This window comes from Legionella tucsonensis (assembly GCF_001468035.1).
GTDB lineage: Bacteria > Pseudomonadota > Gammaproteobacteria > Legionellales > Legionellaceae > Legionella > Legionella tucsonensis.
This window is the reverse complement of sequence record NZ_LNZA01000001.1, coordinates 1,900,231-2,015,573: the sequence shown is the minus strand read 5'-3', so window position 1 is coordinate 2,015,573 and position 115,343 is coordinate 1,900,231. Positions and strand designations below refer to the sequence as shown.

Genomic DNA, 115,343 nt, shown 5'->3' with positions numbered 1-115,343 from the left:
GGCAAAACTCCAACGCGCAGAAGAGCGAGCTAGTGAACAAGCAGAAGCTGCAAGGCTGGCAAAACATATTTTTTATGGTTGTCTGCCTGCTGATCCTGTCCACCCTTATTTGGTTCGGAAACGTATCAAACCATTTTATGCTCACCAAAAAGGAAGTTACCTTGTTCTTCCCGTCATAAATTTTGATGGTAATTTTCATAGTCTCCAGATGATTGCATCAAATGGTGATAAGTGGTTTTTATCTAATGGTGTTATCGCAGGGCATTTTATACCCATCCAACACCAACCAGTCGATAGAAAAAAAATACTGATTTGCGAAGGGTTCTCAACAGGTGGCGCACTAGCACAATTATATCCAGAGGCGTGCGTTATCGCTGCCTGCAATGCAGGTAATTTAAAACCAGTAGCTGTTAACATTCGCCAACATTTACCAGTCTCAGAGATTGTAATAGGCGCGGATATTGATCAAGTTGGTCTCCTGAGTGCGCGAGAAGCGGCAAGAGCGGCTAACGCAACAATCATAAAACCAAAATTTCCACCCAGTGCTAGCAAAAAATTCAACGACTTCAATGACCTTTGGTTATGTTTAGGTTCAGTGGAGCGACAAATATGAGCACTCCCAATTTGGATATATTACAGAACTCTATTGAAACAGAGGAGCTACAAGTAAAGGCTGTTAGCCTGAGTGACCTTTTAAGCATGGACTTACCCCCACGTGAGAATCTGTTAGACCCTTGGTTGCCGAGAGGGGGGTTATGCATGGTCTACGCCAAACGCGGTGTCGGTAAAACATTTTTTGCCCTTGAGATAGCAATGGCTGTTGCATACAGAGTAAAATTCCTGTCATTCACTGCTACTAAGCCAGTAAGAGTGCTCTATATTGACGGAGAAATGCCAGCAAATACGATGCAGGAACGTTTGGCTAAAATTGAACAGAGAATGCCCGCTAATGAACAAATGATTCAACCATTTTTTATTACACCTGATTTACAGGGTGATTTTATGCCGGATTTAAGTACCACGGATGGTCAGGAGTCTATCCTCCAATATACTGATGAGGCTGATTTAATTATCGTTGATAATATTTCAACCTTAGGCGGCTCTGCTAAAGAGAATGAAGCCGAAAGCTGGATTCCCTTGCAACAATGGGCGTTATCGCTGAGGAAACAAGGAAAAAGTGTATTGTTTATCCACCATGCAGGAAAAAATGGCAACCAAAGAGGAACCAGCAAGCGAGAGGATGTTTTAGATACGGTTATAGCCCTGAGGCACCCATCGGATTACGAACCATCTGAGGGGGCATGTTTTGAACTTCATTTTGAAAAAGCGCGTGGGATGGTGGGTGATGATGTAAACCCCATAAGGTGCTGGATAACGAAAGATGGTTGGAAATACGAATCACTTGAACAAAACAATTATCAAAAAATTATTGAACGCGCTAATGAGGATATGAAGCAAATAGAAATCGCTGGTGAACTAGGTTTATCGAAGGGCTATGTCAGCAAAGTACTTAAAAAAGCCAAAGGACTTGGAGATATAAAAAAAGATGGGTAACTTCCAACATTTAGCGCAAAAAGTGTTATCTAAGAATTGCCCTAATGCTAAAGTTTCCTGTTTCCTACCTCTAGCAGAGGAAACTGGAAACTTTCAGGGTAAATCAGGAAACAACGCTGGAAACTTTAATCGCTCATATAATAGGGAAAGCCAGTCTATATCTGCTTTTAAAGAGGAAACCCACAAGGAAACCAGCAGGAAACCAGAGGCAAGCAATCAGGAAACTTTTGCAGTAAAAAACCATGATAAAAGTTTCCTAATAAGTAATAGTACAGCAGGCATACTCGATGGTTTTTTTTCTAATGCGGCTGGGTTGGATATCAACTTATTACCAGATGATAAACGTTGGATTAAAACAGTTTGTTTCGGAATCAGCCGCCCAACGCTTGCTGGTTTCTTAAGCGAATATATTGATCGCTGGCATAACGCAATGGAGCGAGAAACGGTAACATATAAAAAGCAAAACGCAGGTAGAAGATCTGCAAATATTTGGCTACGCGAAACACTGACAAATCAGTGTACATCATGATGTGGGTTATGGCAGTTAAAAAAACCGCAGTAAATGAATGAGTTGAGTATCTTGTTAATAACAAGAAAAAACAAGCTAGGAGTGATTTAAAATGACATTTAAGTCAGGTATCAGCGGTAATCCAAATGGACGCCCTAAAGGCACTGGTTCACGTCAACAATTATTTAGCAGTTTCGTTGAGCCTCACCAAGCTGCCTTATTTGAAACAGCAATTAATTTAGCACTTGATGGTAATGAAGCAATGTTGCGATTATTTCTTGACCGCATGCTTCCTGCTAAACCAACAGATGATGCTGTTACCGTGCAATTGCCCTCAACAAATGATAACAGCGCATTAACATTATCTATGCGAGGGGAGGCTATTCTACAGGCTGTTTCACTGGGTGAAATAACACCGGAGCAAGGGAAAGCAATCATGGGGGTAATTGATACGCAACGGAAAAACATTGAAACATCTGATCTTTCAATACGGCTTCAAGAGATAGAACGCACCTTAAAACAGAGGAAAAAGGAGAAATAAACCATGCGCCAGATTAATGACAACCAATATACCCAATTTACCCCTAAGGAACGAGTAAATTTAACTTTCGCAGCTCTTTCACGTGGTGACGAAACAGAGGCGGATCGTTTATGGCAAACGTGTCCGCGATATAGATATGTGGCGCATGATTTTGAGTACACTTTGGGTGTTAGTGCGCTTACTGTATTGGGTTCATTATTTTTTGAGAAATGTGTCACGCATTATAACCTTATCAAGAGGGCGGAATTGCTTATCATGGGCTCAGAGCAAGATTTGGAATATGAGGAAAAAGAGGGCTTTGATGATTTTGCGATTCAAGCTCGGAAATTTATTGAACTACTCAATAAAACACAACAGACACATATTTCCAAACTTAAGGGATTATTTGAAGGATTTAGACAATTTTGCTCTGAGGAAGGCTTTGATAGTGAAAATATTTTGAGAACAATACCTGTACATGGTTGCTGCCATGATTTGGATGCATTGCTTGCCAGTGATATTCAAATAGACCCACAGCATGTAAGCCAAGTTAAAGATATCTTTTTGGAGCAATGGCGTCATTAATAGCGAATTAAATTAACTTCTGTCTTAGAAAAAATGGTCTCTGATGTACTAGGATTATATCCACAACCTCCATTTTCGTTGCATTTAATAGGCTTTATAAGAGAAAAAGCATTTTTTGAGTCACAATTAGAATAATAATGTCAGATGTTGATAATGCTACTTATCCGTTGTGGGATTGTAATGGACTTGAACCATTTTATATTTAACAAGGGCATCGAAATTCTTACAGTTCAGAACAATAATAAAAATTAAGGTATTCGGCATAGTTATACTGTTCTCGGGGTATTTGGTGGTTTGGGTATCGGTAGTTTATTGACTAATTTAGTTACTCACTATAGGGGTTTGAGGTTCAATGGTACGAAAACGCACGCTAAGGAATCCCAGATAATTTTTATGTATCTTGTGAGCGCTTGTTCCGTCCAGACTTGGGTTTAATTATCGAGAAGAAAGGTCTATGTCCGAAAACCGAAGCTACGTACACACCAGGCCAACTTCCATTTTAAAACTCCAAAAAGGCGCCTAAGCGCCAATTAATTATTGGCACGATGGCATGCAATAATCAGCACCTTGATACCAGTAATGATTGCCATATTGGCCTGATACATTCCAGCAACAAAAAGCACCTGCGGTTTTCAAGCTTAAGCCATTACCTTTGCTTTTTGTTTTCATGCTATTTATTGCTGTTTTCATATCCATTCCGCGCTCATTAGCAAATTTGGATATTTGATTTAATTGCTTAGTTGTTAATCCGCTGCCAAACTTATTTTGAAAATCACGCACATCTTTATCTGTAATTGTTGCGTTCGCCCCAACAGCTCCTAACATCAATCCAGCTACTACTAAACTTTTTACTACTTTCATATTAAAACTCCAAAGATTTATATATTAAATTAAGGCTCAGCATCGACAGCTTGGGGAATAGGTTGCATCATTACAAACAATGCGGTGATTGCTTGCGCAATAACTTACACCACCGTGCTATGAACAACACCCACGTCCAACTTTTTCTGCCTTAAACGTAATAGGATTCTTAAGTGTTAGTCGTTAAACATAGATTGTGATTTATGGCTTTAGTCTGTTCAGCGCCTGCTAACGCACTAAAAGACAATACAATCGTCACAAAAATAAATTTTAAAAACTTCATAAGTTACCCGTCTATTTCAAATTACATTATTAACAACCAGAGAAAAGCACAGCATTACGCACCTATACTGGTGGTCAGGGTAAGTGAATAGCATTGATTCACAACATGTTTTCTAAGCTTATTAATAACAGCTATTATCAATTTCTGAGCATTTACCCAAAAATGTTAATTATTAATAGCTCTAAAAGTTACAACAGATTTTTATGATTTTATTGAAGTACAACTATTAGAGTTTATTGTTGGTCTTAGCCAACAGGGGCGAACTATACTGGCTAATATTTGCTCTGTCAATATTTAACCACACATTGAAAATTCACAAATCTTTGCACCTTTTCGTAATCATTCAAATCAGTTGAAGGTAAGATATCAGATCAAAGTATGGCTTTTAATTAAATACACAGGTTCTTAAAGGCTTAATTCACTATGCGAACCTAACCTGACTAACTGTAATGTGCCTTTATCTGGCTTGCGATAAATCAAAACCAAATCAGGCTTAACATGACAATCACGGTGGTCATGCCAATTATTAGATAAAGCATGGTCACGATGTTTGGCAGCAAGCGATTCATCCAGTGCCAAGGCATCTATTATTTCGACAAAAATACCGTCTAAAACAGCTTTATGTTTACCTTTCTTTTCGCGTTTAAAATCACGTTTAAACTGAGCGGTGTACTCAATCTTCCTCATCGTTTAAATCATCCATGAGAGATTGAACTGTTTTGAACGATTTTAATTTACCGCGCCGCGCTTCTTTCATCGCATCAATGGTTTTTTGATTTGGAATAAGCGGCTCAAATGGCAGCGCATGCTCTTTGGCAACTCGTGTCAGCAACATACGAAATGCATCAGATACAGTAAGCCCCATGGATGCGAGGACTACTGTGGCCTCTTCTTTGATCTGCTCATCGATTCTTGCTCTTACTACTGTATTGGTTGTCATAATTTTCTCCTGCTCTTGTAGCTACATTGTAGCACATAATTCGCAAGTTTGCTTATCTGTTCGTATTCGTTCGTATGTGGTAAGATATCATAAGTTGGGTAAGAACTTGGGTAAAGTCCAAGTCCTTATTATTTTTATTAATTGAAATCAAATGGTTAAGTTTAGGTTCGATTCCGGCCCTGGGCACCAATCTCCATTATTCTGAAGCAAATAAGATTAAAGCAAGAATTGCAAGGATCATCCCCAATCCATGTTTGAATGTTAGCCCCTGTTTAAGAAACACAACGCATAACAATAGAGTAATCATAGGATACATCGATGTGACGAGCACTACGGGCATTGTAGGTCCGTTACGAAGCGCAGCAATGAAAAAAATGCAGGCGATACCATTTGCTAAACCATTCAATAGTCCGTATGTACTCCCTTTTGGGCAAAGATCCAGCTTGAAATCAAGTAATACCAAAGCGATGATGCCAGAAATTAATACACCTATACTTGAATAAAAAGTGATGGATAGGGGATTAATAAAACTTGATGCTCTTGTGCCCCAATAGCCCCAGGCACCATAAAGACACAAAGCAATGAGTGAAGGATAATACCAAGAGCTAGGATTCATACAAATTACCTTACCTGATAGCATGTTTTACATATTAGTCATATAGGATAACCGGTAGTTTATTAAAAAAATACTGTACCGAGTATCCTTTCTTGATTCCTGGCTACAATTTTTATTGCATCAGCCAGGGGCCACCCTTTGTTCGGATTCTAGGGAGCTGGATTGATAATCCAGTTCTCTTTGTTTGCCTAACCATTCAACTAATCGGGTACGAAAAGTTTTAAAAAATAAGAAGAAACGATTGGATGAGCGAATCTGAGCGGTTTCATCATTTTGATACAAATCCAGCACTTCTTTTGATGTGGTTAATTTTAAATTTAAGGCAATTTTATCTGCATGAAAGGCAATGTCAGTCAAGGCGCAATTTTTTAATTTGAAGAAATCCTCGGCAATTTCACGACCCTCTATTTTAAAATCAGCAAGCGTAAATTGATGTTTTGCGAAGTAGGTACAGTTTTTACCATTTGTTGTTTTTAATTCTTCATTGGCACCTGCTGCAATAAGTTCCATACTTAAATCATCAAAATGATAAAATCTCGCCCAATGAAGTGCGGTCATCCCGTGATGGTCAGCGTGATTTACATCACACTTTAACTCACGCATTTTTTTCAAAATATGCTTTGCAGCTTCTCTATCAGCTAGTTTGCAAGCTAGGATCAGGGCTGTATTATCATAAGAGGTAGCTAAGAGAAGCTTCGAGTTTGCCAATCTCAATGAATGTTCCAGATTAAAAGGGTTACGTTCAATAACGGCTTGATGTAACGGGGTGTTGGTTGGCACTACATCATCATGGCTTCCTTTCTCAGGCAGAGAAAGCTGACAAAATAGATTTAGTTTTTCTAATGTTTCTTGACATGCTCTAGCAGATTGCAATTCTTGCAGGTAGACATTGAAAAAAATTTTAAGTGCGTCTAAATGATGTAATAAGAGTAGGGTGTGTTTTAAAATGTTGGGGTACAGCAAATCATTACTCTGTAAATAGCCCAGGAAAGATTGAAGTTTTTCTATACTGTTTTTATATCTTAATTGAGGAAGCATTGTTTCTATTATATCTTTTCGTAAAAGATCGAGCTTGTCTATGAATTTAAGAAATTGCTCAAGCGCTCGAAGATCTTCCATTGAGGGATTAGCTGTGGTTAATAATTCTGCCATTAAAGGAATTAATTCAGAAGGAAGGCTTTTACAGAGTCCGAACAGGTCAAAAATTAAATACCAATCACTGCATTCTTCCGTATATGCCAGCCCACCTTCGTCGATGGTAAAACGAAGCGGTGTAACATGGGTTATTTGCGTATATCGGGTAAGTTTATCTTTTTGGGCTAAAAAACAGATGAGTTCATAAATTTTATCCTCGCGAGCAGGTGCCATTCCAATGGCTTTAATCAGAGCCTTGCGTGTTTCCTGGTTTGTATTTTCACTGATAAATACTTGTAAGGCTAAGACAGGATTAGAATAGCACTTTGCTTTAATGTAAGAAACTAGATGAATGAAATCAGTTAGCTGGTCAAGTGCTTTGCCACCGGGGACTACCGTAAGTTCTTCACTCAGCAGCCCATCTATTTCATCAAAATGAACACCGGGTTTATTGACCAAGGCAATAATCTTATCATTGAGGATGATTTTTTTTACTTCTACTTGCGATGAGGCCATAAGTGTCCTTCTGTCAAATGCGGTTTTGATTGATAAAACATCTTACTTTAAATAAATTAAATTCACAATTTGTAAAATTAATGATTTTTGATAGAAATATAATGTATGAGAAAAGACAATCAACCTGCGATAAAGTAAATATCCACAAATTCTGTGGATAAGTATGTGGGTTAGCTGATGAAGAAAATAATAAATAAGCCGAACCAGGTATAAGGTATATCTCTTGGATGATTTTTTCTCTACAATAAGACTTTAACCAAAAATCAAAGCAAATATGTATAAACCATTAGCCCTTTTTATAGGGTTACGCTATACGCGTTCTAGAAAGAAGAATCATTTTGTTTCTTTTATTTCGTTAAGCTCGATGCTAGGTATAGGCTTGGGTGTGATGGTTCTGATTACGGTATTATCGGTAATGAATGGATTTGACCAGCAAATCCATAATCGGTTTTTCGGAATGGCTCCTGAAATTACGGTTTCCGGACCCAATGAGCGACTTAGTGATTGGCCTGAAGTGGCTAAAAAAATCCAAACGATTCCTGAAATTAAAGCACTTGCGCCCTATGTTGGCGGTCAGGGATTAATGGTTAATGACGGACAGGTTTTACCTATTGTCTTGACGGGAATTTTACCTGAAAAAGAACAGCAAATGAGCCACTTACAAGATAAATTACTTGCGGGGAGTCTAAATAATTTAAAAGATTTCGGCATTATCTTAGGTAGAGGGCTTGCAGACAGTATGGGAATGATGATTGGGGATAAGGTCACCGTCATGATTCCCCAGGCAACAGTTACCCCTGCCGGTATGATTCCTCGTTTTAAGCGATTTACTGTAGTTGGGGTTTTTTCTGCTGGAAGCGGGTTTAATTTTGATACTAAATTAGCATTTATCAACATGGGAGATGCTCAAAAATTATTGCAAATGGGTGATGAGGTAACTGGAATCAAGATGAAAATAGGTAATGTTTACCAAGCACCGGAATTATCTGCTCGATTATCTCATTTATTAGGTGACGAATATCAGGTAGGCAATTGGACGCAGCAATATGGCGCATTTTTCCAAGCTGTTAAAATGGAAAAAACAATGATGTTTCTGATCTTACTATTGATTATCGCTGTGGCTGCATTTAATCTGGTATCTTCCTTGGTGATGGTTGTTAATGACAAGCAAGCAGAGATCGCAATTTTAAGAACTATTGGTGCGACACCTTCTACCATATTATGGACATTTATTGTGCAAGGAATGATGGTGGGAATTGTAGGTACCTTGTTTGGTTTACTTGGTGGATTAGTATTGGCAAAAAATGCAACCACAATTGTGAATCATCTGCAAACCTGGTTTCATGTTAAAGTTTTATCGTCCAGCATTTATTTTGTTGATTATTTACCTTCCGAAATTCTGGTTAGCGATCTATGGAAAGTGTGTGTTATGGCATTATTAATGAGTTTTCTTGCAACCATTTATCCTGCCTGGCGGGCCTCAAAAACAGTGATTGCGGAGGCTTTGCATTATGAGTGATATTATTTTAAATGCGGAAAAATTATGTAAGTCATACAATGACGGTACTTCTAAAGTAGATGTATTGCGGGGGGTGGATTTGTCCATAGCTCAAGGCGAACGCTTAGCAATTATTGGACCTTCAGGATCCGGGAAAAGCACTTTATTGCATTTGTTGGGTGGATTGGATAAACCAACAAGCGGAGATGTACAGATTAAGGATATAAATTGGCAAAAGATAAATGAAAAAAAACGGTGTAAACTACGTAATCAAGGTTTGGGATTTATCTATCAGTTTCATCACTTGTTACCCGAGTTTACCGCACTTGAAAATGTTTGCATGCCCTTATTATTAGCAAATATCTCGGTGAAAGATGCAGCGGTTGAAGCAAGTAAAATGCTGGATGATGTTGGCCTTAAAGAAAGAAAAACGCATAAACCTGCCCAGCTTTCAGGTGGGGAGCGACAAAGAGTTGCTATAGCCAGAGCTCTAGTGCATCAACCTTACTGTGTATTAGCTGATGAACCCACAGGAAATCTTGACCAGACTACTGCAACAAAAGTATTTGATCTCATGCTGGAGCTTAATAGAAAATTGCATACTGCTTTAGTTATTGTCACCCATGATCATCAGTTAGCAAAACAGATGGATAGAGTTTTGGTATTAGGAGAAGGTGTTTTATCTGACTTTAAGTAGATTCGGGTTATTAGCTAAGTTCGTAAAAGCCTATTTCAATCCACATAAGGATTCATGTAGGGTATTGTAATTAAATTTGAACCCATTTTCGAGTAACCTTTTTGGTTGTACTCGTTCAGAATCCGTTAATATAACAGATGACTCGCCGATGAGTAATTTTAAAACTGACGCGGGTAGTGGTATTCCAGGACCCCATTTGACCCATCTCAATTCTTTCAACATTTCAGAGTTGCTACAAGGCTGCGGGGCGGTTATGTTTATTGCGCCGTTAATAATCGTGTCGTTGTCAGCAATAAACTCAATAGCTTTCGTAACATCCTTGATATGTACAAAAGGAACGAATTGATTACCAGAACCAAATCTACCTGCACAGAAAAAACCAGAGAATCTATAATAGGGCAAAAGACCGCCTGTATTCGATAAAACATGTCCAATTCTTAAATTAATTACGTTGCAATTCGCTCTATTTGCTCTTTCTTCAATTTCCTTACAGACGTCAACTCTGAATTTTGTTCCAGGTTCATTACCGACTACTGATTCACTTTCTTCAGTTAAAATTGAATCGCCAGCATTACCATAAAATCCAGCCGCTGAAGCTTGTAGATACTTGAATGGTTTTTCCTGAGCTCTTTCTATGTTATGAATTATTGTGTCAATTACTTGAAGGCGAGATTCTGCTATATCTGATTTTACAGAAGAGGTCCATCTTTTAGCTCCCGGATTTGCTCCACTTAAGTTTAATATAATTGTGTTTCTATCAATTAGGTCTGACCAATCTTTATCAATGCATCTGACCTTGACACCTTCAAGATTTATTTCCATATTCGAAGAACGACTTAAACAATATACATCATACCCTTTTTTAATAAACTCCAAACAAACCTCTTTTCCGATCATTCCAGAGCCACCTGCTATAACCGCTCTTTTATTCTTTACAACGTCTTTTTTGTCAACTTGAAAATGACCATAATAATGCAACAAGGTGCCAATCATAGGAAAAGAGATTTTGCCATCGAACTTCCATCCTTTATCTGTTGGTTTTTCGATCCACTCTGATTTTGGTAATAAAAACGTGGGTAATGGTATTTTGAATGAATCAAAAAGTGTTATACCTTGGGATTCATATTTTAATGACTTATCTGGTTGAAGGTTTATTTTGTAAATAAATCGAATGGCTTTGTCCATAAAACCACCAATACCTTCACTTAAATACATTTGCCGGTTAAACCCGGAATATAGCGAATGTGTGGTTGAATATGTTTTCTGATGCAGCGTGTTATAACCAAATACTCTATTCCAACGTTGTACATCTTTAGATAAATTGATTACTTCTGCGTAAAACGGTTGCTGATTCATATCACTGGGGAAACCTGCAAGAGCTCCGAATATTTTTGCAAAAAATGTAGGCTTTTCTACTGTAACAACACCTAAACCACTGCCTCCAGTGCTGGAAGTTTTAAAATCTTTTACATGATTTTCTGGTAAATGGGGGTTAGGAAAAACTCTACCGAATAAAGAAGATGGTGCATCATCAGTAATCGATAATCGAGGCGCCTGCCAGTATGTTGATCTCGTTGAGCCGCCTAAGCTGAAAGATACTGAATATTCAAATATACGTCGCTGCAACGAGGGAGTAAAGTGAGTCGCTGCACGCATGATACCGTTTCTTAATATTTTAAGTATTGGATTTCTCACTTGTCCCACTGACGCAACGAGATCCGCGACATTTTGAACTGTTTTAGCACGTGGCTTTCGTTCTCGCACATATTGAGATATGCCTTGTAAATAGTCAACTCTATTCAACCTAGATGCCAGGCAAGCTGCATCCTCGATACACAAGCCGGCTCCCTGAGCAATATTGGGTGCAGTAGCATGCGCTGAATCCCCCAGCAACACAACCCGGTTGTCTCGTGATGTCCAAGGAAATTTTTCAACTCCTTCAATTTTAGCAATATCTGTTCTGAGTATTTTATGTGTCAAATTAATTAATTCTTCATAATTAACGGCGACGTCTCCAGAATCTGTATGAATAGGTTTCCATTCTCTAACCAAATCTTTCAGAAACTCCTTAGTGTCCTCGTCAACTAATTTTACGCCGTTAATCGGAGAGAGATACTTGTGATTTTTCTGAGTCTTAATGGCGATAAACCAAAAAACATTTGGTGGCTTTAGCGGAACATAACCAAAGCGAATTTCATGACTTCCATATTTTTTAGATTGGCAAGTTCCCCATGTTTCAAATGATACTGACCACCATTTATGGTTGGTCTCAAGAGGAATCTGAGCATTTGCGCGAAAATAAGTATAACCAAGATCGGTTTCGAGGACTGGTGGACGTTTTAACTCAGACATGAGGCAATTTCTGATTTGTGAATGAATGCCATCACAAGCGATGAGTAAATCACCTTTATATAATTTATTACCATCAATATTAATTACTATTTGATCATTATCTCTTTCGTATCCGCAGATTTTTTGTGATGTAATAATTTCAACATCATCTCTATCTTTTAAACCTGCTAACAACATATTTATTAAATCGTCCCGGTTTAAACATTCAACAGGAAATCGGCTACCAAAATCTTCATTCGCTCTTGCCAATATCCTTCCATCAGAATCTCGGTAACTGGGGGATGGCATATTATAACCAAATTGTTCAATAAAATTTTGGTAGTTTGGTATATTTCGTAATACGAACTGGCTTGGCGGCCAAAGGCCTATTCCACCACCTATACTTTCCTGATTATTACCATCAGGTCGAGACTCGAATATTGTTACGCGAAATTTAACTTTTTTATTGCCATGAACTAATAAGTTAGCCAAAGCCAATCCTGAGATCCCAGCACCTACTATTAGAACATGAACTGATTTAACCACGGTCATTCTCTTAATAATCGGCATGTCCTGGTGTACGTGGGAAAGGAATGACATCGCGTACGTTGGCTAGACCGGTAACATAGCTTACCAATCGTTCGAAACCCAAACCAAATCCTGCATGAGGTACGGTACCGTAACGGCGTAGATCCCTATACCATTGGTAGCTTTCTTTATTTAGATTGCATTCTTCGATGCGTTTATCCAGAATATCCAGGCGTTCTTCGCGCTGACTTCCTCCAATGATTTCGCCAATTCCAGGTGCTAAAACATCCATAGCTGCAACTGTTTTCCCATCATCATTGAGGCGCATGTAAAAACCTTTAATTTCTTGAGGATAATTTGTCAGTATCACGGGCTTTTTGCAATAAATTTCTGCTAAATAGCGTTCATGCTCGGATTGTAAGTCTAACCCCCAACTTACAGGGAATTCAAATGATTGATCTGATTTTTCCAAAATTTTAATAGCATCAGTGTAAGTCATGATTTCAAAATCTGACTCAACAATATGTTCTAGACGTTCGATACATCCGGGAGCAACGAATTGATTGAAAAAGTCCATATCATCTGCACGCTCATCCAAAACAGCTTTGCATAAATAGCGCAGCATACTTTGACTTAAATCACAAATATCTTGCAAAGTAGCAAAAGCAACTTCAGGTTCGATCATCCAGAATTCAGCCAGATGACGGCTTGTATTTGAGTTTTCTGCACGAAAAGTTGGCCCAAAAGTATATACTTTGGACATAGCCATACAATAGGCCTCTAGGTTTAACTGACCTGAAACAGTAAGAAAAGTCTCTTTACCAAAAAAGTCTTTGCTAAAGTCAATTTGGCCGTATTCATTTTTAGGTACATTTAAAAGATCTAAAGTGGATACGCGAAACATTTCACCCGCACCTTCACAATCGCTTGAAGTGATAATGGGGGTATGTACCCAGAAAAAACCTTGTTCATGGAAAAAACGATGGATGGCTTGTGATAGACAATGACGGATTCGCGTAACCGCACTAATTGTATTTGTACGAGGTCGCAGATGAGCTACCTCACGTAGAAATTCCAGTGTATGGCGTTTCGCCTGAATAGGATAGGTATCTGGATTTTCTACCCAACCTATAACTTTAATCGAGTCAGCCTGAATTTCAAAAGCTTGGCCTTTTCCTTGTGAAGCGACTAATTTTCCTGATGCAATCAGAGAGCATCCAGCAGTAAGTTTGCTGACTTCTTCATGATAATTAGATAAACCATCTGTTGCTACGATTTGAATAGGAGCAAAACAAGAGCCATCATGCAGGCTAATAAAAGATAAGCCCATTTTGGAATCACGTCGGGTCTTTACCCAACCTCTGACAATAACGTGTTCATCAATGCTGATTTCACCATCTAAACACTGTTTTATGGTAAAAACTTTGGTCATTTTTTACTCCTCACTCTGTATATATTTCTATCAATCTGATATACATTTTCGATTGAAGAATTCATTAGGTTAGCGAGACTGGATATGCCAAAAATCGCAATTTGTGACCTCATGAAGTATAGATACCTTTAACTAAAAATGAGATGATACACTGGGGTTATCCGCATTTCTACTGTCTTGGTACTAAAAGGCATGGATTTTTCTGCTCCAGTGCGATACTCCTAAAATATAATTTTTAAATTTTATATCAGCAAATGAACGTGCTTAAGTGAAATCTGTATACAATTCGCAGATTAAATCGCAAGGCTTTACTTTTTGGCATCGGAGTAGAAACTCAAAGCCTTCAGACAAAATAGCAGAGTTATAAGCTGGAACTAGAGTCATTGAGGAAACATTATGTTGCGAATAGTACCCTGTATTTCATTGTTCTTTTGTTCTTTTATGGTTGCAGCAAATGATACGATATTAAAATTATACAGACCTTATGGTGATACGATAGAACAGGTAACTCCACAAGTGAAAAAGATACTTACGGGTGAGTGCTATTCTCAATCGCAACTCATTGTCCGCGAAGATGCCTGGCATTGTAGTGCAAATGGCAAAACTTATGATCCGTGCTTTGTGAAATCAGGCCCTAACAGAACAGAGGCTTTATGTCCTCAATCTCCTTGGATCGGAGACAGTGTGCTGATTAAGGTGAAGGAGCCGTTGAATAATGAGCTCAATGAAACTTTGGATATGTCTCGCGCTTACCCTTGGGGAGTTGAGTTAACCAATGGAGAGCGTTGTAAGGCAATTAATTCAGGAAAAATTTACGAACAAATGCCAGTGCGTTACAAATGCAGTAATAAAAATTACCTGGTGGGTCATTTACAACGATGTAAAACTGTATGGAGTATGCTTGAAAAAACTCCCCAAGGTGTTGTGACTGTAGAACTAAGTAAAGCGTGGTTCTGAATACAGAATATTGAAGAAATTATGAAGTTCGTAGTGGATAACCCTCTTGAGATGATCACTAGTACATTTCCTTATTATGCTTCCGGAACTGCTTTTTTAAATGGTTCCAGAGTCAAACAATGAGTATTGATTTCATTGATAAGAGGGTAGCTGTCCATTGCAAAATGAAAACGATTTGCATTGTAGACCTGAGGAATCAGGCAGAGATCAGCCAAAGTAATGGCGTTACCGAAGCAAAAAGATTGACTGCGCTCAATATGTTGCAGGTTTGCTTCAAAAGCGTCAAATCCTGCTTTAAGCCAATGGTGATACCATTCTGTAACGTGTTTTTCATTCGCCTGAAGTTGCTCTTTTAATCGATTTAATACTCTTAAGTTATTCAGGGGATGCATATCACAAGCAACGATTAAGGCAAGTGATCTTACTGCAGCTCTATCCAGAGGATTTTGAGGTAATAGAGCAGGGGTTGGGTAAGTTTCATCCAGATAGTCGATAATGGCAAGTGATTGACTGATAACTTTCCCATTGACTTCCAAGCTGGGAACCAATTCTTGAGGATTTATCTTTTGATATTCAGGGCTATGTTGCTCTCCACCATGATTCACTAAATGAATATCAATTTTTTCATAAGCGATATTTTTTAGGTTCAGAGCAATACGAACACGATAACATGCCGTTGAGCGAAAATAGTCATAAAGTTTCATTGCTTATATCCGTTCAACGACTTGATCGATTGAGCCAAACAGGTTTTTTCCTTGTTTATCAAGCATTTCAATACGAATGCGATCCCCAAAATGCATAAAAGACATTTTTGCCTGTCCCTGTTCTATGATTTCCAGCATTCTTTTTTCGGCAATACATGAGGATCCTTTGCTGCGATCAAGATTCGAAACAGTACCTGAACCAATAATTGTTCCAGCACTGAGGACTCTGGTTTTTGCAGCGTGTTGAATTAGCTCTGGAAAAGAAAAGGTCATGTCAATTCCGGCGTTGGGTTGGCCAAATAATTGTCCATTTAGATGACTCAATAAAGGAAGGTGCACTCGTTCACCGTCCCAATCAGTGCCTAATTCATCGGGAGTAATGGCTACTGGAGAAAAACTGCTTGAAGGTTTGGAATGGAAAAACCCAAAGCCTTTTGCCAACTCATCCGGAATTAAGTTACGCAATGAGACATCATTAACCAGCATCAACAATTTAATATATTGTCCTGCATCTTTAGAGCTTATACCCATAGGAACATCACCAGTTACCACGGCAACCTCTGCTTCAAAATCAATGCCATACGCCTCATCGGCAACTAAAATGGGATCTCTGGGGCCAAGGAAGGAATCAGAACCTCCTTGGTACATCAAAGGATCAGTCCAAAAATTTGCTGGCAGCTCAGCCCCACGAGCTTTGCGCACAAGCTCAACATGGTTGACATAAGCGCTGCCATCAGCCCATTGATAGGCACGGGGTAAGGGTGATGCGCAGTGTTGCGGATCAAAACTAAAGGTATTTTCCAAATGTCCTTCATTAAGTTGTTGATAGACCTCTTGTAATTTTTCTTTTACTGTATCCCAATGTTCTAGAGCATATTGCAAATTGGCTGCAATCTGGGGTACACGTATTGCAAGAGTCAACGTTTGATTGACTACACATAATTCTCCATCTCGTGATGTTGATTTTAAACTGGCAAGTTTCATAAGCCCTCATTAATAGGTGTTGCCTGGGTGCAGCGCAGTGGAACCCGGGATTGAGAAGTAACTCATGCTTGTAAAAACCCGGGTTCCACTGCGCTGCACCCAGGCTACAAAGTCATCGGCTATATTCTTTACACAGATTCTTCTTTCAAAGTACCACGTTTTATTTGATCTCGTTCAATGGCTTCGAATAAAGCCTGAAAGTTACCTTCACCAAATCCCTGATTTCCCTTGCGTTGAATAATTTCAAAAAATACAGGGCCGAAGATATTTTCAGTAAAGATTTGCAGTAATAAACCATGTTTCGGATCACTTTCGCCATCAATCAAAATTTTCTCTTCCTGAAGTTTATCGACTTGCTCTTGATGCCAGGGAAGGCGATCATGTAACATTTCGTAGTAGGTATCCGGGACATCAAGGAATTTAACGCCTTGTTCTCTTAATGTATGCACGGTACGATAAATATTATTCGTGGTTAATGCGATATGTTGGATGCCTTCACCTTTGTATTCGTGAAGAAACTCTTCAATTTGTGACAAATCATCTTTGGATTCATTCAAAGGGATTTTGATTTTTCCACAAGGGCTACCCAGAGCGCGACTTAATAAGCCAGTCATTTTTCCTTTAATATTAAAATAACGAATTTCCTGGAAGTTAAAAATGGATTCGTAAAACTGAGCCCATTTATCCATGTTGCCGCGAAATACGTTATGGGTTAAATGATCAATCATGATTAAACCATTTCCTTCTACTTTTTTATTGGGTTGATGTTCCCAATGAGCAGAGAAGGGTTGATGTTGATCATCAACAAAATAAATAACACTTCCACCTATAGCCTGGATACCAAGTAAACCATGATGAGCATGTGTACAATCTTCAAAAGCAATCGCTCCATGCTTGATTGCATGTTCAAATGCTGCTTTGGCATTTTTGACTTTAAATCCCATGGCGCATGCCCCTGCTCCATGAGTCTTGGCATGATCCTCAGCTTGGCAATTGGTTGCCGCATTTACTATAAATTGAATTTCACCTTGTTGAAATAAGGTGATGTCTTGGTTTTTATGATGTGCAGTAGCTTGGAAACCCATGTCAGTGAATTGTTGATGCAGGCGTTTTTTATCTGGACCTGAAAATTCTAGGAAAGCAAAACCATCTAATCCACAAGGGTTGTTGTTTGTTTGCATTGTCTATTTACTCCTTTAAAATGATTTACCTAATAACAATCACTTCCTCTACAGAAAATGTGGAAAGTAAGTTTCTGTAGCTTGGGTGAAGTACCGTGAAACCTGAGTTTTCAAAATTCCTGGGTGCTACTGTGCCTTACCCAGGCTACGTTGTGTCCTTAAGTTGGTTGTACTAAAAATAATCCATCTGCTATTGGCAATAAACTAATAAACACACGTTGATCATTTTTAATCAATTCGTTAAGTTTCCTAATTTCTCTGGTTTGTCCACCTGTTTCATTCCCATCGATTACTTTACCATCCCAGAATATATTATCTATGGCGATTAACCCTTGAGGTTGAATTAGTTTTAATGCCAATTCATAGTAATTCACATAGTTGGTTTTGTCGGCATCAATAAAAATGAAATCAAATTTTTGCTCCCAACCCTCAGCGATTAACGCGTGTAAGGTATCTAATGCACGACCAAGTCGTAATTCAATTTTATGGTCTTGTTTTGCCTCTTTCCAGAAAAGATGTGCTTTACTTGTCCATTCTGCATTGATGTCACAGGTAATGAGCTTACCGTCATCAGGAAGCATTAAAGACATTGCTAAAGCACTATAACCAGTAAATGTACCTAACTCTAAAACATTTTTTGCATGAATCAAACGCAAGAGCAATTGCATAAACTGTGCTTGCTCCGGCGCGACTTGCATGTTTGCCAACTCCATAGTAGAGGTTTCTTTGCGTAAACCAGTCAGAGAAGGGTGTTCACGCAAAGATTTATTCAGCATGTATTCATAAAGGTCAGGAGTCAGACTTAAATGTTTCATAATATTTCTTTAAGATAGTTTCTCTTTTGCCAAATTATCTGCAATGTCACTGGTAGGTAAATTTTCTTTAACAGACAGAGCAAAAATTTCAGTTAGATGGCCATAAATTGCATCAATCTGTTCATTAATTTTTTCTTCAGGAGTATGAAGATATTTAGATGCTGCAAAAATTAATCCACCTGCATTAATGACGTAGTCCACAGCAAATAAAATACCTTTATCATGTAGTTTTTTACCATGATACGTATGAGCCAGCTGGTTATTTGCTGCTCCGGCGATAATTGCAGTTTGCAGTTGAGAAATAGAGATGTCATTGATAATTGCACCTAAGGCACAAGGTGCAAAAACGTCACAGGGAACCTTGTGAATTTTATCAGTACTTATTGCTTTAGCACCAAATTCAGTAACAGCACGATCAACTGCAGTTGGAGAAACATCAGCTACAGTTAGTGTAGCTCCTAGTTCATGTAACTGTCTGGCGAGCAAAAATCCAACATGACCTAAACCCTGAATGGCTACATGAATGTCTTTTAGGCTTTCTTTTCCTAATTTAAAGGCAACAGCTGCTTGAATGCCTCGTAGAATCCCTCTGGCTGTAGAAGGAGATGGATCACCATGGTATTTGGATAAGCTGGCTACATAGGGAGTATGTTCCCCAATAATATCCATATCTGGCAATTCAGTTCCGCTGTCAAGCGCAGTGATATAACGTCCGTTTAATTCATTAACAAATCGACCAAATTGATGCATGTATTGGGTGCGATCAAACGGACCATTGGGTTTGATAATAACGGATTTACCACCTCCCAAAGGCAGGTTGACCGATGCCGCCTTGAAACTCATTCCTCGCGCAAGACGCATGGCATCTTGGATCGCGGCATAAGTATTCGGATATTCAATAAAACGACAACCACCTAAAGCAGGACCTAATTTGGTATTGTGAATGGCGATTATTGCTTTCATTCCAGTTGCAGGATCTACTTTAAAATGTAAGTCACCAAAACCATGAGAGAGGGCGTAATCGAGGAAATCATCTTCGGCTATTATTGAGTTATTATTTGATATGTCCACTGACATCATTGTTTATGCTCCTCTTGCAAATATTTTTCAGAAGTTATATTCCTATTTTTTGATTAAATCAATGGTAAGGTTAATAATTTGGTGTCTTAAGGTATGCTGGTATACACTTAATTTCATTATTCATCAAGTTGGAGAGAGTCATGCGCCAAGTAGCTGTCAGAATGTTAGCGTTAATGTTAGTTACGCCGTTTGCTTTTGCTGAAAATGTTTTACCGCCTCCCCTTTCTTCTCAGTTAGTTCTTGATAAAATTGATTTTCAAGTTTCAGCAAAACAATGGGTTACAACTCAAACTGCTTTATTGGGAGTCAGTATTAATGTGACTTTAACCAGTGCTGATTTAGTGAAGGCGCGTGCTGATATTATGGAGCGATTAAACAAAATCGCAAAAGGAGAATGGCATTTGATCGAATTCGATCGTTCACAGGATAGTTCTGGCCTTGAAAAGTTATTTGTGCAAGCACAAGCACGAGTGAGCCAGGAAGTGTTGACTGATATTTATAAAAATGCCAAAGATGTGAGTTTACCTGGTGCTAAATATGAGATATCCAGTGTTGATTTCAAACCAAGTTTTGATGAAACTCAGGTTGTTTTAGGGCAAATTCGCCAACGCTTGTATCAACAAGTGAATGATGAGCTTGCCCGCATTAATAAAGCATACCCGGCACAAAATTACAGTGTCAGTAATTTGGTCTTTGTTGAAGGAACTAATCCTCCTCAGCCAAGACCTTATCAAGCTAAGACGATGAATACCATGATGGTAGGAGAAGCAGCTTCTGCGGCTCCGGCTTTGACAGTCAGTAATGAATTAATATTAACTGCAATCGTTGAGGTTGCTTCGAATCGTAAGCAATAAAAATAGTATTAAAGAAAAGTGAAGGGGAATCAATTTGTTGGTTGTTGAAAAAATTATTGGGCATCGAGGAGCATCTGCTTATGCTCCTGAGAATACATTGGCCTCTTTTGACAAGGCTTTGGCTTTAGGATGTCGTTTTATTGAGTTTGATGTTATGTGTAGTGCCGATGGAGAACCTTTTGTAATTCATGACGACAATTTAAAAAGGACAACAAATGGACGCGGTGATGTAGGCATTGTTGAGTCGGGTTATTTGCGCTCGTTGGATGCAGGCTCTTGGTTTTCGCGACAATTTAAAGGTGAGCATATTCCACATTTTAAGGAAGTTCTGAAATGGTTGTCTTTTTCAGGTGTTCAGGCAAATGTAGAAATTAAACCTTACCCTGGTACAGAAGAGCAAACTGCAGTAGCAGTAATGAGCCACATTCAACGTTATTGGCCACAGGATAAAGATCTGCCTTTAGTTTCCAGTTTTTCTTGGGATGCTTTAGTTTTATGTCGCAGTATTGCTCCAGAAATGCCATTAGGTTTACTACTGCATGCCTGGGATGAGCAATGGTTGCAAAAAGCAAAACAGTTAGCGTGTTTTTCCATTCATTTTAATCGCAGGGTTTTAACAGAGGAGCGAGTTAAGGCAATTAAAGCCGCGGGCTATATACTTTGTACTTATACGGTGAATCGCAGACGTTTGGCTAACAAGTTATTTGGCTGGGGGGTGGATGCGGTTTTTAGTGATTATCCTGATTTACTGGCATGAAAAAATTATTACTTTTTTTATTCATTTTCTTTTCTACTCTTTCTGTTCAGGCAAAACGAATTGAACTGGTATTTTGGCATGCAATGGCCGGACATCTGGGTGATGAAGTCAAATTACTTGCTGATGACTTTAATCAAAGTCAAAGAGAATACTTTATTAAGCCTGTTTATAAGGGAAATTATGTAGAGACATTAACAAGTTTTGCTGCTGCATTCAAAGCACATCATCCTCCTGCAATCGTGCAAGTTTTTGAGGTAGGGGCCGCCATTATGCAGTCACCAAAAGGGGTAATCAAATCAGTAGATGAACTAATGCAAGAACAAGGGATGAGCTTACCCCAAGAGGATTTTATTCAATCGGTTCGTGAGTTTTATAGCGATAAGGGCCAATTAATGGCTTTGCCTTTTAATCTCTCAGTTACAACTTTGTATTACAACCTTGATATACTTGCCAAAGTAGGCTATTCCCAAGCTAATTTTCCGCGTACTTGGTCCGAGATGGAGGTGTTGGCAGAGACGTTAAAAAAAGCGGGTTATGATTGTACTTATACAACAGCCTATCCTGGGTGGGTACTTTTTGAATCATTTCTGGCGATTCATGGATTACCGTTAACCCAGAGTAATCCTGCGCGTGCTGTTTATGCAACACCGCAATTACTTCGTCATTTTGAACGTTTGCAACGTTGGCATTCACTGCATTATTTTCGTTATGCAGGCAGGGGTGATGATGCCACTATTTTATTTACCAGCAGCATTTGTCCTTTATTTAGCCAATCTTCTGGGGCTTATAACAGCTTATCAGCCTTGGTTCCCTTTCATTTAGGTATTGCCAGCATGCCTTTGGATACAGAAGTAAGTAAACTAAGGCATGCAAATGTTGCCGGGGGTGCTGCATTATGGGCTGTTGCCGGGCAAACGAAGGAACAATATAAAGGGATAGCCCAATTCTTTGCTTTTATTGCCAAACCCGAAACACAAAAACGTTGGCATGAACATACAGGCTATCTTCCCATAGGGCTACAAGGTATTTATGAAGATATTTTGCGCAGCAGCCGTCATCCTACCTTATTGATGGCGCGTACTGATTTAGCTGGTGAATTACAAGAAAAACCACTACAACATTTTGGTCCACAAAATCAGATTCGAAGTATCAATGATGAGGTTTTGGAGGCGATGTTTGCTGGTTTTCTAAATCCCAATAAGGCCATCCAGGAGTCTGCAGCGCGAACCGATCATATATTATTGCGTTTTGTAAGAAATACTACGGGACAATAATGATAAGAAATCAAAAATACTCTGTATTCGATTATAAAAAAAACCCTCCATAGGGTGGAGGGTTTTAGAGAGCATTTGATCTATAATTACACAGTTAATTTACTGTTGATTTCTTCCATTTGTTTTAATAACTGTTCTTCTTGCTCTTTCATTTTGTCCAGTTTTAATGTTCCTTCTTCGATTGCCTTCTGAAGTTCTATTATTTTTTCTCCTAGTAGTATTATTTCCTCTTCGACTTCATGAATCGTTTGTCTTACTTCTTTTGTTTCCATTCCGAGTTCCATTCTCTTAAGTGTTGTTCTTACCCACAGCAAATAAAGAGATGGATTGTTAGTGTAACGAGTAATTGGTTGTCCCTCTTTTCTTCCCGGTACGAGTGAATTTATTTCATTTTCAAGATCACCTACCTCTTTGAGTTTAACCAGCTCGTGTTCTTTTGTTTCTTTCGTGTGCTGCCTGTCCTTTAATAACTCTTTTAATATATCCAATTTTTCAGTGAGTTCCATAATTTTTTCATGTAAAGGTACACATTGTTTAAACAATCCAAAAGTGATGAAACCTCTTACAGCACTTTGTAGGAGAACAATGGCTTCCTCTTCTTTTTTAGCTTGCTTTTCCCTGTTTTCCATAACTTCTCTTGTTTTTGCAGCAGAATCTTTAGGATCAATGATCGCATCTACAGTAAGAATTAAACCTTTGCCTTCATATCGTTTATCAATGTATTGTTGAGCACGAGCTTCGACATCTTTATTTCTTACGCAACGACCAGCTGCCTGAGGTCCTGACAGGATTCCATTAATCACATTGATATCTGATTCAATAACAGGCGAATTAGTATTTATAATTTGCACGTTCAAGATATCTCTGATACTCACCCCTGTTGCAATCACCTGATCCGCTACAATATGGGTCCTCAATCCTACTTCGATTTGAGCAAGTTGCTCATCAATTGTAGATTGTGGCGTACTCATATCAATTGCACTGGAATAATTCTCAGTTGCTTTCAATGTGTCTAAATCAACCGGAGTGGCCCCAGTTATAACTTCAGATATGGGTTGTGATGCTTTGACCTTATTTAGCATTACTTCTGCTCTATCCAATATCAATTTGGTAATGGCTTCCTTTTGTGCAGTAGGCAATTTGGAAATAGGAGCGCCAAACTTTTCTAAAGCTTCTTTTAGTGTTTCCCTGCTTTTTGTTTCACATAATTCAAGCTTGAGAAAAAATGGTTTGGGTATCTCATCATTTTTCGTTTTATATTTCGCAATATACTCATCACATTCTTTTAAATAGTCGCCAAGTTTGTGAGTTCTGTCCTTTTCAGCAATATCTGTATGCTTATCATTGAAGACAAGAGCAAGAGCATAGCTATTGATCGCTCTTTGAATATCTTTCTGTTGTTCGCTATCAATATCCCCCTTCAAATTCACTGCAGGTTTGGCAACAGTTTTTCTGAACTCTATTTCATCTACGGCGCCAAATTTCTCAGTCAATTTCAATCGTGCTTCGCATTCAGATTTTTGTCTGAGTTTTGCAACTCCATCTTGGTATTTTTCAATGGTCACCCTATCTCCATTTGCGATCTTTTGATAGATCTCAGCTAGTTTTTCACGAGTGACTTTATCGTCAGAGAAGCCCATGTTGCGTTGACAACGGATACGGTTCAATTCTAAAGCTTGATTAATGGCTTTTGCTTGTGCTAAAGAGTCTTCGAGTCCTTCTGATGATATAATCTGTTTCTTTAATTCAACAGGATCAACATAACCATTCATTCCTTCTTCGAGATAATAATCATCAAAGTAGTGAGCTACGGCTTGGTCAATCAAATCTCCTTCTTCCAAATAAGCCATTTCAGGTTTAATCGGGCGAATAGTTCCTAGTTGAATTGCAGCACCAAGACTTAAATCATCTAAAGGGGTACCCTTAAAGAGACCGTATAGTTCAGAAGTTGGAGTGGCTGTTAAAGCCAGAACTGAATTGCGTTCTTTTATTCCTTTCAAAATTTCTGCATCTTCGGGTTTAAATGTATGGCGATGACTTTCATCAATCAATACCATAGAATCTTTTATTTCATCGGCAATGATCTTGAATAAAGGATGCTCAGCTTGTAAAACAATTTGATCAAAAGGTTCAGTACCTGCAATCACCTTGCGAAAATATGTTTTGATTTCTAGTACATTTGCTTCCTCGATATTACTTAAATCATCCTCCAAAGCGTCCCAAAGAACATCAACCTTACCTTTGAGAGTATCTAAAGTGAAAATTCGTGCAGGAGCTACTTTAACACCGTTAACAATTCCTGCACCAAGCAGATCACTTGTTTCCTTTGATTGTTGATTGACCAATGTTTGATCAGGAACAATCATGACTGTACGACCAACGGCTTGAGCAATACCAGCCATAACAATACTTTTCCCTGAGCCAGTACCCATAATTGCGAGTCGTTGTTCTTTTCCATCTTTTAAGCTGTCATGAAATTTAGCTAAAATTTCATTTTGATATGCGTATGGAACGAAAGATTTGGTACCAACGGATAATCCTTTTTTAGTTACCGCACGAAGATCACCATCTTTATCATAGGTTAATTTAACAGAAGCTGTGTGATCATTATCGAAGAATAATTTTCCTCTACTCACTTCGGAAGTTAGCTTACTTGTAATGTTAACAGTATAATTTTGTGTAGTATCTACTCCTTCAAAAACCAAATCAATTGTATAAACTGCACCACCAATAGTAATAGCAGCTTCAAGATGTTGTTTTCCGTCTATTTTTTCTTCCCATTTACCGCCTTCTCCAGGCTTACCGGCTTTTGCTAAAATCGCTTTTACCACATTGCCGATCTTAGGATCCTTTTTTGAGTTTTCTATTTCAATACTTTCTTTTGCTGAACCTATTGTCACTACCGCCCCATTTGTTACAACTTCGCTTAACAAATGAACCGCTGCAACGGTATCCGTGTAATCTTTTAGATCTTTAATTTGTTGCTCAACAACATCTCGACTTGCGCCCATCTTAAATTTCCCCTTAAATATTTTATACTTAAATTTTTAAGTTAGGTCATTGTGGGTTTTATTTGAGTTTGTAGGCCACAATTTACCTAATGGTTGCCATTATACAAAAAGAATCTTAAGTGACTATTAAGTGATTTTATTGAAGATAAATTGATCATTAATGGAGGGGTAAAATAAAATAATAAGAGAATTAAAGAGCTTGTATTTCTATTATTTACTATATTTAAAATATATTTTCTTTGTTACCATCTTGATCTCAATGAATATTTGCTGTACTCAAAAATAATAAATAAAATTTCATTGATTTTTTATTTGAGACGTAAAGAAGAAATGGCACAGGATGGTGAGGCGGTAAATGACATATTTTAAGATCAATCAAATAATTGCACCAAAAGGTAAGATTATGACTCTCTTAAATAAATTAGGTTTGGAGCCTGATGAACGAATGCTGAAAACGCTTGAAGAGAATCCTGAATACGTTAATCGGCTTGCTTTCTTATTCAAGCTGTTAAAAAAATGTAACATTAAGCTGAATGATAAACTTCATGATGTCATTGCAGCTAACGTTTCGTATGCAGGTAACGTGACTAATTTATTAGATTTTATGCATGCTGAGGGAATTGATGTGACTCTTTTTCCTCTGGAGCGTTTATTTACTAGTGCACAATCAGATACAGCCCTGGTACAGGGGATGCGGCGGCTCAAAACGCGAGACTCTCTTGATTTGTCCTCTGTAAATCTTTTGCTTGCCTATCCCGAGCATTCTTTATTGCTTGCTGAGTTAATCATTAATTTCCAGCAGCATGCCTATCTTACAGAAAAAGTAGTCGAAAAACTCAATAAATTTTCTGCAAAAAATATGGATACGGTGATAAGACTGCTTACTCTTCTTTTAAATAAAAATCTCTATTACTTTGAATGTTTCGACATTCTTTTAAGGCAGCAGGAATATATTGATAAAATTTATGAGGGTACTGCAAAACTTACCGTAAAAAATACACTCGCAGCAAGTTACTTTAGTGTCATTGAGAATAATCCAGAGAATGCCAATGTTCTTGCTAATCTTATATTGCTATTACATAACGCTTCAGTCATTGATTATAAAAAAGCAGAAGATTTATTAGTGGTAAGCAAATTGGGAATTGGAGCATTTCATTTCTTATCCCACCTGCAACAAGCCGGTATGCTGGATTCTGAAAATTATAAAAAAGTTTGTCGAGATACTTCAATTCTAACCCAGAAAGAAGTCGTTGGGTTGTTCATGAATATTCCTTTATTTGAAGAGTTCGATAAAGACGAACTCGAACAAATGCTTCGTTTAATTACTGAAGAACCAAGTTCTGAGACCCATTTAGGTAAATTTGTTGAAATGATTGAAAAGCATCAATTAATTAAAAAACCAAATTTTAAATAATGAAATTTGCTTTAATATGTTCATTTGTGTTATATTTTAGTCCTTTGAGAGCAATTTAAGGACATAAATGGGCGGAGTTAATAGCAATAGTATAGAGAGCACAAGCACTCAAACAATTATCCAAAGTTTAAAGCCTAGAGTTGTCCAAGAAATAATACGAGCCTCACCTATTGATAGAAAAGAAAAAGCAGCCGTGAGTAATGATTTTCTTAATCGTTTGAATATACTAGGTTTGGAAAGTGATCCTCGAACGATTAATCTTATTACAAAATATCCTCAATCTGGTAACCGTTTAATTTCCTTGTTTAAGGTGTTGAAAGACTTCCAAATTACCTTGACTGATCAACTCGAGTATATTATTGCCCAAAATATTTCCAATGTTGGTGGTGCTGTTCATTTATTGGGAGTAATGAAAGAACTTGATATCAATCCTCATTTTGTTGTACTGGAGCTTTTGTTTCAATCTGCAAGAGCCGATGAAACTGTGGTACAAAGCGCACGATATTTAAAAGATGGAAGCCTTCTTGATAGATTCAGTTTTAATTTAATCCTTACTTATCCTGAGGAATCACTGAATATTTCCCAGTTTCTTATTGACCTTCAGGGGCGTGCATACGATCCAAAATCTTTAATAGATAAGCTTCGTGCGAGTTCGATTTCAACAACACACATGAATACAATGCTTAAACTGCTTAGTTTCTTGTTAATAAATGATATTTATGATTTGGATATAGTTGATATTCTTTTAAGAAAAGAACAATTCATTGATAAAATTTATGAAGGTGCTAAAAAGCTTTCAGCAGTTCCCGAATTGTTAAGTGACTATTTTGAGTTACTTGAAGGAAATCCCGAAAATGCTAATATTTTTGCGAAAAATCTTTTGTTATTACACAGTGTATCACTTATTAGTTGCCGTTCATCAAAGGAAGATTTTTTAAAGGTAAGCCAATTAGGTGTCGGAACATTTCATTTTATGAATCACTTGCAGCAAGCAGGCATGTTGAATGCTGAAAGTTATCAAAAAATTTATGAAAATAATAGCACCTTAGAAAGACCAGATATCATTTCAAGTTTAATCAACCTGCCTTTAATGACTAAATTTACACCAGAAGAATTAGTGAAAATGATGGCATTAGTGGCCAAGCCAGCAATTTCTGTTACCTTGAGAGATGTTGATGGATTCAATGAAGTTTTAGAGGAACATCAATTTCGTGTGAGTAGGGCTCCCGGTTGTTCGCCTATGGGTTCGGGGCGTTAGTAAGTAAGCAAGTAATTAAACTTGCTTGCTTTTCTTTTTATGAAAGGCATTCCATGCCTTTTATGTCGAACTTAAAAGATGCATCCAATTTTTTTACGGACTTGGTAGTTCCTTAATCTGTTGCATCTTAAGCTGTTGTATCTTAATCTGTTGCATAATTACTTGCCTTTCCACCTCCTCCTCTTGCTGTCGGACGGCAATCGAATCATTTATTGCATTAATCGTATGTTCTTGCTCAATGACAGCTTCACTGTCTAGAGACGTATTTGCATCTGTTGGTACATCGGGATAAGCCACTTGTGGTGGATTATATCCAGGAGCATAAGTGTAATGGATTGGTTGATATGTGGTACCCACTACATAAGCTGATGGTTGTCCACAGCCTGTTAGAATAAGTATCATTCCCAAGCTAATAAAATAGGTAACTTTTATCATAAAAATCGCCTTTAAGGCATACAGGAAATCAAACCTATTACCTTTTTGGTTAATTTGTATAATTATAGAACAAAAAGTTCATTATTTTAACAATTTGGTGGGAGCCTGGATGTATTCAATTATGTTGGAAAAACCTGGGCATCATTGTTCTGTACCCAGACTTACGGTTCATTATAAAGGCTCGAGGAAATTTCCTAGATTGGGTTTTTGACCCAAACGGTATTGATAAACCATATAGAAAGCCATAATGTTTTTTAAGTAGTTACGTGTTTCTTTCCAGGGAAGAGTTTCTATCCATATATCAATTTCTTTAGGAGGATGTGTTTTTAGCCAATAGACTACCTGTTTGGGTCCTGCATTGTATGCTGCCGCAATGAGTATAGGATGATTATCGAATCGTTTTGCAAGTTGCTTTAAATAAGCCACTCCGATATTAATGTTCTTTTGAGACAAGAATAATTGCTTTTGATCATTATATGGAATCTTATCTGCTTTTGAGACTACTCTCGCTGTATAAGGCATGACTTGCATTAACCCTCGAGCTCCTGCAGAAGAGGTCACATCGTCTCTGAATCCGCTTTCTTGGCGAATGATGGCGTAAATAAATTCTGGAGCAACTGCATATTTTTTAGAGTAAAGCGCGACGCTGTCTTTATATGCTAATGGAAACCTTAATGAAAGTTGATTATTCAGTGTTTCATTATTGCTTAAGTAAACCGATTTACCATGCCATTGTAATTTCTTATCTATCCAATAGACCAAAGCGCTTGCCTCGTCTTTAGGTAATTCACTGATGAAATCATTGAGCAGGCGTGATGCCTGCAGAGTTTGCTTGGTCATGTAGAGCGTTTGAATTTGATCAATAAACGCTTGATAGGGTTTCAATACATCCAAATTTGTTGTAGGAATTTCATTAGTAAAACTGGGTGTTTTATTGAGATGAAGGCTTGCAAGAAACCCATAATACTGTCTATTTTTTGCTAGATGTTCGTAAAGAGTTCGTGCTTCTACTTTTTTCCCTTGTGCTTCTAAAGAGCGTGCTAGCCAATATTGCCAACAGGGTTCTTCTTTATGTTTTGAATTATTAATTAATGCGGTGACTTGTGCCCAATTTTTTCGCTTTAAAGCAAAACGAATTTGCCAATCCAATAACACATCATTGTAGTATTGTGGTTTTACTTTGGCGAACCATTCTAATGCATCTTCATGATTACGCATGGCTTTATAAAGAGCTATATGAGCTAAAAAAGCTTGTTGCTGTGCATGACTAAGCATTTTTGGGGTTTTGCTTTGCTGCCATAGCTTAAGTGCTTTATCCATATTAATCGAAACCATACGCTTCAGACCGTAAAGGTAGATGTCATCATTTAATACACCCGGGTTGAGCTTGCTGATGTTCTCAGGATTTTGATAAACAGTATTTAAAGCATTCAGTTCTAGTGGATGAGGTTTTTTGTATTTTGTCAATAAATAGCGGGCTAATTGGATATTACGTCGCTCCAAAGCCAGAGCAATTCGTTGAGTAATTAAGTTTTGATCGAAATTATTATCTTGCAAAAGTAAGTCAAACAAACTATTGCAGGAGGGTGGTCTTGAATCGCCGCTTAACCATAGCGGAATGGATGCTTTTAATGCTTCTTGTTGCTTCCCTGTATTGTAATTTGCAATTTGCTCATAACAAACGAGATTGAGATCATTAGAAGGTTGATAATATTGGCTAAAGTGAGTCCAATCTTTATTTTTCGCTAATTCATACAGCCATTTTTCGCGTAATTTGGTTGATAAAGGAGCGGTTCCGCTAATGAACTCCAAGAAAGGTGCACTGGGTGTTGTAGTAGGTAGATTTTGACTAAAGGACAAATAGTTATTAAAACGCTCCATATATTGTTCTCCCGAAAGGGCGAGGCAATTTTGGAAACTAATAAATACGCATAAAAATAAAATAAATTTTTTCATAACTTTTCTTATTTAATGTCCTTAGATGGTTGCTAATTGCCTCCGCATGGCATCAATTGTTTCTTTATAATTTTTACTATTGAATACTGCAGCACCAGCTACAAATTGGTTTGCACCTGCGCGTGCCAAAGTCGCAATATTATCTATGGTCACGCCACCGTCGACGCAAAGATCGAGTTGAGGATAGAGTTTGCGGACTTGGGGTATTTTATCAATAATTTCCGTGATAATTTTTTGTCCTCCAAAGCCGGGGTTTACGGTCATGATTAGGACAAAGTCGAGTTTATGAGCGCACCAGGTTAATACTTCAATTGGTGTTGCCGGGTTTAATACAAGACCTGCTTCACATCCTAAATCTTTGATGAGCTTTAAGCTGCGGTCCACATGTATGGTTGCATCGGGATGAATACTAATTCGCTTTGCTCCTGCATTTGCGAATGCTTCAATTAGTGTATCAACTGGATTTATCATGAGATGAACATCAATAGAAAGCTTCGGGAAGCGTTTGCGTAAGGCCTCACAGAAAGCAGGGCCAAACGTTAAATTAGGTACATAATGATTATCCATAACATCAAAATGAATAAAATCTGCTCCTGCGTTCATAACAGACTCTACTTCATCACCAAGACAAGTAAGATCTGCAGATAAAATTGAGGGTAAAATATGATAAGTCATACAGTAATTTTTAAATTTAAATAGGTAGGTATATCATATGCTGTCTTGAAAAAACATTCTACGATGTTAAGCAAAGAGTGTGGCATTTATTGTTTTGACACACTCGATTGAATGCTTCGCCGGATTCTTGCATCTTGAGAATTTGGTCAAAATATGAGACAATATGTTTCTATTTCTGCTCTTGTAATTTTGAAACTCAAGGTAATAGGAGTTGCTTCCTTTTCGTTAGCATTGAGCCATAATGCTCTGATTTTCGAGTACTGAAGCGCAGCATACACGGAGTATGTGAGCATAGCAGCACAGAAAATTAGGTTCGGTTTGGCACTAAAACAGTCGAAATGGAAACAGACCCTAGAGAAATTACAGAGACCTAATCATGCTTTTTAGGGAGAATAATATGAGTCAAAACTGGCCTACCAGAGACAAAGATTTACAAGCCGCCCGTGTGATTATGGAAGAATACGCTAGTGATCGTGAAAGTGATACCTTAGGTCTTTTTGAAATTGTTGTAGATCAAGCCGAAAAAAAAATGAGTTTCCGTTTATCTGGATGGGTTGTCATTTTAGCAAAACATTTTAATTCAACGTATGGTGTGAGCCAGGGTGATTTTATAACACGGCAAGTCATTACACGTTGCTTGACTCAAGGACACACATTACATTAAATCTTTATCTTAAATGTAATCACTTGCTTCCTCTATTTTAATGTGTATTTGAACAATTTGATTTGAGCGGCAGGTTGTACAAGAAATTTTCTCACAACCTGCCGCTCAAATACAGCTGCACTGAGCACTTAAACTTCCCTGATTTGGTTATTTCCTTATACGCTTTTAGAATTGATATAGGTATTTATTGTAATTATGTTTGAATTCCTTGGAATTTTGATATTGGACCAAAGCTTGGTTTAGTTTTGTTAATAAGTCAGAGTCAGCAGGATTAACAACTATCCCATAACCATAACCGTACATATAGCGTGGGCCTATTAATCTAAATGTGTTTGCTGAATTGGATGCCCAGTAAACAGCTGTCGAGTTATCCATTAGAATAATATCTACCTTTCCTCCACTTAAAGCCGCGAGTTGCTCTTGAATACCGGTATAATATTTAACATTGGGATTTTGTACCCCCATCTCCTTTAGCTGGTCTAAAAATACGGTGCCTGTTTCCAATCCTATTTTTTTAGTATTTAAGAGGTTCAGACTAAACAGTTCTTTTGTATTAGATGCTCTTTCTAGAAATCGAGAGAAGCTTTGCAGATAGGGTAGGCTGAAATTGACTATTTGTGCGCGTTCAGTAGTAATGGTTATCGAGCTGACCGCGACATCTACTTTTTGGTTAATAACTGCATCGATTAATTGATTGAAACGCATCACATGAAAGACACAGGTTCTATTCATGATTTTGCATAGGCTGTTCATCATATCAACATCAAAACCAAAGACTTGATTATGATTACCTTGCATGACGAACGGAGGATCGAAGCTTTCGACCCCTACATTTAAAGGTTCACCTTGAGCACAAAGTGAAGAAGTAAAACAAATAAATGCAATCAGAACTAATCGAATCATTTTATATTTATACAATTGTTATTGATTTTTATAGATCATATTATAACGAGAGTATCCATTTTGGAATGAAAAAAAGAAAATTTATGCAAATCGAAATCCCTGAGTTATTGCAATCAAAAGCATGGTTCATTGAAAAGCATCTTTCCGATTTGCAGCATCCCTTGCATGAAAGTGCCATCAAACTACTCCTTATTAGTGATTATGCATGCAGACAGATTCAATTATTAAAAGCATTGCTCATAGAGGACAAGTGCTGTTCTTTGATAGCGCGAGAAGATTATTTTCGTATTTTGGAAAATGTGTCATTTAATTTGCCGCAAGCAGCCTATTTGCGTGCATTACGTCATTTTCGCCATACGCATTTTTTACGGTTACTTCTTCTTGAACTATCAGGTATTGCCGATACAGAGCAGATTCTGCGTGCATGGTCTGATTGTGCCGATGCGCTTATTTTGCATGCACTTGATTATTGCAAACAAGGCTTATCCTTACGTTACGGAATTCCGCGTGATGCAAATGGAAATGAAGTAGAGCTCTTTACTCTGGCCATGGGGAAACTAGGAGGCAGAGAGTTAAATTATTCTTCAGATGTTGATCTTATTTTTGCTTATACCCTTGTAGGAGAAACAGATGGCGAAGAGTGTATTGATAATCAGCATTATTTCAGTAGGTTAGTTCAGCAGTTTGTGCAGACCTTACAAAATGTAACCCCAGATGGGTTTGTATTTCGAGTAGATTTAAGATTACGACCTAATGGTGACAGTGGTCCACTGGTTTCAAGTTTGGCTGCTATGGAAACTTATTACCAAGAACAAGGCCGTGATTGGGAACGCTATGCTATGGCTAAGACACGGGTCATTTCTGAAAAAGCGGATGAAATGCAGCCATGGTTTCAGCGATTGATTATCCCTTTTGTGTATCGACGTTACGTAGATTTTAGTGTAATTGAATCGTTGCGTAGCATGAAAGCGATGATAGAGCGAGAGGTGCAAATAAACCCTCGGCTGGATGATATCAAGCGAGGTAAAGGCGGAATCAGGGAGCTGGAGTTTGTTATTCAGAATTTTCAGTTAATTCGCGGAGGGCGTTTGCCGCAATTACAAGAACAAAATGCCTTGTCGGTTCTTGCTGTCTTAAAGCATGAAAAATTGTTACCGCATACTGATGCGTTAAAACAAGCTTACCTTTTTTTACGCAAGCTTGAAAACACGATCCAGAGTTTAAATGATCAGCAGACTCACTCTTTGCCAGAAGATCCAGTGAAACAGGAGCAAATTATTTTAGCTATGGGGTTTCTTTCCTGGGACAATTTAATTAACAAATTGCATAAATATCAACGGATTATCAGTTATGCTTTTCATTCCGTGCTTGGCAAAGTCAAAGATTATGAGGATGAGAAAAGATTACTAACGAATCAGTTAGCTAGCCTTTGGCAAGGACATGTTGAAACCACTATGGCAATTAATTTGTTAGCTAGCTTAGGTTTTGCGAATGCTCCCCATTGTTATCAGATGATTCATTCTTTTCGTCATAGTCCTCGTTGTCGACGTTTACCACAAGGCGCGCGAATGCGTTTGGACCGATTCATGGTGATGTTGCTTGCTGAACTGACTCACGTTGAAAAAACGGATGAAGTTTTATTACAAGTGATGCATTTGCTCGAAAATATTGTTGGGCGTAGCGCTTACCTTGCTTTATTAACCGAGAATCCACAGGTTTTAACTGAATTATTATTTTGGTTCGCTCAAAGTCCGTTTATCACTTCCTTGCTGGTGAATCAACCTTTTCTATTGGAAGTATTATTGGATCAGGGGCAAGAATGGCGACCTCAGTCGCTGCATCAATTACAAAGACTATTAATTGAAAAATTAGCGCATCACCATGATGTTGAAGTGCAAGAGGAAATATTACGTCAATTTAAGCTAACCAATTGGTTAATGGCAGCGCGCGCAGAACTTTATGGATTTTGCAGTGCTGTGCGTATTGGACAATTTTTGTCGGATGTGGCTCAAGTCATTGTAAGCCAGGTTTTGGTCATTGCCAGTGAACAATTACGTTCGCGGTATCCAGAAATGGAGCAAGCAAAATCACACTTTGCAATTATTGCATATGGAAAATTGGGCAGCCGTGAAATGAATTACGCTTCTGATTTGGATTTGGTGTTTTTACATTCGGCAAAACTATCAGAAGAAGCATTAATTACTCGTTTAACTCAAAAAATTTTGCATATGCTGACTACTCGCTCCCAATCTGGAGTGCTTTATACGGTAGATACTCGTCTTAGACCTTCGGGAGCGGCGGGCTTACTGGTTAGCCATGTTGATGCTTTTGTTGAATACCAGAAAAATCAGGCATGGACGTGGGAGCATCAGGCATTATTAAAAGCACGTATTTTGACAGGAAACGCAAGGATTAGGCATGCTTTTTTGCAATTGAAAAAATCGGTATTGTTATTGGGACGAGATAAACCTACCTTGTTGCAGGACGTATTGGCGATGAGATCCAAAATGGAACAACATCAAGATAGAAATCCCATTTCTGGTGGTTTGTTAGATTTGGAGTTTTTAGTACAGTATTTAATACTTCATTTAGGGGCCCCTTCATTAGCCCGTTATACAAATACATTAAGCCAACTCCACCATTTGTTTTTAGCAGGGGTTTTAAATAAAGAGCATTACTCTTTTTTAAAAAAAGCATACAAAAAACACCATCAGCTATTGCATCAAAATTTATTGCGCCCAGGGATTGTAGATAACAAAAGCATGCAGGATGAAATATTGGCTGTGTGTAAAGCGATTTTTAGTAAAGCTTTTACATAACCCGCGAATGGATTACGAGTTCTTCCTGCATCAGGGGTTATTTATTTGAATTCAGCGTAAAGATCGTAATCATCACTATCTGTAATTATGACTTCTGCAAAAGATCCCACTTTAACTCCAGGAGTCGGCGGTAAAATAACGAGACCATCAATTTCCGGAGCATCACTTTGGCTTCGTGCGATGATTCGCTCCTGATTTACTTCATCAATTAATACAGTTTGTATACTATCAATTTTATTTTCTAGCTTATCGTGGCTAATTTCTGCTTGTAATTGCATGAAGCGATGATAACGTTCTTCTTTAATTTCTTCCGGTACTGGGTCGCTTAATTCATTTGCTTTAGCTCCTTCAACTGGAGAGTATTTGAAACAGCCGACTCGATCTAACTGAGCTTCCTCGAGAAAGTCGAGCAATTCTTCGAACTCTTCTTCTGTTTCTCCAGGAAAACCAACAATAAAAGTCGAGCGCAGGGTAATATCCGGGCAAATTTCTCGCCAAGAAGCAATGCGCAATAAGGTATTTTCACTGCTTGCGGGGCGTTTCATTGCTTTGAGTACCCGCGAGTTTGCATGCTGTAATGGAATATCCAAATACGGGAGAATAAGGCCATCTCGCATTAAAGGTATAATTTCGTCTACATGTGGGTAGGGGTAAACATAATGCAGACGTATCCAAATGCCAAGCTCTCCTAGTTGCTCGCATAAATCATAAAAACGTGTGTTAACGGCTTTTCCTTTCCAGTTTATCGGTTGATAGCGTGTATCCACGCCATAGGCACTCGTATCCTGAGAAATCACTAAAATTTCGTTAACACCTGCATCTTTTAATTTTTGGGCTTCAGTCAAGACTTGAGCCATTGGGTAACTTTGTAATTTGCCGCGCATGGTAGGAATAATGCAAAAAGTACATTTTTGATTGCATCCCTCAGATATTTTCAAGTAAGAATAATGACGTGGGGTTAATTTAATTCCTTGAGGAGGAATAAGTTGGGTAAAAGGATCTGACGGTGGAGGTAAATGCTGATGGACTGCGTTTACCACTTCTTCATAGGCATGTGCGCCACTAATGTGCAGAACATCTGGGCATGTTTCTTTAATGATCTCTGCTTTGGCACCTAGGCAACCTGTGACAATAACACGCCCGTTTTCTGCCATTGCTTCTTTAATCGTATCCAGTGATTCTTTAACGGCACTATCAATAAATCCACAGGTATTGATGACTACTACACCTGCATCTTGATAACTGGACACTAATTCATATCCCTGAGCACGCAATTGGGTGATGATGCGTTCTGAATCTACCAGAGCTTTGGGACAACCCAGGCTAACAAAACCTACTTTATGATTCATAAAACTCTAACTGTAAAAAAAGTGAACGAATTATACATCTTAAAGTGCCTTTTTGTCGACAGGGTTATAGTAAATTTAAGTTATTTATCCTTATGCACTGCGCATAAAAGCGTGGTAGGTAGGAGGTTCGTTATGTAAGAGTGAATTGACAAAATAATTTGCATGTTAAACCATCATTATTTTTTTATTATTGCGTCCACTTGGTTCTGTTGATTTAAAAATGCATGTACTTTTGCCATAGTTTCATTCCATGAAGGTAAATTTTGATATGCTGCAAGAGAAGAAATACTCATTTTTTTTAACAAATCTCGATTTTTAATTAATCTTATAATGTACTCTTTAAGCGTTGTACTGTCGCCAGGAGTAATCAAAAATCCATTAATTGTATCATTAACAATTTCCGGCACACCGCCGGTATTGCTTGCAATGACGGGAATACCTGCTCCCATTGCTTCTGTATAAACGATTCCATAGCTTTCAAAATACGAAGGAACAACCAATACATGATGTAAAAGAAGTTCTTTTTTTAAATGTTTAATATCGAGTGCTCCATGAATTTTTATATTTTCTTCAAGTTTTAAATGGGTGATCATCTTGAATATTTTTCGGGTATATTTCGCATCAAAATGAAGGCCGCCTACAATCGATAATCGCCAAGAGCGGGAGTCTATTTGAGACAAAGCCCGCAGTAATATATGCAGCCCTTTGTTATATAATAGATTGCCGATAAAAATAATCATAAGTTTATTGTCTTGATATTTAAATCCAATGTCATCTCTTGTCCTAGCCAGTTGCAGGCGATCTTTACCGGGATAGGCGATCAATGAGTTATGGTTTTTTCCAATAATTTTTGAAATGGATTTTTCTGTGGAAATGCTATTGAAAATAAAACCATTTACAGATTTAAGGTAGATGCTTTCTATTTTTTTAGTGAGCCATTTAACTAAAGTATTTTGTACTGCATTCGCCTGTAAAAGATGAACAATACTTATAATTGGAAAATTCCCCAACTCTTTTAGTTTCTTATTTAGAATAAATAATGAATTAAAATTCATCTCATCTTGTAAAAGAACATCAGGAGAGAACTCAATAATTTCATTGGTTAGTTTTTTTGAAAAATTATTTCTGATTAACCCCCAAAAATTCTTTTTCTCTTGCGAAAAAATCTTAACAACTACGCCTTGTGAACGTAAGTATTCAACCAACTTATAATCATAAATATATCCGCCGGTTGTTGTCGTGATAGAGCCATAAAGAACCAATCCTATGCGCATTTGTTTTCTCGATAACTGGCTTGTGCAATATCATCCTCCCATAATCTAACGGTGATTTGACTGTCAACCGGGAGCTCAATGTGATTATTAAATTTTTGCCAGAGAATTTTAGAAAAAAGTTCGAGACTTGGATTTTGGTTTTTAAATTCAGGAAGCTCATTTAATATCTTATCCTGAAAATAGGATATTAACTGATCGATGTGTGTCCTAACTTCAACAATATCAATCAGAAAATTGAACGGGTCAAGCTTTGTATTTTCAATTTCCAATTCAAAACTATAGTGGTGGGAGTGTCTTAAATTTTCTGCTCCAAAATCTTTCCCAATCAAGAAGTGTTGTGCAATGAAATTTTTTCTTAACATTAAATGATGCATCATTTACTCCCCATAGGTTAAAGTGATAAATAAAGTATCATGTGGATTAGAATCCAATAATTGATAGGCTTTATTCGCATCAGTAATATGAAATTTATGAGAAATGAACCGAGCTGGATTTATTTTCTCTAACATTTTAAAAACTACTTCAAATCGCCTTTCTTTTGTCCATCTACCTTGCAGCTCAGAGGCAATCGTACTGACTTGACTTGCAATGACTTTAATTCGATTTCGATGAAAACGACCTCCTAAATCGATAGCACATGGTTTTCTTCCATACCAAGATCCCAGAATAATGCGCCCTTCATAAGCAGCAAATGAAATGGCGCTATTGAGTGCATCAGGATTACCTGTCAATTCATAGATAAGATCAATAGTGTTCGACTTTACGTTTTTAAGGTAATCGGTCACTTGCAAATGAAGATCAGATTGTGAGGCATCAAAAGTATGCTCAGCTCCTAATTCCATACATAAATTTCTTCTTTTTGTATGTAGATCAATCCCAAGAAGACTGGCTAATGGAAATTGTTGCAATAAAGCCGTAGTAAGAAGGCCTACAATTCCAAGCCCCAGAATAAGTACATTTTCTCCGATTAAAGGGGAGCCATCTAGTATCAAATTTATTGCCGTTTCCATATTAGGTATAAATAATGCATCATAAGGAGATATATGCTCCGGGAACACAATAAGCTGTGTTTCATTTGCGCAAAAATAACTTTCATGTGGATTAAATACAAAGACCCATCGATCTAATAAATGGTTTAGTTTTCTAGTACCTGTTTCAATTACTTTCCCAATAGAACAATAACCGTATTTGAATGGGTAATTTAGTTTATGTTTGAGCGAAGGAATTGTTTCATCCAGACACAGATCGGTTGGCATTAAGCCCCGATAAAAAAGCATTTCTGTACCTGAACTTATTCCTGAAATAATGTTTTGAATCAACACTTCATTTGTTTTCGGTCTCGGAATAGATTCTTCCAAGACAGATACTTGCTTGGGTTGATTAAAATAAAGCACATGATTTTTCAAGTTAGATTCCTTTCTATATCTGCCATGATGATAATATCTTTGCCTAATTTATACTGAAGTACATTTTTTAATTGAGGAAAACCTAAATTTTCTTTAATTTCTTTTGATAAAACAGAAATTCCACCAACAAAAATAGGAGCCATAGTGATGATTACTTTATCCACATGATTTTCATTAATGAAATTAGTAATAATGTCTCTTCCCCCTTCGACCATTACCGTTTTAAAACCAAAAATAAATAACTTCTCTAGCGTTTGACTTAAATCAGCACGACCATCTTGAGTTGAGTCTACTACAACAATTTTAGCGTTCATTTGTGTAAGTAATTTTTGTTTTTCAGGATCTGCTTGATTTGTTGTAAAAATGATAGGGGGATTAGAGTTTTTTAAAACTCGCGCAGTTAAAGGGGTACGGAGCTTACTATCTAAAATGACTACTTGTGGATTTTTTCCTTTATAGTGGCGTACCGTGAGAAGGGGATCATCTGCAATAACAGTACCTACTCCAACCAATATCGCATCATTTTCGGAACGTAATTTATGGGTCATCACCAACGACTCTTGGGAGCTGAGCATCAATCTTTTTTTTCGATGAAATGAAATCGATCCATCCAGGCTTTGTGCATATGCCAAGGTCACTACAGGTTTTCGTTTTTTTAAGAAAGAGGAACATTTTTCATACAATTCTTCAAGATCATTCTCTTCAAAAAAATGATTCATTTTTTGTTTTTTAGTCAACAAATAAAAAGCATTCTGGGGATGGACAGAGCCTTTTATAGGAACTCTTGAGATAACGTGCAAATTATACTGATTTAGCGCTTCTATTTTTTGAGGATTATTAGTAAGCAATCGCAGTGATTTAATTTGTAATTCTTTTAAAATATGAGCGGCCACTTCATAAGAGCGCTCATCTTCTTCATGACCTAACGCGAGATTAGCGTCGACGGTGTCTTTTCCTTGATCCTGCAAATTGTAGGTATGCAATTTGTTAATTAAGCCAATGCCCCTTCCTTCTTGTCGGAGGTAAATAATAATGCCGCGACCTTCAATCGCAATTTGACTCATGCTCATTTGCAGTTGTTCACCGCAATCACAGCGTAAAGAGCCTAGAATATCACCAGTCATGCATTCAGAATGAATTCGCACTAAAATATCATCTGCATTGTGTACTGCTCCAAATGTGAGTAAGAGGTGTTCTTTATCATCTTGATTCGTAGTAAATAATGAAAGTTCAAAAGAACCATATTTTGAAGGAATTGCAGCAGAAACTTCTTTTTTAACAATGAGTTGATTATCCATAATCTAATCCTTAGGCGGTATCTCCGACTCTTATGTTGCTCAGTGCCTTTATAACTATAGTTCATTAAAATAATGGATCAAATTTTATTCATAAAATTTATAAAATAGTCATAAATATGAAAAACTTGAGTCAAGACAAAAAATGGAGGTTTATGGCCAGTTCACTAGATTGAGTCAAAAATGATCTGATTTTAGAGCACCGAAACGCAGCATATATGAAGTATGTGCATAGAGCAGCACATACAATCGCTCTAAACTGTTCAAAAAAGTGATAATACCTCAGGTCTTCGGGCCCTAAATTCATTTCTCTACGTTCCGCGCTTCAAGCAGCAGTAGGCGTTCTAAGGTGAATTGTTTCAACAGACTTTAGGATCTTGCATCCAAAATAAATATTAGTCTATCTGCTTTAAAGTTTTTAAAAATTTATTTGCAGAAACTTCACCAACCAGTTTGAGCTCGTTGAGCTCATTGCCTTGAGCATCCAAAAATATAAAAGTGGGTGGGGCTACAACATGGAAATAATTGAGTAGAGCTTTATTGTCCGCATTATTTTTTGTGACATCAATTTTAATCACGCTAAAACGCGTTAAGGCCTTTTGTACACGAGGATCTTTAAAAGTAGTTGCGTCCATCACCTTGCAGGATGTACACCAGTCAGCATAAAAATCAAGCATTACCGGTGTGCCGCGAGCATCAGCAATGGCTTGCTTTATAGTGCTTAAATTCTGCTCTTGCTGTGTTTTAGCAGGGGCAGCGATTGCTGGTTGGATTGTTAAGGGTTGCAGAGGATTTGTGGCACCCATGCTGGCGCCTACCAAAATCAAGAAACCATAGACGAGCAAAATAATTCCCACTCCTTGGTTGAATTTTTCACGATGTGTTGCAGAATACGTAAGGGCACCACTGTAAATTCCTGAAAAAATGAGTAAACATGCCCATAAGATCATGCTGATTAATGGGGGGACTATTCGAGAAATAAGCTCAATGGCAACCGCAATAAAAAAAATGCCGAACAATGCCTTGATGGTATTCATCCAGCTACCTGTCTCAGGCAGCCATCTCCCTGCGGAAGTACCGATGAGAAGTAATGGTGTGCCCATTCCCAGACCTAAAACGAACAAAGTGAGACATCCTAAAAGAACATTTCCACTTTGGGCAATGTAGGTTAATACTCCAATTAATGGGGCAGTAACACAAGGCGAAAGAATCAACGTAGATAAACAGCCCATGATTGCAGCTCCAAGATAGTGGCCGCCTCGTTGATTGCTGGAACCGTGTATTTTCGCCTGCCAGGAATGCGGTAATTTAAATTCATAAAATCCAAACATGGATAAGGCTAATAGAATAAAAATCAGGCTAAACACACCAATGGACCAAGGAGATTGCATACTAATTTGTAGATTGGCTCCAAGTAAGGCAACTACTGCACCAATGATTGAATAGGTAATTGACATGCTCAGCACATAACTTAATGAGAGAAAAAAGGCTTTGCTCGTTGTAATTTCTTTACCATGGCCGATAATAATCCCAGATAAAACTGGAACCATGGGTAAAATGCATGGGGTGAATGATAAAAGCAAACCAAAACCATAAAAAGTAAACAGAATCAGGAACCAATTGTGGCTTAAAAAGATTTTAGTGACGCTGTCATTTTGTGATTCTTCGGTGTCTGCCGTCTGGGTATTTGGAAGCTGCTCCAGGCTTACTTCTGCTAAAGCCAAACTATCATCTATGGAGAGTTGAATTATTTTTGTTTCTGGGGCATAACAAAAACCATCATCAGAGCATCCCTGATAATGTAAATTAATTAGGGCTTTTCCTGGTTTATTCCCTAAAACTCCAACAGGAAGGGAGACTTGATTGCGATAAACAGTATACTTATGCCCTTGTTTGTCTATTTTTTGTTCTGTAGGTGGGAAGCGCAAAGGACCTAAGTGAATTGTACCGTTATTATTTGTTGTTAATTTAATGCGATCACTATAAAGAAAGTAATTAGGTTTTACCTGAAAATTGATTGCAAAAGTATTAGGATCCACTTTGCTTACATTGACACGGAATACTTCTGCAGCAGGAAGTGGGTTTGCATGCAGAGCAAATGTAGTTATATAACAAAATAATAGTAAAAACCATTTTCTCATTCTGAAAACCTTTATAATACAGAGGAGTAAATACATATATGTAACTATATCAGAACATTATGGAGTATGAATAAAATTAAAACTAAAATTTTTTTTATTTTTACCCTTGAAACTCTTTGTCTTGTCCCCATATGACAGTCAGTAACATTGCAAATTGACTTTAAAGTTTAATTAATCAGGAGATAAAAGTATGAAAATTCGTCCTTTACACGATCGAGTTGTTGTTCGTCGTATGGAAGAAGAACGTACCACAGCAGGTGGTATTGTTATTCCAGATAGCGCTACTGAAAAACCAATGCGCGGTGAAATCATCGCTGTTGGTGCTGGTAAGGTATTAGACAACGGTGACGTTCGCGCTTTAGCAGTAAAAGTGGGTGATATCGTCCTGTTTGGTAAATACTCAGGTACCGAAGTGAAAATCGACGGTAAAGAAGTGGTTGTGATGCGTGAAGACGACATCATGGGTGTAATTGAGAAGTAATCGTTTCATTAGGAGAGAGATAATGGCTAAAGAATTACGTTTTGGTGACGATGCGCGTCTACAAATGTTAGCTGGTGTTAATGCATTAGCGGATGCAGTACAAGTAACTATGGGTCCACGTGGACGAAATGTAGTATTAGAAAAAGCTTATGGTGCACCTACTGTAACTAAAGACGGCGTGTCTGTTGCTAAAGAAATCGAATTTGACCAACGCTTCATGAATATGGGCGCTCAAATGGTTAAAGAAGTTGCTTCCAAGACTTCTGATACTGCTGGAGATGGTACTACTACTGCTACTGTATTGGCTCGTTCGATTGTCGTTGAAGGTTATAAAGCAATTGCTGCCGGCATGAATCCTATGGATCTGAAACGCGGTATTGACAAAGCAGTTACTGCAATCACCAAAAAATTACAATCAATGTCTAAGCCTTGCAAAGACAATAAAGCAATTGCTCAAGTAGGTACTATTTCTGCTAACTCTGATGAAGCAATTGGTGCTATTATTGCCAGCGCTATGGATAAAGTAGGTAAAGAAGGTGTTATTACTGTTGAAGACGGTAATAGTCTTGAAAATGAATTATCTGTTGTTGAAGGGATGCAGTTTGATCGCGGTTATATTTCTCCATATTTCATCAACAATCAACAAAACATGACTTGCGAGCTTGAGCATCCATTCATCATGTTGGTTGACAAGAAAATCTCCAGTATCCGTGATATGTTATCTGTATTGGAAGGTGTTGCAAAATCAGGCCGCCCATTATTGATTATTGCTGAAGATGTTGAGGGTGAAGCTTTAGCAACTCTGGTTGTTAACAACATGCGTGGTATCGTTAAAGTATGTGCTGTTAAAGCTCCTGGTTTTGGTGATCGTCGTAAAGCAATGTTGCAAGACATCGCAATTCTGACTCATGGCGAAGTAATTTCTGAAGAAATTGGTAAGAGCTTAGAGCAAGCTACTTTAGAAGATTTGGGTTCTGCAAAACGTATCGTAGTAACCAAAGAAAACACTACGATTATTGATGGAGAAGGTAAAACTGCTGAAATCAATGGTCGTATTGCTCAGATTCGTGCGCAAATAGAAGAAACTACGTCTGATTACGATCGTGAGAAATTACAAGAGCGTGTTGCTAAACTTTCTGGCGGTGTTGCGGTTATCAAAGTTGGTGCTGCTACTGAGGTAGAAATGAAAGAGAAAAAAGCTCGTGTTGAAGATGCATTACATGCTACTCGCGCTGCTGTAGAAGAAGGCATTGTAGCAGGTGGTGGTGTTGCTTTAATTCGTGCCCAAAAAGCTCTGGATTCTTTGAAAGGCGACAATGACGACCAAAACATGGGTATCAACATTTTACGTCGTGCGATTGAAGCGCCAATGCGTCAGATCGTATCAAACGCTGGTTATGAAGCTTCTGTAATTGTAAACAAGGTATCTGAAAACAAAGATAACTATGGTTTCAATGCTGCGACTGGTGATTTTGGTGACATGGTTGACATGGGTATTTTGGATCCAACTAAAGTAACTCGTATGGCATTACAAAATGCTGCTTCTGTAGCAAGTTTGATGCTGACTACTGAGTGCATGGTTGCTGATTTACCAAAGAAAGACGAAGCTGCTGCTGATATGGGCGGCATGGGTGGAATGGGTGGTATGGGAGGCATGGGCGGCATGATGTAAGCCTCTCTCGTTCCTATTCCTTTAAAAACCCGCCTTTATGGCGGGTTTTTTATTACTGCATTTCTGCTCATCTTGATTACATATACTCAATTGAATATCAAAGCCCATGAATAGTTTATAAGATTTATATGGGATATAAGCAGTAGCTTAGATTACGGTCTAATTACGAGCTATTAGTGGTAATTAGTCTAAACGCGATAATTCAGTCCAAAGCTCAATTGATTACTGTAGACTCTCAAAAATCTGGTGGGGGCGCCACTGGCTGGGACACCGTTCGAGGCTATCGTATCATATTGGCCGCTATTGCTGGTTTGACCTATGGCTAGATAACTGTAGCTGATATCGATGTCGAAATGCTCGGTCACTCGATAAAGACTACCTGCACCGATTTGCCAGGCAAAGCGGGTAGTAGTAAGTCCTGATTCATGTTGGACCGCTAGAGGCCAATAAATGGTATTGGTTTTCGAGCTTGCTGCACCTAAACCGCCACCGAGATAAGGTTCTATGCGTTGATTCATAGGCAGAGGATAAGAAAAATAGCCATTGAGCATATAGGTATAGGTGTCAATACGTCCGTGAGCTGTTTCATTTCCATCATCTGTAACCGAGAAAGGAATATCTGACAGCCCTTGCAATCGAAAATCTGTTCGGAAAAATGGATTGAAACGATAACCAGCTCCTAAGGAGTATCCCCAATGATCTCCTATAGAAGCCGCTGGTGGAGTAATTGCATTTGGAGAAAAAAAAGAAGCAGTCTCTGCTCGGTTAAAATTAAATACATTGTAAGTGGCAAGTCCCACTACATAAAAACCCTGCTCCTTTTTATAGGCTACAGGTCCCATATCACCTGCATAAGCAGGGAATATTGCTACCGAAAACAAAAAGATCGCGGCTTTTTTTAACCTAAGATGCATGCCAGACACTCCGTTGTGAGATAAAATTCATTAGTAAATGTAAATGGGCTTACGCAAGTGATATATTCACGAACCCCAAACGTTATAGTTACAAAAAATAACTTTTAACACAATAAGCTATGTAGTTATGAATTATGAAGACGTTTAGGCAATTGGGATAAATTGTTGAATAGCACAAGTAATTACCGAATAAAAAAAGATAATTATAAACTCTTAATCGGTGATTCAAAATTCAATTGATTCTAGCGGAAATGGAAACAAACCCTGGAATTTTTGTAATGTATCGTCCACAATGATGTGGAATTATAAAGTCAGGAGTCATGATGGAAGCAATAATTAAAAAGTTGGAAGTGGTTTTAGCGGATACCTATGCCTTATATCTTAAAACACAAAATTATCACTGGCATGTTAAGGGAGCTCAGTTTAAAAGTTTGCATGAATTATTTGAAATGCAATACAAAGCATTGGCAGAAGCGGTGGATGAAATTGCAGAGCGTATTTTAATTTTGGGTCATAAGGCACCTGCTACCTTTACAGTATTGAATCAATTAAAAACAATTCAAGATGGTAACTCCAACATTAATGCAAATCAAATGGTGAGTGAGCTAGCTCAGGACCATGGGATTTTGGTGAAAGATTTAAACAAAGCAGTTAAACTCGCTCAGGAACATGATGATGAAGGAACGGTGGCTTTACTCAGTGAGCGTATTGCTGCGCATGAAAAAGCGCGATGGATGCTGAACGCTTCTGCTGCTTAGAGCCTTGTTATTGATACGTACAGCCTGGCTGAAGCGAAGTGGAATTCGGGATCTCATGCTTTGTTAAACTTGGGGTCCACTTCGCTTCACAGACTCTATGGTTCTATTATTTATTTCTTAATCATTTCTTTTTCAGTCCCTTTTTTAATGACGATAATGCTAATTCGTCGATTCTCGGGACTAAAAGGATCTTTGGTATTCATAAGCAAAGTTGATCCGAAACCGGATACACGTATCACTTTATCGGGATCCAGACCTGCTTTAACCAAAGCACGACGGGCAGCATTAGCTCTTTGGGTGGAGAGCTCCCAGTTGGTATATTCTAATTCATCTGGGTTATGGTAAGGGTGGGCATCCGTGTGTCCTTCAATGGTAATTTTATTGGGAACTGTTTTAAGTAGTTTGGTGATCTGCGTAAAAATTGGTTCCATCTCGGGGTTAAGTTCGTCTGAACCTACGTCAAACATAGGCTTTTTCTGATTATCGATTAATTGAATGCGCAATCCATTTTTTACTACTTCCATGATTAATTGATTTTTTAAACCAGCAAGAGAAGGATCTTGTTTAATACTTAAATTAATTTTTGATTTTAATTCTTCGAGTTTTTGCGTCTCATTTTCAGTTGATTGAATTACTTGAATGTCTTGAGCTTTTTTATTTTGGGCAGATGACAGCTCGGTTTTAGAAATTTGACCATTGGTATCATTGAGATTAGGTCCTCCGCCCTTAAGATTAATCTGCTGATTACCCACGTTTTCGCCACCAAAAAAAGTGATTTTCATTGGTTGTTTGAAATACTCGGAAATGCCATCTTTTTGTGCTTTATTGAGTGAAGCAATTAACCACATTAATAAAAAGAAAGCCATCATTGCTGTCACAAAATCAGCAAAAGCAATTTTCCACGATCCCCCATGGAGTTTATGTTTATTCTTTTTTATTTTTCGAATTATAGGAACTGGACCATTTTTTCCTTTGCCGCTGTTTTCATTCATAATGTAACCTCATGAGCTCTGTGTAGCTTCAGCAGCAGAGTTTTCTCCAGAGTCGGATGAGGATGTCGCTGGCTTGGAGTTTTTAATTTCTTCATTGAGCTGAGTAAAGGAAGGGCGTTGTGCAGAAAACAAAACCTTACGTCCAAATTCAACAGCAATAATAGGTGGATTATTATGCAGACTTGCTAATATTGTGGCTTTTATACAGTGCAGCATCAATTGAATCTGATTGGCTTGATGTTCCATTGCTGAAGCTACAGGACCCACAAATCCATAACCAATTAAAATACCTAAAAAGGTTCCTACAAGAGCATGAGCAATGAGTACTCCTAGCTCCGGTGGGGGTAAATTGATCGACTCCATCGTATGGACCACCCCAAGAACTGCAGCAACAATACCGAAAGCAGGCATGGCATCAGCGAGTTTTGCTAAGGCATTTGCCGGAATCATTTCTTCTTCATGATGCGTTTCAATTTCCATATCAATTAACGCTTCGAGCTGAAAAGGTTGTATGTTCGAAGTAATGATCAATCTTAAGTAATCGCAAATGAATTCAATGATATGATGGTTCTTCATGAGTGAAGGATAAGCATTAAAAATAGGACTTTCTTCGGGATTTTCAATATCTGTTTCTAACGACATCAGTCCTTGTTGCCGCGACTTATTCAACAGACTGTATAATAGGCCTAATAGATCACTGGAATTTCCCTTAATTGATTGTTCGCCTCGAAAAACTTTAGGTAATGCCTTTAACAGTGATTTTAATACCGTAGTACTGTTCGCAACAATAAGCGAGCCTATCGCCGCTCCAGCAATGATAAGCAATTCTATGGGTTGAAAAACCGCCGCAAGATGACCACCAGCTAGCGCAAATCCTCCAAAAACACAGAGTAATATAACTATATAGCCTATTAGAATTAACATTTATATTCGATCTCCAAGTCCTTTTTAAATCGCTCAATTCTTTATTTAAGATAGTCGTGCACAACACGACTATAGGCAAGTGAGATTCGTTAAATGCGCTTTACTTCATTCATTTTCAGACTCCTCTTTTAAATGTTTATTAGGGGCCATATCGTATACGGCAATACCTGTTGTTTGTGATACGGGCTGGTCCCAGGGAGATTTTTTTATGGCTTTTATTCCATCAAGATAGCCATGTTTTATGCGTTCTGAAATACTTTTTCTGGAAAACTCATAATCTTTTGAAGAAAACTCAGTTTCATCGTGTTCATATAAAAAGCGAACTAAAGAAATCGTAGATTGATGCCCACGGGCAATACAAAGCTTAAGCTCTGGATTATCTCTTTCCTCTTTAGGAACGTAACGTGAAAGAATATGTATGGTATTTTTTAATGCATGGATCTGTTGATACATTTCAACTGCTTGGGAAAAACGGCTTGAATACTCTATATCTTTTTTGCGTTTCATTACCGCATCCAATGAAGTAGGGTACAATCCATAAGAGTCAAATAAATGAATCGCAAAACACAGTAAATTTCGGGGGCATCGATTTACCGATAATACGTAAGTTGCTGGGGAATTACTGGAAATCCCACCATCCCAATAATACTCTCCATCAATTTCAACAGCTGGAAAACCAGGAGGCAATGCACCACTTGCCATAATATGTTCAGGTCTAATTTTTGTATCTTGTGAATCAAAATACACCATTTCACCCGAACAGATTTCAACAGCACCAACGCTTATGCGGGTTTCTTTAGAATTGAGGCGATCGAAATCGATAAATTTTTCTAAAGTAGATTTTAAATTTCCAGTATCGTAAATACTTAAGTTATCGGGTGCATCATAATACCCCATAAGAAGAGGGGGAAAGCGAGGTGCAAAAAAGCCTGGCTGACCAAAAAGTAATGCAGATTGGGCGGATAAGAAATGTTCAATCTTTCGGCTCTCGTCATTGTTGGGAAGCAGGCTACTCTCTATAAAAGAAGGTGTGGCAATGGTCTTCCAAAATTGATACATTTTTTCAACACGTTCTTGAGGTGGATTACCCGCTGCAATTGCAGCATTGATCGCACCTATTGAGGTACCAGCAAACCAATTTGGATCATAGCCTGCTTCATCAAGAGCATGTAAAACACCTACTTGATAAGCGCCTAAAGCACCTCCGCCTTGAAAACAACAGGCAACATGATGATGCTGCTGTTTTTGAGTTTTACCCTTATTCGTTCGAGTCATTGGACTTACTCCATGAACCATCCATGACTAACGATTAATGATTGACCTGTCAGGGCATTTGATTCGAAAGAAGCAAAAAATAAAGCAGTTTGCGCTACGTCGTCCGTGGTTGTGAACTCTCCGTCAACGGTCTCCTTAAGCATGACATTCTTAATGACTTGTTCTTCAGTGATTCCTAATTCTTTCGCTTGTTCTGGAATTTGTTTATCAACTAAAGGCGTACGTACGAAGCCTGGACAAATGACGTTGGCTCTTACATTATGGGCGGCTCCTTCTTTGGCAACTACTTTACACAGACCGATCAAACCATGCTTTGCAGTGACGTAAGGCGCTTTCAGTTTAGAGGCTTCTTTGGAATGTACTGATCCCATATAAATAATGCTTCCTCCTTTATTAGAGGCATACATGTGTTTTAATGCAGCACGTGTCGTTAAAAAAGCTCCGTCCAATTGAATGGATATTAATTTTTTCCAATCAGAAAAAGCCAATTGTTCTACAGGGCTAATAATTTGTATTCCAGCATTGCTGACCATAACGTCAACACCGCCAAAGTGTTTAACAACATCATCCACACCTTTATCAACTTCTTTTTCATCGATGACATTCATGGCGACTGCCATAGCCTCTCCGCCTTTAGACTTTATTTCTTCAGCAGTATTTTTAGCTTGATCCAGATTGAGATCTGCAATAGCTACTTTGGCTCCTTCTTTTGCATAAACTAAGGCAATTTCTTTACCTATTCCACTGGCAGCTCCAGTGATGATTGCTACTTTATTTTTTAAGCGCATAGTTAACAGTCCTTGTATTATTTTGAGTGAATGATCAATCGCTTATGATTAATCTAAAAATTCTTTTAAAAGTATAGCAATGGAAATTTGATATTGCCTCTATTCACTAAAATTTTTTATTTATTTAAATATTCTACTTTTTTACATGAATATAATTGGCTTAACTGGATAAATTTAGAACTCTTAACCTCTTTTAGAGGTTAAGAGTGTATTTATTTGTATTGATATTAATAGTAATAAGGACGATAGTAACCAGTACGATAGTAACCACTACGGTAGTAGCCACCACGGTAGTAAGATCTTCTATCTTGATCCCGACCGATTGCATGCCCTACCAGTGCCCCAGCTCCTGCGCCAATTATTGTCCCTGCAGCACTACCTCCGGTCGCAGCATAACCTAGACCAGCTCCTGCAGCACCACCAGCAGCAGTACCTATTTGAGTACCAGTACAACCCCCGAGCATAAAAGCTGAGAAACCAACAAAAAATAAGGGAGCGATAATTTTTTTCATAGTGAACTCCTTGTTATAGTTTCAGGATTCCTGCGTTGATAAAGCAGAATATTCATGACAAGAAAATCCTGGTTTGCTTCATCTTCACTATGATTTTAGTACAAAAAAAATATTTTATGTAAAATAAATATGCATAATTTGTTTTGGCGGTCATTTTTCAAATATCAGATTTTACTCTGACCTACATTTTCCAGTAATATTAATATATGAATTATAAAAATAGGGGACCTTATGTTTAAAGGAAGCATTGTAGCTTTATTAACTCCCATGAAAAATGATCAGGTTGATGTGCCGTGTTTAAGGGAGTTGGTTGAGTTCCATATTGAAATGGGCAGCCATGCTCTGGTTGCGGCAGGCTCTACAGGTGAATCAGGTACTTTATCTCATGAAGAAAAGCTGTTGGTTATCAAAACAGTAGTGGATCAAGCTAAAGAACGAATTCCTGTTATTGCGGGTACGGCCATGAATGCTACACGGGATTGTATTCAACTAACCCAGGAAGCAATGGAATATGGGGCTCACGCTGCATTAATTATGACTCCTGCTTATATCAGACCTACTCAAGAAGGCTTGTATCAGCATTACAGTCAAATAGCCAAGGCAGTTGCCATACCGATTATTCTTTATAACGTGCCGACACGAACTGCTTGTGATATGTTACCTGAAACAGTAGCAAGACTTGCCAAGATTTCCAATATTGTTGGAATAAAAGACGCTACGGGGCAGATGACTCGTTTACAACAAATTTTACGACTTTCGGAAGGCAGTATTGATGTATTTAGTGGTGATGATTTTACCGCAGCATCCTGGATGTTGTCTGGAGCTAAGGGAAATATTTCAGCCGCAGCTAATGTAGTTGCCAAGTTAATGGCTAAGTTATGCGACTCAGCTTTAGATGGTGATCATGCTGTATGTTTACGTTTAAACGAACAGTTAATGCCTTTATATGAATTATTGTTTATTGAAACAAATCCAATTGCAATAAAATGGGCAGCAAACAGAATGGGGTTAATGGAGAATGAATTGAGGATGCCGTTAACTCGTTTATCTAAAGAACATCATGAACCATTGGAAAAGGTAATGAAGAGTTTGGAGTTAATTTAAGTGAAAAAGTTGGGTTTTATTGTTTTTTTTGTGCTTTTGCTCTCTGGGTGTAGTCGTTATGCCAGTAATGGTGAGCATCTTTACCTGAGTAGTCGTAATGGTCCGTCATTAGAAGTTCCACCACCGTTAACGCGAGCAAATATTAGTAGTTTTTATGATTTGCCTCAACAGAATCAGGATGCACGGGTAAGTATTGCTCCACCTGTATCATAAGGGATTTATTATGACACCATCAGAATCAGCTGAGTTGCTTATTGTACAGGAACTATCACAGCGTATTGTGGAAGCGCAGCGCAAGATCAGGATTCTTGATAGTATCAAATGGGATGAGACAATAAAAAAGGAATTTTTTAAGAATAAAGGCAAAAAGCTGCCAGCTGTTGATAAAGAATATTATGACAAAAAGCCTTTGCCTTTTGATGTTCATGACAAGCAAGAAGAGTTTCGTATTATTTCGCGTGATACTCAAAATCAACTCGGGCAATATTCTACCTTAACTCGCTTAATACGTCGTCAGTGTGAAGAATACAGTCGAGCTATACAAATGCTCGCCGTAAGAGGTACTCCAGCATTTTCAGAATTAGCAATGGAATTGTATGGCAGCCCAAATGATGTGTTTTATGCAGGTGGACCCCGCATGTCTGAAATGGGAACTTTACTCTTCGATGTGTTAACAGGCCTTAGTGTTCAATTGCAATCTGAAGCCGATGTAAAACGTCATACGCCGCAACAAGCTCAAGAAATTTTGCAAGCACGTTTAGGACAGTTTTTTGATAAACATCCTGGCAAAGTAACTGTTATGATCAGTGATGATATGATTGCAGATGCTTCTGCTGGAGCGGACAGCATTAAATTGAGTCAACAGGCTATGTTCAGTGATCGTGATCTGCGTTATTTGGAAGTACATGAAGGTTGGGTGCATGTCGGAACAACCTTGAATGGTTCCATGCAACCCAATTGTTTTTTTCTTTCCAAGGGTTCACCTTCCTGTAGCGTTATTCAAGAAGGTTTGGCAGTAATTACGGAAGTTGTTACGTTTTCATCATATCCCAGCCGTATGTTAAAGATTACCAATCGCGTGATTGCTCTAGACATGGTCACTCAAGGAGCAAACTTTCTGGATATTTATAATTATTTTATGGATTGTGGTTTAAGCGAAGAAGACAGTTACAATCAAACAGTACGTGTCTTTAGGGGAAGTACGCCAACGGGGGGACCTTTTACCAAAGATTTATCTTATGCTAAAGGTTTTGTATTAATCTATAATTACATCCGTTTTGCGATCAGTCGAAATCATGTTGACTCGATTCCTTTATTATTTACCGGGAAATTGGTTCTTGATGATTTACCTTTACTCACCGAATTAAAGGAGCGTGGGGTCTTAACCAATCCTGTTTATCTTCCGCCTCCATTTCAAGATTTAGCAGCGTTAAGTGCGTGGATGAGTTTTTCTTTGTATTTGAATCAATTTGATTTAAATGAGATTCAGAAGAATTTTCGCTTCTTGATTGTTTAAAAGACTTTTATCGCTTTATATAGCACAAAGCGTGCCTCGAGTTACTGATATAGCCTTCCCGTTTTAACTTTATACGGCATTGCAAGCTCACTCGGCTTGTATATACCGTATTCCCGGGTCGCTTCGTTTCACCCAGGAACGGTTTTTTTTAGATTTTAAATACAATAATTAGGCCTTGCACGCCGCAGTTTGCATAATGAGTGATTCTTCTTTTTCTTGCTGTGGTGTAAAAAATCGATGAGTGAGAGTGTAACTTAAATTTGGCTTCGCTTGTTCTTGTAATGCTCTTGCTAACTGAGGATATTCACTCACAAGCAATTTCGCCTGTTCTTTGATATATGAATCATTAGACTTATTAATCATCGTTACGTAATGTGCTGCTTTTTTCAGATCACCAGGATCTGTTGATTTTCCCAATATTTGGCACATAACCAACATGGCATTAGTACACCCCAAATTAGCAGCTTGGCGCATCGTTTGTTTGTACTGAGAAGATGTTGGTGAATAAATATGGGCTAAATGATATAAAGCCATAGGGTTATCCCGAGCTAAAGCCATCATTTTAGGTAAATCCTGGACTACAGCTTGCTTTAAAACAGGATCATTAGGTGATTTATGTAATTGATTTACCAACACAGCAAATTCATTACTTGAAGACATATCCTACCCCTAACTTTGACTCATTCCCTTGTAGGATAAAAGATCAAGGTTAAGGTAAGATTAAGGAGGATAAGCTTTACCATTTTTTTACATTTTCAAATACTGCCCATCCTAAATGGAACAACATATGCGCTAAGATTGCTACAATTAGCCCATATTGCCAAAATAGATACCCAAAAAGTAATGATTGGTACAGGCTAAGTAAAATTAGAGAATAAATGAAACGTCGATTTGAGGTGCAACCGGCAGCAAGGTAAGCCGGGATTTGGCTTACTGCAAATACTAAACCACTAATAAAAATTGAAATCCAAATGATTAAGACAGGATATTGTTTCGTAAAGAGCAATGCGAAAAAGGCAGCAAGATTCATTAATCCCCATCGTGCAATGATTTCCTCTACTACACCTCCATAAAGAACACAGCCATCGAGACCAAGAGCCAGGCGAATATTAGTCATGATTTCCATGTTTTTTTTCTCTATGATACGTGCAATAACACCATAATAAAGAACCAGAAACACCAACAATCCAAAAAAAGCATACAAAACAGTAGGTATTAAAATGGGAAGTAAAGCATTTATTCCTACTGTACCCTGTAAAAGTGCTTCAAGTATTGTGGCGCGTAAGCCTGTAGTGTTAGATAATACGGAGCCTGCAATGCACAGAACCAAAACCATAAATAAGGTTTGCAAGATAGCGAAACGACTCGCTCGTTTTTGTACCCCTTCGGAATTATCTGGTAATAAAAAATAAATTAAACGTTTTATTGCAATGACAACACCTGGGATGGATAAGCAGAACAAAACGATAATTAAAGGCCAATTGATTGTCATTTTTTATCCTTAAAATATAAATGCTCAACCCATATCAAAGAGAACGGTATTAATATGAGGAATCTGAGTTATTATAGCCTCCCCCACTAAACTTTATACTGCTTTGCAAGCTCACTCAGTTTCAGTTGTTTATTATATAATACACTCCTTCGCCTCATTCACTTGAGCCTTATCTAAGCTTCGTGGGTTAACTCTATACTCTTAAATAGCACAGCGTAAAAAAATCCATCCATACCTTGTTCCCCGGGTAAAATTTGTAGACCATGCTTTGTTGCATGGCCACTGATTCCTGGTTCTTTTATTATCGTACAGTCTGGATGGGTTGCAACAAAATTTGCAATTTGTTGCTCATTTTCAGCAGGCATGACCGAACAGGTGGCGTAAACCAGTAAGCCACCTTTTGCGAGCAAAGGCCATAAGCAATCGAGCATCTTATGCTGGATGCTACTGATAGTAACAATTTCTTCATTGTTACGTAATAATTTTATATCAGAATGGCGTCGAATGACGCCTGTTGCAGAACAAGGAGCATCTAAAAGAATACGATCAAAAAGTTGACCATCCCACCATTTGGTGGGAGTTAAGGCATCGCCTTCCATTAAAGTTGCATGCAAACTAAGGCGGTCTAAGTTTTCTCGAACGCGTTTCAATCGCTTGGGATCAACATCTAAAGCAATACATGCCGAAAGATTAGGTTCTTTTTCTAAAATATGGCAGGTTTTTCCTCCGGGAGCACAACAGGCATCCAAAAGGCGTAACCCCGGTTTTAAAGACAATAAAGAAACCGCCAATTGTGCTGCGCCATCTTGAACGGAAATACATCCTTCTGCAAAACCAGGGAGTTGGCGTACATCGCAAGGCATAATTAAATTAATTCCTTCAGGTGCTACAGGATGGGGCTTAGCACCAATACCTTCTCGCTTTAAAATCTGTAAATATTCGGCAACAGAATTTTTTTGTACGTTAACCCTTAAGGTCATGGGTGGATGCATGTCATTTGCTTGAGCGATGAATTGCCAGTCATCAGGCCAATCTGCTTGCAAACGTTCCAGTAGCCATTGGGGCTGACCATGAATGAAGAGAGGATCGGCGCTAAGACGTGTCACAATTTCTTTTTGCTGACGGCAAAAATTACGTAAAACGGCATTGACCAAGGCCTTTGCCCATGGTTTTTTGATTTTTTCAAGTAAGGCAACTGTTTCTTTGACTACGGCATAATCGGGTAGTTGCATGTAGTATAATTGATAAAGACCGATAAGCAGCGCAACCCAAACTTCCAATTCTTTGGGTTTTTTTTGAAGCAAACACTCCGCTAGGGCTTGTAAACGAAAATAATGACGACAAAACCCAAAGCAAATCTCTTTAGTCATGGGGGTGACTTCAGCTGTTGCAGGCATAAGCTGGGATAAGGATGATTTGTCAGTTAATAAGTGAGTTAAAATTTTTAAGGCATGCAGTCGTTCATTCTTGTTCATGAAAACACAAATCCTGCATGTACCTGTGATTTGGAGGAATTTAACCAATCTGCTATGGAAATCACTTTAGCACCCGGAAGCTGGATTCGTTCTACGAGCAAACCTTGATCTCCGGTTGCAACCAGCATTCCTTTTTTATCGATATTAACTACAGTACCTGGTGTTTGAGAAAAGGGTAGTGTCACAACTTTGGCTTGGTGGATTCGCAAAATTTCTTCAGATAAGTGGGTGTAGGCGATTGGCCAAGGGTTGAATGCGCGAATTTTTCGATCAATTTCTGCTGCAGTTTGTTGCCAGTTAATGTGCGCATCTTCTTTGTTAATTTTGCTGGCGTAGGTGGCTAGTTCGTTATTTTGAATTTCAGGTTTTGCAGTTTGAGCAGCTAGTTCATCCAAGGTTTGTAATAAGGGTTGCGCGGAGATTTTTGCCAGATTGTCATGCACGTTTTGTGCAGTTTCTGACGCACTAATCGGACAGGCAACTTTACGCAGCATAGCGCCCGTGTCCATGCCGGCATCCATTTGCATAATCGTTACCCCAGATTCTATATCGCCATGAAGAATGGCCGATTGAATGGGAGAGGCACCACGCCAACGAGGTAATAAGGAAGCATGCACATTAATACAGCCTAAACGGGGAATTTCCAGAACTGATTTGGGCAAGATTAATCCATATGCGATAACGACCATGACATCAGGTTTTAATGCTGCAAGCTCTGCGATTGCTTCAGGATTTTTGAAATTCAGTGGTTGATGGACTGGAATTTGATGGCTTAAGGCCCATTCTTTCACTGCAGAAGCGTGTAGTTTTCGGCCACGTCCAGCAGGACGGTCTGGTTGAGTATAAATCGCTTGAATATGATGTGTTGAATGCAGTAGTGCATTCAGACAAGGCAAACCAAATTCTGGTGTTCCAGCGAAAACGATGTTCAATCGACTCATGATAACTACTCACCTCGATCAAGGAGCGTTTTTAAGAGACGCGTCTTGAATGAAAAGCCTTTGAAAAAATGCAGTGCATTATTTCTGAGAAATACCCCGCAATTTTCTCACCTACGCACTGCGCTTTATCCCTCGGTCTTATTTAAAAAAAACCGGGAGTGTGCCTCAAAACAGTGTTCTGGATACCAGAGCATAAAGCGCGGTACGTAGGAAGCTTATAAAAATTTATTATTTAACAATAAACTACTTTTTAGTTTTTATTCTATCACTCAGACATTATTTACGTGCGTGTTGACGTTTAAATTTATCCAATTTTTTACGAGCCATGGCTTTTTTCAAAGGAGAAAGCAGATCAATAAACAGTTTACCATTCATGTGATCAATTTCATGTTGCAAACACTCAGCGAGCAAGCCCTCGGCTTTAATTTCATAAGTCTTACCATTTCTATCCAAGGCTTTTACTGTAACTTTTTCTGCACGAATAACCGTATCGTAAGCGCCGGGAACAGAAAGACAGCCTTCTTCAAATTTTTTTTCGCCCTCTGATGCAATGATTTCAGGATTGATAATAACCAGTTGATTCTGTTTATCGCCTGCAATATCAATCACGGACAAACGCAGGCTAATACCAATTTGAGGCGCAGCAAGACCAACGCCACGGGCGTCGTACATTGTCTCAAACATATCGTCAATTAGTATTTGCAATTTGTCATCAAAATGAACAACGGGCTTTGAAACCGCTCTTAATCGAGGGTCAGGCAAATATAGAATCGGATGAATAGCCATTGTTTATCTGGTTCTCTACATAAAAATCATGTTAATATTATCCTTCATATATTGTAAGGCTGCAAGATATTCCAACAAAGGATTGACTCTAATGAGATTTATTCTCTTTATATTCTTCTTTTTTTTCTCCATTTTGAATTATGCTTTTAGCTTAAAATTAGATGCTCCTGAGCGGTATGTGGTTCAACATGGTGATACCTTATGGGATATAGCGGGTCGCTACCTAAATAATCCCTGGGAATGGAAGGAGCTTTGGCAGGCTAATCCAAAGATAAAAAATCCCAATCATTTGTATCCAGGAGCAGTTCTGGTTTTAGCCTATTCTGGGAACAGACCCTATATCAAGGTACTATCGAATGGCACAATAAAATTATCACCTAATATCCGCCCTTTACCTTTAGATGAACCCATCCCTGCGATTCCTTTAAATGAAATTAAACCTTTTTTAAATGAGTCGCTTATCTTGGATCAAGATGTGATTAATCGAGCTCCTTACATTGTATCGCTAATAGGAGAGCACATGTTGGCTGGTCAGGGGGATAAAGCTTATGTTAAAGGATTACATCCTTCACGAGTACTTCCTAAAAGAGGGGTTCCTGCATATTCTGTTTTTAGGGGCGGGAAAGATTATGTGCATCCGCTAACTAAAGAGCTTTTGGGATATCGAGCGAATTTGGTGGGTTATGCGGAGTTGCTTGCAGGGGGTGAACCTGCCACAATTTTATTAACCAATATTAATGAAGGCGTTAAAGTAGAAGATAGTGTTTTGATAAATAACAGCCCTGAATTTAATGTGAGTTTTGCACCCAAAGCACCGCTGTTCCTGGTCAAGGGATTTATTATTGACATGCCCAATGAGAATACCCAGGAGGCTCTTGGCGGCGTTGTCGTGGTTAGTTTAGGTGCCCGAGATGGGCTCGAAGCAGGAGATGTTCTGGCTATCTATAGAAAATCACGTACAGTTAATGATCCCAAAAATAGGCTGTTTCCTGTTCGATTGCCTCCCGAGCGTATTGGCGAGGCTATGGTTTTCCGTGTGTTTACTAAAACCAGTTTTGCTTTAATCGTTCGTTCAACCCAAGCTGTTTATTTATTGAATTTAGTGACCAACCCATGAATAATTTATCCTATTACCTCGCATTAAACCGCATGGAAAGAGTGGGGCCGCGTACCGCAGGAAAACTACAAAAGCGTTGGCCTGATTTACAACAAATGTTCCAGCTTTCAGCAGTTGAACTGGAAAAAGCAGGCCTACCCTGTGCTTTGGCGCAAACGATAGCCGGTTTTGATTTGAGCATAGTCCAAGAAGATCTCAGTTGGTTGGAGGCAGCAGACGATCATCATATACTCACTTGGGAGTCGCCTGAGTATCCCTCTTTATTGAAGGAAATTACGGATCCTCCTATCGTTTTGTATGCAAAAGGACAACTTTCCTGTTTAAATCAACCTACATTAGCTGTAGTAGGTAGCCGCAATCCTACAGTAACTGGAAGTGAAAATGCACGACTCTTTACAAAAGCAATCGCATCACATGGCGTTACTATTGTAAGTGGTATGGCACTAGGAGTTGACGCTCAGGCTCATCTGGGTTGTTTGGAGGCAGGAGGTCAAACAATAGCGGTTTTAGGCACTGGAATCGATCGAATATATCCTCATCGGCATAAGGTGTTGTCGAAGAAAATTGCTCAAAATGGTTTATTGGTGAGCGAATTTCCCTTGAAAAGTCCACCAATCGCTGGACATTTCCCTAGAAGAAATCGTATAATAAGTGGTTTATCGTTGTGCACTTTGGTTGTTGAGTCAGCAATCAAAAGTGGTTCGTTAATCACAGCACGAATGGCCTTGGAACAAAACCGAGATGTTTTAGCGATCCCGGGTTCTATTCACAATCCTCTGGCTCGAGGGTGTCATTACCTGTTGCAGCAAGGAGCTAAATTAGTTACCTCAGTTGTTGATGTTCTTGAGGAGTTACAGATTGACTCAGAACAACAAACAACTGATAAAGCTATTTTACCTCTTGCCAGCGGGAATAAAAACCTAGTAAAGTTCATTGGCTTTGAAATGACAACTGTTGATCAGATCATTTTACGTAGTGGATGCACCGTTGAGCAAGTCACTAGTGAGCTTGCAGAATTAGAATTAAATGGGGCTGTTGTATCTGTGCCCGGTGGCTATATGAGGTGTTAGTATATGAAAGATAACTTATTTGAAATGTTATTGAGTTTATTTGAAAAAAGTCTTACCCAGCTGCAAAAAAGCCATAAAACCGCTGATCAGGATGCATCGGAACAACTTAATGAAGAAGATATTGGGGCTTCAGAGGAACAGGTTATGCATTTGAAGTTGCAAGAGCACACCTCAACACGAGTTTTTACTTATGATGAGCAAATGAAACTGACCAAAGCCAGTTATCAATTTCTCATGCGTATGAAATTATGGAAAGTTCTTAATCCAGAATCGTTTGAAATGATTATGAATCAATTACAATTTTCTGAATCTCGTATCGTAACTCTTCAAGAGACTAAATGGACCATTAGAAATGCCCTGGCGAGTTCGTTGAATGAAGAACAGCTCGCTTTTCTTGATTTAGTTCTTTATCAATCAGAAGATGAATTGACATTACATTAAAAAGATCATCTATACCCATGAAACTCCAAAATGCTTGTTCTAGACGATTTGATTTTTTTGTTCTGGAAACAGAAAAACAATAGGCTAAAACCTAGCATTTTGGAGTTTCTTGGGTATATTACCTATATTACTAGAAGTTGGTGATATTTCATTTTCAGTGCCAATGTTCCGTACTTTTCCTCAGGTTCGGGCATTCCTGGTGCTTAGGGATGAAGTGAAAAGGATAAGGTTGACGTTACTATGAGTAAACATTTGGTGATCGTTGAGTCACCCGCCAAAGCGAAGACAATTCAAAAATATTTGGGTAGTGATTATGAGGTAGTTGCTTCTTATGGGCATGTCCGCGATTTACCGGCACGCAAGGGTTCGGTCAATCCCGATAAGCATTTTGCAATGACGTATATGCCTATTGAAAAGAACTCACGCCATATCGAAACCATTGCAAAAATGCTCAAAAAGTCAGATTCCTTACTGCTTGCAACGGACCCTGATCGCGAAGGCGAAGCTATTTCCTGGCATATTTATGAATTAATGAAAGAAAGAAATCTAACAAAGGATAAACCCATTCACCGGATTTTTTTCAATGAAATTACCAAGTCAGCAATTCAGGATGCAATAAATCATCCACGTTCTATTTCTATGGATTTAGTGAATGCCCAACAAGCACGACGGGCATTGGATTATTTAGTGGGATTTAATTTATCTCCATTGTTATGGAAAAAGGTTAGAAGAGGTCTTTCTGCAGGACGAGTGCAAAGCCCTGCTTTACGACTTATTGTCGAACGAGAAGAGGAAATTGAGCGTTTTATACCTCAAGAATATTGGAAAATCTTAGCTCAATGCATGCATGCAAAGGTATCCTTTGAAGCGCGTTTGACTCATTATAAAAATGAAAAATTACAGCAATTTACTATAACCAAAGAAGATCAGGCACAACAAATCAAAGAGCATCTGATTCGTCAAGCACAAGGTTGTTTGCTAGTTACTCAAATTGAGAAAAAGCAACGCAAGCGTAAGCCTGCACCGCCGTTTATTACTTCAACCTTACAACAGGAAGCCGCACGAAAATTAGGCTTTACTGCTCGAAAGTCGATGATGGTCGCCCAGCAATTATATGAAGGGATAGATATTGGAACAGGAACAGTCGGTCTTATTACCTATATGCGTACGGACTCAGTTAATTTATCTGCAGAAGCAATAGAAGAAACGCGACAGTTTATTAATCAGCGTTATGGAGCTGACAATTGTCCTGCAAGCCCAAGAATTTACAAAACCAAATCGAAAAATGCCCAAGAAGCGCATGAAGCGATTCGACCAACATCCGTTAAACGTTCACCGGAAATGGTACAATCCTCATTAACTGCAGATCAATACAAACTTTACCGTTTGATCTGGAAGCGTACGGTCGCGTGCCAAATGGCCGATGCAATATTGGATACGGTTGCCGTAGATTTAAGTTGTGGCGAAGGCACTATTTTACGTGCTAATGGTTCTACAATTACTTTTTCTGGATTCCTTTCCGTATATGAAGAAGGTCGTGATGATACCAAAGAAGATGAGAATGAAGGTTCATTATTACCTCCATTGGCTGTCGGTGAAAAGGTCAAAGTAGATGACATCTTAGCTAATCAACATTTTACTGAGCCGCCACCAAGATACTCGGAAGCAACGCTTGTGAAGGCACTGGAAGAATATGATATTGGTCGTCCTTCAACTTATGCATCCATTATTCATACCTTGCAACAACGCGAATATGTTGTTGTCGATAAGAAAAGATTTTTTCCAACAGATGTTGGCCGTATCGTGAATCGCTTTTTGACAGGTTATTTTACACGTTATGTAGACTATAAATTTACTGCAGAGCTTGAAGATACTTTGGATGCTATTTCGCGTGGTGAAAAAGAATGGATTCCAGTTTTAGAAGAATTTTGGCAGCCCTTTGTGCAACAAATTCAAACCACAGATCAACAAGTGCAACGTAAAGATGTAACTTCTGAGCTTCTTGATGAAAATTGTCCAAAATGTGGAAAACCATTGTCAATAAGGTTAGGTAAGCGCGGACGCTTCATTGGCTGTACTGGCTACCCTGAATGTGATTACACTCAAGACATGGCGGGTCAGGACAATGAAAAAAATGAACCCGAAGTTGTTGAGGGAAGAGTCTGTCCTGTATGCTCCAATCCCTTACATGTCAAAACAGGTCGTTATGGCCGTTTTATAGGCTGCAGCAATTATCCGCAATGCAAACATATGGAGCCTATTGAAAAACCAGCTGATACAGGTGTTGAATGTCCCAAGTGCCATGAAGCTAAAATTTTACAACGTAAGTCAAGGAAGGGAAAAATTTTCTATTCTTGCGGCAATTATCCTAAATGCGATTATGCCTTATGGAATGAACCGATTAATCAGCCATGTCCAAAATGTAATTGGCCAATTTTGACGGTAAAAGAAAGCAAAAAATTTGGTCGGCAAATTCTTTGCCCGCAAGATGGATGTGGTTATTCTTCCAAGGAAGATGCTTAAGGGACTGTAGATAGTTCTACTATCTTAGCCAAAATGGTGGGATTTTATGTGCTTCACTATTCACATGCTCTATGTATGCTGCGTTTTGTTCTAAGATCATACCATTTGGCTCGAGCTAGCGAATTGGCAACAGACCTTAATATGGTAAGACAGATTTTTTGCGAGACAGTTTATAAATCCTGGGTTACGGCCCAGCCTTCACCCAGGATTTATTTTTATAATTAATAAAAATCAATAGTTGTTGTAGTCACATCTAGAGGACCTACTGGGTAAGAATAAACCCTAACAGGTTGAACAACAGGCGTTACAACACGTGTAACAACAGGTGTGACAGCGACCGGCCTGTACGTAACTGTTCGCGCGTAAACAGGTGTATAGGCTGGTGTGTAGTATGTAACACCATTGGTACAACAACATCCTGTCATCAAAACAACACTTCCTAACAGAATAATCCATTTCATTATGAAATCCCCTTTAATGGATGCTTTCAAAAGAAGTGTAGATTATTTGGTCACTTATCTCAAGATTTGAGCATATTCAGTTTGTTGTCGCTTGGATGAGCGAAGTGAAACCCGGGATTATCAAGAGCGCTATCACCCAAGCTGTAGGCGATACAAATAGCCTTTTAGCTGATGATACAAACTCATTCTTCCTGTTCATTTTGAATCAGTATATACTCATCATCTCTTCATAGAAAATACTCAACAGGATGTAGTGATGTTAGACAGGACCATTATTGTTGATGAGCAATTTTTAAAGCGGGTAGAGCAAGCGGACTTTCCAAAACCCAAAAGTATAATGAGTCCGGAAACGGCGGAATTGGATAAAAAAACGGCTATAGAGCTTTTTGATTCGCAAATTAAATCACGTCTCCTTGATTTGATTGCCAGACAGCTTAAGGAAAAAGGCTTGTCTTTTTATACTATAGGCAGCAGTGGACATGAAGGTAATGCGGTTTGGGGGCAAGTTTTTCGTCCAGACGACATGGCATTTTTGCATTATCGAAGCGGCGCTTTTTATTTGCAACGCGCCAAGAAATTACAAGGTGTAGACGGTGTTAGGGATATTTTATTTTCTTTAGTTGCTGCGGCAACTGATCCGATTTCAGGAGGGCGCCATAAAGTTTTTGGTAGTGTTCCTTTAAATATCCCGCCGCAAACCTCAACAATTGCATCCCATTTACCTAAGGCTTTAGGTGCTGCGTTATCAATTACACGAGCAAAAGAAATAAATATTCACAGCAATTTAAATCCAGATTCAGTCATCATTTGCTCCTTTGGTGATGCATCAACGAATCATGCTTCGGCTCAAGCAACTTTAAACTCTTGTTCATGGATTACACAGCAAAATTATCCTTTACCAATAGTGTTTATTTGCGAAGACAATGGAATTGGAATTTCTGTACCTACTCCATCGGATTGGATAGAGCGTTCTGTACGAGCTCGACCTGGATTGCATTATATTTCTTGTGATGGTTTGAATATCGCTGATGCGTATGCGAGTGCACAAGAAGCAGAATATTTGGCGCGTATAAAAAAACAACCTGTTTTTTTGCATATGCGTTGTGTGCGTTTATTGGGTCATGCAGGCTCTGATATTGAATCACAATATTGTACGCCAGCTGAAATAGAAGCAAGAGAAGCTCAAGATCCTTTGTTGCATACGGCCGGTCTTCTTTATCGCGAAGGTTGGATGACAGTTCAAGACATGCTGAGTCTTTACCACAATAATAAAGATTTAATTGAAGCGAAAGCAGTAGATGCGATAAGACAACCCAAACTATCCAGTGCTGAAGCAGTAATGTCTTCGTTAATTCCTAGCATGCCTAAAAAACAAGCGTTTCCTCTACCTAGCGAAGAAAGGCGGGCAGAAGTTTTTGCTAATGCATTTTCACAATTAGGCCAAAAACGAAATTTATGCCAGCAGATTAATTTTGCTTTGACAGATTTAATGCTGCAATACCCAAATATGCTGGTATTTGGTGAAGATGTAGGCAAAAAAGGCGGTGTTTATCGAGTGACTGCTGATCTGCAGGCTCGTTTTGGAAAACGCCGGGTATTCGACACGCTTTTGGATGAAACAACAATTATAGGAACAGCAATTGGCATGGCGCACAATGGGTTTATTCCCGTTCCGGAAATTCAGTTTTTGGCTTATTTGCACAATGCAGAAGATCAGCTACGTGGTGAAGCATCCACATTATCCTTTTTTTCCAGTGGCCAATATCAAAATCCTATGGTTCTACGTATCGCCTCATTGGCGTATCAAAAAGGATTTGGCGGCCATTTCCATAATGATAACTCCATTGCAGTATTACGCGATTTGCCAGGAGTGATTGTCGCATGTCCTTCAAATGGACCAGACGCCGCAAAAATGTTACGTACGTGTATGCGTTTGGCTTATGAAGAAGGGAGGGTGGTTGTCTTTTTAGAGCCTATTGCTTTATATATGACTAAAGACTTGCATGTGCCAGGTGATAATGGATGGCTTTTTAATTATCCAGCTCCAGATGCCATGATTACACCGGGTGAAGTAGGTGTGTTTGGCGAAGGTGCAACGGTTATTTTAACCTATGCCAATGGGTATTATTTATCGCGGCAAGCAGCGGCAGTGCTGCAAGAAGAGCACAACATTTCTGTGAAAATAGTGGATTTGCGTTGGCTTAGCCCCTTGCCGGGTAAAGCAATTTTGAAAGAGTTAACCAAAGCAAAACAGGTACTCATTGTGGATGAGGGCAGACAAAGTGGTTCAGTTAGCGAAGGCTTGATGACCTTATTGTTAGAAGAAGCCTCATCCAGGTTGAAAATCAAACGAATTACCGGTAAAGATTGCTTTATTCCCTTGGGTAATGCTTGGCAGTATTTGTTACCCAGCAAAGAAAGTATTATTGAAGCCGTAATTGCGTTACAGTCTGATAAAAGGGAGAAAGAAAGTGGACGACTTGTTGTTTCTTGATGAGCAGTTGAATAGTGATGAACGCATGATACGAGATAGTCTAGCGCGTTTCGTCAGCAACGATGTAATGCCTTTAATGGCTGAGTCTTTTGAACATGCTCAATTTCCACGCGAGCTTATTAGAAAATCTGCAGAGTTAGGTTTATTAGGATTGACCTTGCCTGCAGAATATGGCGGTGCTGAAGCATCCTATGTAGCCTACGGTTTAGTTTGCCAGGAACTCGAGCGTGGTGATAGTGGATTACGCAGCTTTGTTTCGGTACAAAGTTCCTTATGTATGTATCCTATTTATCGTTATGGTTCGGAAGAGCAACGCGTGCGTTTTTTACCAGGAATGGCTACAGGCGAGATCATCGGTTGCTTTGGTTTGACTGAACCTGATTTTGGCTCGGATCCAGCGGGTATGAGAACTACTGCCAAAAAAGTTAAGGGCGGCTGGAGTTTGAATGGCGCAAAAATGTGGATAACCAATTCACCAATTGCTGATATCGCTATTGTTTGGGCAAAAACCGATGAAGGTATTCGTGGTTTTATTGTGAATACGGACTCTGAAGGATTAAGCCGCCCTGAAATCAAATTGAAAATGTCATTACGCGCATCCATTACTGGAGAATTGGTTTTTGATAATGTGTTTGTCCCTGATGAAAATTATCTTCCCGGTAGTGAAAAAGGTATAGGCGCTCCTTTAAGTTGTTTAAGTCAGGCACGATACGGAATTGCTTGGGGGGCTATGGGGGCTGCGATGGCATGTTTTGATATTACTCGCGACTATCTATTAGAGCGTAAACAGTTTAACAAGCCATTAGCTACTTTCCAGCTTATTCAAAAAGATCTGGCAGATATGTATACTGAGATTATTAAGGCACAATGTCTTAATTTACAGATAGGCCGAATAAAAGATAATCATCGTGAGAATCCAGTGATGATTTCTCTTGCTAAGGGCAATGCCTGCCGTGAGGCATTGAACATTGCGCGAAAATGCAGGAATCTATTAGGAGCAAATGGAATCAGCCTTGAATATCATGTGATTCGTCACATGCTTAATTTAGAATCAGTCTTTACGTACGAGGGTACGGATAACGTTCATACTCTGGTATTAGGAAAACATATTACAGGCATTAATGCTTTTGCTTAATCAAGAACAAAGTGATTGGGCACTAAGATCAATGACTTTAATCTTAACCCGGAAACTCAAGCCGGGTTTACACTCCGTTTCACTAAGCTTCAATGTCATTGGCATCAGTACAGTTTAATAGGGAAGTTTCTTTTTTCTCAAAGTAGAACTTATTTTTCATGCATAGGATTGTGTGAAATAAAACAGGTTTATTGAGCAACTTACAGGAGTATCTATGGTTAAAATGATTTTAAAAAGAGCGATAATATTAAGTTTGCCTGTCTTTAGTATGAATGTGCAGTCCGGGCCAAGCAAAGAATTTTTGGCCAATCAGTGTTATGATCTTTCCCGGGTGATTGTTTCTCTAGTGGATAGCCAGGAAAGAATAACTTGCAGCAACAAACTCTATATGGCATTCACGCAAATGGGCTCTGCGGCTCTTTTTATTATGGAGGACTCTTCCGATATAGCAAAAGAGATGTTAAATAATGCAATAGGTAATTTGCAATACGCAGAATTACTCAGTTGCAAACACTATATTCAAATTTCACACTCTAAATTTGAAGCTCAAAAGATTAAAACATTATTGTAATCATGATACTCTTCAAGTGCCTTACAGAAGTCTTGAAGAGTTACCAGGGGGCTTTTAAGTGTATTCATATTTAAAAATTATTTTCTTAATTCTCGTAATTTTTGTTATCGGTGTTGTAATCGGAGCCCACTATCATCGATTAATTCATGTGGTTTTAGAAAAAATTTTGAATAAAACACAACCAATGGCTAAAGCGCTCCATTTTTGTCCTCCACCCCAAATTGTTAAAGAACATCAATATAATCCTGAAGTATTCCAAGTAGGAAAATTGTACTGGCAGATGGATTATCAGGGATGGGAAGCACCCAACAGAGTAGGTTTTATGCAGGCGCTGATTAATGAGAACAATAACTTGGTTTGTTATTATCACTGGCCAAATCCAAAAGATAAAGGAACTTATTTATGGATGACCATTCACTTATCGCCCTCAGTAAATCAATTTGTGAAGCCCTATGGTTCATACTGGACAATACAAAAAGAAAAAAAGCAAGCTTTATGCAGATTAGGAATTAATGCATGTGGTTTTATTCTTTCAGAAAGCTCCAAAAGAATCATTCCGTAAAAATAAATGTAACATGAATCCAGGTTATAAAGAGAGTAAGCATCTCATAAGCTCTTGTTATTTCTTCCGGACTTAGTTATCATTTGCCACCAAGTCGGGGCGTAGCGCAGCCTGGTAGCGTACTAGCATGGGGTGCTAGTGGTCGAAGGTTCAAATCCTTCCGTCCCGACCAATAAATCCCCTTTGAAATCAGTCAGTTGCATCTTCTTAGTTAAACCCATAAAAAATAAAAAATTCTGCTAGGTGTACTTGTAAAAAATTACGGCTCTTTCCCATTTAAGGGGGCAGCTTTAATCACCCGCAGAGCACCCTAACACGTACTCTATAATTTTCAAAATTTCTAAAACCATAAGCCCTTCGCTGAATGAGTTTCATTTTGCGATGAAAGCCTTCTGTTATTCTATTTGATTTACTAAATCGCCACATTCTGGCCACTTCATCTTTCCAAGTACACAGTGTTTTACCTAATGAGGCTAATGCTTTAAAACCACTTTGCTTTAACTCAGACAACATGTCTAAGAAAGTAGGTATTACTTTACGGCACTCATGCTGTGTTAATGCCCTTTTCATTAATAGTGAGTGCAGTTGTTGCTGAAATTGATAAATAGCTGGGTCTTTCCCAATTACGGGGGCCTAAATCAAGAACACAAATAATTGACTACTCTCTCACTGCACTAACGATTGTGTCGCTAAGCTCGTGATAGATTTAAGCCATCCATGGCTAAATCGGGCTCTTCCCCATTTCCGGGGGCAAATAATCAAGAACACAAAACCTTAACTCTTAACTCATGTTACGCACATGGACTTGCAGATTGACTAAAAAGCATTAGAGTTCTTCCCTTAATTTTAGGGAGGGAATTACATGGATATGCTTGATCTTTATAGTGATTATTTAATTTTCCAAAACAAATATGCGACAGCTACCGGATTGTCTGATTTGGTTGATGGAGCATTTGCACATGACAAGGTGACGCGATTTCTTCGTCTTGAGGATTTTAGCTCAAAATCACTTTGGCGCTATATAAAAAAACCAGTTAGGTCGCAAGAAACTGTTGGTGGAGTATTGATACTTGATGATTCCATCGAAGAGAAACCCTACACCGATGAGAATGAAGTGAATTGCTGGCATTACTCTCATGTCAAAGGGGTTGTGCTCAAAGGGATAAATATCCTGTCGTGCATGATTCGCTATGATGATTTCAGTGTTCCCATAGGATATGAGGTGATTAAAAAAGATATCATCTATAGTGATATTAAGACCAGGCAAACGAGAAGAAAGTCCTCGGTAACTAAAAATCAATTATTTCAAAACCTGATTGCCCAGGCCATTACCAATAAGGTGATGTTTGATTATGTGCTAGCGGACAACTGGTTTGGCTCGAAGGCCAATATGGTTCACATCCATAAAGGCCTTCACAAATCGTTTATCATTGGGATTAAGTCTAACCGCACGTTAGCTTTATCTGAAAACGATGCCAAAAACGGACGGTACCGACAAGTAAAAGCATTAGAACTTGAAGAGGATGTGGCCCACACAGTCTGGCTTAAAGGCCTAGGCTTCCCCGTGAGGCTCCTGAAAAAGATTTTCAAAAACGAAAATGGTTCAACAGGAATTCTCTATCTTGTTTCTAATGATATGCCAAGTAGTGCCGAACGTCTTTATGAAGTGTACCAGAAACGGTGGCGGATTGAAGAGTATCACAAGTCAATTAAGCAAAATGCAAGTTTGACCAGGTCACCCACTCGAACTGTCAAAACACAGTGCAATCATATTTATACTTCTATTATTGCTTACTGCAAGTTGGAAATGTTGAAAATAAAAACCCAATTAAATCACTTTGCCATTAAGTACAAACTAATCATAAGAGCCAACCAGATTGCTTGGCAGGAGCTTAAAAATATGGCCGCTTAAAATTGCTCGTGCGTAACATGAGTTATGTCTTTACTTTAACATTGCTTCAACCGCTTCATGTTCCCCGCGCGCCACATGATGCAATAATTTACAAATATCAATTCATCCTAGAAAAGCAGTTGAGTCCGTAGCGAGCATATTCAGTGCCATTAGCTTGCGCAGTAGGACTCAACTGCTTTTTCTAGGATCATAGGTTTAAATAAAGCCAAATGCTCTCTTGATGTCATAGAAAGGTTTGCTAAATCATGGTTGATAAACTTTGTCTGTTTCGAATTGAAGCTCTGTTGGTAATTCATCAAACTTCTCAAATTTGGATTTCATAATATTCGCCTTTAATTCTACTTCTTCCAGCCGTTTTTTATCTGAAGAATCAGTAGCTGATTTTCTCGTAAACTCGACCAGCGCTGTAAATTCCTGGCATTCCATTAGATGGGTATACTTTTTATTTTCAGCAATTTCCTCAATTAAATTAACAGATGCTATAAAAAAGCTATGCGACTCGTCTATGTTTCCAGCTTGCAAAAGCAAGTCATCAAGCAGCTTAAAACATTCTAGCGATTTTTGCAGCCCTTCTTTTGTCAAACAATGTTTATCAATTCTACCTCCATCTAGGTCTAGAGTAACTAATCTAATAAGACGTGAAAAATTCAAATTATGACTGCTATAATTAGAAAAACTTTTTCTTTCCTCATAATTAAGCAGATCATAAATATTCGGTTTAATAATCTGGGAAATATTTTTACCTGAATCCCTCAAGAGATTCTTTATCTCACCAACATTCTTATTTTTAACTAAAGGATATAATGCCTTATTTAATTGCTCACCTCGCTCCCAGTTCGCTACAAATTCTTCCGCTTGTTTTTCAATTGATTCTTTTGATTTAACATGCCCTTTTTCAAGGGCAGAATAATAGGAACTATCAAAAGGCCTATCTTCCAAAATCGTATTACTCCTATGAGAACGTCTTAGGATACATCCTTCTTTGGGCAAAAAGATTACGTCGCAAAAATTCCGAAATCCTATTGATTTCATTTCTACCCTTTCCTTAAGATATTGTACGAAAGTAGGCATCGAAAAGCCTGGTAGGCTCCCCTTCTTCAAATATACTCCTTGCTTATTACCCTCTTCTTGAAGGAAAAAATACAATAGTGCAGCCTGTCTTATCGTTAGTTTGTTGTTACAATGGAGAAAAATAGTATTTTGGGTATCCACGTTAACTATTATGAATGGTCGACAAGAAGTAAATCCCTCACTTATGATTGGCTGTGCAATGTCGTCTGTACAGAGTTTGTCGCCTGTACCCACTTCTGTTCGAGCATCTGAAGCCCGTTTCTTATTTGCCTCCCAACGATGATCATCCGGTGGCAACTCCTTTTCTCTAATTATTGGATCAAGATCGCTCAATGCTGGTAAATTAACCCCTGCCTCTGATGCAGTTGGTTGGTCGTTTGCAAAAAAGCGGTCACGTTTTGATTGCATTGTTTACTCCTGAAATAATTTATAAATTTGTATAATAATCAACAATCTCTTGAGGTTTTAATTACGAGCAGGAAAAACTTTATTATCCAATTTATGTCTAATCGATTTATATATTATCATATTGATTGTAATCAAGCCATTGTAGACCTGAGTTTTGCCTGTGTTAAGGTATGCGTTCTGCCAACTACAGATAGGATTTTAGGGATTGTTTAAATTACTATTGAAAGGAAGTAATTGGATATAATCGTCCTGATATTTACAGAATAGGATATTTTCAAAAAGCTATCCGAAGATAGTCAAAAGGATTGCACTGATTAGCGACTTGCCGGTGGTCTTAGCCAGCTTAACCAATTTAGCAAAAGGACGGCGAGCATGTGCCATACAGCCTGAATGAATGATGTTTGGGTTATCGTCAAGCCAGTCGTACCCACTATAGCCATCGGTTTGCAGATAGCCTTTAAATTCATGCAAGATTTCTTTCAGCAACAGGCTTGTCTTGTTTGGCGGTAATCAAAAAAATGACTGGTTTATCAGGCTTGGCACTTTTATAAACCCACATGAAACTGTTGAGGTATTTTTTCGATTGTCCTCACCCATCACTTGCAGCGTTGTTTCGTCGGCCTGAATATAATCTGATGCAAGTAAGGTGTTGATTAAAGCTTCTCGCATAGGCATACAAACTTCGGCTGCATTCATTATCCAACTACAAATTGTATTGCGAGGCATCTCAACGCCTAAGCGTTGCCAGATTTTCTCCTGTCGATAGAGGGGCAAATGGTCTTGGTATTTACTGACCAGGGTGTGAGCCACTAAACTGGGTGTGGCCATACTCTTTGATAGAAAGAGTGTAGGTATGGGTGCAATGCTCACGCCGTCGTCGCAGCGATTGCGACGTATATGGGCAATAACTTTCAGTTGTGCTGGAATGATTTCTAATTGCTCAGTGACTTCCTCGCCAATACGCTGCTTTCTGCAACCGCAAGCACAGTGTTTATCCTTGCTCAGGAATATCGTGCTCAATGACCTCGCGTGGTAAAGCGGCAGGCAATGTGAAGCGTGTAAGTCACGGTGACGGTGTTGTCTTCTTGCGGTAATTCTTCTGGGAGAACGGCTTCTGCTTCATCAAATTGCAATTCCATTTGCAGGATATTCGATTCAGACGAACGGGCAAGGTGTCGTTGTTGCGCTAATTTAAATTGTTCTAGTACACGCAGGTATTGCTGCTTAAATTGAGCATTTTCTTCGTGTAATGCAGTATTAAAATCACTTACCTCTTACTAGGTGTTACATTTAAATAGGGATGCGGGTATTAAGCTGCTCATTGGTCACACCAAACTAATGGATCAAAGTCACATGAAATCTAATAAAACGACCGAGAGTACTGGCTATATAGTGGTATTTGGATTTAATTTAAGGCAATTTACTCGATCGAGTTCATTTGATAATAAATCAGTTTGTCCGTTCCTTGGCATTTTTGTGACAAAACCTTAATAAACAAAGCCACTGAACGATTGAAATTTCAGAGATTTTTTAATTAGATACGAGCAGAAATAAAGCATGACTATTGTTGTGCTTTCAATCACAACTTGTGAAGAGCATCGATAACTGGTTTTTATGAGTAATGAAAAAATACATGAAGCGAAAGAGGCTGAAAAAAGGCATCCAATTTTATAATTATTAATTTTAATCCTACCAGATTCTGGACAACTGACGAACTAATGTATTTGGAACTAAGTAATGAATTTAGTGCACGAAATATTACCTATACAAGCCCAAGAAAAGTAAATTTTGTTATTTTGATACCCCATACTGATGTAGTTACTTTATATAATTTTATAATTAGGGAAGAAGATCCAACAATATTTTCAATTGCATGTGAAGAGGTCAGGCCGGGAGCCTGACGAAAAGGACCATTTAATGTTAAAATTCACACTAACTGTCAACCTGTGCCCGCCCAATCGCTAAATGCAACTTAATTGTCCATAGTATAAATTTACAGATTACTCTTTAACGTGCGTCAGTCGGTAAATTAATAAGGCCGCGCGTTGTGTCTGGATGGGTAACGAATCAATATTTAATGTTTCTTTTGTTGAATGAGCCCCAGTCCCTAACGCGCCCAACCCGGCCAAATTAGCAGATACTATAGATGCTATATGAGAAATATCACCAGCACCGCGAACTCCTGGATCAAGAGGCTGAATTGGACCATATTCTAAATCATTACTTACACGGCTATATTTTTTCAATAGTTCTAAATTACTAGAACTAGGTGGCATGGCGGGAACTCCATCTTTGAAATTAATTGAAGCAGTAGTGCCAGGCAAATGTTTTTTCACGATTGCTAAAATTCGTTTCTCTGCATCTAGTTTTTGGTGAGCAGTTAAAAACCGTAAATCTCCTTTTGTCATTGCAGTTCTGGGAATGACATTCCCTTTTCCGAAGACCGAGCCTTGCGACTTATTTTTGTCATAACTAATAGTCGTTCCCCCAAAAATAAGTCCTGGGCTAAGAGATAAATATTTTTCTCCTGAAAGTTGTGTAAGCATGGTGTTAAGGATGCGTGCTAACTCAAAAATAGCTCCGTAGCCAGCTGATTTCTGAAAAATTTCGGAAGAGTGAGCCTCATTTCCTTGCGCTTCAATCATCCAATTAGTAATACCTCTGCGAGAAATGGTTGCTGTATTAGAAGTAATAGCCCACTCAAAGTCTAAAGCAATATCACTATCCTGGGCAGCGTCAAATAATGGTTTTCTTGAAATAGAAGTGGGTTTTCCAGAATCTTCTTCGTCACCAGTTAACACGACAGTAATGGTAGTATTATCGAGAGCATGAGCAGCCTGCAACGCTTTTAATGCATAAAGGATAACAAGATCTCCTCCTTTATCATCAATCACACCTGGTCCTGTGGCAATATTTTCATATCGCTCAAATTTTTGGAACAAACTATCCTCTGGGAAAACTGTATCTAAGTGACCTATGAGTAGTAGTTTCTTCCCTATTGTACCTTTACGCTCTACAATCAATGTAGCTGCTCGATGCATGTTAGCAGGTTCTTCTACCCATCGCGTTTTAAATCCCAGTTGTTCAAATTGCAATCGTAAAATTTCTCCAACCTGTCGAACGCCAGAAATATTAGCAGTACCACTATTAATATTGACTAATTTTTCCAATAGAGAAAGCTGTTCATCTTTTTGTTGAGTTATATATTTACTAATTTGTTGTTCTACTGCAGATAGTGAAGCTGCTTGCGTTGTTGAAAAAAACAGCATTCCAGCCATTGAAAATAATATGAATAGCCTAGTTACCATAATAAACCTTATGAATATGAAAATAGAGGTATCTAATAACCGAATCTTCTGCTTATCTATAGGCTGATATAAATAGGTATTTACTACTATAGCATTATGGATCAATATCAAGTCTAGTATCGATGTATATCGGATTATATGTAACATATACATCTGTATTCCATAAAAATGTTCTTAATCTTCTTCTCATTGTTTTCAGCTGAGAATTCTTCTCACAGAAATACGGATAATACCAATTTCAGATTAACTTTGTACTTGTTTAAATAACAAAATTACTTCTTGCTCATATTTTTTGTGGTTGCAGGCCGGACATGAGTTTTTCCTTTATTTCTAGCATATGCAATGTCTTCCTTAACTCTTTCCCGCAAAATTTCTCGTTCAAATTCAGCAAAATTGCCAATAGCCCTGCCATTGCTCGTCCTGTTGCCATAGTTAAATCTATCGCTTCTGTTAATGAGATAAAGCCTGCTAATAAGTGAATCGAATGAACTATAGCATCTCGTTTTTCGGGTCATTTTACATCATTAAAATTACAATATTTAGATAACCATTGAAACAAGGGCCTTATATCACCAACAATAGGTTCTGATACTTGTTGAAACACAGATGGTCCGTTCATTGAGTTTGCAAAACTTACCCCACAATCACCAGTTGCCGTGTCCGTAGCACAAAATGAAATAAAGCCTGTATTATTCCCTCAATGAAAGGCAATTGTCTTTTCGGGTTTTAGAATTTTTAAGTAAAATTAAAATAGAGGATTAATCAATGAACGTAAGACTAGAGTTTTTAACTGATTGTTTATTAGAAAGTATTAGTTCTATAGAACATGGTTTTTTTACTCGCACTGGCGGAATAAGTGAAGGGGCTTATTCCTCACTTAATTGCTCTTATTATCGTGATAATAAAGATCATGTACGTGAGAATAGACATCGAGTAATGTCTCATTTGGGAAAAGCCCCTTCTAGTCTCAGGATGTTTACGGATATGTATAGTGATAAAACAATTATTGTTGATAGGTCTTGGGATGAGAATACCTTGGTCCACGCTGATGCGATGGTGACAAATCATAAAAATATAGTACTCGGTGCATTGAGTGCAGATTGTCCTGTTTTATTATTTGCAGATACAGAGCAGCAGGTAATCGGAATTGCGCATGCTGGATGGCGTTCAGCTAGAGCCGGTATTATCGAGTCGTGTATCAGTAAAATGCTTGATTTAGGTGCAAAAACTGAAAACATTGTATCTTCAATCGGCCCATGTATAGCACAAGAATCTTATGAGGTTGATTCAGAATTTTATAAAATGTTCATCAACGATGATGAAACTAATTTAGAGTTATTTATACCCTCAGTTAGAAATAATTTTTTTATGTTTGATCTGCGGATGTACGTACTCAAAAAATTAAAAAATCTTTCGGTATCCTATATTTCCTATGTTGATATAGATACCTATAAGGATGAAAAACGCTTTTTCAGCTGTCGTCGCTCTTATCATAAAAATGAAAAGGGGTATGGTTGTAATTTATCTTTTATTAATTTGAAAGAATAAACGTGCACTAAAAATGCAATCTCATATTTTTTTTAGGACTCTGATTTATTAAGCTTATTGAGAAGCTCATAACCGTAATGATACCAGCGCTCTCTACAGTCGATTTACCCAGCTTTAAGTCGCGAGCCAAATCCTTCTGAATGACTCCTTTTCTATGATAGTGAAACACCTGTTTACGCAAACTCTCGCTCGCTCTTTGATACTTACCTATCCCAGGAAATCGTTGATTAAAATAGCGACCACAAGCAGGACAATAATACTTATGAGCCTTGATACACAAGTAACTACGACGCAATCCAATTGACTCATGACGTATTCGCCTGATGAAACTGTCTTTTTTACGTAATTTCTTATTACCACGATGAACTCAGTGAACAACACAACGATAAGTGACTTCGATAAAAACCGGGTTCTCTCCACTCATCTTTTTAATAGAATATCCCGGTAAGTTTAGGATACAATCTTTCTTGGGCATTTTAATCTTCCTTTTGACGGTCAAATCAAAGGGTTAGACTAGACTAACTGGATTAAAATGCCCCTGTTTTCGGGTAGAGTCCCAACCCTTAAGCTCGTTTTTAGTGGCCAATATTTTGGAGCTTTTTACTCTAGCACGCGCCACCAACAACGCTCATTTGGTGCATGAACAAGTGTCGATGATTAAGCAATTTCTCCAAGCTTACCAAACCACCATTTATAATGGTTAAATCAATTAAAAGGAGTTAACAATGAACAAGGATAATAGTCATGGCTAAAACAATGTTACGCCGATGGCTGCCTTTGCTTATATTGCTGGGATTATTGAGCCTATTCTTTATTTTTCGCTTAGATAGATACTTAAGTTTTGCCACCTTTAGAGAACATCGTGCCTTACTCCTTTCCTGGACGAAAGCTAATTTCGTCTTGAGTGTATTGCTTTTTATGAGTTGCTACACCCTGGTTGTTGCGATTTCCATTCCAGGAGCGGTGTTTCTTACCCTAGCCTCTGGTTTCTTATTCGGTGTTTTCATTGGTGCTCTGCTGGTCGTCATCAGCGCCACCCTAGGGGCAACATTACTCTTTTTTGCAGTACGCACCGCTTTAGGTGAATGGCTCGCCAAGAAAGCCTCTGGCTGGGTTGAACGCATGCGCAAGGGCTTTCAGCGTAATGCATTCTCCTATTTATTGACCTTGCGACTCATTCCTTTGTTTCCTTTTTGGGTCGTGAATATTGTGCCGGCTTTGTTGAACGTGAGCGCCAAAACCTTCATTACTGCAACCGTGATTGGCATCATTCCGGGTTCATTAGTCTATGTCCTGGTGGGCAATGGCTTAAGTCAAGTGTTTGCCACCAATCAAACACCGAATCTTGGGATTATTTTTGAACCACAGGTATTAGGACCTTTGCTGGCTTTAGCCGCTCTGTCACTAATCCCCGCACTGTATCAATTGTTTAGTCGAAAACGACAAGGACGACAACCATGAGCGAGAAAATAAACTGCGATTTAGCCATTATTGGTGGTGGAGCTGGGGGCTTAAGCTTGGCGGCTGGTAGTGCGCAATTAGGACTTAACGTTCTCTTGCTCGAGTCAGGAAAAATGGGTGGTGATTGTTTAAATTATGGCTGTGTGCCGTCCAAATCCTTATTGGCCGCGGCCAAAACTTTTTATCATTTAAAGCAAGCATCTCGTTTTGGCATTCATACTCAAGGTCTTTCATTTGCTTTTCCTCAAGTGATGCAACATGTTCATCAAGTCATTGCCAATATTGCTGAACATGACTCCGTTGAGCGTTTTGCATCACTGGGAGTAAGAACCATTCAATCCGCTGGGAAATTTATAGCGCCTGATGCCATGCAAGTGGGCAATCAAATTATCCGCGCTAAACGGTTTGCGATAGCGACAGGTTCTTCCCCTTTTATCCCATCCATTCCTGGTATAAGTTCCGTACCTTATCTGACCAATGAGACCATTTTTGATTTACAAGAACAACCCAAACACTTAATCGTGATTGGTGGCGGGCCGATTGGTTGTGAATTAGCTCAAGCTTTTGCCATGTTAGGTTCTAAAGTTACTATCTTAGAAGGATTAAATATTCTTCCAAAAGATGATGCTGATTGTGTTGCTGTAATACGTCAGCAATTGGAGGAGATGAACATGACTATTTATGAACAAGCCAAGGTACAAGAGATAGAGGCTCATCCTGATACTGGTATCATTGTATCTTTTGAGTATCAAAATGAAGCCTCAACGATTAGCGGCAGTCATTTGCTCATTGCTACCGGTCGTCGTGCCAATGTGGATGGCCTTGATTTAGAAAAAGCCAATGTCAATTACACACCTAAGGGCATTGAAGTCAATCAGCGCTTACAAACCAGCAATAAAAAAATTTATGCATTGGGCGATGTCGTAGGGCCTTATCAGTTTACCCATATGGCAGGATATCAGGCGGGTATTGTGCTTCGCAACGTTGTTTTTAAATGGCCTGCCAAAGTGGATTATAATGCCGTACCCTGGGTTACTTATACCGAGCCTGAATTAGCGCATGTAGGATTATTGGCTACTGATACGCAAAAACGTCCCGATACTCAAATCACGGAATGGCCTTTTGTGAACAATGACCGTGCTCAAACCGAGTGCACTCTAAACGGAAAAATTAAAATCATCACCGATAAGAAAGGGAGAGTTTTAGGGGTTACTATTGTTGGTCCCCATGCCGGCGAACTTATTTTGCCTTGGGTTATGGCGATTCGTGAGGGAAAAACGTTACGAAGCTTCACGGATGTGATTGCGGCTTATCCTACCTTAAGTGAAATCAGCAAACGCGTTGCTGGGGAATTTTATACACCAAAGTTATTTTCCGATAAAACTCGCTGGCTGGTTCGCTGGTTACAGAAATTAGGATGATGACCTTATGATTGAACAATACTTAAGACCTCACCTGCATCATTACCCATCATCATCTTACAATGCCATCCACTAAAAACCTCTGGACACGCTGGCAAGCCCATCAGTCCAACTCAACAAACACCATGAATCACCAAGCCTAAAATCAAGACTATCCGCATTCCACAATCGCGGATAGCGAAATACATTTAATACTGAAGGTTAAGAGGCTTACTTTTCTTCCCAAAGCTTAATTATTTATCTAATTTCAAATAAAATCGTCTAATTAAATAATCAATCGATATCTTCCCGGGACCAGTACATAGAAGCATTAAAATCATTATACCCCATTGCATGTGATCGGTAAGACCGACAGCTCCGTCCGGCGTCCATAAAAATTTATAGGAGAAAACGGCGAATAAATTAAATAGGAATAGCGCAAATAAAACGGCTCTGGAACCTATGCCTAATGCAATTAATACAGGAAAACCTAATTCGCAAGCTGTTCCAAGATAGGCAGCGAAAGTGGGTGATATGATAGGTACCATGTATTCGTTTTGAAACAAGAAAAGTGTCGCTTGCCAATTACTTATTTTTGTTAATCCAGACAGGAAAAAAACCTGAGCAAGATAAAGTCGAGTCACGAGAATGAATATTGGGGCAAGGAAATCAAAGAATTTGTCAGCCAATAAATAAGTTTTTGCTATAAATGTTTTCATATAGCCTCCAATGAAAAACGATTGATCCATTGATAGCGAAGAGCTTTAGTTAAAAGATCACCAATTTTCTCTTCGTTAATCCATTTACTTAATTCAGCTACTGCTTTTTGCCATGTTATCTGGTTTCCAGAGGATAAAAATTCCAGAAAAAGATATTCCTCCTTACTGATTAGCATAATACAGGATAAATCATTATGTTGATAAATAACAACTTTTTCAGGACAGCCTGATATTTGAATTTCTTTCTCTTCCTGAAAGTAATTCATGGCCCAAATTTGGTAAATAGGGTATTCAGAACTGAGTATTTTTAAACCTGGTGTTAGATGAAAACATAAGGATTGAAAGCCAATATCATCTAGATGCGAAAAGGATTCAAAATCAAAAGAGCATGCGGGTGAGATACTCTTTAATGTATGCCAATGCCACTCAATGGTGCTTAATTCATATAAGTATGGTACTGCGTTAGCTGGCTCAAAATGAGCAATAAATTGAGGGAGGCTATCACCGTATTGATTGATATCGTATTGAGTGGATTGATGAATATTAATGTAACGATGCAATAAAGCATACCAGAAAGAATCGCCCACTAAACGCAAACAGAGTGGAAAGGTTGATTTCAAATGATTAAATAAAGTGGCATGATGGCTTTCGAGGTACACACCAATACCATCAAATCTTGATGGAGTGAACCGATTGGATAACTGATTTGACTGAACTTCTTTTCTAAACTGCGCTATCCATTCCTGCTGAATCGTCTCAAGGAGAGTATTACGCATAATGATTCAGGCTCCTCTCTGCTACTCGTTTTATTATGGCTTTTGCTTTACACATTTCTTCATATAAGAGAGAAAAATCAGGTAAATTATTATCCCACTCGATGATTGTGGGGGTATTTACAAAGAGGTTTTGAGCTTTTTCATAAAGCAGCCAAACATCTTGATAAACTTTATCGCTATGACTATCCAGTAAATAACCCTCTTGTTTTGAAAAGCCGCCAAGATGCATCTGCCAGACGTGTTTGGCATTAATTGATTGGAGGTATTTGTCCAGATCGTCGTTATGGTTATACCAGTTCACATATAAATTATTAACATCCAATAAAATTCCACAACCTGTTTTTGTGCTCAGTTCATTAAGGAATTCAGCTTCGGTTAAAGTATTTTGCTGGTAGCTTACATAGCGTGAAACGTTCTCAAACATGATTGCCTGGTTGAGATATTCCTGGACTCGATTTGTTTTTTCAATGATGAATAATAACGTTTCCTCAGTATAAGGGAATGGAACTAACTCATGAGTAAAAAATTTGTTGGCATGAGTCCAACAGAGATGATCCGATATCAGGCTGGAATTCATACAACGAGCTAAATCCTTTATTTGTTTCAAATATTGATAATCTGGTTCAGAGGATGTGGCAATTGATAATCCAATGCTATGTAAACTCAGTGGATAAAATTCTGCAATTTTTAGTAATTGCTTAAATTGAATTCCTGAGTGCTGGATATAATTATCAGCGAGAACTTCAAAATAATCGACAGAGGGCTGTCGATTTAAGATGTCGTCTATATGTTCAAGCCGCAGTCCAATGCCGGAACATCCGGAAAAACACGCGGCTTGATTAATAGAATTATTATTTGCCATTCTACTTAGCTTTTAACTGTTCCGTTAACAAGCTTTTCACAAGTACCTTTGGGCAGGTAAATCCAGTCTTTTTCTGAGCCATCTGCTTTAGATTGACCGGCACAAGCGTGTTGAGCAGTACCACAATCATTTTTGCCAGCCTTAGCCACACCTTGGCATTTTTCCATATCATTTGGAGTATCGGCATTAGCTGGAATTGTCGCAATTGAAAGTCCGGCGGCCATAACGGCAGCCATTGTTATTTTAGAAATATTATTCATAATGCATATCCTTTGTTATATGTGATTAATCCATATGTTATTTAATAAAATAACGTAATTAGTATAGTATCATTTTTAATTTATTACAGGATACATTGAATTTCTAAAAAATTGAGAAAAGGATTGTAGACATTTATTGCTCAACTTAAAATAGAAAACATTTCTTGGATCTTTACCTTATACTTTAATAAATCATACTTAAAGGAAGAGGAGTATTTTATTATGGTAAAGGATACCAAAATGATTAACCTCGCTTTACAAGGAGGTGGTGCTCATGGTGCTCTAGCCTGGGGCATTATTGATAGGTTTCTTGAAGATGGTCGGGTGAGTTTTGATGCTATTTCCGCAACCAGTGCCGGAGCAATGAATGCCGCAGTACTTGCCCATGGATTGGCAACGGGAGGTAATGAAGGGGCTCGAGAAGCGTTACATCAATTTTGGAAGATGGTTAGTGATGCAGGGCAAATATACAATCCACTCAAAAAAACTCCGTTAGAAGAGCTGCTTGGTGTAGGAATTGAAAATTCAATGTCCTATTTTATATTTGACCTTATGACCAAAATTCTTTCTCCCTATCAATTTAATCCTCTTAACTTTAATCCACTTAGAGAAATCTTAGAGAAAACCGTGGATTTTGAAAAAATCAAATCTTGCAAAAGTATTAAAATTTTTGTTTCTGCTACTAATGTTCAAACAGGTAAAATTAATGTATTTGATAATAAAAAAATTTCAGTAGATGCTGTTATGGCTTCGACTTGTCTCCCTTTTATGTTTCAAGCCGTTAATATTGGGAAGGATTTTTTTTGGGATGGGGGCTACATGGGAAATCCAGCCATTTTTCCTCTAATTTATAATTCCGACTGCAGGGATATTTTAATTCTTCATATCAATCCCATTTATCGTGAGCACGTTCCTGAAACCGCAACTGAAATTCTAAATCGAGTCAATGAGATTAGTTTTAATTCTTCATTAATGCGTGAAATGCGGGCAATTGCTTTTGTAACTAAATTAATAGACAGTGGTTGGATTAAAGAAGAGTATAAAAATAACCTTAAGAAACTTTATATTCATGCAATTCGTGCTGATGTATCAATGCAATCTTCTACAGTGGCTAGTAAATTAAATCCGGAGTGGTCGTTTATCAAGCATCTTTATGAGGAGGGACGTAGCAAGGGAACTGAATGGTTAAAGGAAAATTTTAAGCACCTTGGGAAAATGACAAGTATCGATCTTGAGGAATACTTGTAACTTTAAGTAAAAACAATGGTTCGCAACATAATTTAAATTCGTGGCTATAATTAAATCCAAATTTATTAGAAATACAGGAATTTTTTAAAACTTTTTTGAAAAGGATTTTTATATGCAACAAGCAAATCAGGTATCGACAACTCAAAAAAACAGTACCTTCTCAAGAAACGTGGCAAGGTTTTTTGACATCTTTACCGATTTTGTTGACTTTCTTGGACGGATTGGATGGCCTGTTATTGATTTGGCATTTCGAATATGGATAGCACAGCAAGTATTAGTCTCTGCGATTCTTTTGGCTAACCATTGGGATACTGCAGTTTATTTAGCCAAAAATGAATATCCAGTTCCATGGTTATCTCCTGAATCGGGGGCTCTGTTAGGAATATTGGCACAATTTGTTGGCGGTATTTCCCTTTTTTTTGGTTTATTTACCCGATGCGGGGCAGCGGTTATTGCAGTATTCGCTGTTATGACCCAAATTTATTATCAACCCATAGATCTTAATTTGCTTTGGATCACATTAATGTTGGGCTATGTGTTGAGAGGACCAGGTCCGCTTTCTCTGGATAATTTATTCGAACAAGGGTTTAGACGCAGTCCTTTGCCATTTGCTATGTCGATTGTGACTCTTGTAGAGAAAACAAGAGGATTTTTTTCAAGCTTGTTTTTATTTCTTATACGTATTTGGTTAATGATCTCACTTTTGCTAGTTAATCAATATGTCGAAATAATTTCTCCTGACAAGTTGCAACCGCTTATGTCGTGGTTACCTTTAAGTTCGGTATCAATTGTTTTTAGCCATTTTTCATTATTTATTGCTCTTTTTTTGGGGTTTGGTTTTGCTACCCGATTTGCTGCAGCTCTGGGATTAATCGTTGTTCTTTTTAGTTTTACCCCAGAAGTAACGGGTTTTTATTTATACTGGGTGATGGTGATGGCCATTTTATTTGTTTCAGGTCCAGGAACCTTATCATTGGATCATTTGATTTTTAATGCTTTGAAGAAATATTATCCACAGCTTTCTGGTAAACCGGCATTTAGCCTGGATAACTTACCACGCGTAGTTATTATTGGCGCAGGGTTTGGGGGTATTGCTTGCGCTAAAACATTACGTCATATGCCAGTCAAAATCACTTTGATTGATAGACATAATTATCATCTTTTTCAGCCATTTTTATACCAGATTGCTACTGGAAGTCTCTCGCCAGCTGATATTGCTATTTCGATTCGCTCCATATTTTTAGAGCAATTTAATGTGGAAATATTATTGGGAGATGTTTCAGATATTAATAAAGAGGAGCGACTCGTTATAGCTGATAATTTTACAATTCCATACGATTATTTGGTGATAGCGACAGGCGCAACTCATAGTTATTTTGGTAAGGATAATTGGACTCCTTATGCGCCAGGGTTAAAAACAATTAATGATGGTACCTCAGTGCGTAGTCGCATCATTAGAGCGTTTGAACTAGCCGAACTTGCTCAAAGTGAAGAAGAACGCAAGCAATTGCTAAATTTCGTCATTGTGGGGGCAGGACCTACTGGTGTTGAGCTTGCTGGGGCAATAGTGGAACTTGCACGATTTGGAATCGTAAAAGAATTTCGTCATTTTGATCCCTCGTCAGCAAATATTATCCTGGTTCAGGCAACGCCTCGGATTTTGCCCACTTTTTCGGAAAAAATCTCGGCAAAAGCACAGAGCTTTTTAGAAAGTATGGGTGTCAAAGTATTAGTGAATAGTATGGTTGAGCAAATTGATGGCGATGGTGTGATTATTAATAATGAAAGAATTTATTCAAAATCAGTCTTTTGGGCGGCGGGTGTTGCTGCTTCTCCGGCAGCAAAATGGCTTCAAGTAGAAGCTGATCCAGCAGGCCGTGTCAAAGTGAATGACGATCTGACAGTAACTAATTACTCAAATATTTTTGTGATAGGCGATACCGCTGCTTCAAATGCCTGGAAAGGTAAACCAGTACCTGGTATTGCGCCTGCTGCAAAACAAGGGGGTGTTTATGTGGCTAATGTAATTTCTAAAAGGATTTATAATAACCAATCAAAATATAAACCTTTTAAATACGTTCATTTGGGGAGTCTTGCTACTGTTGGCCGTAAAGCGGCTGTTGCGGAGTTTAATAACTTTAAAATCAGCGGAGAACTTGCATGGTGGTTTTGGGGAGGGGTGCATGTCTTTTTTCTGGTTGGCTCTCGAAATCGTTTAAGTGTTATTTTAAATTGGCTTTGGTCTTATTATACTTTTCGCGCCAATAATTTACTTATTACAGATGATTCGTTGAAGACAGGAGATAAATCAGGAGCAAGTTAATTGGTTTGAGGGCTTACGGGGAATTCGAGATTAATTTAATCTTGTTAAGATTATAAGGAAATATAAAGGGAGTGGACTAATGGACAAGAAATTTGCTGCTAATTCTTCAGAGAGTATTATCAATAATGAATTTAATATGCCGGTTCCTCGTTGGCTAAATACTTATCCAGCGGGCCCTTATCGATTTAATAACCGCGAATTTTTTATTATATCTTATGAAACCGATCCAGAACTTTTGAAAGCCATTCTTCCTCCTGATATGGAGTTAATAGAGCCGGTAGTTAAATTTGAATTTATCCGCATGCCTGATTCAACTGGATTTGGTGATTACACTGAATCAGGTCAAGTTGTGCCGGTGAGATATAAAGGTGAAGAAGGAGGATTTACTATTTCGATGTTCCTTGATTGCCATGCTCCTATTGCTGGTGGTCGAGAAATATGGGGTTTTCCAAAAAAACTGGCCAAACCAAAATTGTTTGTTGAAGAAGACACACTCATTGGTATTCTTAAGTATGGGAGTATTGATATTGCTATTGCGACAATGGGATATAAACATCGCCCATTAGATGCGGAAAAGGTTTTGGAGTCGGTAAAAAAACCGGTCTTTTTACTTAAAAATGTTCCTGATGTAGATGGTACTCCTTTAATTAATCAATTGACTAAGACTTATTTAACAGACGTGACGGTGAAAGGGGCATGGACGGGACCAGGTAGTCTGGAGCTTCATCCACATGCATTGGCTCCTATTTCCAATCTTTATATCAAAAAAATTGTATCCGTTTCACATTTTATCACCGATTTAACATTGCCTTATGGAGAAGTTGTCGCAGATTATTTAGCTTAGAATGGGAAATCATTCTAAAAACAGTTGGAAAATAATATGAATAAACGTCAGGTACAAAATACGACAGTAATTGCAGCTGCTTTAGGAGCTGCTCTTGCCTCCGTATATACGTATACCGATTGGCTTTCGTCAAAAGAAATAGTTGTAAAACGAGAGCGCTGTTATAACGTGGCACGCGCGGGAAAAAATGATTGTGCCACTTCTCTACATTCTTGTGCCTCACAATCAACGATGGATCGTGACCCAGAAGCTTTTATCATGTTGCCTAAAGGATTGTGTGAACGTATAGTGGGAGGAAGGAGTGTATAGTTACTCTAAGTTGCCTATTCGTGTCAGGAAAGAGATAGAAGCCCAACAGTACACGGGTGAATTATTGGTTACTGGTGTGCAATTAGGCGTTATAGTACTATTAAGTATTATCAATTTCTTTTCTTCAGCAGGATATTCTCCTGGCGCACCTGTTCAATCCTCTTCCTTAGGCTTGTGGTTATTTACTATCTTAATATTAGCAAGATTGTGGTTTGTCTATACTAATCAATTGAATTCAATATTTCTTGGTTTCTCCATAGTTGCTGAAATGGCTTTGTTATTATTTATTATATGGACTTATTATCTGCAGTTTGAAACAACACCGACCATTAATCTTAAAAACCCCCATATTAATTACGTTTATATTTTGATTGCATTACGTGCACTTCGGTTTGAACCTCTATGGGTCATACTTTCAGGGCTTACGGCAGCCATTGGGTGGAGTATTATCGTTTGGCAAACTTTATCCAGTTCAGGGATGAATGTTATTACATGGGATTATGTAACCTTTGCATCAAGTCGGAGTGTTTATTTGGGTGCTGTATTTGATGTCATTTTGTCAGTCTTACTAGTAACAGTAATTATTGCTTTGGTATTGACGCGTGCCAAGCGCACTCTTTTTCAAGCAGTGGAGCAGACCAGTGCTGCAAAAGATTTATCTCGGTTTTTTGATACAAGTGTTGTAGAAAAAATAACGACCTCTGAAAAATCATTACAAGCGGGGTATGGTGAGTTACGCCAGGCTGCTATTATGTTTATTGATATGAGAGGATTTACCAAAGCATCAACAAATTTGTCTCCTAGTGAATTGATTGGACTATTGGGTGAATATCAGCATTTGGTTGTACCAATTATTCAAAAAAATAATGGAAGTATTGATAAGTTTATGGGGGATGGTATCTTGGCAAGTTTTGGTGCTGTGGCTCCCTCAAATACTTATGCCGCTGATGCCTTAAGAACGGTCGATGAAATCATATCATCAATAATGGTATGGAGTGAAAATCGACGTCAAAAGGGAGATATAGTAGTTGGCGTAGGAATTGGGCTGGCTTCTGGTGAAGTGGTAGTTGGTGTGATCGGTTATGAAAATCGTTTGGAATATACAGTAATTGGAGAAACGGCCAATTTAGCAGCCAAGCTGGAAAAACATAATAAAGAAGAAAAAACTCAAGCTTTGACTACCAAGAATACTTTTGTAGAAGCATTAAAACAAGGGTATAGGAGCGATGTACCTAAAGAAGAGCTTAAGGCAAGACATGTGGGGGGGGTGGAAGGTCCTCTGGATTTAGTGGCTTTGTAAAATAACGTAATTTGTTATAAAAAAATCCCTCTGGATTTATTATCCGCTCCCTCAGAGTCGCGGCTCAGTTTAACTACAATCCGAACCATGACCCTGGGGGAGCGGATAGATAGAACAATATTCTAATAGTTCATTTTTCAATAAAAATTGTAAACCGGAAAACAAATCAAAATCCGGATTGTTTTCTAAAGTGTTTTCATATGATTGCTCAAGCGTCACTTTATCTTTTAAATAAGATAGAAAAGTAAACAGGTCCTTAGTAATCCAATGGGTTAATACCTGATTTTTTTGACGTACTATCACGACATAACTCGGTAAGTGCTGAAAATTTATGAAGTCTATTTCAACTGGATTTTCTATCAACTCAAAGATATTTTTTAAATAATAGGGAGATGAATATAAAAATACCGACGGATTAAATATCAAACATAATTTATCCACGGAATTATTTAGATGTTTTTGAAGTATTCTGGAATCAAGAACAAGATAATCTTGCGAGCAATAGCTTAAATGCCTTAACCATTCTATTTCTGCAATATCTTTTAGATAAAGAAGATGTTTAACCGCTTCATTATTTTGTAAAAAAGCGGGAAATTTTTCACCCCAATCGTCTAAGCAATTAGTTGTTGGTAAATTACTGTGGTCTTGGACAAACGCTAGAGCCAAAGCATCAGCACATACTTTTCCAACCAATTTCCAGGTTGATGGAAAAGTTACTTCTAAAGAGTTACGCAGGTTTTGTAAAATGGTATTACGATAAACACTAAAACGAAATTCAGGAGCAATTTCATTTTGACAAAATTGCTCCTGAATAGCGACATCTTGTTTATTGAATACACCTTTAAGAAAAGCTTCCTGTATTTGTTGAATTGTAGGCGTAATGAGTTGATTTTTTTGCTTCATTGATTAAAACCTCCAAATGAGGTATTTCTGAATCCCATTCTAATAAAGTTGGAACAAGGCCAGTGTAATTTATAGTATATCGATATAAATCCCATACTTCCTGGCAGACATGATCATTGTGTGTATCTATCCGCAAGATATTCCTTTGATTTTGCAGTGAAATAGAATGTCCTGCTACATGAATTTCTTGTATGTCTTTGTGAGGTACTTTTTGAATATATTGATACGGATCTCGTTTATTATTTGAATAAGAAACGTAAACATTATTAACGTCCAATAACAATTTAGCGCCTGTGCGTTTGATTATTTCTGCTAGAAACTCAGGTTCTTCATAGGTTGAAGCTCGATACTCTAAATAAGAAGCTGGGTTTTCTATTAATAAGGTTCTCTGTAAATAATTTTGTACATTATCAATGTTATTGGTGATAATCGTTAAACTTTCTTCGTTATAGGGAATGGGTAATAAATCCGGCAAATAGGTATTCCCTACGTTGCTCCATGACAAATGATCTGAAAGGAAAACAGGCTCGAAGCGATCAATGAGGGTTTTAATTCGTTTTAAATGTTCTTTGCTGATTTCTTTGGCTGAGCCTAGAGATAATCCCACTCCATGAAAGCTTAGTGGATAATGCTGACTTATGGAAAATAGAAGCTCTAATAATGGGCCTCCTTTTAAAAGGAAGTTTTCTGTATGCACTTCAAGCCAGTCAATCGCAGGTTTTTTTTCTAATATTTGATCATAATGTGGGGCTCTTAAACCAATGCCTATCATATCGCCACTAATTATTTTATGCATGGTTTTTCATCCGATTTGATGTGTTATTTTGCAAGATTCACATCCATTTACAACGGTCCTATGTATTTAATGTACCGCTGCCAAACTCTGAACGCAATATTAGAAAAATTGTATTCTCACCGTTAGACCTAACTAAATTGTAAACATGCCCTACCTATTTGACATTAAATTGTTTAATATTTACACTGACTAAAATGATTTGCAAGAGAGTTCAATGCCAATAACAATTCATTCCTTTTTCAATACCATTCATAGGTTGCTAAAATCATCTCGTAAACAAGTATTCTTTTTTGGAATAGCAGCAATGTTAATTTCAAACGCTCTTTTTGCAGATGCAAATTATCCACAAGAACGATTAGAACTTGAGAATTTTTACAAAGCAACTAACGGGTCAAATTGGATTAGGCAAGATAATTGGCTTTCTGATTCCATCTCATACTGTGAATGGCATGGAGTAATTTGTGATAAAAATGGGCATGTTACTGAATTGCAGCTTTATGACAATGGCTTAGAGGGTTCATTGCCAGATACACTATGTAACTTAACAGAGCTGAAAACACTTTATTTAAGCTTTAATCACATCGGGGGGCAGATTCCTTCGACGATTGGTCAATGCAAAAAACTTGAAAACATTTGGCTTAAATCCAATCAGATTAGTGGAGAGATTCCTGACAGTATTGGTGAAGCTGAAAGCTTGAAATGGCTTGATTTACATGTCAATAAATTATCGGGAGCCATCCCATCATCCATCGGAAATTTACATCAACTTGAAATTTTACGGCTTGATGATAATGAGCTGAATGGTATCCTGCCTGATTCTCTTTATCTGCTTCAGAATTTAAAAGAAATTTATTTATTTAATAATCACATTTCAGGTTCCATAAACACTAAGATAGAACAGTTAATGCAATTGGAACATATTTATCTAGGGCACAATCAATTCAGTGGTATCCTTCCGGATACAATCACAAAACTTCATTTTCTTAAAACATTGCGCGTTGAACATAACGCGTTGGAAGGTACGATCCCTGCTGACATTGGAAACATCCCTAACCTGCAAGTCCTACGACTTGATCATAATCAATTCACAGGCAGAGTACCGGACAGCTTATTAAATCGAGAGCATGAACTTCAAGTTGTTGATTATTCAAACAATAATTTTGAGTGATTTTTCTTGGGGAAGCATGTAAAAAGCCTCTGAATTCAATTGATTCGATGAAATAAGATTCTATAATCACAGCCCTGCTAAAAAAAGGGGCTCTCCCCGAATCCGGGATTATACTCATGAAACATTGCTGTTTGTGCCAAGTAGTGAGGCTTATTAGTCCCAGCCGAAGGATATTCAAAATATGGCAATATGTGCTGAACTGAAAATTCTTTATTACATTTTCCTAGGTGGCTTTTTATAAGTGCTTAGGACTATGCAAAAGATTAAGGTGACCACTACAATACCTAAAGTAAAGAAGGTAGGGATTTTAAACCAGGGTGCAATGAGCATTTTGACGCCCACAAAGATCAATATCAATGCAACTCCATATTTAAGGAGATGAAAGCGACGATGCATATTAGCCAATAAAAAATATAATGCACGTAATCCAAGTATTGCGAAAATATTAGAGGTAAAAATAATAAAGGGATCATTTGTTACTGCGAAAATAGCAGGAATGCTATCTAATGCAAAAATCAGATCACTGACTTCGACAAGAATTAATACAAGGAAAAGGGGAGTAACAGACCATAATTGATTGTGGACGATAAAAAATCGTTCACCTTGCAGTTCGTCAGTGATTCGCAGATGCTGACGCATCCAACGAAGAACAGGATTTTTTGCAAGATCGGGTTCATGCTCGGCAAAGAAAGCCATTCTAATACCTGTAATTAGCATCAAAAAGCCAAAGAGGTAGAGTACCCAGTGAAATTTATTCACAATCCATATGCCCAGCAAAATAAGGATTAATCGCATGACGATGGCACCGAGTACCCCGTAGATTAGGACTCGACGTTGATATTCTGCCGGAATAGAAAAATAACTAAAAATCATGAGAATAACGAACACATTGTCGATAGATAAAGATTTCTCGATGAGATAACCTGTGAAAAATTCCAGTGCTTTTTCATTAGCTATTTGTATGTTGGACGTGTATATGAGATACCACCAAAAGAGCAGGTTAAAAATGAGAGCCAACGTGAACCATACAATGGTCCAGGACAGTGCTTCTTTCGTGGAAACGCGATGAGCTTTTCGTCCGCCCAATAAAAACAGATCAACAGCAAGCATCATGATCACAAAGGTCAAAAAACCTAACCACATCCACCACTCACTGACTGTAGTCATCCGATCATTCCCTAACGAATTGTTAAATGGAAAAAATACAGATTATTCCCCGTTGGTTTGATTATTCGCTCCTATGACAACGAGGTAACAATTGATCCGGTTATATTAATTATAATCTATGAGTACACTTCACCCAATTTTATTCGCAAGTACTAACAGTTATTGGTATTTGGTGCTGTGTAATCTATACTATGCATGGAGGGATGATTTGAAACGTCCGTTTTGCTGATCGATTCAGGGCCTATTTCCTTAGACTTACCTGCAAGATGAATAATATAATTTATGGTTTTATTTATGCCAATAATTAAGGATCAAGGCACATACCCTAATGACATGCGGTCTTAAAGTAATCGATACATAACCAGATACTCTACATGCGAATATTTTATCTGGGATTTTGTTTCAAAGATAAAGGAAGGAATGATGAATAAGGAGTTTCTGGAGAATATCACCTTTGACGAGTTAACCTTGGGACAGCAGGCCAGTTTAAATAGGACGCTAAAACAAGAGGACATTTCGCTTTTTGCGGTTATGTCCGGTGATGTGAACCCTGCTCATATGGATCCTGAATTCGCCAAAAGCGATATTTTTCGTGGTATTGTTGGCCATGGCATGTGGTCAGGATCCCTTATTTCCGCACTGCTTGGAACAGTTTTCCCTGGTCCGGGGACGATTTATCTTGAACAGGATATTAAATTTAGAAAACCAGTGCGTATTGGAGACAACATCACCATCACGCTCATCGTGCGAGATAAATTTCCTGACAAGCCCATCGTAACTTTTGATTGCAAGGGCGTGAATCAACGCGGAGAAACAGTTATTGAAGGATTAGCTACGGTTCTTGCGCCGACTAAAAAAATACGAGTGGCAAGAGCTGATCTGCCGCACATTGAAATTCATAATCACGACCGTTTTCAGACCATCATTCAATCTTGCCAGAATGTGGATGCTATCTGCACAGCTATTGTTCATCCCGTAAAGGCTAATGTGCTCACAGCAGTAGCTGATTCCGTGAAGGCTAAGCTGATTATCCCTATTTTAATTGGCCCAATGGCAAAGATTAAGGCGGCTGCGCAAGAGGCAGACATTGATATCTCCCAATGGAAGCTCATTAATACAGAGCATAGCGATGCGGCAGCTAGTAAAGCAGTAGAGTTGGCAGCCACAGAAAAGGTCGATGCCATCATGAAAGGCTCATTGAGTACCCATGAGTTACTAGCAGCAGTTGTCCCTGCCACATCCAATTTACGCACCAAATATCGTATTAGCCACGCTTATGTCATGGACGTTCCTTCTTATCATAAACCGCTTATTATCACGGATGCCGCCATCAATATCATGCCAAATGCTGTAGAAAAAGCAGATATCTGTCAAAACGCAATTAATCTTTGGCGTGTCTTGTTCGGTGAAGATAAAAAACCCAAAGTAGCTATTCTTTCGGCTATAGAGCTCGTGAGCCCTAAGATGCAAGCGACAGTAGATGCAGCAACCCTATGTAAAATGTCTGATCGCGGACAAATCACCGATGGTATTCTTGATGGGCCTTTAGCCTTTGATAATGCCATTAACAAGCAGGCAGCAGACGACAAAGGAATTGTATCGCCTGTTGCGGGGGATGCTGATATTTTAGTCGTCCCCGAAATTGAGTCGGGCAATATTCTTGCTAAGCAATTGACTTTTCTTGGGCATGCTGATGCTGGCGGTATTGTTTTGGGGGCACGTGTACCCATTATTTTGACGAGTCGAGCTGATTCATTACGAACTCGACTCTTGTCCTGCGCCTTGGCGGTTAAAATGGCTGCAGCACGCAAGGCAGGAAAGATAAAATGACAGATAAGACGAAAAACAGTATTCTGATGCTTAATATCGGCTCTTCAAGTGTAGTCTTCGCAAGACACTTTTCGTTGAATCGATCAAATAATCACTCGCATATTTTTTTATTGTTAAGGACTTGTTAGGATAAGAGTGATGACTCTTTTTTTATTTAGGGATAGCCCATGACATTAAGTAATATATTGATTGCCAGCGATTTCTCAAAACATGCCGATTGGGCTTCGCAACGCGCTATTGATTTAGCAAAATCAAACCAGGCTAAAATTCATTTCCTCCATGTTGTAACACCACCATTAAGTAGCATTGTGCCGTCTTCAGATACTGAATTGCAACCCAATTTTTTGTCTGAAAAAAAAGAAATCGAAGAGCAGATTTTAAAGAAATTAAAAGATAATCATCATAAACATTTTGCCAACATTTCAGTGGTATTGGGTAGAGCTTCTGATGAGGTGGTCAGATATGCTGATGAAAATCATTGTAAATTGATTATTGTGGGTGCCCATGGCCGTTATTATATTAATGATTATGTTTTAGGTACGACTTCTGGCTCAATTATCAGGCAAAGTCATGTTCCTGTGTTGCTAGTAAAAAGAGAACCTGATTTTACTTATGGCAGGATACTGATAGCAACGGACCTTTCTGAAGCAAGCAAAGAGACGGTGCAATTTACGTTTAACTGTTTTCCTAATGCCACTTTTCAGTTGTTACATATCGTTGATGTTTATTATCGACAATTCTTGAATCCAAATGATTTGGATGAGGAATTCACAGACACTAAACATCCTAAAATAAAAAATATTCTTGAAAAACTGGATGTTTTTCTAAGCCAATGTCAAGTTGATAAAAGCAAGTTCGAGAAAAAAATTATTGGCGGTTATTATGCTGATGCCATTATCGAGCAAGCCAATAAATGGAGTGCGGATTTGTTGGCATTTGGCACACAGAGTAAATCAGGACTACATTACTTACTTATGGGGAGTGTTGCCAAACGGATTCTCCATCTTAGCTCTGTGGATATGCTTGCTGTTCCTCCACAGGCTTCATCTTCATCGTGATTAAGAAAGCAGGTTGAACTTTTATTTTCCGGTTTTTATTGAATTGCTTTCTGATAGTTCCATGATTATTTCAACTGCACGGGTTGCTGCATCATGAAATGGCTGAAAAATGACATCAACCCCTATGTTTTTTAATAATTCCATTTCAGAAGTGTGATGTGTGGTTACTGCGATGCGGCTGGAGATATTCGCCTGCTTTAACGTTTCGGTCAAAATAATCCTAGGATCTTGATGGGTCACTCCAAGTATGTGTTGTGGAATTGTACAAATAATCCATTTCACCTGATTTAAAGGTAAGGAAGCGACGAATTCGATATCGCAAGCATCACCATAGATTGCATCATAACCATGAAACACCCACTCTCTGACTTCATCGGGATTAAAATCAACTGCCAATACGTTTATTTTTTTCTCAATTAATAACTTTGTTATCGCTTTACCAAAACGACCCAATCCAAAAATGACAATATCATAGTTGTTTTTGTTTATTAAAGAATGAGTTTCTATTTTTTCCCGATAGGGAATTGTTCGTTCAAAAAAGGAAAGGCCTGGTTCTAACCAACGATAAAGAGTTTGTGAATAAGTTATCATGTACACCGAAAGCGCAATAGTAATCAGACCAACAAGTGTGACTAACCCTAACGAATCCGTTGAAACATGACCTAATGTTACCCCCATTGCCATAAACACCAACGAAAACTCACTGATTTGTGCCACAGTCAATCCAGCCAAAAAACCTGTGCGTTTGCGATAACCCATCACACCCATGATGGCCAACACGATGAGTGGATTTCCAATTAAGACAAATAAAGAGAATACGATTGCCGGAGTAACTTGATGTCCAAGTTGGTTTAAACTCAGTTGCGAGCCCAACGCAATAAAGAAAAAAAGTAATAGAAAGTCACGCAAAGAAGAAAGTCTTGCGGCAATAGTGTCTCTGATTGGCGTTGAAGCCAATGAGATACCCGCAATCAGTCCTCCTAACTCTTTGCTAAAGCCAAAATAACTGCCTAAAGTAGCCATGAGTGCCGCGAAGGCTATGGCAAAAATAATCAATAATTCCGGTGAATGAGCTATACGATTAATCAAAGGATTAGCCAGATAACGGATAAATACACCAACAAAGGTTAAAAGCGTTATACTGTATAAAAAGATCATTGCGATATGTGTTGTAAAGCCAACACTGTTTTCCTGGCTGCCAATACCAAAGGCAGATAAGGTTATCATGGCCAAAACAACCACCAGATCTTGTACAATGAGAAATCCAATCGCAATACGACCATGAAGCGAATCTACCTCATGTTTGTCTGAAAGCAGTTTGACAATAATAATGGTACTGGAAAACGTCAGCGCCACAGAAACATAGAGTGCGGCTATTGAATCCATGCCGAGGCCTTTTGCAATAAAAAAACCAATCAAGGAAGTAAACAGGACTTGTCCAAGTCCTGTAGCTATGGAAACTAGGCCTAATGTTTTTATTAAATTGAGATCCAGTTTCAGGCCGACAAGAAAAAGTAATACAGCAATCCCTAATTCAGCCAATAGTTCAATGTGCTCATGAGATTGTACTATCCCCAAAAAAGTAGGGCCCACCAGAATACCTACAGCGATAAAACCAACAACCATTGGCTGTCGAAGCAGCAGACAGACAAAACCTATAATGGTTGCCATCATAAGAAGCGAAGTCAGTTCATAAAAAGGAGAAACATGTATAAATGACCAATCCATCATAGGACTTTATTCCCATAAAGAGTATTTTCTTCTGCACTGACATGTCTTATAGCACTTATCCTTAAGCGAAGTTGTTTTTCAATTTCAATTACAGCAAAAAATAGTGCTCCAGTTACAACGATAAGTATCCCATCCCCAAAGGGTATGTTTTCAGTAACAAATAGTGTTTGTAGCGGAGGGAAATAGGTGATTGCAAACTGTGCCACAGTAATCACGATGACTGCCATCCAAACCACTTTGGTTCCTTGAACTGCTTTCCATGTGAGTGAGGTGCTATAAATGTTGCGAATATAAAACAAATGAAAAATTTCAAGAACAACCAAGGTGTTCAACGCGATTGTGCGTGCCAACTCAAGCGAGTAACCCCTATCGAGTGCATAAAAATAGATACCAAAGACCCCACAAATGAATAGAATGGAAACCAGAATAATATGCCAGACCAAACCTCCGGTTAGCAGAGGTTCACTTCGAGGACGCGGTGGACGACTCATGGTCCCTTCTTCAGTAGGTTCAAAGGCTAGGGCAATGCCAAGCGTCACGGCAGTAATCAAATTAATCCATAAAATTTGAATAGGCGTTACCGGTAAACCCAATCCCAAGAGCAGTGCTAAAATAATGGTCATTGCCTCACCCGCATTAGTAGGTAAGGTCCAGCTGATGACCTTTTTGATGTTGTCATAAACGGTACGTCCTTCACGAACAGCGGCGACAATAGAGGCAAAATTATCATCCACCAGTATAAATTCAGCTGCTTCCTTGGCGACTTCGCTGCCTTTTCTGCCCATGGCGATTCCAGCATCCGCTCGTTTCAATGCTGGGGCATCATTCACCCCATCGCCGGTCATGGCCACAGTCATGCCATGTGCTTGTAATGCCATAACCAGTCTTAATTTATGTTCTGGACTGGTGCGGGCAAAAATATCTGTCTCCAATACAGCATTTCTGAGTATTGCATTATCCATGTTATCCAAATCAATGCCCGTCAGTACTTTTTCCAAATTCCTAAGCCCTATTTGCCGACCAATGGCAAGCGCGGTACTGGCATGATCCCCTGTAATCATTTTGACTGCAATACCTGCTGCATGGCATTGTGCTACCGCCGAAATGGACTCAGGCCTTGGAGGATCAATTAGGCCAACCATCCCAAGTAAAGTCAAACTGCTTTCAACATCGGCAAATTCCAAAACGGTGTGTTCTGGCTTTGTTTTTTTAACTGCGAAAGCCAGTACACGCTGCCCTCTTGCGGCGATTTGCTCCATTTTTTCCTTCCAATAAACCTCATTTAAAGGTTGTAACTCTTCTTGATCAGTTTGTTGACTTTGGCACATCTTCAAAACTTGCTCAGGGGCTCCTTTAACAAAGATAGTCGCATGCTTCAAATGGTCATGATTTAAGGTGGCCATGAAGCGATGTCTTGCATCGAAAGGAATCACATCGGTACGTGCCCATGATGCGTTTTCTTCTTGTAGACCAAGCCCTGTTTTACCAGAAAATGTAAGTAAAGCGCCTTCCATGGGGTCGCCTTCCACAGTCCATATTCCTTCCTGTTCATGAAGTACGGCATCATTACAAAGCAGTGCAGCATGCGCGATTTTCTTAAGCACAGGATGCTCGTTGCTGTCAATCACCTGTTCGTTTAAGGTAATCGTTCCTTGAGGTTCGTAACCGATGCCATCCAAAACAAACAGGTGATTACTGGTTAAGACCGAAGATACCATCATCTCATTTTGGGTCAGGGTACCGGTTTTATCGGTACAGATAACCGATACGGAGCCCAATGTTTCAATTGCGGGAAGACGGCGTACAATGGTGTGTCGCCGCGCCATGACTTGCACGCCAATGGCTAGGGTAATTGAAAGAACTGCGGGAAGGCCTGCTGGAATAGCCGCAACCGATAAACCAACGACTGCCATAAACAATTCACTAAATGGATGATGCTGGACAAAATAACCATAAGCAAGAAGTAGTGCGGCAATCAGTAGGATAAATAAAGTGAGCCATTTTGCAAACAGCCCCATTTGTATAACTAGTGGTGTAGTTAATGACGCTACTTTTGACAGCAGCTTACTAACATGTCCAATTTGGGTGGACGAGCCTGTTGCTACAACAATGCCTTTGCCTTGGCCATTGGTTACCAAGGTTCCGCTAAACGCCATGCAAGTCCGGTCACCTAATACAGTATCGGATGGGACAGGATGAATGTGTTTTTCAACTGGAATGGATTCGCCAGTTAATATAGCTTCCTGAATGGTTAGTCCATGAGATTTTATTAAGCGTAAATCGGCTGGAACTTTGTCTCCTGCTTCCAGCACAATAATATCGCCTGGCACCAGTGTTTCACCAGCAATACGCCGTCGCTTTCCATTTCGTACTACATTTGCAGAAGGAGACAACATTTTTCGAATTGCATCCAGTGCTTTTTCTGCTTTTCCTTCCTGGATAAAGCCTATCAGAGCATTAATAACGACGACGGCTATAATAACCGCAGTGTCTACCCAGTGTTGCAAGATAAAGGTCACCAAGGAAGCACCTAATAACACATAGATAAGTATGTTGTGAAACTGGAGTAAGAAGCGAAAAAAAGTACTTTTCCTCTTGGGTTCAGGTAAGCGATTGAAGCCATAAACTTTCAATCTGTTTTGAGACTCCTCCTCACTTAGGCCGAATTCTGTGGTATTTAATGTTGCAAAAGTTGTTTCTGTGGATTGCTCATGCCAGCATGATTCCGAGATGATGTTTTTTTGTTCTGCCATAATTCTTTTTCCTGATTAGTAGGCTTTTACCGGTGAAATAAAGCCAAGAGGCTTTAATGCCAATAATGAACAATCAATTTTCTGCAGGATGTTTTCTGCTGTATTGCCAATAATAAATCCCGATATCCCTGTACGTGCGACGGTACCCATCACCAAAATATCGATTTTTTTATGGGTTATGATGGCAGGGATAACCTCTTCCGGTTGCCCTTTTGGATGTTCTATATGATATTCCCCAGAAATTGGCGACCGCTTAATTAATTCTCGCAGCAGCAATCCATGAGCATGTTGCTCCTCAACCACCATTTTATCGAGTTCATCTTCAGAGATTTTTAACCATACATTGTCGCGTAAATAATGTTCAAGCACAAACTCCCAGCAAGAAAGGATGCTTAATTTCCCTTGATAAAAGGTATTTAATGAATGAGAAAGCTCCAGTAAGCGAAGCGATAAATCCTGTGCGGCAGGCTCTTCATCTGTTGGGTCGACAGCGACTGCAATTCGAATGTCTTGTAGCGTGTGTTTAAGCGGACGATAAAGAAATAAAGCACAAGGACACTTGCGCAATAACTCCATGTCCAAGGCTTTAAAACCTTTCATACCTTCTGGTGTTTCAGCGGCTTTAATGAGGAGGTCATGAGAATGCTTAAGAACATGACGAATGATTCGAATATCGGGTGTAGTACCACAATCTACTTCAATATCTATGGGGATTTTCTTTTTAGAGAACCCAAGCTCTGATTTTGCCGAGTGAATGGCTTTATTTATTTTGTCAATCAACGACTCTTCATAAGAAGTTTTATACTCACTCAGGGAATCAGGGAAAGGAGGGCAGATAACTAGGATACGAAGTTGTGCCTGGTTCTCATAAGCTAATTTCATTGCCACTTGTAAGGCTTCTGTTTCATCCTTAACCCCATGGCTGATGAATAAAATATTATGGAATCGTTGCATTACTTACTCCTCCTTGAAACGATTTATTTAAGAAGCCATGGTTCAACCATGCTGAACCATGGCTTCTAGGTTTTTTTACATGTACTGGCCGCCATTCACATCCAGATTGGCCCCAGTAATAAAACCTGATGCTGGGGATGCTAAAAAGGCAACGGCTTCTGCAATATCTTGTGGTAGGCCCAAGCGCCCAACCGGTATTGCTGAAATTATAGTATTTAATACGTCTTCTCGCATTGTGCTCAGCATAGGTGTTTCAATGTAGCCAGGTGAGATGGTGTTTACCGTAATACCTTTGCTCGCCACCTCAAGCGCCAAGCTTTTAGTAAAGCCAAACATTGCAGCCTTGGTTGCCGCGTAGTTACATTGACCAAACTGACCTTTACGCCCGTTAATGGAGGAAATGGAGATAATCCGTCCGTATCCTCTCTCAAGCATGGCAGTCAAGGTGTTGCGTGTCATGTTAAATACACTGGTTAGATTTGCATCCAATACGGATTGCCATTGCTCTGGCGACATCTTTTTTAAACTGGAATCCTGGGTTAGGCCTGCATTGTTAACCAATACATCAATTCGGCCATAGCGTTCCATGACTAACGAAACGAGTTTTTCACAATCATCAAACTGTGTAATATCCGCATACAGTATATTAATCTCAAAGCCTGCTTTTTGTTGAGCTTTTTGCCACTGAATTGCCTCATTGTGATTGCCATTTTTGAAGTAACAGGCAATAACGGAATACTCTGTTGCTAATCGTTGACAGATTGCGGTCCCAATCCCGCCCGTACCACCAGTAACAATGGCTATTTTTTTCTCCATGATAATCCTCCTTAATAAAATCAGTTTGTCAGCATAATAATGTATTTTAAGCTAACCTTTGGACGAAGTCCTTTTTAGCATTAAAAATCCAACTAATCCTGATATAAACGAACCAAAAACCACCCCTATTTTAACCATGGGCATTAAACTTGAAACATTGTTTTGGTACGCTAAAGTACCAATAAAAAGACTCATGGTAAAGCCAACGCCACAAATGAGCGCAATACCATAGACTTGAGCGAGGCTCACCTTATCTGTTTTAAGAAGTTTTTTGAACTTAACAAAATAACCTAAGGAGATGAAAATGCCGAATTGTTTGCCAAGAAATAATCCTAATCCGACTCCCAGTACGATAGGATGGGTAAACATTGATAAATCAAGTCCTATAAAGGTGACGCCAGCATTAGCGAATGCAAATAGAGGAAGAATTAAAAAGACAACCCAGTGATGCAGGCCATCTTCCAGCCGGGCCAGCATGGATTGCTTTCCCTCATCAGGAATAGTCATGGCAATTACAATGCCTGCAAGTGTTGCATGAACGCCAGACTTTAACACCGCAATCCATAGGGCAACCCCAAAAAGCATGAACACTGAAATACGGCGGCATTTAAAATAATTTAAGCTAATTAAAATTAAGGTAAACAAAAAAGCCAGTGATAGAGAAAGTAGTGATAGTTTCTTGGTATAAAACAGGGCAATAATGACAATCGCTGCAATATCATCAAAAATGGCAATGGCAGTCAGTAAAATTTTGAGTGAAAAAGGAACGCGTGAGCCTAAAAGAGACACAATTCCCAAGGTAAAGGCAATATCGGTAGCGGTGGGGATTGCCCACCCTTTAAGATACACTGGATTGTGTGCATTAAAAAAAACAAAAATTAATGCAGGAAAGAGCAAGCCACTTAATGCCGTAAGGGCAGGAACCAAAAGATTTGTTTTGTTATTTAAAATTCCTCGATTGATTTCCCGTTTTATTTCAAGGCCAATCAATAAGAAATATATGGCCATTAATCCATCATTAATCCATAAAAGCAGCGGTTTTTCTATAGACAGAGTCCCAACAGAGACATTGCCACTAACACTTAAAAAATGCTCATAACTAATACGATATGGGGAGTTTGCAACAATAATTGCAAACATAGCAGCAATAAATAATAAAATACCACCCAGTGTTTCTAAGCTATAAAAAGAATCTGATTTTTTCATGAATTTATTTTGGAATTTATTAAAAAATCAAGTGTACTTGGTGTTGTCGTTCGACACAATTCCGGGTGAGAGTAAATTGAAAATCCTCAAGCACAAATAAATGCTACATCAATTGCATCAAGTGGGATACTTTTTCCTAGTATGTATTCGCTAAGGATAATGAAGTAATACTTAATACCTAATTTATAAAATTACTTGCTTGCGCAATGAGAAACAAAAGCTGTTTTTTCGGAATGTCTTGAGAGAATCAGACTGGAAAAATCCTAATGTATGCTGCGTAGTGTTGTCGTATAAAAATCGTTATGTGTTCAGATAATTTACAATAAAATCAAATTGATACAATTAACATCCGAAAAATCATCCTTGTAATATAATACAATAAATGGCACTCTATCATGGTTGCCTGCTGTTACAACGTTGATTGTTTTTGATAGACGAAAAAGTTACTTTCAGTAGCCTGGCTTAATCTACTAAAAACTATCGAATCCAGTATTTATTAAATTGATTCTAAGTTTAATATTAGAGTATGGTCTTTTGTATTTTTCAAAAGCTGGACTTTCAAGGGTAATCAAAAATGCCAAAGTCTAAGTACTTTGAAGCTATATCGCGATTAGATAACGCTGCTAGTTATACTGATATTTCTTCAGAAGTTGTAGAAAAACTTAAATATCCTCAATTTTGTTTTGAGATTTCAATTCCAGTTAGGATGGACGATGGAGGATTAAAAATTTTTTCTGGGTATCGTGTCCATCATAATAATATCCGTGGGCCTATGAAAGGTGGCGTGCGCTTTCATCCAAAAGTTGATTTGGAAGAAATGAAAACGCTTGCGTTTTGGATGACGGTTAAATGCGCTGCCATAGGTATTCCTTTTGGCGGTGCTAAAGGTGGTGTTGTTGTTGATACTAAAAAATTATCACGAATGGAACTGGAACGGTTGAGCCGATCTTATATTGAGCTTGCAGCTGATTTCATTGGCCCTGACAAAGATATTTTAGCACCGGATATGTACACCAATGCTGTGGTCATGGGCTGGATGATGGATGAATATGCCAAGATTGTTCGGCATGCTGCACCTGCCGTAGTTACAGGGAAACCTATTTCATTAGGTGGTAGTTTTGGTCGAGATAATGCGACTGGTGCTGGTGCATCCTATTGCATTCAAAAAATCGCAGAAAAGAAAAAGTGGAAGCCGCAAGAGAAAACGGTTGCCATTCAAGGTTTTGGTAATGCAGGGCAAAGCATCGCCAGATTGCTCTATGAGCAGGGGTATAAAATTATTGCTGTGAGTGATTCTAAAGGGGGGATTTACAATGCAAAAGGATTTGATATACCAACTCTTATTAATGAAAAGAGCAGCGATAAAAATGTCAATGATCTATTTTGTAAAAAATCCATTTGCGATATTGCCAATGCAGACAAAATTTCCAATGAAGATTTATTAGAGCTAACTGTCGACTTATTAATTCCTGCAGCTATCGAGGATCAAATAACGAAGCAAAATGCTTCGCGAGTTAAAGCTCAAGTAATTGTAGAAATTGCAAATGGCCCTACAACTATTGCAGCTGATCTCATATTAAAAGAAAAAGAAATATGGGTAGTACCCGATGTATTAGCAAGCGCTGGTGGTGTGACTGTAAGCTATTTTGAGTGGATACAAAATAAATCAGGAGATTATTGGTCACTTGATAAAATACAGAAGAGGTTGCAAAATGTTATGTTCAAAGAGTTTGACAATATTTATCAGTTGATGCAACGTCACCAAATCGATATGCGTACTGCTGCTTATATTCAAGCGCTAAATCGATGTGCTGAAGCTATTTCAGCACAAGGAACCCACGAATTTTTTTTGAAAGAATAAAATATTAAAAGTAGATACACTATTTGCTGCCATAAAAAATTTTATATTCAAATTCAGAACAAATTGTTCATTAATTTCAAAATGGGCTTGTCCGGTTTTTCGACATGTATTCCTTTTAATATTGGATTAGATGAAACCATAAGTGTAATGACACAATCAGCAATCTAATACATTTTTTGAAGTGGCGGTAATGATAGAGCAGTAATAAAAGCAGCTTAAAGCAGTTGCAAAGAAGAATAAAGGTATTATCATATTAGAACATACTAATATTTGAGATTCACCATGCCTGCTAGAAAATTAATTTCCGAGAAAATGGCAGAATTCTTAAATGCAATAGCTCACCAACACCGAATTCGAATTATTGAAGAGCTGCATGGAGGTGAACGCAACGTCAACGGTCTTCAAGTAATTTTAGGAACGAGTCACTCGGTAGTATCACAGCATCTATCTATTTTAAGGGCCAACAAGGTAGTCAAACAACGCAAAGAAGGGACTCAAGTTTATTATCAATTAGTTCAACCTGAATTAGCGAACTGGTTACTTCAAGGACTTGCTTATCTTGAGGGTGGATTGAAATCTGATGAAACCATCCGCTCCGCGGTTAATGAAGTAAAGAATATATGGAGCTATACTCCTAGGTAATCCTTTAAGGATGAGTGGTCAAAATACATAAAATATCATGTTCTAGACACTTAAAAAGCCTAAGTTTATCTAACAATCAGGAAGAAATATATGCTCATCTATGGAGATATTTAACATGTTCAAAGAATTCAAAAGCGACCTTATAGCTAGTATTGTAGTATTCTTTGTAGCTTTACCATTATGTCTTGGCATTGCCCTTGCATCTGGAGCTCCTTTATTTTCTGGTATCATAGCAGGGATAGTTGGTGGGATTGTAGTTGGTGTAGCCAGTGGCTCGCAACTAGGGGTTAGCGGACCTGCAGCAGGGTTAGCTGTTATTGTATTTGCAGCCATCAATACATTAGGCTCTTGGCCAACATTCTTGTTGACAGTTGTTCTAGCCGGTACTATTCAACTTATTATGGGTTTTGCAAAAGCTGGATTTATCGCTTATTTTTTCCCTTCTTCAGTTATAAAGGGAATGCTTACCGGTATAGGTATATTGATTATTTTAAAACAGATCCCTCATGCCTTAGGTTATGATAATGATTTAATTGGCGATCTTTCATACTATCAAGCGGATGGTGAAACCACGCTTGCCTCTATTCGTAGTGCATTGAATTCGTTTACACCGGGTGCAATTTTAATTTCTACCTTATCGATAGTACTATTGATATTTTGGGAAACTATTTTAGCGAAAAAACATAAGATTTTTCAATTAATACAAGGCCCTATAGTCGTTGTGTTAATGGGAATTGTCATGAACTTGATGTTTCAGTCTAATATATTAAATTTTAGTTTAGACACAGACCATTTAGTGAGGCTCCCTGTTACAAACAATTTAATCGATTTTTTCAAACAATTTACTTTCCCAGATTTTTCTGCAATAACTCATTTTCAGGTCTGGAAAATAGCGATTGTTTTAGCCATTGTTGCAAGCCTGGAAACATTGCTTTGTGTAGAAGCCACTGACAAATTAGATCCTTTTAAAAGAGTAACACCGACAAACAGAGAATTAAAAGCTCAAGGACTTGGTAATATAGTATCGGGATTGTGTGGTGGATTACCTATCACCCAGGTCATTGTTCGTAGCTCTGCAAACATTGCATTTGGCGGAAAAACCAAGCTTTCTGCAATATTTCATGGCATTTTCTTATTAATCAGTGCTGCTACTATTGCTAAATTTTTAAATTTGATTCCTCTTGCAAGTCTTGCCGCTATACTCATTATAATAGGCTATAAGCTAGCTAAACCTGTTTTGTTTAAACAATTATATCAATTAGGCTCCGAGCAGTTTATCCCTTTTATGGCTACCGTTGTGGGTATTTTGGCAACTGATTTATTAAGAGGAATTTGTATTGGTATAGCTTTTGGTATTTTTTACACCTTACGTCACAGTTATAACAATGCCTATTACATGAAAAATATAATCACCAAGGAAAATGAGCATACAATTCATCATCTCGTATTGGCAGAAGAGGTATCTTTCTTTAATAAAGCCAGCATCATTCAAGCTCTGGATTCCATCCCACCTCATTCAAAAGTGATTATTGATTGTTCAAATTCAAAGTCTATTGCCTATGATGTAGTTGAATACATACGCGATTACAGAGTAAACGCAAAGCTGAAAAATATTACTGTTGAAACAATCGATTTGATTGAGCACACTTAATACTCAGACCTCTACTTTAGGAGAATGAAAAATGAAAACATTGACAAAAGAAATGCAAAAAGCTATTACACCTGCAATTGCATTGCATTTATTACAAGAAGGGAACAAACGATTTGTAAATAACTTGAAAGTTAATCGCAACCTGCTGCAGCAGGTTAATGAAACCTCTGATGAGCAAAATCCCTTTGCAATCATTTTAAGTTGCATTGATTCCCGCACTTCTGCTGAGTTAATTTTTGACCAGGGGTTAGGCGATGTATTTAGCGTACGCATCGCAGGAACCATCATTAATGAAGATATTTTAGGCAGTATGGAGTTTGCTTGTAAAGTAGCCGGGGCTAAGTTAATAGTGATTTTAGGCCATACGAAGTGTGGCGCAATAAAAGGTGCATGTGATCATGTAGAAATGGGCAGTTTGACCGCCTTGTTAAGTAAAATACAACCTGCTGTTAGAGCTGAAAAAACTACAGTCGAAAACCGCACCTCAAGTAATGAGGAGTTTGTAGAAAAGGTTACAGCTATTAATATACAAAGAACGGTGCATGCTGTTATGGAACGTAGTCCCATTTTAAAAGGCCTTATTGAAACAGGCGAGTGTGGAATTATTGGTGGCAATTATGATATTTCGACAGGTAATGTAATTTTTAATGAAGATACTAAATTCGGTTTTTTTAAGACAGAACCCGATGATTTTCATCTTTCTTAAAATACCATGTCAATAAGAGCAAACTTTAGGTTTCTTTTTATACTGCATTGGCCCGTTGTATATTTTCATAACAAGATAGGCTATAGCGTTGTCGATCGATATTAAATACCTATAATTCGTCACATATTCAACAGCATTTATAAAAGGCAATCTTGCGATGTTAATTATTTTTGGTGGGTTGCCTGGAACAGGAAAAACGACGATTTCTAAAATTATAGCTAAGCGTTTAAAGGCAGTATACCTGAGAGTAGATACCATTGAGCAGTCTTTAATTAACATAGAAGGCTATCCTGACTCATTGATAGTCGGATCAGAGGGGTACTTAATCAGTTATGCAGTCGCACGAGAGAATTTAGCCTTAGGTTTAAATGTTGTGGCCGACTCGGTTAATCCGATTGCTATAACACGTCAAAAGTGGCAGCAGGCAGCAAAACAAACTGGATCAGATTTTATTGAGATTGAATTAATTTGTTCAGATAAAAGAATGCATCAAAGTCGGGTAGAGGGGCGCATAGCAGATATAGAGAACCATAAACTGCCTACCTGGCAAGCCGTTTTGGATCGTAATTATGAGCCTTGGGAAAGCAAGCAAATTGTGATTGACACGTCAAAGTATTTAATCGATGAGTCAGTGGGGATAATTATGGGTTTTATTGCTTCAAAGTGAATGAGTCCTTAATTCGCCTAATTCAGATTTTCCCAAAAATTAACAATGAGAATTTTTTATGAAAACAGTTTGTGTATAACCATAAAAGAAATCAGATGAAATTCATTTCTCTTTAAATCATTTAATAAGTACTTAAGTTTGATTCGTTACCTATCTGTTTCTTCCCAAGTATAATCTTGTGCATTCGGATAATCGCAGTGATAACCATAGAAGCTATCGTCTTTATCATCTGGGGATGTTGTTTTAATCCATACACCATTTTTTGGTTTAACAAAGGGTTTTTCTGGTATTTTTCTGAGGCGGCTTCCCGATCTGTATATGCAACCAAATTTGATGACACGGTCAGTTGTGCTCTTACCGAAACTAACAAAAATAGTCGAATCTTTTGAGATTCCTCCGAAGTCCATATATTTCCATCCATCTCTGCGAGCCTCCTCTTCACTGAATGGACAGTGATCGGACGCGCTAATGCTGCTGGTGCTAATTATGATAAGGTATGCGGTGAATATGATTTTTTGTATCATGAGTACACTTTTTTAAGTAAGGATTGTGTTTTTGATTCTACCTATCGAGTGTTTAAGTGGTAAGTACACAATGACAGCAACCTCTTAATGAAGTATAAATACATGAGACATAGTTATTTGTGTCGTTAAATTGTGGAGCTCATAGATATTATGGAAAAATTCTTTTGGTTTTCTCTCCCTATTACTTTGATGATTATCTATTTATTTGTGCGCGCCTTTATTGGGAAACCAATGAAAAGAAGAGACATAAATATGATCTCGGCAATCTATTTAATTTTTTATTTACTCATTACTGCCGGCTTGGGGCTATTCTGGGTAGCACGCATGGACTTGCCCGCCTTTGATTTACATTATCTGTTTGGTTATTGCTTGCTATTTTTAGTTTTTGTCCATCTTTGGTTTCAACTTCCCCTAGTTTCTAACTGGCTAAAAAGAAATAGCCCTTCTGTTCTGCTTGATGAAACACATACTCAATGGAAGTCATGGGTCAAAAAAATCTTTTTAATTATCATAACGATAATCGCTTATTCCGCGATAACGACGATCGTGTATGAATTTATTACTCCAGCAACAATACCTCTTATTGAGAATAACCCGGAAATATCCAGTGGTCATCGAATCTGGTTTACCACTGGAGAAAAGAAAGTAGATTCCATTAGCTATATACACCATCAAGGAGATCTCACTCGTAGTACTGTCTTTGCCCTTAGGTTTAATATTGACAAGCCGAAGGAATTTAAAAATTATCCTAATTATCCAGTGACTGCTCTGCCGGTACCTAGTAAGCGTTCAGGAACTTCGCTGAGTCAAAGTTTATCCCAAGCACAATCAAATTCTGTAACCTTTTTGAATTTACAGAATTTATCAGACATTCTTTATTATTCAAGCGGGGTAACAGATAGGCTAAATTATCCTGGAGGGCAATTACTGCTGCGCGCCGCTGCATCAGCAGGTGCACTATATCCCAATGATTTATACGTTGCTGCGATAAATGTGAAGGGGCTTAAGGCTGGTATTTATTATTATCACCCAGCGAATCACAATCTGACGCAAATCGGCAATCAGCAATCACTTCAATCTCTTTCCCTGGCAAGTCCTTATCCTGACATACAAAAAAATACCTTAGCCATTATTATTATCACGGCCAATTTTGACCGTACTATTTGGAAATATCGGGAGCGTTCTTTTCGTTACATATTGCCGGATGCCGGGCATATTTTGGGCAATCTTGCGGTTGCATCCTCTTCAATACATCTACCTTATGTAAGTACATCCTTTTTTGATGATGAACAAATGAAGACCGTCCTGAGTTTATCACCGCAAAATGAGGGCGTTTTATCCATGGTTGTACTCGGAAAGAATAAGCTCACTGAACGAGTAACAATACCACAATTCACCTCAGAAGCCCTGCCCAAGGAGATTCAAGATATTGAACTGACTCGTCTTTCATATAAGCTAACCTCTGTACAATGGAAAAAAGGATCAATGAAAACTCCTAAGACTGATGTGACAAAATATCAGGATGATATCCCCACTGCTGATGCGCTTATTCAATTACCACTTGGTTCAGCAGCAAAAGAAGATACTTTTACTATTATTAAAAATCGCCGATCATTTCGTCAGTTTTCTAACCGAGAGGTTAGTCTCGACGATTTTGCAGGTGTAATCCGCCAGTCCTTTGCTCCTCTTAGGAATCCACATAATGTTGAAGATGGCAGTCGCGTTGAACTATTCGTAATAGTTTCTAAGGTAAAGGATTTGGCTAAAGGTGTTTACCGGTATATTCCTGAAAAAGCTGCTTTAGAGAAAATCAGAGCGGGTGATTTCTCAAAAAAAATATATCAAGCAGGGCTTTCTCAGGAGCTTCTTGAACGAGCTGCTTTTGTTATTGCCTGGAGTGTTGATCTCAGTCGGATAGGGTTGCTGCATGGAGAAAGAGATTACCGGTACGCCAATTTAGAGTCTGGCATAGGCGGAGAAACAACCTATCTCGCCTCCCAAGCACGAGGATTAGGAGCTTGCTCGGTAGGCGCATTTTATGATGAGGAATTGCGAGCTATTCTTAATACTCAAGAGACTGAGAAACATGTGCTCTTGTTAACTGCAGTGGGTAATAGATAGGTTTCTAGAGGACGAGGTCAGCGATTTGCCGGTCCTTTTTTCACCAAAATATCCTGGTTATAAGTGATTTTTGTTAGTCAATTCAGTATAAAGGGTTGATGTATTCCAGTTTGCAAGCAAATGGCTACGTGTAGTGTGGTTCTTGGGTAGACTCATTAGTAAATCGGAGCAACTTGAATTAAACATTTATAAGATTACTATTCATCACAGGACAGAATTCTGCATCTTCCACTGTTGCGGCTCAAGTGCTTCTAAAGTTAGTTTCACAGAAAGAAAAAGCTTAAATTTTGAGAGTTTCGAGATAAGTAATAGAGGGATTTTTTTGTAGAAAAAATGTGAGCATTATCATGGTAAACAATGATTTTGTGAAGAATTCATAATCTCACGCATCGCTGCATTATCTGATAAAGACTCACGAATCTGCTTAAAGGTTTTATTGCCAGAGGTTGTAAAAGCTTTTAGTAAAAAAGCAATATTTTCATCGTAATTGAAATTTTGAGAAGAAATAATATCTTTTATTTTCATAACGGACATTACAACTTCCGACTCATTCGCAGGATTCAATTTCGAAAGGATGTCTCTTAATTGTTTAATTATCTCAGGTGGGTTACCATCATTAGTGTCAAATATTTTATCATTCAATAAAGCCTTTACTGCCAATATATTGTTCGCCCTTTCTTCGGGTTGAATCATACTGACATTTAGTCTTGTTTTTATCGAATTAAAACTAGTACTAACAGGGTTAGCAATTATCACTGCGATTAATTTTTGCCGATCTACTAAGGGAATTTTTAACTGTTCAATATATTGCCTTATATTCATGTTTTTATAAGTAAAATCCTCTAGGGAGGGGTACCATCTAGCTAGTATTTTAATGGATTCAATATCTCCAGCATCAGCTGCTTTAAATAGCAATGGTTTTTCCTGAACATCTCCTGTCCACTCAGTTTCATAATATCTTTTCTCTGTTAAATACCTTGGGTCTTCAGCCAATTTGCACTCAAGCAAAAAACTCAATGCAGCGTGGTTTTTTTGAGAAAGTGCACGCTCAATTGGGGTAAATCCATAGATGTCTTTTTTATCAATGGCACTAGGGTTTTCATAGTAATTTTTTTTTGTTTCTTCTATATTGTCATACATAACCATATAGTGGAGTGGGGAAAATAAATCTGAAAAATGATGTTCTGGTGGCTTGAAATCAGAGATATTTGTTGCGTTTAAATCGTTCGTCTTATCATAACTGGCAATATAAGCGAAATTAAAGTGTTCAGCCTCCCTTACTTTAGAATAAAACTCAACAAAATCTTCTGTAGTAGCAAATTCCTCCAATTCATAAGGTAAATTACTATCATAAAATAACCAGGTATTCTGCGGGGTCAATATTAATGCGGTTTCGTGATTTTTTGCTCTATCTAGAAATTCAACCATAACGTTTGGAATTGTTTTGTTAAATTCTAACAATTCTGTTAATTGGTTTTTAGTGAATGTAGACAATATTGGCACGTTATAATCATCTAACGCAGGGCCAAGGGGGTATATGATTGATTCATTTGAATTACTTTTTACGACATCAAACAGTTTCTCCCGCTCTTTCATTCCTGTTTTGGATACTGTTGAAAGATTATGATGTTTAAACCAAGCTATATCATTTAAAAATTGCTCTATAACTTCAGTTGTATTTTTATATTTTGCTGCTAAACGTGCAGGGAGAGGCGAATCCTGATTTACCACTGTTCGTAAAATATCAAAAAATTCATCCTTTCTTCCTTGTTTGCAATAAATTAAAAATAAAAATCCTAAGCCTGTGCACATTCCGGATATATTAAGATATTTATTTGTCTCTCTGTGCGGGTTATTGTTTCTTGAGTACTCATTCAGTATAGGCAGAAATATGTTTTGTGATATATTGATAAATCTGCGGCTCTCAGCGGGGGCACCAGGGATACCTTTTAAAAGGGAAAGAAGCACTGGGTTATCAAGCGCTTGATCCATGTCAAGGGGGGTTCTTCCAAAAACATCACGAGCATTGACCATTTCGTTAATAGGGCAAAGTGGACTATCAATTATAAAACGGACAATATCGAGGTTTCTGTTACTAAATTTAATGGCAATATGTAATGCATTTAAGCCATAAGTGTTGGTTTGTAAAGGGTTTGGTGTAAGCTCAAACCATCTATGGAGAATATTTAGATTTCCTCCTTCTATTGCTGCTCCTAATAAGAGTGCATTGTATTTCGGATCAATTTTGCCATTGGTTTTTGCTAAAAGCTCCTCAAATAATGTCTCATCACCTTTTTGTGCAGCCCCAATGAGTGCTTTATGCTCTTCAACTTCTCCAGGTTCAATAATCTCTTCTTTCCGTTCCATAATCAATATCTCACATAGAATAGTTTACTCTTTATTTTAGTATAAAAAATAAGCAATATCAGGTAGGAAATCCTAATCCCAACATATATTTGCTAATTTTTTTCATAGTAAATTTAAGCATGGAGAGGTAGTGTTGACCAAGGCCCGACGCTTGCTAGCTCAAGGGTTTTTCCTGTACCCGTTTGTCATGCGAGCGAATTTTAGTCAGGTGTTTTGAGTGGAGGCCACTTATGGTTATTGTGCATCCAAGGGTGAAACATACTATGGGTTTAAAAGTAATTTATTGATCAATTCGGATGGGCGCATTACAGGAGTTACTCTATCACAAGCTCATGTTGACGAACGGAAATCTTTATGGGATCTAGTTGATGGGGTACATGGGATGATTATTGCAGATAAAGGATTAATCAGTTCTGATTATCAAAACGAATTACGAGAATATTCAGGGATTGATTTACAAACTGCTGTGCGTTCTAATATGGAAGATAAACTAGGAAAATACTTTATTAAGTGGTTAACATCTACCAGACGTCTTGTTGTGAATCATCATAGGCCAATTAACAGATCGGTTCCAGATTGAAAAAAGGAAGAGTTCAAAAGCTTTGGTATTAACCAACCGCATTGCAAGAAAGGTGTCGGCGTATAACACCATAGAAACGATTATTCAGAATAAGCAGGCAAGGTTAATTTTAATCAAGCAGAACTTAGATTTAAGCAATACTATTTTAATATAAGGGCATTGGCTTGAATAATATTAACTGGGAGAGCACATATGATATACAAACATATTTTAGTAGCCGTGGACAAAAGCAATGCTTCTAATTTGGCACTACAAGAAGCCGTGCGCCTGGCGAACGATCAAAACGCTAAGCTGCGAATCATTTACATAGTGGAAGAAGTCGTTGTTAATTCTGCTGAAAAACGCGTTTCTTTTGATACGCTTTGGAACGTTTATAAAGAAGATGGACAAGATTTTTTAAACGTAATTAATGAGAGACTAAAATCATCCAATATCAAATATGAAACTTTTTTGATAGAGCTTCCTCTTTCTGAAGGCGACCTTGCTGATAAAGTTATGGCTGAAGCACAGTCCTGGCCTGCAGATATCCTTGTACTTGGGACGCATGGACGGCATGGAGTCAAGCGGTTTTTTATTGGTAGTGTCGCAGAAAGTGTTGTGCGGATAGCAACCTTGCCTGTACTTTTAATTCGTGGTTAACACAGGTGTAGTAGTTCAAACTTGATCTGACAGTTGCCGGTTTTTCAGAAGTGTCTGTCAGGTCAAATTTAGTTTATAAATTTTTCCATCCAGATTTGTTTGCTATCCATCAAAGTTTGCATTGGGGTACGTCCACAACACATTTTACCCTGATGAGTTCGCTCATTATTATAATATTGCAACCATTCGTCCAGATCTTTTTGCAACTCATCCATTGCTTCATATATTTTCTTACGAAATG

The 115,343-nt window shown here is 38.3% G+C and carries 100 protein-coding genes, 1 tRNA gene and 4 pseudogenes (1 of these 105 running past the window's edge); 50 read left to right on the top strand and 55 right to left on the bottom strand.

Annotated elements, in window-relative coordinates; genetic code table 11:
• The 5 genes from Ltuc_RS08850 to Ltuc_RS08830 form a co-directional block, all read left to right on the top strand.
• Nucleotides 1-613, top strand: the 3' portion of a protein-coding gene (locus Ltuc_RS08850; RefSeq protein WP_058520909.1) for a toprim domain-containing protein. The gene continues 278 nt to the left of window position 1, outside the view; the window shows 613 of its 891 coding nt (coding positions 279-891); its start codon lies beyond the left edge, outside the window; its stop codon occupies nt 611-613.
• The gene (locus Ltuc_RS08845) at nt 583-1,554 is read left to right on the top strand and encodes an AAA family ATPase (protein WP_338011334.1); all 972 of its coding nucleotides are present in this window, start codon (nt 583-585) and stop codon (nt 1,552-1,554) included. The genes Ltuc_RS08850 and Ltuc_RS08845 overlap by 31 nt, the downstream gene beginning before the upstream one ends.
• Entirely contained in the window at nt 1,547-2,083 is a 537-nt protein-coding gene (locus Ltuc_RS08840; RefSeq protein ID WP_058520907.1) for a hypothetical protein, read from the top strand. Before Ltuc_RS08845 ends, Ltuc_RS08840 begins: the two co-directional genes overlap by 8 nt.
• A gap of 91 nt (nt 2,084-2,174) precedes the next feature.
• Nucleotides 2,175-2,603, top strand: coding sequence for a hypothetical protein (locus tag Ltuc_RS08835; RefSeq protein WP_058520906.1), 429 nt, complete (start codon nt 2,175-2,177; stop codon nt 2,601-2,603).
• Between the two features lie 3 nt (nt 2,604-2,606).
• On the top strand, nt 2,607-3,167 hold the full coding sequence (locus Ltuc_RS08830) for a hypothetical protein (protein ID WP_058520905.1): 561 nt from the start codon (nt 2,607-2,609) through the stop codon (nt 3,165-3,167).
• A 534-nt stretch (nt 3,168-3,701) separates the two neighbouring features.
• Here Ltuc_RS08830 and Ltuc_RS08825 read toward each other — a convergent pair.
• The 5 genes from Ltuc_RS08825 to ankQ form a co-directional block, all read right to left on the bottom strand.
• Entirely contained in the window at nt 3,702-4,028 is a 327-nt protein-coding gene (locus Ltuc_RS08825; protein ID WP_058520904.1) for a hypothetical protein, read from the bottom strand.
• 688 nt (nt 4,029-4,716) lie between these two features.
• Nucleotides 4,717-4,998, bottom strand: a complete 282-nt coding sequence (locus tag Ltuc_RS08820) for a type II toxin-antitoxin system YafQ family toxin (RefSeq protein WP_058520903.1) — start codon at nt 4,996-4,998, stop codon at nt 4,717-4,719.
• Nucleotides 4,985-5,251, bottom strand: coding sequence for a type II toxin-antitoxin system RelB/DinJ family antitoxin (locus tag Ltuc_RS08815; protein WP_058520902.1), 267 nt, complete (start codon nt 5,249-5,251; stop codon nt 4,985-4,987). Before Ltuc_RS08815 ends, Ltuc_RS08820 begins: the two co-directional genes overlap by 14 nt.
• A gap of 196 nt (nt 5,252-5,447) precedes the next feature.
• Nucleotides 5,448-5,867 (bottom strand): EamA family transporter, encoded by a 420-nt coding sequence (locus Ltuc_RS08810; RefSeq protein ID WP_058520901.1) that lies wholly within the window; start codon nt 5,865-5,867, stop codon nt 5,448-5,450.
• A 120-nt stretch (nt 5,868-5,987) separates the two neighbouring features.
• Entirely contained in the window at nt 5,988-7,517 is a 1,530-nt protein-coding gene (ankQ, locus tag Ltuc_RS08805) for a Dot/Icm T4SS effector AnkQ/LegA10 (RefSeq protein ID WP_058520900.1), read from the bottom strand.
• A 274-nt stretch (nt 7,518-7,791) separates the two neighbouring features.
• Here ankQ and Ltuc_RS08800 point away from each other — a divergent pair, with 274 nt between their 5' ends.
• Both Ltuc_RS08800 and lolD read left to right on the top strand, forming a co-directional pair.
• Complete coding sequence (locus Ltuc_RS08800; RefSeq protein WP_058520899.1) at nt 7,792-9,036, top strand: lipoprotein-releasing ABC transporter permease subunit; 1,245 nt, start codon at nt 7,792-7,794, stop codon at nt 9,034-9,036.
• Nucleotides 9,029-9,712 carry a lipoprotein-releasing ABC transporter ATP-binding protein LolD gene (gene lolD, locus Ltuc_RS08795; protein ID WP_058520898.1) on the top strand — a complete coding sequence of 228 codons (684 nt, stop codon included), beginning with the start codon at nt 9,029-9,031 and terminating at the stop codon, nt 9,710-9,712. The genes Ltuc_RS08800 and lolD overlap by 8 nt, the downstream gene beginning before the upstream one ends.
• A 30-nt stretch (nt 9,713-9,742) precedes the next feature.
• Here the strand turns inward: lolD and Ltuc_RS15790 are convergent, their stop codons facing one another.
• Nucleotides 9,743-12,595 (bottom strand): TIGR01777 family oxidoreductase, encoded by a 2,853-nt coding sequence (locus Ltuc_RS15790; RefSeq protein ID WP_274519411.1) that lies wholly within the window; start codon nt 12,593-12,595, stop codon nt 9,743-9,745.
• Nucleotides 12,596-12,599: 4 nt separating this feature from the next.
• Entirely contained in the window at nt 12,600-14,003 is a 1,404-nt protein-coding gene (gene asnS, locus Ltuc_RS08785) for an asparagine--tRNA ligase (RefSeq protein ID WP_058520896.1), read from the bottom strand.
• Nucleotides 14,004-14,399: 396 nt separating this feature from the next.
• Between asnS and Ltuc_RS08780 the strand changes: the two genes are divergently transcribed.
• Nucleotides 14,400-14,960, top strand: coding sequence for a hypothetical protein (locus Ltuc_RS08780; RefSeq protein ID WP_058520895.1), 561 nt, complete (start codon nt 14,400-14,402; stop codon nt 14,958-14,960).
• Between the two features lie 74 nt (nt 14,961-15,034).
• On the opposite strand, the gene maiA is transcribed toward Ltuc_RS08780, so the two are convergent.
• The 5 genes from maiA to Ltuc_RS08755 form a co-directional block, all read right to left on the bottom strand.
• Nucleotides 15,035-15,664: a maleylacetoacetate isomerase gene (gene maiA / locus Ltuc_RS08775; RefSeq protein ID WP_058520894.1), complete on the bottom strand. Its 630-nt coding sequence runs from the start codon at nt 15,662-15,664 to the stop codon at nt 15,035-15,037.
• A gap of 3 nt (nt 15,665-15,667) precedes the next feature.
• A complete protein-coding gene (locus Ltuc_RS08770) occupies nt 15,668-16,648 on the bottom strand; it encodes a fumarylacetoacetate hydrolase family protein (RefSeq protein WP_058520893.1) in 981 nt (326 codons plus the stop codon).
• 128 nt (nt 16,649-16,776) lie between these two features.
• The gene (gene hppD, locus Ltuc_RS08765; RefSeq protein ID WP_058520892.1) at nt 16,777-17,829 is read right to left on the bottom strand and encodes a 4-hydroxyphenylpyruvate dioxygenase; all 1,053 of its coding nucleotides are present in this window, start codon (nt 17,827-17,829) and stop codon (nt 16,777-16,779) included.
• A 158-nt stretch (nt 17,830-17,987) separates the two neighbouring features.
• Nucleotides 17,988-18,644 carry a class I SAM-dependent methyltransferase gene (locus tag Ltuc_RS08760; RefSeq protein ID WP_058520891.1) on the bottom strand — a complete coding sequence of 219 codons (657 nt, stop codon included), beginning with the start codon at nt 18,642-18,644 and terminating at the stop codon, nt 17,988-17,990.
• 9 nt (nt 18,645-18,653) lie between these two features.
• The gene (locus Ltuc_RS08755) at nt 18,654-19,724 is read right to left on the bottom strand and encodes a Leu/Phe/Val dehydrogenase (RefSeq protein WP_058520890.1); all 1,071 of its coding nucleotides are present in this window, start codon (nt 19,722-19,724) and stop codon (nt 18,654-18,656) included.
• A 140-nt stretch (nt 19,725-19,864) separates the two neighbouring features.
• On the opposite strand from Ltuc_RS08755, the gene Ltuc_RS08750 reads away from it, so the two are divergent.
• The 3 genes from Ltuc_RS08750 to Ltuc_RS08740 are packed head-to-tail and all read left to right on the top strand — an operon-like array spanning nt 19,865 to nt 22,609.
• Nucleotides 19,865-20,578, top strand: a complete 714-nt coding sequence (locus Ltuc_RS08750; RefSeq protein ID WP_058520889.1) for a hypothetical protein — start codon at nt 19,865-19,867, stop codon at nt 20,576-20,578.
• A 37-nt stretch (nt 20,579-20,615) separates the two neighbouring features.
• Nucleotides 20,616-21,335, top strand: coding sequence for a glycerophosphodiester phosphodiesterase (ugpQ, locus tag Ltuc_RS08745; RefSeq protein ID WP_133138370.1), 720 nt, complete (start codon nt 20,616-20,618; stop codon nt 21,333-21,335).
• The gene (locus tag Ltuc_RS08740) at nt 21,332-22,609 is read left to right on the top strand and encodes an extracellular solute-binding protein (RefSeq protein ID WP_058520887.1); all 1,278 of its coding nucleotides are present in this window, start codon (nt 21,332-21,334) and stop codon (nt 22,607-22,609) included. Before ugpQ ends, Ltuc_RS08740 begins: the two co-directional genes overlap by 4 nt.
• Nucleotides 22,610-22,695: 86 nt before the next feature.
• Here the strand turns inward: Ltuc_RS08740 and Ltuc_RS08735 are convergent, their stop codons facing one another.
• On the bottom strand, nt 22,696-25,620 hold the full coding sequence (locus Ltuc_RS08735) for a DEAD/DEAH box helicase family protein (RefSeq protein ID WP_058520886.1): 2,925 nt from the start codon (nt 25,618-25,620) through the stop codon (nt 22,696-22,698).
• A 355-nt stretch (nt 25,621-25,975) separates the two neighbouring features.
• On the opposite strand from Ltuc_RS08735, the gene Ltuc_RS08730 reads away from it, so the two are divergent.
• Both Ltuc_RS08730 and Ltuc_RS08725 read left to right on the top strand, forming a co-directional pair.
• Nucleotides 25,976-27,034 (top strand): hypothetical protein, encoded by a 1,059-nt coding sequence (locus Ltuc_RS08730; protein WP_058520885.1) that lies wholly within the window; start codon nt 25,976-25,978, stop codon nt 27,032-27,034.
• 67 nt (nt 27,035-27,101) lie between these two features.
• Nucleotides 27,102-28,292, top strand: a complete 1,191-nt coding sequence (locus Ltuc_RS08725; protein WP_058520884.1) for a hypothetical protein — start codon at nt 27,102-27,104, stop codon at nt 28,290-28,292.
• Nucleotides 28,293-28,385: 93 nt separating this feature from the next.
• On the opposite strand, the gene Ltuc_RS08720 is transcribed toward Ltuc_RS08725, so the two are convergent.
• The 3 genes from Ltuc_RS08720 to rpe form a co-directional block, all read right to left on the bottom strand.
• Nucleotides 28,386-28,727 (bottom strand): hypothetical protein, encoded by a 342-nt coding sequence (locus Ltuc_RS08720; RefSeq protein ID WP_058520883.1) that lies wholly within the window; start codon nt 28,725-28,727, stop codon nt 28,386-28,388.
• A 171-nt stretch (nt 28,728-28,898) separates the two neighbouring features.
• On the bottom strand, nt 28,899-30,683 hold the full coding sequence (locus Ltuc_RS08715; protein ID WP_058520882.1) for a lytic transglycosylase domain-containing protein: 1,785 nt from the start codon (nt 30,681-30,683) through the stop codon (nt 28,899-28,901).
• Nucleotides 30,684-30,704: 21 nt separating this feature from the next.
• Nucleotides 30,705-31,358 carry a ribulose-phosphate 3-epimerase gene (rpe, locus tag Ltuc_RS08710; protein ID WP_058520881.1) on the bottom strand — a complete coding sequence of 218 codons (654 nt, stop codon included), beginning with the start codon at nt 31,356-31,358 and terminating at the stop codon, nt 30,705-30,707.
• 397 nt (nt 31,359-31,755) lie between these two features.
• Here rpe and Ltuc_RS08705 point away from each other — a divergent pair, with 397 nt between their 5' ends.
• The gene (locus Ltuc_RS08705; protein ID WP_058520880.1) at nt 31,756-32,022 is read left to right on the top strand and encodes a hypothetical protein; all 267 of its coding nucleotides are present in this window, start codon (nt 31,756-31,758) and stop codon (nt 32,020-32,022) included.
• 165 nt (nt 32,023-32,187) lie between these two features.
• Here the strand turns inward: Ltuc_RS08705 and Ltuc_RS08700 are convergent, their stop codons facing one another.
• Nucleotides 32,188-32,925: a transporter substrate-binding domain-containing protein gene (locus tag Ltuc_RS08700; protein WP_058520879.1), complete on the bottom strand. Its 738-nt coding sequence runs from the start codon at nt 32,923-32,925 to the stop codon at nt 32,188-32,190.
• A gap of 83 nt (nt 32,926-33,008) precedes the next feature.
• On the opposite strand from Ltuc_RS08700, the gene glnE reads away from it, so the two are divergent.
• On the top strand, nt 33,009-35,744 hold the full coding sequence (glnE, locus tag Ltuc_RS08695) for a bifunctional [glutamate--ammonia ligase]-adenylyl-L-tyrosine phosphorylase/[glutamate--ammonia-ligase] adenylyltransferase (RefSeq protein WP_238584096.1): 2,736 nt from the start codon (nt 33,009-33,011) through the stop codon (nt 35,742-35,744).
• Nucleotides 35,745-35,785: 41 nt separating this feature from the next.
• Here the strand turns inward: glnE and rimO are convergent, their stop codons facing one another.
• From rimO to dsbD, 6 genes are all read right to left on the bottom strand, one after another.
• On the bottom strand, nt 35,786-37,093 hold the full coding sequence (gene rimO / locus Ltuc_RS08690) for a 30S ribosomal protein S12 methylthiotransferase RimO (RefSeq protein WP_058520878.1): 1,308 nt from the start codon (nt 37,091-37,093) through the stop codon (nt 35,786-35,788).
• Nucleotides 37,094-37,269: 176 nt separating this feature from the next.
• Complete coding sequence (locus Ltuc_RS08685) at nt 37,270-38,367, bottom strand: glycosyltransferase family 4 protein (RefSeq protein ID WP_058520877.1); 1,098 nt, start codon at nt 38,365-38,367, stop codon at nt 37,270-37,272.
• Nucleotides 38,358-38,744 (bottom strand): 6-pyruvoyl trahydropterin synthase family protein, encoded by a 387-nt coding sequence (locus Ltuc_RS08680; RefSeq protein ID WP_238584095.1) that lies wholly within the window; start codon nt 38,742-38,744, stop codon nt 38,358-38,360. The genes Ltuc_RS08685 and Ltuc_RS08680 overlap by 10 nt, the downstream gene beginning before the upstream one ends.
• The gene (locus Ltuc_RS08675) at nt 38,745-39,773 is read right to left on the bottom strand and encodes a zinc-dependent alcohol dehydrogenase (protein WP_058520876.1); all 1,029 of its coding nucleotides are present in this window, start codon (nt 39,771-39,773) and stop codon (nt 38,745-38,747) included.
• Entirely contained in the window at nt 39,770-41,071 is a 1,302-nt protein-coding gene (gene ribA / locus Ltuc_RS08670; protein WP_058520875.1) for a GTP cyclohydrolase II, read from the bottom strand. The genes Ltuc_RS08675 and ribA overlap by 4 nt, the downstream gene beginning before the upstream one ends.
• Before the next feature lie 392 nt (nt 41,072-41,463).
• Complete coding sequence (gene dsbD / locus Ltuc_RS08665) at nt 41,464-43,209, bottom strand: protein-disulfide reductase DsbD (RefSeq protein WP_058520874.1); 1,746 nt, start codon at nt 43,207-43,209, stop codon at nt 41,464-41,466.
• Between the two features lie 190 nt (nt 43,210-43,399).
• Between dsbD and groES the strand changes: the two genes are divergently transcribed.
• Nucleotides 43,400-43,690: a co-chaperone GroES gene (gene groES, locus Ltuc_RS08660; RefSeq protein ID WP_058520873.1), complete on the top strand. Its 291-nt coding sequence runs from the start codon at nt 43,400-43,402 to the stop codon at nt 43,688-43,690.
• 22 nt (nt 43,691-43,712) lie between these two features.
• Nucleotides 43,713-45,362 (top strand): chaperonin GroEL, encoded by a 1,650-nt coding sequence (gene groL / locus Ltuc_RS08655; protein WP_058520872.1) that lies wholly within the window; start codon nt 43,713-43,715, stop codon nt 45,360-45,362.
• Between the two features lie 188 nt (nt 45,363-45,550).
• On the opposite strand, the gene Ltuc_RS15055 is transcribed toward groL, so the two are convergent.
• Nucleotides 45,551-46,276, bottom strand: coding sequence for an outer membrane protein (locus Ltuc_RS15055; protein ID WP_083498070.1), 726 nt, complete (start codon nt 46,274-46,276; stop codon nt 45,551-45,553).
• Nucleotides 46,277-46,599: 323 nt separating this feature from the next.
• On the opposite strand from Ltuc_RS15055, the gene Ltuc_RS08645 reads away from it, so the two are divergent.
• The gene (locus Ltuc_RS08645; protein ID WP_058520871.1) at nt 46,600-47,034 is read left to right on the top strand and encodes a Dps family protein; all 435 of its coding nucleotides are present in this window, start codon (nt 46,600-46,602) and stop codon (nt 47,032-47,034) included.
• 110 nt (nt 47,035-47,144) lie between these two features.
• Here Ltuc_RS08645 and motB read toward each other — a convergent pair whose 3' ends face one another.
• The 5 genes from motB to Ltuc_RS08620 all read right to left on the bottom strand — a co-directional run bounded on the left by motB (nt 47,145) and on the right by Ltuc_RS08620 (nt 51,525).
• Nucleotides 47,145-48,026 carry a flagellar motor protein MotB gene (gene motB, locus Ltuc_RS08640; RefSeq protein WP_058520870.1) on the bottom strand — a complete coding sequence of 294 codons (882 nt, stop codon included), beginning with the start codon at nt 48,024-48,026 and terminating at the stop codon, nt 47,145-47,147.
• 9 nt (nt 48,027-48,035) lie between these two features.
• A complete protein-coding gene (motA, locus tag Ltuc_RS08635) occupies nt 48,036-48,950 on the bottom strand; it encodes a flagellar motor stator protein MotA (protein ID WP_058520869.1) in 915 nt (304 codons plus the stop codon).
• Between the two features lie 105 nt (nt 48,951-49,055).
• A complete protein-coding gene (locus Ltuc_RS08630) occupies nt 49,056-50,225 on the bottom strand; it encodes a patatin-like phospholipase family protein (protein WP_058520868.1) in 1,170 nt (389 codons plus the stop codon).
• A 5-nt stretch (nt 50,226-50,230) separates the two neighbouring features.
• A complete protein-coding gene (locus Ltuc_RS08625) occupies nt 50,231-51,013 on the bottom strand; it encodes a 3-hydroxybutyrate dehydrogenase (protein WP_058520867.1) in 783 nt (260 codons plus the stop codon).
• Nucleotides 51,014-51,240: 227 nt separating this feature from the next.
• On the bottom strand, nt 51,241-51,525 hold the full coding sequence (locus Ltuc_RS08620) for a glycine zipper domain-containing protein (protein WP_058520866.1): 285 nt from the start codon (nt 51,523-51,525) through the stop codon (nt 51,241-51,243).
• A 231-nt stretch (nt 51,526-51,756) separates the two neighbouring features.
• Here Ltuc_RS08620 and dapA point away from each other — a divergent pair, with 231 nt between their 5' ends.
• From dapA to Ltuc_RS08605, 3 genes are read left to right on the top strand one after another with little or no spacing between them, the layout of a single operon-like run.
• On the top strand, nt 51,757-52,629 hold the full coding sequence (gene dapA / locus Ltuc_RS08615; RefSeq protein WP_058520865.1) for a 4-hydroxy-tetrahydrodipicolinate synthase: 873 nt from the start codon (nt 51,757-51,759) through the stop codon (nt 52,627-52,629).
• Nucleotides 52,630-52,842, top strand: a complete 213-nt coding sequence (locus tag Ltuc_RS08610; protein WP_058520864.1) for a hypothetical protein — start codon at nt 52,630-52,632, stop codon at nt 52,840-52,842. It begins immediately after the preceding gene.
• 10 nt (nt 52,843-52,852) lie between these two features.
• Nucleotides 52,853-54,145 carry a flavohemoglobin expression-modulating QEGLA motif protein gene (locus tag Ltuc_RS08605; protein ID WP_058520863.1) on the top strand — a complete coding sequence of 431 codons (1,293 nt, stop codon included), beginning with the start codon at nt 52,853-52,855 and terminating at the stop codon, nt 54,143-54,145.
• 168 nt (nt 54,146-54,313) lie between these two features.
• Here the strand turns inward: Ltuc_RS08605 and Ltuc_RS08600 are convergent, their stop codons facing one another.
• From Ltuc_RS08600 to def, 5 genes are all read right to left on the bottom strand, one after another.
• Entirely contained in the window at nt 54,314-54,805 is a 492-nt protein-coding gene (locus tag Ltuc_RS08600) for a hypothetical protein (RefSeq protein WP_058520862.1), read from the bottom strand.
• 76 nt (nt 54,806-54,881) lie between these two features.
• Nucleotides 54,882-55,637 carry a CPBP family glutamic-type intramembrane protease gene (locus tag Ltuc_RS08595; protein WP_058520861.1) on the bottom strand — a complete coding sequence of 252 codons (756 nt, stop codon included), beginning with the start codon at nt 55,635-55,637 and terminating at the stop codon, nt 54,882-54,884.
• Nucleotides 55,638-55,810: 173 nt separating this feature from the next.
• Nucleotides 55,811-57,112 carry a 16S rRNA (cytosine(967)-C(5))-methyltransferase RsmB gene (gene rsmB / locus Ltuc_RS08590; protein WP_058520860.1) on the bottom strand — a complete coding sequence of 434 codons (1,302 nt, stop codon included), beginning with the start codon at nt 57,110-57,112 and terminating at the stop codon, nt 55,811-55,813.
• Nucleotides 57,109-58,053, bottom strand: a complete 945-nt coding sequence (fmt, locus tag Ltuc_RS08585; RefSeq protein ID WP_058520859.1) for a methionyl-tRNA formyltransferase — start codon at nt 58,051-58,053, stop codon at nt 57,109-57,111. The genes rsmB and fmt overlap by 4 nt, the downstream gene beginning before the upstream one ends.
• Nucleotides 58,054-58,329: 276 nt before the next feature.
• Nucleotides 58,330-58,839 (bottom strand): peptide deformylase, encoded by a 510-nt coding sequence (gene def, locus Ltuc_RS08580; RefSeq protein ID WP_058520858.1) that lies wholly within the window; start codon nt 58,837-58,839, stop codon nt 58,330-58,332.
• A gap of 91 nt (nt 58,840-58,930) precedes the next feature.
• Here def and Ltuc_RS08575 point away from each other — a divergent pair, with 91 nt between their 5' ends.
• The 4 genes from Ltuc_RS08575 to topA all read left to right on the top strand — a co-directional run bounded on the left by Ltuc_RS08575 (nt 58,931) and on the right by topA (nt 63,990).
• Nucleotides 58,931-59,956, top strand: a complete 1,026-nt coding sequence (locus Ltuc_RS08575) for a LysM peptidoglycan-binding domain-containing protein (protein WP_058520857.1) — start codon at nt 58,931-58,933, stop codon at nt 59,954-59,956.
• Nucleotides 59,953-61,026, top strand: a complete 1,074-nt coding sequence (gene dprA / locus Ltuc_RS08570; protein WP_058520856.1) for a DNA-processing protein DprA — start codon at nt 59,953-59,955, stop codon at nt 61,024-61,026. Before Ltuc_RS08575 ends, dprA begins: the two co-directional genes overlap by 4 nt.
• A gap of 3 nt (nt 61,027-61,029) precedes the next feature.
• Nucleotides 61,030-61,467 (top strand): DUF494 family protein, encoded by a 438-nt coding sequence (locus tag Ltuc_RS08565; RefSeq protein ID WP_058520855.1) that lies wholly within the window; start codon nt 61,030-61,032, stop codon nt 61,465-61,467.
• A 240-nt stretch (nt 61,468-61,707) separates the two neighbouring features.
• Nucleotides 61,708-63,990: a type I DNA topoisomerase gene (gene topA, locus Ltuc_RS08560; RefSeq protein ID WP_058520854.1), complete on the top strand. Its 2,283-nt coding sequence runs from the start codon at nt 61,708-61,710 to the stop codon at nt 63,988-63,990.
• A 221-nt stretch (nt 63,991-64,211) separates the two neighbouring features.
• Here the strand turns inward: topA and Ltuc_RS08555 are convergent, their stop codons facing one another.
• A complete protein-coding gene (locus Ltuc_RS08555; protein WP_058520853.1) occupies nt 64,212-64,451 on the bottom strand; it encodes a hypothetical protein in 240 nt (79 codons plus the stop codon).
• Nucleotides 64,452-64,707: 256 nt separating this feature from the next.
• Here Ltuc_RS08555 and Ltuc_RS08550 point away from each other — a divergent pair, with 256 nt between their 5' ends.
• The 5 genes from Ltuc_RS08550 to Ltuc_RS08530 all read left to right on the top strand — a co-directional run bounded on the left by Ltuc_RS08550 (nt 64,708) and on the right by Ltuc_RS08530 (nt 69,385).
• The gene (locus Ltuc_RS08550; RefSeq protein WP_058520852.1) at nt 64,708-66,945 is read left to right on the top strand and encodes a dehydrogenase E1 component subunit alpha/beta; all 2,238 of its coding nucleotides are present in this window, start codon (nt 64,708-64,710) and stop codon (nt 66,943-66,945) included.
• A complete protein-coding gene (locus tag Ltuc_RS08545) occupies nt 66,923-68,080 on the top strand; it encodes an acyl-CoA dehydrogenase family protein (protein ID WP_058520851.1) in 1,158 nt (385 codons plus the stop codon). Before Ltuc_RS08550 ends, Ltuc_RS08545 begins: the two co-directional genes overlap by 23 nt.
• A gap of 214 nt (nt 68,081-68,294) precedes the next feature.
• Nucleotides 68,295-68,651: a hypothetical protein gene (locus Ltuc_RS08540; protein ID WP_058520850.1), complete on the top strand. Its 357-nt coding sequence runs from the start codon at nt 68,295-68,297 to the stop codon at nt 68,649-68,651.
• Nucleotides 68,652-68,709: 58 nt separating this feature from the next.
• Nucleotides 68,710-69,213, top strand: coding sequence for a hypothetical protein (locus Ltuc_RS08535; protein ID WP_058520849.1), 504 nt, complete (start codon nt 68,710-68,712; stop codon nt 69,211-69,213).
• 95 nt (nt 69,214-69,308) lie between these two features.
• Nucleotides 69,309-69,385, top strand: a tRNA-Pro gene (locus Ltuc_RS08530).
• Between the two features lie 122 nt (nt 69,386-69,507).
• Here the strand turns inward: Ltuc_RS08530 and Ltuc_RS08525 are convergent.
• Nucleotides 69,508-69,843, bottom strand: a pseudogene (locus Ltuc_RS08525) (transposase); the annotation flags it as partial.
• 232 nt (nt 69,844-70,075) lie between these two features.
• On the opposite strand from Ltuc_RS08525, the gene Ltuc_RS14840 reads away from it, so the two are divergent.
• A complete protein-coding gene (locus Ltuc_RS14840; RefSeq protein WP_065236214.1) occupies nt 70,076-71,125 on the top strand; it encodes an IS701 family transposase in 1,050 nt (349 codons plus the stop codon).
• A gap of 243 nt (nt 71,126-71,368) precedes the next feature.
• Here the strand turns inward: Ltuc_RS14840 and Ltuc_RS08515 are convergent, their stop codons facing one another.
• From Ltuc_RS08515 to Ltuc_RS08505, 3 genes and pseudogenes are all read right to left on the bottom strand, one after another.
• A complete protein-coding gene (locus Ltuc_RS08515) occupies nt 71,369-72,604 on the bottom strand; it encodes a vWA domain-containing protein (RefSeq protein WP_058520847.1) in 1,236 nt (411 codons plus the stop codon).
• A 282-nt stretch (nt 72,605-72,886) separates the two neighbouring features.
• Nucleotides 72,887-73,624 (bottom strand): annotated as a pseudogene (gene tnpC / locus Ltuc_RS15045) (IS66 family transposase).
• 980 nt (nt 73,625-74,604) lie between these two features.
• On the bottom strand, nt 74,605-75,912 hold the full coding sequence (locus Ltuc_RS08505) for a M20/M25/M40 family metallo-hydrolase (protein WP_238584094.1): 1,308 nt from the start codon (nt 75,910-75,912) through the stop codon (nt 74,605-74,607).
• A 765-nt stretch (nt 75,913-76,677) separates the two neighbouring features.
• Between Ltuc_RS08505 and pgeF the strand changes: the two genes are divergently transcribed.
• Complete coding sequence (gene pgeF, locus Ltuc_RS08500) at nt 76,678-77,460, top strand: peptidoglycan editing factor PgeF (RefSeq protein WP_058520844.1); 783 nt, start codon at nt 76,678-76,680, stop codon at nt 77,458-77,460.
• Between the two features lie 53 nt (nt 77,461-77,513).
• On the opposite strand, the pseudogene Ltuc_RS15035 reads toward pgeF, so the two are convergent.
• Nucleotides 77,514-77,935, bottom strand: a pseudogene (locus Ltuc_RS15035) (helix-turn-helix domain-containing protein); the annotation flags it as partial.
• 269 nt (nt 77,936-78,204) lie between these two features.
• Here Ltuc_RS15035 and Ltuc_RS15685 point away from each other — a divergent pair.
• Both Ltuc_RS15685 and Ltuc_RS08490 read left to right on the top strand, forming a co-directional pair.
• Nucleotides 78,205-78,921, top strand: a complete 717-nt coding sequence (locus Ltuc_RS15685; RefSeq protein ID WP_083498065.1) for a TVP38/TMEM64 family protein — start codon at nt 78,205-78,207, stop codon at nt 78,919-78,921.
• Nucleotides 78,918-80,342: a dihydrolipoyl dehydrogenase family protein gene (locus tag Ltuc_RS08490; RefSeq protein WP_058520843.1), complete on the top strand. Its 1,425-nt coding sequence runs from the start codon at nt 78,918-78,920 to the stop codon at nt 80,340-80,342. Before Ltuc_RS15685 ends, Ltuc_RS08490 begins: the two co-directional genes overlap by 4 nt.
• Nucleotides 80,343-80,575: 233 nt before the next feature.
• Here Ltuc_RS08490 and Ltuc_RS08485 read toward each other — a convergent pair whose 3' ends face one another.
• Genes Ltuc_RS08485 through Ltuc_RS08470 form a run of 4 tightly spaced genes read right to left on the bottom strand, consistent with a single transcriptional unit; the run spans nt 80,576 to nt 82,938 of the window.
• Nucleotides 80,576-81,040 carry a DoxX family protein gene (locus Ltuc_RS08485; RefSeq protein WP_058520842.1) on the bottom strand — a complete coding sequence of 155 codons (465 nt, stop codon included), beginning with the start codon at nt 81,038-81,040 and terminating at the stop codon, nt 80,576-80,578.
• The gene (locus tag Ltuc_RS08480; protein WP_058520841.1) at nt 81,037-81,816 is read right to left on the bottom strand and encodes an HvfC/BufC N-terminal domain-containing protein; all 780 of its coding nucleotides are present in this window, start codon (nt 81,814-81,816) and stop codon (nt 81,037-81,039) included. The genes Ltuc_RS08485 and Ltuc_RS08480 overlap by 4 nt, the downstream gene beginning before the upstream one ends.
• On the bottom strand, nt 81,809-82,678 hold the full coding sequence (locus Ltuc_RS08475) for an MbnB/TglH/ChrH family RiPP precursor modification enzyme (RefSeq protein WP_058520840.1): 870 nt from the start codon (nt 82,676-82,678) through the stop codon (nt 81,809-81,811). Before Ltuc_RS08475 ends, Ltuc_RS08480 begins: the two co-directional genes overlap by 8 nt.
• Before the next feature lie 5 nt (nt 82,679-82,683).
• Nucleotides 82,684-82,938, bottom strand: coding sequence for a BufA1 family periplasmic bufferin-type metallophore (locus tag Ltuc_RS08470; RefSeq protein ID WP_058520839.1), 255 nt, complete (start codon nt 82,936-82,938; stop codon nt 82,684-82,686).
• A gap of 222 nt (nt 82,939-83,160) precedes the next feature.
• On the opposite strand from Ltuc_RS08470, the gene Ltuc_RS08465 reads away from it, so the two are divergent.
• The 5 genes from Ltuc_RS08465 (at nt 83,161) to Ltuc_RS08445 (ending at nt 88,962) form a co-directional block, all read left to right on the top strand.
• Nucleotides 83,161-84,186 (top strand): patatin-like phospholipase family protein, encoded by a 1,026-nt coding sequence (locus tag Ltuc_RS08465; protein WP_058520838.1) that lies wholly within the window; start codon nt 83,161-83,163, stop codon nt 84,184-84,186.
• 112 nt (nt 84,187-84,298) lie between these two features.
• Nucleotides 84,299-86,509 carry an FAD-dependent oxidoreductase gene (locus Ltuc_RS08460; RefSeq protein WP_058520837.1) on the top strand — a complete coding sequence of 737 codons (2,211 nt, stop codon included), beginning with the start codon at nt 84,299-84,301 and terminating at the stop codon, nt 86,507-86,509.
• 79 nt (nt 86,510-86,588) lie between these two features.
• Nucleotides 86,589-87,353 (top strand): acetoacetate decarboxylase, encoded by a 765-nt coding sequence (locus Ltuc_RS08455; RefSeq protein ID WP_083498064.1) that lies wholly within the window; start codon nt 86,589-86,591, stop codon nt 87,351-87,353.
• Between the two features lie 36 nt (nt 87,354-87,389).
• Nucleotides 87,390-87,662: a BufA1 family periplasmic bufferin-type metallophore gene (locus Ltuc_RS08450; RefSeq protein ID WP_058520836.1), complete on the top strand. Its 273-nt coding sequence runs from the start codon at nt 87,390-87,392 to the stop codon at nt 87,660-87,662.
• A complete protein-coding gene (locus Ltuc_RS08445) occupies nt 87,655-88,962 on the top strand; it encodes an adenylate/guanylate cyclase domain-containing protein (protein ID WP_058520835.1) in 1,308 nt (435 codons plus the stop codon). The genes Ltuc_RS08450 and Ltuc_RS08445 overlap by 8 nt, the downstream gene beginning before the upstream one ends.
• Nucleotides 88,963-89,031: 69 nt before the next feature.
• Here Ltuc_RS08445 and Ltuc_RS08440 read toward each other — a convergent pair whose 3' ends face one another.
• Together Ltuc_RS08440 and bufB are read right to left on the bottom strand one after the other, a co-directional pair.
• Nucleotides 89,032-89,865 (bottom strand): HvfC/BufC N-terminal domain-containing protein, encoded by an 834-nt coding sequence (locus Ltuc_RS08440; RefSeq protein ID WP_058520834.1) that lies wholly within the window; start codon nt 89,863-89,865, stop codon nt 89,032-89,034.
• On the bottom strand, nt 89,804-90,661 hold the full coding sequence (gene bufB, locus Ltuc_RS08435; RefSeq protein ID WP_058520833.1) for an MNIO family bufferin maturase: 858 nt from the start codon (nt 90,659-90,661) through the stop codon (nt 89,804-89,806). Before bufB ends, Ltuc_RS08440 begins: the two co-directional genes overlap by 62 nt.
• Before the next feature lie 304 nt (nt 90,662-90,965).
• On the opposite strand from bufB, the gene Ltuc_RS08430 reads away from it, so the two are divergent.
• Complete coding sequence (locus tag Ltuc_RS08430) at nt 90,966-91,829, top strand: leucine-rich repeat domain-containing protein (RefSeq protein WP_238584093.1); 864 nt, start codon at nt 90,966-90,968, stop codon at nt 91,827-91,829.
• 213 nt (nt 91,830-92,042) lie between these two features.
• Here Ltuc_RS08430 and Ltuc_RS08425 read toward each other — a convergent pair whose 3' ends face one another.
• Nucleotides 92,043-92,996, bottom strand: a complete 954-nt coding sequence (locus Ltuc_RS08425; RefSeq protein WP_058520832.1) for a TerC family protein — start codon at nt 92,994-92,996, stop codon at nt 92,043-92,045.
• Nucleotides 92,997-93,419: 423 nt separating this feature from the next.
• Between Ltuc_RS08425 and Ltuc_RS08420 the strand changes: the two genes are divergently transcribed.
• Together Ltuc_RS08420 and Ltuc_RS08415 are read left to right on the top strand one after the other, a co-directional pair.
• Complete coding sequence (locus tag Ltuc_RS08420) at nt 93,420-94,826, top strand: bifunctional enoyl-CoA hydratase/phosphate acetyltransferase (RefSeq protein WP_058520831.1); 1,407 nt, start codon at nt 93,420-93,422, stop codon at nt 94,824-94,826.
• A 167-nt stretch (nt 94,827-94,993) separates the two neighbouring features.
• Nucleotides 94,994-95,884, top strand: a complete 891-nt coding sequence (locus tag Ltuc_RS08415; protein ID WP_058520830.1) for a universal stress protein — start codon at nt 94,994-94,996, stop codon at nt 95,882-95,884.
• A 21-nt stretch (nt 95,885-95,905) separates the two neighbouring features.
• On the opposite strand, the gene Ltuc_RS08410 is transcribed toward Ltuc_RS08415, so the two are convergent.
• The 5 genes from Ltuc_RS08410 to nhaA all read right to left on the bottom strand — a co-directional run bounded on the left by Ltuc_RS08410 (nt 95,906) and on the right by nhaA (nt 103,344).
• Nucleotides 95,906-97,615: a cation:proton antiporter gene (locus Ltuc_RS08410; protein WP_058520829.1), complete on the bottom strand. Its 1,710-nt coding sequence runs from the start codon at nt 97,613-97,615 to the stop codon at nt 95,906-95,908.
• Entirely contained in the window at nt 97,612-100,368 is a 2,757-nt protein-coding gene (locus Ltuc_RS08405) for a cation-transporting P-type ATPase (RefSeq protein WP_058520828.1), read from the bottom strand. Before Ltuc_RS08405 ends, Ltuc_RS08410 begins: the two co-directional genes overlap by 4 nt.
• A gap of 15 nt (nt 100,369-100,383) precedes the next feature.
• A complete protein-coding gene (locus Ltuc_RS08400; protein WP_058520827.1) occupies nt 100,384-101,322 on the bottom strand; it encodes a universal stress protein in 939 nt (312 codons plus the stop codon).
• A gap of 75 nt (nt 101,323-101,397) precedes the next feature.
• A complete protein-coding gene (gene phbB / locus Ltuc_RS08395) occupies nt 101,398-102,138 on the bottom strand; it encodes an acetoacetyl-CoA reductase (protein WP_058520826.1) in 741 nt (246 codons plus the stop codon).
• A gap of 51 nt (nt 102,139-102,189) precedes the next feature.
• Entirely contained in the window at nt 102,190-103,344 is a 1,155-nt protein-coding gene (gene nhaA, locus Ltuc_RS08390; protein WP_058520825.1) for a Na+/H+ antiporter NhaA, read from the bottom strand.
• A gap of 574 nt (nt 103,345-103,918) precedes the next feature.
• Here nhaA and Ltuc_RS08385 point away from each other — a divergent pair.
• The 5 genes from Ltuc_RS08385 (at nt 103,919) to Ltuc_RS08365 (ending at nt 108,871) form a co-directional block, all read left to right on the top strand.
• Nucleotides 103,919-105,205: a Glu/Leu/Phe/Val family dehydrogenase gene (locus Ltuc_RS08385; RefSeq protein WP_058520824.1), complete on the top strand. Its 1,287-nt coding sequence runs from the start codon at nt 103,919-103,921 to the stop codon at nt 105,203-105,205.
• Nucleotides 105,206-105,487: 282 nt separating this feature from the next.
• Nucleotides 105,488-105,847, top strand: a complete 360-nt coding sequence (locus Ltuc_RS08380) for an ArsR/SmtB family transcription factor (protein WP_058520823.1) — start codon at nt 105,488-105,490, stop codon at nt 105,845-105,847.
• Nucleotides 105,848-105,962: 115 nt separating this feature from the next.
• On the top strand, nt 105,963-107,498 hold the full coding sequence (locus Ltuc_RS08375) for a SulP family inorganic anion transporter (protein WP_202972328.1): 1,536 nt from the start codon (nt 105,963-105,965) through the stop codon (nt 107,496-107,498).
• Between the two features lie 31 nt (nt 107,499-107,529).
• The gene (locus Ltuc_RS08370; RefSeq protein WP_058520821.1) at nt 107,530-108,204 is read left to right on the top strand and encodes a carbonic anhydrase family protein; all 675 of its coding nucleotides are present in this window, start codon (nt 107,530-107,532) and stop codon (nt 108,202-108,204) included.
• A gap of 157 nt (nt 108,205-108,361) precedes the next feature.
• A complete protein-coding gene (locus tag Ltuc_RS08365) occupies nt 108,362-108,871 on the top strand; it encodes a P-loop nucleotide/nucleoside kinase family protein (protein ID WP_058520820.1) in 510 nt (169 codons plus the stop codon).
• A 146-nt stretch (nt 108,872-109,017) separates the two neighbouring features.
• On the opposite strand, the gene Ltuc_RS08360 is transcribed toward Ltuc_RS08365, so the two are convergent.
• Complete coding sequence (locus tag Ltuc_RS08360) at nt 109,018-109,395, bottom strand: hypothetical protein (RefSeq protein ID WP_133138240.1); 378 nt, start codon at nt 109,393-109,395, stop codon at nt 109,018-109,020.
• Nucleotides 109,396-109,545: 150 nt separating this feature from the next.
• Here Ltuc_RS08360 and Ltuc_RS08355 point away from each other — a divergent pair, with 150 nt between their 5' ends.
• Nucleotides 109,546-111,516, top strand: a complete 1,971-nt coding sequence (locus tag Ltuc_RS08355; protein WP_058520818.1) for a SagB/ThcOx family dehydrogenase — start codon at nt 109,546-109,548, stop codon at nt 111,514-111,516.
• 345 nt (nt 111,517-111,861) lie between these two features.
• Here Ltuc_RS08355 and Ltuc_RS08350 read toward each other — a convergent pair whose 3' ends face one another.
• Nucleotides 111,862-113,883 carry an ankyrin repeat domain-containing protein gene (locus tag Ltuc_RS08350; RefSeq protein WP_058520817.1) on the bottom strand — a complete coding sequence of 674 codons (2,022 nt, stop codon included), beginning with the start codon at nt 113,881-113,883 and terminating at the stop codon, nt 111,862-111,864.
• 168 nt (nt 113,884-114,051) lie between these two features.
• On the opposite strand from Ltuc_RS08350, the pseudogene Ltuc_RS15030 reads away from it, so the two are divergent.
• Nucleotides 114,052-114,527, top strand: a pseudogene (locus Ltuc_RS15030) (IS982 family transposase); the annotation flags it as partial.
• A gap of 128 nt (nt 114,528-114,655) precedes the next feature.
• Nucleotides 114,656-115,102 carry a universal stress protein gene (locus Ltuc_RS08340; RefSeq protein ID WP_058520815.1) on the top strand — a complete coding sequence of 149 codons (447 nt, stop codon included), beginning with the start codon at nt 114,656-114,658 and terminating at the stop codon, nt 115,100-115,102.
• Between the two features lie 68 nt (nt 115,103-115,170).
• On the opposite strand, the gene Ltuc_RS15025 is transcribed toward Ltuc_RS08340, so the two are convergent.
• The coding region (locus Ltuc_RS15025) for an IS3 family transposase (RefSeq protein ID WP_157064611.1) at nt 115,171-115,343 on the bottom strand (173 nt) is incomplete at its 5' end.

Bases quoted from the DNA above. Each gene is read 5' to 3' on its own strand.
- Ltuc_RS08605 (WP_058520863.1), top strand. From the start codon at position 52,853: ATGACACCATCAGAATCAGCTGAGTTGCTTATTGTACAGGAACTATCA.
- motA (WP_058520869.1), bottom strand. From the start codon at position 48,950: ATGTTAATTCTAATAGGCTATATAGTTATATTACTCTGTGTTTTTGGA.
- Ltuc_RS08825 (WP_058520904.1), bottom strand. From the start codon at position 4,028: ATGAAAGTAGTAAAAAGTTTAGTAGTAGCTGGATTGATGTTAGGAGCT.
- Ltuc_RS08845 (WP_338011334.1), top strand. From the start codon at position 583: ATGTTTAGGTTCAGTGGAGCGACAAATATGAGCACTCCCAATTTGGAT.
- Ltuc_RS08360 (WP_133138240.1), bottom strand. From the start codon at position 109,395: ATGATACAAAAAATCATATTCACCGCATACCTTATCATAATTAGCACC.
- Ltuc_RS08595 (WP_058520861.1), bottom strand. From the start codon at position 55,637: ATGACAATCAATTGGCCTTTAATTATCGTTTTGTTCTGCTTATCCATC.
- Ltuc_RS08450 (WP_058520836.1), top strand. From the start codon at position 87,390: ATGAATAAACGTCAGGTACAAAATACGACAGTAATTGCAGCTGCTTTA.
- Ltuc_RS08645 (WP_058520871.1), top strand. From the start codon at position 46,600: ATGGAAGCAATAATTAAAAAGTTGGAAGTGGTTTTAGCGGATACCTAT.
- Ltuc_RS08770 (WP_058520893.1), bottom strand. From the start codon at position 16,648: ATGAAACTTGCCAGTTTAAAATCAACATCACGAGATGGAGAATTATGT.
- fmt (WP_058520859.1), bottom strand. From the start codon at position 58,053: ATGAGTCGATTGAACATCGTTTTCGCTGGAACACCAGAATTTGGTTTG.
- Ltuc_RS08440 (WP_058520834.1), bottom strand. From the start codon at position 89,865: ATGAAGCAAAAAAATCAACTCATTACGCCTACAATTCAACAAATACAG.
- Ltuc_RS08835 (WP_058520906.1), top strand. From the start codon at position 2,175: ATGACATTTAAGTCAGGTATCAGCGGTAATCCAAATGGACGCCCTAAA.
- Ltuc_RS08550 (WP_058520852.1), top strand. From the start codon at position 64,708: ATGTTAGACAGGACCATTATTGTTGATGAGCAATTTTTAAAGCGGGTA.
- Ltuc_RS14840 (WP_065236214.1), top strand. From the start codon at position 70,076: ATGGATATGCTTGATCTTTATAGTGATTATTTAATTTTCCAAAACAAA.
- Ltuc_RS08355 (WP_058520818.1), top strand. From the start codon at position 109,546: ATGGAAAAATTCTTTTGGTTTTCTCTCCCTATTACTTTGATGATTATC.
- Ltuc_RS08365 (WP_058520820.1), top strand. From the start codon at position 108,362: ATGTTAATTATTTTTGGTGGGTTGCCTGGAACAGGAAAAACGACGATT.
- bufB (WP_058520833.1), bottom strand. From the start codon at position 90,661: ATGCATAAAATAATTAGTGGCGATATGATAGGCATTGGTTTAAGAGCC.
- Ltuc_RS08400 (WP_058520827.1), bottom strand. From the start codon at position 101,322: ATGCAACGATTCCATAATATTTTATTCATCAGCCATGGGGTTAAGGAT.
- Ltuc_RS15685 (WP_083498065.1), top strand. From the start codon at position 78,205: ATGGCTAAAACAATGTTACGCCGATGGCTGCCTTTGCTTATATTGCTG.
- Ltuc_RS08620 (WP_058520866.1), bottom strand. From the start codon at position 51,525: ATGAAAAAAATTATCGCTCCCTTATTTTTTGTTGGTTTCTCAGCTTTT.
- groL (WP_058520872.1), top strand. From the start codon at position 43,713: ATGGCTAAAGAATTACGTTTTGGTGACGATGCGCGTCTACAAATGTTA.
- Ltuc_RS08725 (WP_058520884.1), top strand. From the start codon at position 27,102: ATGGGCGGAGTTAATAGCAATAGTATAGAGAGCACAAGCACTCAAACA.
- Ltuc_RS08430 (WP_238584093.1), top strand. From the start codon at position 90,966: ATGTTAATTTCAAACGCTCTTTTTGCAGATGCAAATTATCCACAAGAA.
- Ltuc_RS08460 (WP_058520837.1), top strand. From the start codon at position 84,299: ATGCAACAAGCAAATCAGGTATCGACAACTCAAAAAAACAGTACCTTC.
- Ltuc_RS08405 (WP_058520828.1), bottom strand. From the start codon at position 100,368: ATGGCAGAACAAAAAAACATCATCTCGGAATCATGCTGGCATGAGCAA.
- Ltuc_RS08385 (WP_058520824.1), top strand. From the start codon at position 103,919: ATGCCAAAGTCTAAGTACTTTGAAGCTATATCGCGATTAGATAACGCT.
- Ltuc_RS08705 (WP_058520880.1), top strand. From the start codon at position 31,756: ATGAGTCAAAACTGGCCTACCAGAGACAAAGATTTACAAGCCGCCCGT.
- Ltuc_RS08625 (WP_058520867.1), bottom strand. From the start codon at position 51,013: ATGCGCTTAAAAAATAAAGTAGCAATCATCACTGGAGCTGCCAGTGGA.
- Ltuc_RS08370 (WP_058520821.1), top strand. From the start codon at position 107,530: ATGAAAACATTGACAAAAGAAATGCAAAAAGCTATTACACCTGCAATT.
- Ltuc_RS08740 (WP_058520887.1), top strand. From the start codon at position 21,332: ATGAAAAAATTATTACTTTTTTTATTCATTTTCTTTTCTACTCTTTCT.
- Ltuc_RS08715 (WP_058520882.1), bottom strand. From the start codon at position 30,683: ATGAAAAAATTTATTTTATTTTTATGCGTATTTATTAGTTTCCAAAAT.
- Ltuc_RS08425 (WP_058520832.1), bottom strand. From the start codon at position 92,996: ATGACTACAGTCAGTGAGTGGTGGATGTGGTTAGGTTTTTTGACCTTT.
- rsmB (WP_058520860.1), bottom strand. From the start codon at position 57,112: ATGAACAAGAATGAACGACTGCATGCCTTAAAAATTTTAACTCACTTA.
- Ltuc_RS08830 (WP_058520905.1), top strand. From the start codon at position 2,607: ATGCGCCAGATTAATGACAACCAATATACCCAATTTACCCCTAAGGAA.
- Ltuc_RS08815 (WP_058520902.1), bottom strand. From the start codon at position 5,251: ATGACAACCAATACAGTAGTAAGAGCAAGAATCGATGAGCAGATCAAA.
- Ltuc_RS08840 (WP_058520907.1), top strand. From the start codon at position 1,547: ATGGGTAACTTCCAACATTTAGCGCAAAAAGTGTTATCTAAGAATTGC.
- Ltuc_RS08735 (WP_058520886.1), bottom strand. From the start codon at position 25,620: ATGGGCGCAAGTCGAGATGTTGTTGAGCAACAAATTAAAGATCTAAAA.
- Ltuc_RS08720 (WP_058520883.1), bottom strand. From the start codon at position 28,727: ATGATAAAAGTTACCTATTTTATTAGCTTGGGAATGATACTTATTCTA.
- Ltuc_RS08470 (WP_058520839.1), bottom strand. From the start codon at position 82,938: ATGAATAATATTTCTAAAATAACAATGGCTGCCGTTATGGCCGCCGGA.
- Ltuc_RS08820 (WP_058520903.1), bottom strand. From the start codon at position 4,998: ATGAGGAAGATTGAGTACACCGCTCAGTTTAAACGTGATTTTAAACGC.
- rpe (WP_058520881.1), bottom strand. From the start codon at position 31,358: ATGACTTATCATATTTTACCCTCAATTTTATCTGCAGATCTTACTTGT.
- Ltuc_RS08415 (WP_058520830.1), top strand. From the start codon at position 94,994: ATGACATTAAGTAATATATTGATTGCCAGCGATTTCTCAAAACATGCC.
- Ltuc_RS08685 (WP_058520877.1), bottom strand. From the start codon at position 38,367: ATGCGCATAGGATTGGTTCTTTATGGCTCTATCACGACAACAACCGGC.
- Ltuc_RS08800 (WP_058520899.1), top strand. From the start codon at position 7,792: ATGTATAAACCATTAGCCCTTTTTATAGGGTTACGCTATACGCGTTCT.
- Ltuc_RS08375 (WP_202972328.1), top strand. From the start codon at position 105,963: ATGTTCAAAGAATTCAAAAGCGACCTTATAGCTAGTATTGTAGTATTC.
- maiA (WP_058520894.1), bottom strand. From the start codon at position 15,664: ATGAAACTTTATGACTATTTTCGCTCAACGGCATGTTATCGTGTTCGT.
- def (WP_058520858.1), bottom strand. From the start codon at position 58,839: ATGGCTATTCATCCGATTCTATATTTGCCTGACCCTCGATTAAGAGCG.
- lolD (WP_058520898.1), top strand. From the start codon at position 9,029: ATGAGTGATATTATTTTAAATGCGGAAAAATTATGTAAGTCATACAAT.
- Ltuc_RS08700 (WP_058520879.1), bottom strand. From the start codon at position 32,925: ATGATTCGATTAGTTCTGATTGCATTTATTTGTTTTACTTCTTCACTT.
- Ltuc_RS08455 (WP_083498064.1), top strand. From the start codon at position 86,589: ATGGACAAGAAATTTGCTGCTAATTCTTCAGAGAGTATTATCAATAAT.
- Ltuc_RS08600 (WP_058520862.1), bottom strand. From the start codon at position 54,805: ATGTCTTCAAGTAATGAATTTGCTGTGTTGGTAAATCAATTACATAAA.
- dsbD (WP_058520874.1), bottom strand. From the start codon at position 43,209: ATGAGAAAATGGTTTTTACTATTATTTTGTTATATAACTACATTTGCT.
- ankQ (WP_058520900.1), bottom strand. From the start codon at position 7,517: ATGGCCTCATCGCAAGTAGAAGTAAAAAAAATCATCCTCAATGATAAG.
- Ltuc_RS08540 (WP_058520850.1), top strand. From the start codon at position 68,295: ATGGTTAAAATGATTTTAAAAAGAGCGATAATATTAAGTTTGCCTGTC.
- Ltuc_RS08480 (WP_058520841.1), bottom strand. From the start codon at position 81,816: ATGCGTAATACTCTCCTTGAGACGATTCAGCAGGAATGGATAGCGCAG.
- Ltuc_RS08680 (WP_238584095.1), bottom strand. From the start codon at position 38,744: ATGATGCATCATTTAATGTTAAGAAAAAATTTCATTGCACAACACTTC.
- motB (WP_058520870.1), bottom strand. From the start codon at position 48,026: ATGAATGAAAACAGCGGCAAAGGAAAAAATGGTCCAGTTCCTATAATT.
- groES (WP_058520873.1), top strand. From the start codon at position 43,400: ATGAAAATTCGTCCTTTACACGATCGAGTTGTTGTTCGTCGTATGGAA.
- Ltuc_RS08350 (WP_058520817.1), bottom strand. From the start codon at position 113,883: ATGGAACGGAAAGAAGAGATTATTGAACCTGGAGAAGTTGAAGAGCAT.
- Ltuc_RS08565 (WP_058520855.1), top strand. From the start codon at position 61,030: ATGAAAGATAACTTATTTGAAATGTTATTGAGTTTATTTGAAAAAAGT.
- Ltuc_RS08780 (WP_058520895.1), top strand. From the start codon at position 14,400: ATGTTGCGAATAGTACCCTGTATTTCATTGTTCTTTTGTTCTTTTATG.
- Ltuc_RS08505 (WP_238584094.1), bottom strand. From the start codon at position 75,912: ATGGTAACTAGGCTATTCATATTATTTTCAATGGCTGGAATGCTGTTT.
- Ltuc_RS08465 (WP_058520838.1), top strand. From the start codon at position 83,161: ATGGTAAAGGATACCAAAATGATTAACCTCGCTTTACAAGGAGGTGGT.
- Ltuc_RS08760 (WP_058520891.1), bottom strand. From the start codon at position 18,644: ATGAAACATTTAAGTCTGACTCCTGACCTTTATGAATACATGCTGAAT.
- nhaA (WP_058520825.1), bottom strand. From the start codon at position 103,344: ATGAAAAAATCAGATTCTTTTTATAGCTTAGAAACACTGGGTGGTATT.
- Ltuc_RS08630 (WP_058520868.1), bottom strand. From the start codon at position 50,225: ATGACTCGAACGAATAAGGGTAAAACTCAAAAACAGCAGCATCATCAT.
- Ltuc_RS08490 (WP_058520843.1), top strand. From the start codon at position 78,918: ATGAGCGAGAAAATAAACTGCGATTTAGCCATTATTGGTGGTGGAGCT.
- Ltuc_RS08475 (WP_058520840.1), bottom strand. From the start codon at position 82,678: ATGGCAAATAATAATTCTATTAATCAAGCCGCGTGTTTTTCCGGATGT.
- Ltuc_RS15790 (WP_274519411.1), bottom strand. From the start codon at position 12,595: ATGACCGTGGTTAAATCAGTTCATGTTCTAATAGTAGGTGCTGGGATC.
- topA (WP_058520854.1), top strand. From the start codon at position 61,708: ATGAGTAAACATTTGGTGATCGTTGAGTCACCCGCCAAAGCGAAGACA.
- Ltuc_RS08380 (WP_058520823.1), top strand. From the start codon at position 105,488: ATGCCTGCTAGAAAATTAATTTCCGAGAAAATGGCAGAATTCTTAAAT.
- Ltuc_RS08410 (WP_058520829.1), bottom strand. From the start codon at position 97,615: ATGATGGATTGGTCATTTATACATGTTTCTCCTTTTTATGAACTGACT.
- Ltuc_RS08755 (WP_058520890.1), bottom strand. From the start codon at position 19,724: ATGATGTCAGTGGACATATCAAATAATAACTCAATAATAGCCGAAGAT.
- Ltuc_RS08340 (WP_058520815.1), top strand. From the start codon at position 114,656: ATGATATACAAACATATTTTAGTAGCCGTGGACAAAAGCAATGCTTCT.
- phbB (WP_058520826.1), bottom strand. From the start codon at position 102,138: ATGGAGAAAAAAATAGCCATTGTTACTGGTGGTACGGGCGGGATTGGG.
- rimO (WP_058520878.1), bottom strand. From the start codon at position 37,093: ATGAATCATAAAGTAGGTTTTGTTAGCCTGGGTTGTCCCAAAGCTCTG.
- Ltuc_RS15055 (WP_083498070.1), bottom strand. From the start codon at position 46,276: ATGCATCTTAGGTTAAAAAAAGCCGCGATCTTTTTGTTTTCGGTAGCA.
- Ltuc_RS08485 (WP_058520842.1), bottom strand. From the start codon at position 81,040: ATGAAAACATTTATAGCAAAAACTTATTTATTGGCTGACAAATTCTTT.
- hppD (WP_058520892.1), bottom strand. From the start codon at position 17,829: ATGCAAACAAACAACAACCCTTGTGGATTAGATGGTTTTGCTTTCCTA.
- Ltuc_RS08555 (WP_058520853.1), bottom strand. From the start codon at position 64,451: ATGAAATGGATTATTCTGTTAGGAAGTGTTGTTTTGATGACAGGATGT.
- Ltuc_RS08810 (WP_058520901.1), bottom strand. From the start codon at position 5,867: ATGAATCCTAGCTCTTGGTATTATCCTTCACTCATTGCTTTGTGTCTT.
- Ltuc_RS08420 (WP_058520831.1), top strand. From the start codon at position 93,420: ATGAATAAGGAGTTTCTGGAGAATATCACCTTTGACGAGTTAACCTTG.
- Ltuc_RS08575 (WP_058520857.1), top strand. From the start codon at position 58,931: ATGAGATTTATTCTCTTTATATTCTTCTTTTTTTTCTCCATTTTGAAT.
- dapA (WP_058520865.1), top strand. From the start codon at position 51,757: ATGTTTAAAGGAAGCATTGTAGCTTTATTAACTCCCATGAAAAATGAT.
- Ltuc_RS08750 (WP_058520889.1), top strand. From the start codon at position 19,865: ATGCGCCAAGTAGCTGTCAGAATGTTAGCGTTAATGTTAGTTACGCCG.
- glnE (WP_238584096.1), top strand. From the start codon at position 33,009: ATGCAAATCGAAATCCCTGAGTTATTGCAATCAAAAGCATGGTTCATT.
- Ltuc_RS08730 (WP_058520885.1), top strand. From the start codon at position 25,976: ATGACATATTTTAAGATCAATCAAATAATTGCACCAAAAGGTAAGATT.
- asnS (WP_058520896.1), bottom strand. From the start codon at position 14,003: ATGACCAAAGTTTTTACCATAAAACAGTGTTTAGATGGTGAAATCAGC.
- dprA (WP_058520856.1), top strand. From the start codon at position 59,953: ATGAATAATTTATCCTATTACCTCGCATTAAACCGCATGGAAAGAGTG.
- pgeF (WP_058520844.1), top strand. From the start codon at position 76,678: ATGAACGTAAGACTAGAGTTTTTAACTGATTGTTTATTAGAAAGTATT.
- Ltuc_RS08515 (WP_058520847.1), bottom strand. From the start codon at position 72,604: ATGCAATCAAAACGTGACCGCTTTTTTGCAAACGACCAACCAACTGCA.
- ribA (WP_058520875.1), bottom strand. From the start codon at position 41,071: ATGGATAATCAACTCATTGTTAAAAAAGAAGTTTCTGCTGCAATTCCT.